Raw genomic sequence first — 101,108 nt, forward strand, 5'->3', positions numbered from 1 at the left:
CGCGGACCCGCTTGACCGGTCGGCCGCGAAGCGGGCTGGAGCTATTTGGTGCTGAACCAGTTTGTTGTGTGGTGCGATGTGGCAGACCGTGCGCGATCCAAGCCCGGTTGGGCCTATGAGGGCACTCTTTAGGCAGCCCACGATGGACGAGAGGACTACCCAAATTGCGTGTGACCGCGGGCGTATCGGAAGCTGCTTTCTTTGCTTACTTTCTTTGCAGCAGCAAAGAAAGTGAGTGCCGCCCCGCACAGGGGCAGTGCTAATAGACCGACACGAATACGGGATCCGGCGAAACCAAGCCAAGCCAACCGACCCGGGCTCCGGCGAAACCGGCATCCGGCAAAACCCGAACCAAGCGAAAACCACAAGGCAAAAAGCAAGAAAACCGCGTCATACTAGGACGCATGAAGGCCGATTACCTCCGAACCGCGCTTTCCTTCCGCCTGGCGGCCCCCTCCGATGCTGCGGAAATCGCGCGCATCCACGTGAAGGCCTGGCAGGCCGCCTATCGTTCCATCTTCCCCGCCGAATACCTCAATTCGCTTTCCATTCCGAAACGCCGTGCCCTCTGGTCCGAGCTGATCGCGCGCGGCATGCCCCGCATAATGCTCGCCGAACGCGACGACATCATGCTCGGATGGATCGCATGGGGCCCGTCACGCGATAACGACAAAGGCAGAACGGATGCCGAAATCGAAGCCATCTATATCGACCCGGCACACTGGCGCCAGGGCGCGGGAAGAATGCTGATCGATGAAGCGATCAACGCCGCGGCAAGCGAAGGCTATCGGGAAATGACGCTCTGGGCGCTCGAAGAAAACGTGCACGGCCTGCGCTTCTACAAGGCGCTCGGCTTTGCACTGGACGGCGTGTTCCGCACCGAAAGACTCGGCGGATGCGAAGTCTGCGAAACGCGCCTTCACATGGCGATCTGAACGCTCAGGCCACCATCGCGGGAACGGCAGCCAGCGGCGGCACCTGCTTGCGCCGCTCGCGCGTCGGCGCCGTGCCGAACGCATCGCGATAGCTCTTCGAGAAATGACACGCCGACTGAAAACCGCACGCCATCGTGATGTGCATGATCGACATGTCGGTCTGCAGCAGCAATTCACGCGCGCGCCGCAAGCGCAACGTCAGATAGTAATGCGTCGGCGTCATGCCGAGATGTTCGCGGAATAGCCGCTGAAGTTGCCGTTGCGACATGCCCGCGAGCCGCGCCAGTTCCTCGCGCGACAACGGCTCTTCGATGTTGTTCTCCATCAGCGAGATGACTTCGAAAAGCGACTTGTTCGCGGACCCCAGACGCGCGACGAGCGGCATCCGCTGCTGCGCGCTCGTATCGCGCACATGCTCGACGATGAACTGCCCCGCGATCTGCGTCACCCGCGCGGTGCCGACGCGTGCCGCGATCAAGTTCAGCATCATGTCGAGCGGCGCGACGCCGCCCGTACACGTCACGCGATCGCGATCGACCACGAACAGCTCTTTGAGAAAGCGCGTGTCGGGAAACTCTTCTTTAAGCGCCGACATGTTTTCCCAGTGAATCGCGCACGCATAGCCGGCGAGCAAGCCCGCGCGCGCCAATGCATACGTGCCGGTGCAAAGCGAGCCGAGCACGCTGCCCGTGCGCGCGAAACGGCGCAAGGCAGAAAGATGCGCGGGCGTAGTCGCACGCTGCACGTCGATGCCGCCGACCACGAACACGATGTCGGGCTGCCCCACGCATTCCACCGGACCGGTATCGACGGAAAGCCCGTTGCTCGCCGTCACCGGCCCGCCCTCCGGACTCACGATCGACCAGCGATACAACGGCTGCCCCGTCAAGTAGTTCGCCATGCGCAGGACTTCGATCGCATTGGTGAACGCGATCATCGTGAAGTTGGGAAGCGGCATGAACGCGAAGTGTGACAGCGACGCCGTGCGATCGGAGGACATGTGAGAACTGATTCCTTGGAATCTATTGAGTGGCGCCGTCATGCGCGGCGCTTACCACGCTTGCAATTTTGGTTGCGAGTGCAACTACCATGCCATCAGGCTAAACCCTGATCGATGAAGGGCATCGCGCATGCTCCGCTGCGCGCTCGCACTGACGCGGGGCCAGGCGCCGCAAGACATGCACTGCAGCAGCGCACGATCGTTCCGATGCAGTGCAACAGCCCACACAAAAAATTCGCTACACCGAAAAGGAATTCGCCACTTGTCGAAAACAGACGCGCATGTCGGAAAAGGTAAAGAACACGTCTGAATTCGTAAATTGACCTGCAGGGCGAAAGTCAAGAATAGACGCAACGACGAAAGCGACGTCGAACGACCCCCACCTCTCAGGCGACACGGAGCACACCACGATGAGCACCCTCCACAACGACAGCATCATCATCGACGGACTGAACATCTCGAAGTTCGAGCGCTCCGTGTTCGAAGACATGAGAAAGGGCGGCGTCACCGCCGTGAACTGCACCGTGTCGGTGTGGGAAGACTTCCAGAAGACCATCGACAACATCGCGGAAATGAAGCAGCAGATCCGCGAATACAGCGAAATTCTCACGCTCGTCCGCACGACCGACGACATCCTGCGCGCAAAGAAGGAAAACAAGACCGGCATCATCTTCGGCTTCCAGAACTCGTATGCGTTCGAGGACAACCTCGGCTATATCGAAGTGTTCAAGGAGCTGGGCGTGAACGTGGTCCAGCTTTGCTACAACACACAGAACCTCGTCGGCACGGGTTGCTATGAACCGGACGGCGGTCTGTCGGGTTATGGCAAGGAAGTGATTCACGAGATGAATCGCGTCGGCATCATGGTCGATCTCTCGCACGTCGGCGCAAAGACGTCTTCCGATGCGATCGCCTGCTCGAAGAAGCCCGTCACGTACTCGCACTGCTGTCCGTCGGGACTCAAGGATCATCCGCGCAACAAGAGCGACGATCAACTGCGCGAGATCGTCGATGCGGGCGGCTTCGTCGGCGTGACGATGTTCTCGCCGTTCCTCAAGAAAGGCCCGGATGCAACGGTCGATGACTATCTCGAAGCGATCGAATACACCATCGATGTCATCGGCGAAGACAACGTCGGTATCGGCACGGACTTCACGCAAGGCTATAGCACCGAATTCTTCGACTGGATCACGCACGACAAGGGCCGTTATCGCCGCCTGACGAACTTCGGCAAGGTCGTGAATCCGGAAGGCATTCGCACGATCGGCGAATTCCCGAACCTCACCGCTGCAATGGAAAAGGCCGGCTGGAGCGAATCGCGCATCAAGAAAGTGATGGGCGAAAACTGGATGCGCTTCTTCGGCGAAGTCTGGAACGTCTGACCGTCAACGACAAATAAACAGGAACCCCGCGATGCAACCGCAACTGCCTATCGATGTCGATCCGCAAACCGGCGTCTGGACCACCGACGCGCTGCCGATGCTCTACGTGCCGCGCCACTTCTTCACGAACAATCACGTCGCCGTCGAAGAAGCGCTCGGCCGCGATACGTATGCCGAGATTCTCTACAAGGCCGGCTACAAGTCCGCGTATCACTGGTGCGACAAGGAAGCCGAGAAGCACGGCATCAGCGGCATGGCGTGCTTCGAGCATTACCTGAAGCGCCTGTCGCAACGTGGATGGGGACTCTTCACGATCGTCGAAGCCGATCCTGCGACATCGCATGCGCGCATTCATCTGCATAACTCGTCGTTCGTGCTCGCGCAGCCCGGCAAAGAGGGCAAGCTCTGCTACATGTTCGCGGGATGGTTCGCGGGCGCGATGGACTGGGTCAACGACACGGCTCCCGACAGTGCGAAGAAAGGTCCGCGCTCGAAGTCGATCGAAACCCAATGCGCGGCGGAAGGCCATTCGCATTGCGTATTTGAAGTGTCGCCGCTGTAAGCAAAGCTCAACTCCGAGGTCGATCGCGATGCGTTACCCGAACCTTTTCAAGCCTCTTCAGCTCAACAAGCTCACGTTGCGCAACCGCATCGTCAGCACCGCGCACGCGGAGGTCTATGCCGAACCGGGCGGTCTGCCCGGCGACCGCTATATCCGCTATTACGAGGAGAAAGCGAAGGGCGGCGTCGGCCTCGCCGTGTGCGGCGGTTCGAGCCCGGTGTCGATCGACAGTCCGCAAGGCTGGTGGAAGTCGGTGAACCTCGCGACCGACAAGGTCATCGATCCGCTCTCGCGTCTCGCCGAAGCCATGCATCGTCATGGCGCGTTCATCATGATTCAGGCGACGCACATGGGCCGCCGCTCCGCATGGCACGGCGAGCACTGGCCGCATCTGATGTCGCCGTCGGGCGTGCGCGAGCCGGTGCATCGCGGCAACGCGAAGATCATCGAAGTGGAAGAGATCAAGCGCATCATCCAGGACTTCGCGGCGGCCGCGAAGCGCGTGAAGGATGCAGGCATGGACGGCATCGAGATCTCGGCGGCGCATCAGCATTTGATCGATCAGTTCTGGAGCCCGCGCACCAACTTCCGTACCGATGAATGGGGCGGTTCGTTGGAGAATCGTCTGCGCTTCGGGATGGAAGTGCTGAAGGCCGTGCGTGAAGAGGTGGGCGCGGATTTTTGCGTCGGCCTGCGCATGTGCGGCGACGAATTTCATGAAGACGGTCTCTCGCACGAGAACCTCAAGGAGATCGCGCAGGCGATGTCCGAAAGCGGCCTCATCGATTATGTCGGCGTGATCGGTTCGGGCGCGGATACGCACAACACGCTCGCCAACTGCATGCCGCCGATGGCGCTGCCGCCCGAGCCGTTCGTGCATCTCGCCGCGGGCATCAAGTCGGTCGTGAAGCTGCCGATCATGCATGCGCAAAGCATTCGCGATGCGGGACAGGCCGAGCGTCTGCTTGCAAACGGCATGGTCGATCTCGTCGGCATGACGCGCGCGCAGATCGCCGATCCGCATATGGTCATCAAGATTCGCGATGGCCGCGAAGACGAAATCAAGCAGTGCGTCGGCGCGAACTATTGCATCGATCGCCAGTACAACGGTCTCGACGTTTTGTGCGTGCAGAACGCCGCGACGTCGCGCGAACAGACGATGCCGCACGTCATCGAAAAGACGCGCGGGCCGAAGCGCAAGGTTGTCGTGGTCGGCGCGGGGCCTGCCGGTCTCGAAGCGGCGCGCGTCGCGCGTTCGCGTGGTCATGATGTCGTGCTGTTCGAGAAGAACGATTATGTCGGCGGTCAGATCATGCTCGCCGCGAAAGCGCCGCAGCGCGAGCAAATGGCCGGCATCGTGCGCTGGTTCGACATGGAAACGAAGCGCCTCGGCGTCGATCGCCGTCTCGGTGTCGCCGCCGACGAGAAGATGATCATGGCCGAAAAGCCGGACATCGTCGTGCTCGCGACGGGCGGTTCGTCGTTCACCGATCAGGTCCCTGCGTGGGGCGTCGAAGAAGGTCTCGCCGTGAGTTCGTGGGACATTCTTTCGGGCAAGGTCGAGCCGGGCAAGAACGTGCTCGTCTACGACGGCGTATCGACTCATGCGGGCGCGGGCGTAGCGGACTTCATCGCGTCGCGCGGGTATAACGTCGAGATCGTCACGCCCGATGTCAAAGTCGCCGACGACACCGGCGGCACCACGTTCCCGATCTTCTATCGCCGTCTCTATGCGCAAGGCGTCATTCATACGCCTAACTACTGGCTCGACAAGGTCTACGAGGAAAACGGCAAGAAGATCGCCGTGATCCGCAACGAGTACACGGAAGAGCAGGAAGAGCGCGCGGTGGATCAGGTCGTGATCGAGAACGGCATCACGCCGAACGACGCGCTCTACTGGAAGCTCAAGCCCGAGTCGCTCAATCGCGGACAGATCGACGTGCACACGCTGTTCGCATCGCTACCGCAGCCGTCGTTGAGCGAAGAGCTCGGGAACGGACGCTTCCTGTTGTTCCGCGTCGGCGACTGCATCTCGATGCACAACATCCACAGCGCGATCTACGATTCGCTGCGCCTCTGCAAAGACTTCTGACGAGGTATTCGACGATGAACCCCGTGTTTGTCATCACCGCGCTGTTGTGGCTTTCGATGGCGGGCCTCGCGTTCGCCTTGCTCAAGCGCGCAGCGTACTGGCGCGAAGGCCGCGCGACGACGGCCGGCGCCTATGGATGGGCGAATCTGCTGACCATTCCGAAGCGCTATTTCGTCGATCTGCATCATGTCGTGGCGCGCGATCCGTATATCGCGAAGACGCACGTCGCGACCGCGGGTGGCGCGATCCTCGCGATGGCGCTCGTCTTCGTCAACTACGGTCTCGCGATCTATTCGGTGTGGCTCGATCGCGCGATCTTCCTCGCGGCGATCATCATGTTCGTCGGTGCGATGTTCGTGTACAAGCGGCGTCGCGCGAAGGACGTGCCCGCGCGTCTGTCGCATGGACCGTGGGACAGCCTGCCGTTGCTGCTCGGTTCGTTCGCGCTCGGTCTCGCGTTGTTCATGCTGCTGCCTGCATCGTGGATGTCCGGCGCGCTCGCGATCATCGTCGCGTTGCTGATCGCGGCGGGCGCGTACACGATGACCTTCGGCGCGGCGCAAGGCGGCCCGATGAAGCACGCGATGGCGGGTCTGCTGCATCTCGCCTTTCATCCGCGTCAGGAGCGTTTTCACGCGAAGGACGAGAACGAACGCGAAGTCGTGCCGCCGACGGCGCTCAAGAAGCCCGTGCTCGATGCGAAGGAATATGGCGTCGGCAAGCCGGTCGAGTTTCGCTGGAATCAGTTGTTGAGCTTCGATGCCTGCGTGCAGTGCGGCAAGTGCGAGGCCGCGTGTCCCGCGTTCACATCGGGTCAGCCGTTGAATCCGAAGAAGCTGATTCAGGATCTGGTCGTCGGCATGGTCGGCGGATCGGACTCGCAATACGCGGGTAGCCCGACACCCGGCATTCCCGTCGGCAGGCATTCCGGCGGTCCGACCAAGCCGCTCATCTCGCAGATGATCGAAGCGGACACGATCTGGTCGTGTACGACGTGCCGCGCGTGCGTGCAGGAGTGCCCGATGCTGATCGAGCACGTCGATGCGATCGTCGACATGCGCCGCAATCAAACGCTCGTCGAAGGCGATGTGCCCGGCAAAGGCCCGATCACGCTCGCGAACCTGCGCGAGACCGGCAGTCAGAACGGTTTCGATATCGGCGCGCGCTACGACTGGTCGGTGGATTTGCAAGTGCAGGTCGCGCAGCCGGGACGCCCTGTCGATGTTCTGCTGATCGCCGGCGAAGGCGCATTCGACATGCGCTATCAGCGCACGCTGCGCGCGCTCGCAAAAGTGATGAACAAGGCGGGCGTCGATTACGCGGTGCTCGGCGGCGTCGAAACGGATACGGGCGACACGGCGCGGCGTCTCGGCGACGAAGCCACGTTCCAGCAATGCGCATCGAAGCTGATGAACACGCTGTCGCAATACCAGTTCCGTCGCATCGTCACGGCGGATCCGCATGTGCTGCATAGCTTGCGCAACGAATATCGCGCGCTTGGCGGCTACTACGAAGTGCAGCATCACACGGCGTTCATGGCGGAGCTCGTCGCGAGCGGCAAGCTCACGCCGAAGGCCGCCGCCGTGCTCGCGGACAAGAAAATCACGTACCACGATCCGTGCTATCTCGGCCGCTACAACGGCGAGACGGAGGCGCCGCGCAAGTTGCTGAAGACCATTGGCATCAAGGTCGTCGAGATGGAGCGTCATGGCATGCGCGCGCGTTGCTGCGGCGGTGGCGGCGGTGCGCCGCTGACGGATATCCCCGGCAAGCAGCGCATTCCCGATATCCGCATCGCGGATGCGAAGTCGGTCGGCGCGGAAGTCGTCGCGGTCGGTTGCCCGCAATGCACCGCGATGCTGGAAGGCGTGGTCGGTCCTCGTCCCGAAGTGCTCGACGTGGCGGAACTCGTCGCTGCGGCCTTGGAGTGAAGCGATGAACAACGACATCAAACGAATCGATCCGCGCCGTCCCTTCGTCATCACGGCCGATGGACTGAAGCGCATCACGCTCGGCGAAATCGGCAATGGCGTCGTGCTGAACTTCACGCACGGCGGCCACAAGGAAGCGACGAAGCCGCGCCGCACGACGAAGCCCGCGACGCGTTCGCTGCTCGTCGCGGCGCACACGGATCGCGGCGCGCTCGACGATCACGCGCGCCAGGCGCTCGCGGCGGCCGCCTTGCTCGCGGACGATCAGACCGAAGTCGTGCTGATCGCGTTCGGCGAGTTCAAGGACGATGCCGCCGTGCTCGGCGCGGATCGCTACGTCGCGCTGCCGGAGTTCGATCGCCGCAACTACGCGCCCGACGAAGAAGTGCGCGCGTTGACCGCCTGCGTCGCTGCGTTCCGACCGGCGCATATCTTCATGCCCGACAACGCAACCGGCGACGGCGATCTCGGCCGCCGCTACGCCGCACGCGCCGATGCGTCCATCGCGACGCAGGTCGTCGAAATCGATGCAGCGCATGTCGCGTCGTATGCACAGGCGGGTCGCGCGCTTGCATCGCGTGCATTGCCCGACATGGTTTTGCTTGCAGCTCATGCCGTCGATGCGAAGCTGCCCTTCGTCGGCGCGGGCGAGGCGATGAATCCGCAAGGCATCGTGCCGGCGGCGAAAGCGAGCGCTTACGTCGATCTCGGCATCGAAGAGATGGACGCGGCGCAGGTCGCGCTGGAGGAAGCGGACTTCATCGTGTCGGCGGGCAACGGCGTGTCGGACATCGCCGCGTTCGAAGCGCTCGCGGGCACGCTGGGCGCGGCGATCGGCGCGAGCCGCGTCGCCGTCGACGATGGCAAGTTCACGCGCGACAAGCAGATCGGCGCGACCGGCAAGACCGTCGAGGCGAGCGTGTATATCGCGTTCGGCATTTCGGGCGCGGTTCAGCACTTGCAGGGCATCAAGGATTGCCGCCACGTCATCGCCGTGAATCTCGACGCCAGCGCGCCGATCGCGAAGCGCGCGAATCTGACGATCGTCGCGGACACGCAGGAAACGATCAAGGCACTGACCGATGCCGCCGCCGCCGCACGCGCCGCGCGTGCCGGCGGCGGATCGATCGCGCAGACCGCGCACATCGCCGAAGGAGTCGCTGCATGAAGATCGCCGTTCTCGTCTCCACCGGACGTCATCCCGTCAGCGGCGCGGCGCGCTACAGCCGCAACGACGCCGCCGCGCTGACCATCGCCATCGGCATCGCGAAGACGCACGGCGCGCAACTCGACGTGTTGCACGCGGGCGATCCGGCTAATCCGGCGTTGCAGGAATATCTCGCGCTCGGCGCGTCGAAAGTCGAAGTGCTCAACACGCAAGGCGATGCGTGTGCGGCCCTCGCGCAAAGGCTTGCGGGCTACGAGCTCGTGTTCACCGGCACGCGCGCCGAAGGCGCTTACGACAGCGGCACGCTGCCGTACAAGCTCGCGGATGCGCTGAACGTTCCGCTCGTCGGCGCGGCCGTCGATGTCAGCGTGACGAAGGAAGGCGTCGAAGTGCGCCAGTTCATGCCGAAGGGCTTGCGCCGACGCGTGCGCGCGCCGCTGCCCGCGCTCGTCGCCGTGCATCCATTGGCCAACGCCGCGCCGCGCTACGCCTATGCGCGCATGCGCGAAGGCCACGTCGCGCCGGTCGCCGCGAGCGCGCCCGTCGACAAGGAAAGCACGGCGTGGCGCATCGGCCCGGTGACGGCCAAGCCCAAGAAACTCGCCGCGCCGGAAAAGCGCTCGGGCCACGCGCGCATGCTCGGCGCGACGACGACCGAAAGCCGCGGCGGAAGCGTCGTAATTGAAGGGAGTTCCGTCGAAAAAGCACAAGTGATTCTGGCGTATTTGCGCGAGCATCAACTCGTCGATTACTGATTTCTCGACCCACATCGACCCACATACAGGTGCACACGATGAAAGTTTCGGCAGACGTTCGCGCAATGATCGAACGCCGCAAAAAGGGCCACACGCTCGAGGCGCCGTTCTACACGAGCGAAGAGATTCACGCGCTCGACCTCGATGCCATCTTCCGCAAGACCTGGATTCAGGTCGCCGTCGAGCCGGACATTCCAGAGCCGGGCGATTACACGACGATCGAGATCGGCAACGATTCGATCCTGATCGTGCGCGACGACGATATGGAAATACGCGCCTTCTACAACGTGTGCCGGCATCGCGGCGCGCGCCTGTGCAATCAGGAGAAGGGCTCGCTCGGCAATATCGTGTGCCCGTATCACAGCTGGACCTACAACCTCTCCGGCGATCTGATGTTCGCCGAGCACATGGGCGAACAGTTCGACCGCTGCAAGCACAGCCTGAAGAAGGTGCATGTGCAGAATCTCGCGGGCCTCATCTTCGTCTGTCTCGCCGATGAACCGCCCGCCGATTTCGCCGTGATGCGCGAAGCGATGGAGCCGTATCTCGCGCCGCACGGTCTGAAGGATTGCAAGATCGCGGCGAGCATCGATATCGTCGAGAAGGGCAACTGGAAGCTCACGATGGAGAACAATCGCGAGTGCTATCACTGCGTCGCGAATCATCCAGAGCTGACCATTTCGCTTTACGAATACGGCTTCGGCTATCAGCGCTCGCCCGCGAACGAAGAAGGCATGGCGGCGTTCGAGAAGACCGTCGAAGAGCGCACGAAGCAATGGGAAGCGATGTGCCTGCCGTCCGCGGAAATCGAACGCCTCGTCGATCTCGTGACGGGCTTTCGCACGCAACGTTTGCCGCTCGATCGCGATGGCGAATCGCAGACGCTCGATGCGAAAGTCGCATCGAAGAAACTGCTCGGCGGCTTCGAGCGCGCGGACCTGGGCGGCTTGTCGTTCTGGACGCAGCCGAACTCGTGGCATCACTTCATGAGCGATCACATCGTGACGTTCTGCGTGATTCCGCTTGCATCGGGGGAAACGCTCGTCCGCACGAAGTGGCTCGTGCACAAGGACGCGCGCGAAGGCATCGATTACGACGTCGACAATCTCACCGCCGTGTGGCGCGCGACGAACGATCAGGACCGCACGCTCGTCGAGTATTCGCAACTCGGCGTCGCGAGCAACGCCTACGAACCGGGTCCGTACTCGCCATTCACGGAAGGTCTCGTCGAGAAGTTTTGCGAGTGGTACATCGGACGTCTTGCCGATTACGCCGATACGCCCGAGCACGGCGTCGATGCGTCGCTCGGTGAGAAAGTCGTTTCCTTCATGCGCTGACAGCCTCGTAGCAGGAGTAGAACATGATGCGCGATCAGGCTACTTTCGAGCCGACCGACAGCCGCGTGACCCAGCCGAAGTTCTGGGGGACGCTGCCCGTGCGCTGGAATTGCGACACGGACGAGACGCTCGTCTGCTGTCACGTCCGGCAGGAGACGCACGACGTCAAGAGCTTTTTCTTCAAGGCGCCGGGTGAGCGCACGTTCGTCTTCGAGCCGGGGCAGTTCATCACGCTGGAGCTCGAGATCAACGGCGAGCAGATCAATCGCTGCTATACGATCTCGTCCGCGCCGACGCGCCCGCACACGATCTCCATCACGGTGAAGCGCGTGCCGGGGGGACCGGTGTCGAACTGGCTGCACGATAACCTCGTCGCGGGATCGACGGTGCGCGTGCTCGGGCCATCGGGCGAATTCACGTGCGCGCGTCATCCGGCGCGCAAGTATTTGTTCTTGTCGGCGGGTTCGGGCATTACGCCGCTCATGTCGATGAGCCGCGCGCATCACGAACTCGGCGACGATGCCGACATCGTGTTCGTGCATAGCGCGCGCACGCCGGATGACATCATCTTTGCGCGCGAGCTCGATCTCATCGCGTCGAATCACAAGAACTTCCGCACGGCGTTCGTGTGCGAGCGGGTCGGCACGCGCACGAACTGGCCGGGCGTGACGGGCTTTCTCACGCTGCCGCTCCTGAAGCTGATCGCGCCGGACTTTCTCGAGCGCGAAGTCTTCACGTGCGGCCCGGCGCCGTATATGAAGGCGGTGCGCGATCTGCTCGATGCAGGTGGTTTCGATCGCAAGCATTATCACGAGGAGAGCTTCTCGTTCGGCGTCGTCGAGGAAGTCGCGGCTGAACTGACGACGGCGCATGTCGCCGAGGCCCTTGCGACGCAGACGGATTTCGTCGAAGCGCGCGAGGAGGCGGGCGGCTTTGCGCCTGCGCCGACAGAGCCCGTCGAGATCATCGAAGCGCCTGTTGAAGCCGCGCCCGTCGTCGATACGAAGTTCAAGGTGAGCTTCGCGAAGAGCCGGCGCGACATCGAATGCGGCAGCAACGAACATGTGCTCGATGCGGCGAAGAAGGCGGGCGTGCGCTTGCCATCGTCGTGTACGCAGGGCATGTGCGGGACGTGCAAGGTCAAGCTCGTGTCGGGCGAAGTGAGCATGAAGCATGCGGGCGGCATACGTCAGCGCGAGATCGATCAGGGCATGGTGCTGCTGTGCTGCAGCAAGCCTATGAGCGATCTCGTCGTCGACAAGTAAGCCCTGAGGGGCGCGTCGTTTCTTGACAACTGAGTGTCGGAAAAGTGCGCTACGCGTCAATTCTGGCTGGTGATTCTGTTCGCTACACGGCGTGGGGCCGCTAAGGGGAAACCAAATGAAACCGATGAGAAGAATGCTCGTTTTGGGGGCGATGAGCGCCGCCCTCGCATCGAGCCTGATGGCAAACGCCGCGGATAAGCCGACGATCAAAATCGGTTATGTCGAGGGCTGGGACGATAGCGTGGCGACGTCGAACGTGGCGGCGCGCGTGATCGAGAAGAAGCTGGGTTATCCGGTGCAACTGGTGCCGGTGGCCGCGGGCGTGATGTGGCAGGGCGTGGCGCGCGGCGATCTCGACGCGACGCTGTCGGCGTGGCTGCCGGTCACGCATGGCGCGTACTGGAACAACTTCAAGTCGAAGGTCGTGAATCTCGGTCCGAACTTTCAGGACGCGAAAATCGGCTTGATCGTGCCGGAGAACGTCGACGTCAACAGCTTGAGCGATCTCGAGGCGAAGAAGGCGGAATTCGATTCGCGCATCGTGGGCATCGATGCGGGCGCGGGCGTGATGCAGAAGACGAGCGAAGCGATCAAGGCTTATAACCTCGACTACAAGCTGCTGCCGAGTTCGGGTTCGGCGATGACGGCGGAACTGGCGCGTTCCGAAGCGGCCAATAAGCCGATCATCGTGACGGGCTGGAAGCCGCACTGGATGTTCGCGAAGTACAAGCTCAAGTTCCTCGAGGATCCGAAGAAGGTGTTCGGTGAGTCGGAGCACGTCGATAACGTGATCAATCCGGAGCTGGAGAAGAAGGCGCCGCAGGTGGTGGCATTCCTCAAGAAGTTTCAGTGGAAGCCGGGTGAGATCGATAGCGTGATGCTGGCGACGCAAAATGGAGAGAAGCCGCAGGCGGCGGCGGATGCGTGGATCAGCGCGCATGGGGATCGGGTGGAGTCCTGGACTAAGTAATTTTTTTCGTTGGGTTTTTTGGGTCTTTGGGCGTTTGGGCAAACGCTGAGCGTCGTGGGTTATGCCTGCGGCGCTTTTTTTTGGGGTTTTGCTTTTGGCTTTTGGCTTTTGGCTCTTGGCTTTTGATTTCGCCGGATCCCGTTTTCGTGTCGGTCTATCAGCATTGCCCCTGTGCGGGGCGGCACTCACTTTCTTTGCTGCTGCAAAGAAAGTAAGCAAAGAAAGCAGCTACTGATACGCCCGCGGTCACACGCAATTTGGGTAGTCCTCTCGTCCATCGTGGGCTGCCTAAAGAGTGCCCTCATAGGCCCAACCGGGCTTGGATCGCGCACGGTCTGAACCATCGCACCACACACCAAACGGGTTCAGCACGAAATAGCTCCAGCCCGCTTCGCGGCCGACCGGTCAATCGGGTCTGCGCGTGCTTCTCTACTAACGTCTCCATCTCTCCGCAAGTGCCGCACGTTGGTTTCCCTTGCATACCCGGCGGCAGCGCGTAGCGCTGTGCCGAAGCTCTTTCGTGCTGCACCAGTGTCCTCAGCGTTTTCGGGCGGCAGACCGCGCGCGATCCAAGCCCCGTTAGTCCTTTGAGGGCACTCTTTAGGCGAGTGCCACCTGGAACGAGAGAACTACCCAAATTGCGTGTGACCGCGGGCGGTGACGAGCTGCTTTCTTTGGTTACTTTCTTTGCAGCAGCAAAGAAAGTGACTGCCGCCCCGCACAGGGGCAGTGCTAATAGACCGCCACGAAAACGGGATCCGGCGAAACCCTAGCCAAGCGAATATGGAATCCAGCGAAAACAGCAAAGCAAGCTAACCCGGAGCGCAAAAACCTCAACGCAAAACCACAGTCCGCTCGCCATTAATAAAAACCCGCCGCTCAATAAACGCTTTAACCGCGCGTGCAAGCGCAAGGCACTCCACATCCCGCCCTGTCGCCAACAACCGCTCCGGTCCATAAGAATGATCGACGCGCTCAACTTCCTGCTCGATGATCGGTCCTTCATCGAGATCGTCGGTGACGAAATGCGCGGTCGCGCCAATCAGCTTGACCCCACGCGCATGCGCCTGGTGATAAGGCTTCGCCCCCTTGAACCCAGGCAAGAACGAGTGATGGATATTGATCGCACGCCCCGCCAGCTTGCGGCTCGTCTCGCCTGAAAGAATCTGCATATACCGCGCAAGCACCATCAACTCCGCGCCTGACGTATCGAACAGATCGAGCAAGCGCGCTTCCTGCTGCGGCTTGGTATCGGCGGTAATCGGCAGATGATGGAACGGCAAGCCATGCTGCCCCGCCAGATGCGCCAGATCCGTATGATTCGACCCGATGCCGACGATATCCATCTTCAACTCGCCCATGCGCCAGCGGAACAGCAAATCCGCAAGACAGTGCTCGAGCTTCGACACCATCAGCAGCACCTTCGGCCGCACGGCGAGATCGTGCATCGCCCACGACATCGCAAAGCGCTCGGCGATAGGCTCGAATTCGCGCTTCAGCATCGCGAGATCGAGCGCCTCCTCGGGACGCGCGCCATGAAACACGCAACGCACGAAAAAGCGCTCGGAGAGATCGTCATCGAAGACGGTGAGTTCGTCGATATAGCCGTGATGCCGCTCCAGAAAGCCGACGATCGCGGCGACCTGCCCCGCCGCGCTCGGGCACGAAACGGTAAGCACGAGTTGATCAAAGCGGGAATCGGCTGCCATGCGTGCTCCACATTCGAATGGTTGCAGCGCCGCGAAATGCGGCGAGCGTACGCGCTAGTAGAGCAAACGCGCGCGCCTTCCGGATAGAAGCGAACCGCCGCGCAAATAGTACGAAAGCGTCAGCCGACGACGTCGCATTCGTCCAGCAGCCACTCGCTGAACGCCCGCACCGCCGCCGACGGCTCGCGCGGCGTCACGAGCACGTAGCCCCGATCGGTGACGAGCGGCGCATCGCAGAGCGCGACGAGCTGGCCCGTCGCGATCAGTTCGTCGATGAGCGGCGCCCAGCCGAGCGCGACGCCCTGGCCCATCACCGCGGCGTGCGCGACGAGCGCGTAGCTGTTGAACGTGAAGCCGCCCTGCGTCGGCGGCGCGGCAAGGCCGTGCGCTTCGAACCACGCGCTCCATGAAAGCCAGCGCTCGGGCAGCGTCGGTTCGAGATGCAAGAGCGGCAGCCCGGATAGATCGGCGGGCGATACGGGCGCGCTTTTTCCCGCGATCAGCGCCGGGCTGCACACCGGCATCACGCGTTCGGCGAAGAGCTTCACGGCGCTCTGACCGCTCCATTCGGCATGCGTGTCGCCGAAGACGATGACCACATCGGCATGATCGCCCGATGCGCTCGGCAAGCTCTGCGACGTGATGATCTTCACGTCGACATCGGGCATCAGCGCCTTGAATTGCGGCAGGCGCGGCATCAGCCAGTATGTGGCGAAGCCGAAATCCGTCGACAGCGTGAGCGTGCGTTGCGCGTGACGCGAGCGGATGTCCGACGTCGCCGCGCGAATCACGTCGAGTCCCCGACGCACCGCATCGAAAAGACGCGTGCCGTCGTCCGTGAGCGTGACCCCGCGATGCCCGCGCTCGAACAGCGCCGCCCCGAGCGATTCCTCCAACTGCACGACGCGCTGGCTCACCGCGGGCTGCGTCGAGCCGAGTTCGCGCGCGGCAGCCGTGAAGCTCGCGTGCCGCGCGGCGGATTCGAACATCAGTAACGCCTGCATCGGTGGCAGGCGGTCCGGCCGCGGCATAACTCCCCCTTATGAACGCATAACGTTTTGCTGTCTTCACAGCCGCGATTTGAACGGCAATAGTGACACCCAACGCTCAATCAACGATTCTATTCGAGGCACGCAGTCATGCTTGAGACGAAACAAAATATCCTTGTACTGATGGCCGATCAGCTCACGCCCTTCGCACTCGCCGCATACGGCAATCGCGTGACGAAGACGCCGCGCATCGATGCGCTCGCGCGCGAAGGCGTCGTGTTCGAATCCGCGTATTGCGCGAGTCCGCTGTGCGCGCCTTCGCGTTTTTCGCTTCTCGCGGGCAAGCTGCCTTCGAACATCGGCGCATTCGACAATGCCGCCGAATTCCCGTCCGAAACGCTGACCTTCGCGCACTATCTGCGCGCCGAAGGCTATCGCACGATTCTCTCCGGCAAGATGCATTTCTGCGGCGCGGATCAGTTGCACGGCTTCGAGGAACGTCTCACGACCGATATCTATCCCGCCGATTTCGGCTGGACGCCCGACTGGCAGAACGCCGATGCGCGCCCGACGTGGTATCACAACATGAGCTCCGTGATAGACGCGGGCCCATGCGTGCGTACCAATCAACTCGACTTCGACGACGAAGTGACCTTCACCACGCGTCAAAAGCTCTTCGACATCGCGCGCGAGCGCAACGCGGGCAAGGACGCGCGTCCGTTCATGATGGTCGCATCGCTCACGCATCCGCACGATCCGTATGCGATTCCGCGCAAGTACTGGGACGCGTATCGCGATGAAGACATCGACATGCCTTCGTATCGCGATTCGCTCGATGCCTGCGATCCGCATTCGAAGCGCCTGCGCCATGTGTACGAAGCGGATCGCACGCCGCCGACGGACCGGCAAATCCGCAATGCGCGGCGCGCGTACTACGGCGCGGTGTCGTATGTCGATGACCAGTTCGCATCGATCCTCGAAGCGCTCGACGAGGCCGGTCTCGCCGACGATACGATCATCGTCGTCACGTCGGATCACGGGGAGATGCTCGGCGAGCGCGGCCTCTGGTACAAGATGACGTTCTTCGAAGGCGGCTGCCGCGTGCCGCTCATCGTGCACGCGCCGAAGCGGTTTGGCGCGCATCGCGTGAAGGATTCGGTCTCGCATCTCGATGTGCTGCCGACGCTCGTCGAATTCGCGCGCGGACAAGCGCCGCAAGCGTGGCCCGACAGCATCGACGGTCAAAGCCTCGTGCCGCACTTGCGCGAGACCGGCGGGCACGACGAAGCCATCGGCGAATATCTCGCGGAAGGCGCGATTGCGCCCATCGTGATGATCCGGCGCGGGCGCTTCAAGTTCATTCATTCGAGCGTGGATCCGGATCAGCTTTACGATGTAGAAGCCGATCCGTTCGAGCGCGAGAATCTCGCAAGCGATGAGCGTCACGCCGCGCGCGTGGCCGAATTCCGCGCGGAGATCGCGCGCCGCTGGAATCTCGATGCGCTGCATCGGGATGTGCTGAAGAGTCAGCGCCGCCGCCATTTCCATTTCGCGGCGACGACGCAGGGCACGATTCAGTCATGGGACTGGCAGCCTCACGTCGATGCGAGCCAGCGCTACATGCGCAATCACATCGATCTGGACGATCTCGAAGCGATGGCGCGTTTTCCCGCCGTCGAGCACTGACGCATCGATCGCATCCCCACAACACACGACAGGAATGCACCATGAAAAAGGGCTTCATCCACGCGCTCTTCGCCGCCGCGCTGGCTTGCGTGGCTTCGCATGCGTTTGCCGCCGAGCCGCAGTCCTGCACGCAGGTCCGCATGGCGGGGCCGGGCTGGACCGATATCGACGCGACCAATGCGATGAGCGGCATCGTGCTCAAGGCGCTCGGCTATCGGCAGAACGTCGCGAACCTGTCGGTGCCGATCACGTATCAGGGCATGAAGAAAGGGCAGATCGACGTGTTTCTCGGCAACTGGATGCCCGCGCAGGCGCCGCTCGTGAAGCCGTTCTTCGAAGAGAAATCGATCGACGTCGTGCGCCCGAATCTCTCCAATGCGAAGTTCACGCTCGCGGTGCCGGACTATGTGGCGGCGGCGGGCGTGCATTCGTTCGCGGACCTCGCGAAGAACGCCGACAAGTTCGATAACCGCATCTACGGCATCGAACCGGGCGCGCCGGCGAATCAGAACATCAAGCGCATGGTCGATGACAAGGCCTTCGGTCTCGGCGACTGGAAGCTGGTCGAATCGAGCGAAACCGCGATGCTCACGCAAGTGGAGCGGGCGGTGCGCGACAAGAAGTGGATCGTGTTTCTCGCGTGGGAGCCGCATCTGATGAACACGAAGTTCAAGCTCGCCTATCTCGATGGCGGCGACAAATACTTCGGCCCCAACTATGGCGGCGCGACGGTGAACACCGTGGCGCGCAGCGGCTACGAGCAGCAATGCCCCAACGTGAGCAGGCTGTTCAAACAGATGGCGTTCAACGTCGATCTGGAGAACGGCGTCATCACGGATGTGCTGGAGAAGAAAACGAATGTCGATGCAGCGGCCACGGATGCGCTGAAGCGTCATCCGGAGCTGCTGAAATCGTGGCTGGACGGCGTGACCACGGCGAGCGGCGGAAACGGCCTGGAAGCCGTTCAGACCGCGCTCGGCGTGAAGTGAGGGATCAGCCGAGCTGAATGCTCGCGCGTTCCTGTGCGGCCATCACGACGGCGCGCATCGGCGTCTGGATCGCCATGAAGTGGAGCATCAGGCTGTCCGCCTGGTGCAAGTACCACGGCGTATTGATGCTCAGGCAGTCGAGGCCGTGTTCAAGCTTCCAGCCGAGACGGTCCGTCAGCAGATTCGCGATGATGGTCTGATCGCCGCCGTTCGCATAGGTGCTCGATTTGTCGGGCGCGGCGCTGACATGCTCGTGGATTTCGTCGACGAACGCCAGGACCGCGGGCTTGCGGCGAAAGCCGAGCACGCCGGCATTGATGATCCACGGCCCGATATCGTGCGCCGCGAGAATGTCGCGCCCGTCCAGCAGCGGATCGATCGGCTTGCGCTGATCGAAGAAGAGGATGTCGGCATCGACCCAGATCGCCCAGTCGTGATGCGGCAGATGCTTGCGCAGGAACCACGGCTTGAGCCAGGTGCCGGTCGCGCCGGGCACGCCTTCGGCGGGCGTCTGCCGATAGACGTAAAGCGTATAGCCGTGGCGCTCGCAATAGCGCCGCATGTTCTGCTCGGCGATCGCGCCGTACGCACGCACGTTGGGCGTGTAGTACGTGATGAAGGCGATGGACTTGCCGGGGTTATAGACGCTGAACTCTTCATGCGGCGTTTCGCTTTGCGCCGGAAGCTGGAACAGCGGCACGCCCTTCTGCTGACAGTCGTTGATGTGTTCGGCGAGCGCGTTGCGAAAGCTCGCCGGGATGAAACCGTAGATCGCTTCCTCGCCGAGCACGATGGTCCAGAGGTTGGGGTACTGCGTCCAGATGGGATCGTAGCGCGGACCGCAGTGCATCGTAGCCATGATGCCGCCGCGTTCACCGTGCGGCTCGATGTAGTCGAGCCCTGCAAGCATCGCGATTTCGTTTTGCGGCGCTTTGCCGATCTTGCATTCCCCGATGCACCACACGATGAGGTTGCGCACCTCGACCGTATTACGCCAGATCTGCACGGCCGTCTGACGTCCGTCGTCGTTGCCGGAAACCGCCATGAGCGCGTGCTGCCTGCCTTCTGCGATGGGCTCGACCGGGAGCATGTTGAGCACGATGCAGTCTTCGCTCATGCAGACGAGCAGCGCCATCTCGGGCATCCGGCGCAAGTGATGCAGGATCGCTTCGTACTTGAGCAACAAACGCTGGGACGGGCACGGCATGCCCGCCATCGAAATGCTCGCGTGCTCGTAGCCCATGCGGGCGGCGTAGTGCTTGTGATTGGTCAGGACTTCGGGTGCGTCGGTCTGATGGATGCTCAGGCAGCGGGTAGTCATGTCGTTCGAATCCGAAACAAGGCTTGAGTAATGCGGGTTTTTTACAGATTCCGAAGTATGCGAGCCGAGCCCTGCCGCGCATATCGGGCATGTCCGAAAACGAATTCGTTCTATTGACGCGAAACACGATGTTGCAGTAGTCGCAACTAGACAGATTTGCGTCGCACCGGGTCGAGCCGGCGCATATATGGACCTTTATTTTTACGACGTCGACGCGATGCTTCATCGCCTATTCCAACGCAATACACATCGAGACGAGCAAAGGACCAGCACATGAGAAAAAGACATGCCGCAAGGATCGCAGGCCTCGCGTTCGCAGCGGGCGCGGCGAACATGCCGATGACGGCGCACGCGCAAAGCAGCGTGACGCTCTACGGTATTCTCGATGCGGGCGTCACCTGGGTCAGCAACACGGGCGGCTCGCATGTCGTGAAGTTCGACGACGGCATCTCCTATGGCAACCGCATCGGATTTCGCGGCACCGAAGATCTCGGCGGCGGATTGCAGGCGGTCTTCGTGCTCGAATCGGGCTTTCATCTCGGCAATGGCCAGCTCGGCTTCGGCGGCGCGCAATTCGGACGGCAAGCCTACGTAGGCCTCAAGAACCAGTGGGGCACCGTCTCGCTCGGCAATCAGCTCGATATGACCGAAGAGTTCGTCTACCTCTACAACATCTCGGCGTGGGCGAGCGGCTACGCCATTCACCAGGGCGACTTCGACCGCATGAACGGCGACCGTCTGCCGAACTCGATCAAGTTCCTGTCGAACGACATCGGCGGCTTCACCTTCGGCGGCATGTATTCGTTCGGCAATCAGGCGGGCGACTTCCATCGCAACAGCGCGTGGAGCGTCGGCGCGCACTATGCGGCGAACACCTTCAACGTCGGCGCGGCCTATACGCAACTCAACAATCCGAACGGCATCTACGCGTTCGATCCGTACGCGATGATCGGCGCGCGCACCTTCCTCGGCCAGCCGACGGTATCGGTCGATCCGGCGACGGGGGCCGTCACCGATCTCTATAGCTCGACCTCGTTTCCCGTCGACAAGCAAGGCGCGTTCGCCGTGGGCGCGGCATGGACCATCGGCAACCTGATGTTATCGGGCAACTTCACCTACACGACGATCAAGGGCCTCGGCCAGACCTCGCACATGCAGGTGTACGAAGGCGGCGCGTCATACAGCTTCAGGCCGGACCTGAATCTCTACGGCGGCTATCAGCACACGCGCTTCGAAGGCAATCACTGGAATCAGGGCTCGCTCGGGCTGCACTATCTGCTTTCGAAACGTACCGACGTGTATATCTCGGGCGACTATCTGCGCGCGTCCGGCCCCATCGATGCAGTCATCGGCTACAGCTTCACGCCGTCGTCGTCGAATACGCAGGCCGACGTGCGCGTAGGCATGCGTCACTCGTTCTAAGCCGCCGCGAGCCGCGCGGACGGGACGGCGCGCAATGCGCTTCGATCCTGCCGCGGGCTCGTCTGAAAGCGCGCGCGATACGTGCGCGAAAAATGCGACGGCGATTCGAAGCCGCACGCGACGCACACCGCGAGAATCGACATGTCGGTCTGGTGAAGCAGCTCGCGCGCACGCACGAGACGCAGGCCGAGATAGAAGTGCGTCGGCGTGTCCTTCAGCGATGCACAGAAGAGCCGCTCCAGCTGACGCCGCGTCACGCCGATGGATTCGGCGAGCGCATCGGGCGACAGCGGCTCTTCCATATGCTGCTCCATCAGCTCGATCACCTGAATCAGCTTGCGATTGTGGATGCCGTAACGCGCGGCGATCTGCATCCGCTGATGATCCGAGCGCTGCCGGATGCGCCCGAGCACGAACTGCTCCGACACTTGCGCCGCCAACTCCGCGCCGTGTTCGCGCGCGATCACGTCGAGCATCAGATCGATCGATGCCGTGCCGCCCGCGCATGTGATGCGCCGCGTGTCGATCTCGAACAGCTCCTGACTCGTCGCGATCGCCGGATAACGCTCGGTGAATGCAGCGGCCGCTTCCCAGTGCAGCGTCGCGCGCGTGCCCGCGAGCAGCCCGGCTTCCGCGAGGATGAAGCTGCCGGTGTCGATGCCGCCGAGCGTCGCGCCCGCGCGATCGAGGCGCCGCAGCCAGTCGCCGATCGCGCGCGTGTAGCGCGAGAGCGGCTCGAATCCCGACACGACGAACACGGTGCGCGCGTCGTTGACCTGATCGAACGCGCTTTCGGCGTTGAGCGTGATGCCGTTGCTCGCGGCGACCGGACCGCCGTCCAAGCTGAGAATGTGCCAGCGATACAGATCGCCCGCGAAGCGATTGGCGACGCGCAGCGGCTCGATCGCGGACATGAATCCGATCGACGAGAACTCGGGCAGCAGCAGGAAATGGAAATCGTGGGGCGCGGACATCGGATCGATTGGCAAGGCTCGTCGATGAGAGAAGCCGTCCACCCTAGCGCGCGCAAAAAACGCGCGCAATCCGGCTTGCCCCGAAGGGCGGCCGGATTGCACTGCTCGAAGATGCGGTTCAGGCGCTCGCGAGCGCGTTCGTGAGCGTCGCGGCGACCGTGCTCAGGTGCGGCTCCACCACGAGATCGGTGTGCCTGCCGAGGACCGGCATCACGCGCACGCCGTGCTTCGCGACGCGTTGCCAGACCGGCAGCGGATCGCTGCGCGAGTCGTCGAGCATCGTCGCGCGCACGTAGACGATCGGGCCGCCGTCATAACGTCGCGGCTTGTAGGTCGCCATCGCGGCGCTCATCGATTCGCGCACGCGCCGCAGCACAGGCGGAAGATCGGCGACGTCGTCGGATTGCCGGTGCGTCGTCGGCCTGCCCATGCGCCCGCGCACGCGGTTGGTCATCGCCGCCGCCTTGCCGCGCACGAAGCCGAGGCGCGCGCCGGCGTTGAGCGAGCGCAACTCGCGCAGACGTTCGACGAGCACGCCCGCCTGATACCGCGTCCACAGCGTGAAGGGCAGACAATGTGTGTGAATGTACGTGTCGAGCAGGCAGAGCATCTCGATCTTCTCGCCCGCCGCGACGAGCTGTTGCGCGATCTCGAACGCGACCAGCCCGCCGAACGAATAGCCGACGAGCGCATAAGGACCGCTCGGCTGCACTTCGCGGATGCGCAGCACGTAGCCGCGCGCCATCTCTTCGACGCTGTGCTGCGGCGCTTCATCGCCGTCGAGGCCGAGCGCCTGCAGGCCGTACACGGGCCGCTCGTTCTGCACCATGCCCGCGAGCGTCAGGCACTCCATCACCGAGCCGGTGATGCTGTGCACCATGAAGATCGGCCGGCCGACGCCCGCACGCATTTGCACGAGCGTCGAGTCCGCGGTGCGCGCGCCGGGTTCGGATGCGAGGACGGCGGCGAGGCGCGCGACGGTCGGCGCGACGATCATCGTCGATAGCGGCAATGCACGGCCGGTCGCGCGCTGCACGTCGGCGAGCATCCGCGCGGCGAGCAGCGAGTGGCCGCCGAGCTCGAAGAAGTTGTCGTCGCGGCCGATCGGCGAGAAGCTGAAATGCTGTTCCCAGAGCGCGCACAGATACGCCTCGATGGATCCGATCGAATCGCCCGGCGCGGGCAGATCGCGCTTCACGCGCGTAAGCGACGGATGCTCGCGAATCTGATCGAGACACTCGGGATTGGCGAGCGACGACACGTTGCGCGCGGGCAGGCCGTTGACGGCATCGCGCGCGGCCGCTTCCGACGGCTTGTTGTTGTGCGTGACGGGCAAGCCGTCGACCTGCACGATCACATCGGGCACGAGCGCGGCGGAGCCTTGTCGCGTGAGATCGCGGCGCACGCGCGCGGCGAGCGCCGCATTCAGTTGCGCACCCGGCCGCAGCACGAGCAAGAGCACGATGCGCTGGCCCGCATCGCCCGCGTTCGCGCCGGTCTGGGCGACGACCATCGCATGACGGATCTCGTGAATCTCGCTCAGGATGCGATAGATTTCGCCCGGACTCACGTTGATGCCGCGCACATTGAGCACGCCGTCGCTGCGGCCGTGCAGACGCGCCGAGCCTTGCGGCGAGAACTCGATGACGTCGCCGTGCGTCCACACGCCTTCGTTCGCCGCGAAATACGCCTTGTGAAAGCGCGAGCCGTCGTCGTCGCCGAAGAAGCCGAGCGGTCGCGACGGAAACGGATTCGTGCAGACGAGCTCGCCCGGCATGATCGTGCTCGCGCCCTGATCGAACGCCTGCACGTCGAGGCCGAGGCTCCGGCATTGTGCTTCGCCCGCATAGACGGGCAGATTCGGGTTGCCGAGCACGAAGCAGCCGATGATGTCCGTGCCGCCTGAAATCGATTGCAACTGCAACTGCTTGACGTGCTGGTACACCCATTCGAACTGCGAGTCGTAGAGCACGGCGCCGGTGGACATCATCGCGCGTAGTGCCGAGAGATCGAACTGTCCGGCCGGCTCGATGCCCGCATCCTCGCTCATCTTCAGATAGGCGGGACTCGTCCCGAAGACCGTCACGCGCTCGTTCGCGACGAGACGCCAGAGCGTGTCGACGGCGGCGACGGGACCATCGTAAGTGACGATCTCCACGCCCGACGCGAGCACCGACATCTGCCAGTTCCACATCATCCACGAGCAGCTCGTGTGGAAAAAGAGCTTGTCGCCGGGACCGAAATCGCTGTGCAGGCGATGCTCCTTCACGTGTTCGAGCAGCGTGCCGCCCGCGCCGTGCACGATGCATTTCGGCTTGCCGGTCGTGCCCGACGAAAACATGATGAAGAGCGGATGGTTGAACGGGAAGCGCTTCCAGTCGAAACGCATCGCGTCGCCGCGCGCGATCAGCGAGCGCAACTCGTGCTGACGCTGCGTCACCGTGCTGGGCAGTTCGGTATCTTCGAGACAGACGATGTCCGTGAGCGTCGGCAGTTGCGCGGCCACCGCCGCGACGTGGCCCGAAAGCGAGCCGCCGGTGTCGAACGGACGCTGCATCGTGTGCGCGAACATGAACTTCGGATCGAGCGGGGCGAAGCGGTCGAGAATCGCCTGCACGCCGTTTTCCGGCGCGGCTGTCGAAAGCGTTGCGCCGAGCGCGGTCACGGCGAGCGCGGCGGTGATCGCGTCGCAGTCGTTGCGCATGATCGCCACCACGCGATCGCCTTCCTTCAGGCCGAGCTCGGAGAGCGTCTGCGCGAGGCGCACGACGCGCTCGCGCAACTCGCCGCGCGTATAGCTTATGCGGCGTCCGTCGGCGAAGCAGGAGGTGATCGCGGGAGCGTCGTCGGGCGCGATGCGTTTGCCGAGCAGATTTTCTGCGTAATTCAGTTCGATGTTGGGAAAGAACCGTGCCGTTTCGCATTGGTTGCCGATGCAGACCGGTTCATCGGATCCCGACCATTCGAGCCCGCGCGCCGATTCGAGAAAGCATTTCCAGAATTGGCGATATTCGCGCACTGAGTAAGCATGCAATTCCGAATAATCGGCGAAGCGCTCGCCGGTTGCCTTTTCGAAGGCCTGCGTGAAGGCCGTCATGCGCGATGCGGATATCTGTTCGGCGGAAGGCAGGTAAAGCGGTTCGCGCGCGTAGAGCCGCGCGCTCTCTCGGATGGCGTCTTGACGGTCCATTATCCAGGCACCTTGGTTTTGGGCGACGTGTGTCGAACGGCTATGTAATCGGCGAGCTTCGCGGCTAACTCCATCGCATTTCCTGAAGCCGCGTCACTGCCGAGACAAGCTATCTCTTTCCCGCACATTACCCGGCCGGAAGTCGGCGCTATGTGCGACCAACCACAGAGACCGTGGCGTTTCGGCAAAGATTGATCTTGCGCAACGGCGACGGCCATGCTTCGGATACCGAACAGCGGAAAAACTACTGAATTCGCGACGTTTTTTCATTCCAATGCGTGTTTACGCCATGGTGCGAAGTTTTCGAATATGAGCAGGAAGTCATGATTTCAATTTGCTTTCAATCTTGCCGAGACGCGGATGCGAAGGCGCGTGCGCGAAGCGGCAAGCGACGCAGGTCGCAAGCAGTCAACTCGCGGTCGCACGCGGGCGTTCGGGCGCTTTTATGCGGCGGTACTTTGTATGCACGCCGGCATTCGAACTGGCGCATCGGTTCAACCCTCAACGGAAGCCTCGCAATGAGACAACGCCTGATTCCAACACTGTTTTTCGCCGGCGCGTGCGCGGCGTTCGCCGTCGCTCAGAGTGCGCGCGCGGAGGACGCGAGTTGCCGCACGGTGCGCTTCGTCGATATCGGCTGGACCGATATCACGTCGACGACGGCGCTTGCGTCGGTCGTCTTCGAGGGGCTCGGTTATGCGCCGCGGACGACGGTCGCCTCGGTGCCGATTTCGCTCGCGGGGCTGAAGAGCAAGCAGATCGACGTGTCGCTTGGCTACTGGTGGCCGGTGCAGCAGAAGGCGGTCGAGCCGTTTCTGGAGGCGAAGAGCATCGAGAAGCTGGAGCCGCCGAATCTGTCGGGCGCGAAGGCGACGCTCGCCGTGCCGAGCTATGCGTATGACGCGGGCATCAAGACGTTCGCGGATATCGCGAAGCATCGCGACGAACTGGGCGGCACGATATACGGCATCGAGCCTGGCAGCAGTGCGAACGCGAAGATTCAGAAGATGATCGACACGAATCAGTTCGGGTTGGGCGGGTTCAAGCTCGTGCAGTCGAGCGAGGCGGGGATGCTGGTGACGGTCGAGCGGGCGATCCGCGAGAAGAAGCCGGTGGTGTTTCTTGGCTGGGAGCCGCATCCGATGAACATCCAGATGAAGATCAATTACCTCTCCGGCGGGGATGACGTGTTCGGGCCGAACTACGGAGAAGCGCGCGTTTATACGCTGACGAATACGGATTTTCTGACGCGTTGTCCCAATGCGGGGAAGTTCGTTTCCAATTTGCGCTTTACGACGGATCTCGAGAATCGGCTCATGCAGCCGGTGATGAACAAGGAGCGGCCTCAGGAGGCGGCCAAGGCCTATCTCAAGCAGAACCCCCAGGTGCTGGATGCCTGGCTCGCAGGCGTGAAGACTCTTGATGGTAAGGATGGGCTGCCGGCGGTTCGGCAATACCTTGGGCTTTGAGGTTTTTCTTGTTGTTGTTGCCGGGTCTCGTTGTTGTTGCCGGATCCCGTTATCGCGTCGGTCTATTAGCGTTGCCCCTGTGCGGGGCGGCAGTCACTTTCTTTGCTGCTGCAAAGAAAGTAACCAAAGAAAGCAGCTTTTCAGGCCCGCGGTCACACGCAATTTGGGTAGTCCTCTCGTCACAGGCGGCACTCGCCTAAAGAGTGCCCTCAAACACCTAATCGGGCTTGGATCGCGCACGGTCTGCCGCCCGAAAACGCTGAGGACACTGGTTCGGCACGAAATGGCTCCGGCACAGCGCTACGCGCTGCCGCCCGGTATGCAAGGGAAACCAACGTGCGGCAAGTGCAGCGAGATTGAGACGTTAGTAGCGAAGCACGCGCGGACCCGATTGACCGGTCGGCCGCGAAGCGGGCCGGAGCTATTTGGTGCTGAACCAGTTTGGTGTGTGGTGCGACGAGGCAGACCGTGCGCGAGCCAAGCCCGATTAGGTGTTTGAGGGCACTCTTTAGGCAGCCCACGAACGACGAGAGGACTACCCAAATTGCGTGTGACCGCGGGCGTATCGGAAGCTGCTTTCTTTGCTTACTTTCTTTGCAGCAGCAAAGAAAGTGAGTGCCGCCCCGCACAGGGGCAGTGCTAATAGACCGACGCGAAATCAGGACTTAACGAAAGCCGAAGAAAAAATACAGGAACCCTAAAGGACATCGAAAATGAACTACGAAGTGATAGTGACCTGCGCTGTAACCGGCGCTGGCGACACGACCGGCAAGCACCCTTCCATCCCAGTCACGCCGAAGCAAATAGCCGAAGCAGCGATAGAAGCGGCCCGCGCGGGCGCCACCGTCGCCCACTGCCACGTTCGCGACCCGAAGACAGGAAGAGGCAGCCGCGACCCCGCGCTATACCGCGAAGTGGTAGACCGCATCCGCTCATCGGACACGGACGTGATCATCAACCTCACCGCAGGCATGGGCGGCGACCTCGAGATCGGCGCCGGCGAAGACCCGATGCGCTTCGGCAAAGGCACCGACCTCGTCGGCGGCCTCACGCGCCTCGCGCACGTCGAAGAACTGCTGCCCGAAATCTGCACGCTCGACTGCGGCACGCTCAATTTCGGCGACGGCGACTACATCTACGTATCGACGCCCGCGCAACTGCGCGCCGGCGCCAAACGCATCCAGGAACTCGGCGTGAAGCCCGAACTGGAAATTTTCGACACGGGCCATCTGTGGTTCGCCAATCAACTTCTGAAAGAAGGCCTGCTCGACAACCCGCCGCTCTTTCAACTGTGCATGGGTATTCCGTGGGGCGCACCGCCCGACACCGGCACGATGAAAGCCATGGTCGATAACCTCCCGCCCGGCGCGCATTGGGCCGGCTTCGGCATCGGCCGCATGCAGATGCCGATGGTCGCGCAAGCGATGCTCCTCGGCGGACACGTGCGCGTCGGTCTCGAAGACAACCTGTGGCTCGATCGCGGCGTGCACGCGACCAACGGCGCGCTCGTCCAGCGCGCGGTGGAAATCATCGAGCGGCTCGGCGCACGCGCGCTCACGCCCGCGGAAGGCCGCAAGAAGCTCGGCCTCCCGGCGCGCGGCGAACGCCTGCTGGAAAAACGCATCGCGGAACAATTCGCCTGAACCGACAAGGACACGAAGACATGCAAGTCAAGCAATTCGCCGCGCTCGGCGCGGGTGTGATCGGCAGCGGCTGGGTGGCGCGCGCCCTCGGAGCAGGACTCGACGTCACCGCGTGGGATCCCGCGCCCGGCGCCGAAGCGCAACTGCGCGCGAACGTCGCGAACGCGTGGCCGGCGCTCGAGCGCGTCGGACTGGCACCGGGCGCGTCGCAACAACGATTGCGCTTCGTCGATACCGTCGAGGAATGCGTCGCCCATGCCGACTTTATCCAGGAAAGCGCGCCCGAACGCGAGGAACTCAAGCTCGCGCTGCACGAACGCGCGAGCCGCGCGGCGAAGCCCGATGCGATCATCGCGTCGTCGACGTCCGGCCTTCTGCCGACCGACTTCTACGCGCGCGCCGTGAATCCGCAGCGCTGCGTCGTCGGGCATCCGTTCAATCCGGTGTATCTGCTGCCGCTCGTCGAAGTGCTCGGCGGCGAAGCGACATCCGGCGAAGCGATCGATGCCGCGATGCGCTTCTACGCGTCCATCGGCATGCGGCCCTTGCGCGTGAGGAAGGAAGTGCCCGGCTTCATCGCGGACCGGCTGCTCGAAGCGCTCTGGCGCGAGGCGCTGCATCTCGTCAACGACGGCGTCGCGACAACCGGCGAAATCGACGACGCCATCCGCTACGGCGCGGGCATCCGCTGGTCGTTCATGGGCACGTTCCTGACCTACACGCTGGCGGGCGGCGAAGCGGGCATGCGACACTTCATGCAGCAGTTCGGCCCCGCGCTCGAATTGCCGTGGACGAAACTCGTCGCGCCGACACTGACCGACGAACTCATCGACCGCGTCGTCGACGGTACGTCGAATCAGACGAACGGACGCGGCATCAAGGAACTGGAGCGTTATCGCGACGACTGCATCGCCAGCGTGATCGAGGCGATCGCGCAGGCGAAAGCGCGTCACGGGATCGAAGACTAACGGAACCGCAAGGCACCACGATGACCTATCGCGACACCGTCAAACCCGAATGGGTCGACTACAACGGCCATCTGCGCGACGCGTTCTACATGCTGATCTACAGCCTCGCGACCGATGCCTTCATGGACCGCATCGGTCTCGACGACGCGGGCCGCCGCGCACGCCAGCGCACGCTCTACACGCTCGAAGCGCATGTCACGTATCTGCGCGAGATCAAGGAGGGCGCGCCGGTGCGCGTCGAGTGGCGCGTGATCGCGCATGACAAAAAGCGCGTGCATCTCTATATGGAGATGTTCGAAGGCGACACGACGGAGGCCGTTTGCGCGTGCGAGCAGATGCTGATGCACATCGATTCGAGCGGCGCGCCGAAATCCGCATCGTTCGATGATGACATCGCCGCGCGCATCGCCGCCGAACCTGCGGTCGCGCCGAAGGACGCGCGTTACGCGGGCCGCGTGATCGGCTTGCCGGCGCGCGCTTCGTCAGCGGCCGCGCCGGCCTGAGCGCGCCACGTCCGCAGCAAGAGCGCGTTCGTGACGACGCTCACGCTCGAAAACGCCATCGCCGCGCCCGCGAACATCGGATCGAGCAGGCCGAACGCCGCGAGCGGAATGCCGATCAGGTTGTAGACGAACGCCCAGAACAGATTCTGCTGAATCTTGCGATACGTGCGCCGCGAAATATCGATCGCGTCCGCGACGAGCGCCGGATCGCCGCGCATCAGCGTGATGCCGGCCGCCTCGATCGCGACGTCGGTGCCGCTCGCCATCGCGATGCCGATATCGGCGGCGGCGAGCGCGGGCGCATCGTTGATGCCGTCGCCGGCCATCGCCACGATGCCTTCGTTCGACGCCTTGAGCTGCGCGACGACGCGCGCCTTGTCGTCGGGCAAGGTCTGCGCGAACACGCGTTCCGGCGCGATACCCAACGCGCGCGCGACGGCTTGCGCGCTGCCTTCGTTGTCGCCGGTGACGAGCGCGCTCTTCACGCGCATGCGCGCAAGACGTTCGATTGCATCGCGCGCGGTCGGCTTGACGGTATCGCCGAACGCGAGCAGCGCGAGGACTTCTCCGTCGAGATCGATCAGCCACGAGATCGTGTTCCCTTGCGCTTCGAGTTCGCGAGCGCGCGCGGCGAGCGTCGGCGGCACGTCAAAACCCAGTTCCGCGACCCAGCGCGCACTGCCGATCGCGATGCGCCGCGCGCCGACGTTCGCCTCCACGCCCCGTCCGGCGACCGCGCGCGCCGCGCTCGCCTCGAAGCGCGGTGCGTGGCTCGCGGCGGCGGCGACGGCCTTCGCCAGCGGATGCTCGCTCATGCGCTGCACGGCGGCGGCGAGTCCGAGCGCTGCGCTCCGATCCTGCCCCGGCGCGGCATCGAACGCGACGAGGCCCGGCTTGCCGACCGTCAGCGTGCCGGTCTTGTCGAATGCGACGATCTTGATCGCGTGCGCCTGTTCGAGCGCCTGCGCGTCCTTGATGAGAATGCCCTGACGCGCCGCGACGCCGGTCCCGGCCATGATCGCGGTCGGCGTCGCGAGGCCGAGCGCGCACGGGCACGCGATCACGAGCACCGCGACCGCGTTCAGCAGCGCCGTTTCTGCATCGGCGCCGTGCAGCAGCCAGCCGATGAGCGTGACGAGCGCGATCGCGAGAATTGCCGGCACGAACACCGCCGATACGCGATCGACGAGCCGCTGGATCGGCGCCTTCTCCGCCTGCGCCGATTCGACCAGCCGGATGATGCGCGCGAGCGTCGTTTCCGCGCCGATCGCCGTGGTTTCGATCGCGATCACGCCTTCGCCGTTGATCGAGCCGCCGGTCGTGCGCGCGCCGGGTTCCTTCGCGACCGGCAGGCTTTCGCCGGTAATCAGCGATTCGTCGATGTGCGTGCGGCCCTCGCGCACGATGCCGTCCACCGGCACGCGCTCGCCCGGCCGCACGATGGCGATATCGCCGATACGCACGTGAGCGAGCGGCACTTCGCGTTCGCGCGCCGGATCGTCGCGGTCGCGCACGCGGGCCTTGTCGGGACGCAGCGCGTTGAGCGCGCGGATCGCGTCGGCGGTCTGGCGCTTGGCGCGCGCTTCCAGCCATTTGCCGAAGCGCACCAGCGTAATGACGACCGCCGACGCCTCGAAGAACAGATGCTCCGTCATGCCGCCGTGCGCGAACATCTGCCAGACGGACAAGCCCCACGCCGCCGACGTGCCGAGCGCGACCAGCAGATCCATGTTGCCCGCGAACGCCCGCATCGCGCGATAGCCGCCCGCATAGAAACGCGCGCCGAAGCCGAACTGCACGACGCTCGCGAGCGCGAGTTGCAGCCACGGGTCGAGCGTGAGGCCGAACATCGGCGCGAGCAGCGGCACGGTGAGCACGGCGGACGCGAGCACGGCCGCGAGCTCGCGATCGAATCCGGAGGAAACGGCGAGCTCCGGCGCGGCGTCGGGCAGGATCGGCGCGGCCTCGTAGCCGGCTTTGGCGACGGCGGCGACGAGCTGATCGTCGGTGACGGCGGCGCTCGCGTGCACGGTCGCCTTCTCGGTCGCGAGATTGACCGCGACGCTTTCGACGCCCGGCACGCGTTTAAGCACTTTCTCGACGCGCGCGACGCACGACGCGCACGTCATCCCGCTGACGGACAACTCCGCGGTCCGCGGATGGTCGGATGCTGCTGTGGACATATCGAAACGCTCCGTTCTGGCCGGGATCGCGAAGATCCCACATAAGGAACAGTATCGACCTTCCAATGACTGGAAGGTCAAGGCCTGAATGAAGCGCGTCGTGCAATGTCGAGTCCCGCCGCGCGGGAGCGCGAAATGCTACGAGAAGACCGTATTCGAAGGACGAAAAGCGCGCCATTCAGTGCTTTTGACCGGCATCTGGTGCATTCTTCGGCATGCCGCAGCGCTTTTGCTGACTTAATCTTGCCTATCGTCAGCGGATAAGTTAAAACCCGAATTTCGAGATAATGCTCGTGGCGCGCCGCGCGGGGAGTGGCAGCGGCGCCGATACGCTTCCGGGCGTGCCGCGCATCGCTCCTACGAAGATGCGTGCGAGAACCCAAATCGAAAGAAGAACTGGATTTCCATTCGAATGAAGAACAAGCGACGCTGGACGTTTCCGCTCAACACCGCAATCTGGATGAGCGTGAGTCTCGCCGGCACGGCGGTCCTTTCGGGCTGTGCGACCAAGCAGCCCGAAGTCAAGGCGACCAGCACGGGCTGGGTGAAGAATCAGGTCGCCGATGCCTATACCTTCGGCTTTCCGCTCGTCGCGTCGGATATCGCGCGCGAACGCGCCAGCGGCCGCGCCGGGCAGCCCGGCCAGACGCCGCTCAACACCTTCCGTCACGCGAACGCGCTGCCGCCCGCCGGCGCGCCGGGCTGGGCGAGCGTCGACACGCTCGAATCGTCGGCATGGCTCGATGTGTCCGCCGATCCGGTGATCGTCACGCTGCCCGCCGCGCCGCGCGGCCGCTATCTCGACGCCCGCGCGTTCGATGCGTGGACCAACGCGCTCTATTCCAGCGCCGACACGACGCCCTATCCGAAGATGCAGCTCATCGCGTTCGTGCCCGCTGGCTGGACCGGCACGCTGCCCGCGAACGCGACGCGCGTCGAAACGCGCACACGTTACGTGTGGCTTTCGGTGCGCGTGCGCGTGAACGGCGCGCGCGACGTGCGCGAAGCGCGCAAGCTGCAGACCGCGATGCGAATCGACACGCTGACGCCCGCGAAAGGCTCCGCCGCCGATCCGACGCCGGTCGTCTCCGGCGCGTGGCCCGCGAACGGCGCGAAGCAACCCGCAGTGCCGCCGCTGCCATCCGCGCTGGCGACGATCGCGCCGGGCGCGCAGGCCGAAGCGCTCGATGCGAACGCGTTCTTCGCGCGCCTCGCCCGCTCGCTCGACGACAATCCCGCCGCCACCGACGACAGTCACGCGATCAGCCAGCTCGCCGATCTCGGCGTGAAGCCGGGCGAGCCGGTGCAGTTCAAGAAGACCGACGCACCGCTGCTCGATTCCGGTCTCGCCGATGCACGCGAGCGGCTCGAGACGACGCCGCCCAACGCGATCACGAAGAACGGTTGGACCTGGTTCGGCGATGGCGTCGGCGTCTACGGTACGGATTACACGTTGCGCGCCTATCTTGCGCGCCGGCAGACCGCGACGAGCACGAAGGAAGGCGAAGTGAAGCCGGTGACGCACGTGGACAGCGAAGGCCACGCACTCGACGGCGCGAACGCGTACACGCTGCACTTCGAGCCCGAGCAACTGCCGCCGGTGCGCGGCTTCTGGACCCTGACCGCCTACACGAAGGACGGGGCGCTCTCGGATGCGAAACTGCCGCGGCTCTCGCTTTCCGATCGCGACCGGCTGAAGAAGAATCGCGATGGCTCCATCGACGTGATCGTGTCGGCGAAGTCGCCGGGCCGCGCGCAGACAGCGAATTGGCTGCCCGCGCCCGAAGGCCAGTTCCAGCTCACGATGCGTCTTTATGCGCCCAAGCCGCAGGCGAGCGACGGCTCGTGGGCGCCGCCGTCAGTCGAACGGCAGTGATTCCGCTGCGCGCAAACAGTTGAATCGAACATGAAGGCCGCGATTTTTTCGCGGCCTTCATGTGTTTGACGCACGCTTTGGCGAACGTTTGCGGGTCGCATCGTCGTATACTCGAACATCATCTTTCCGGGGACGGCGGCTCGTCGTCGCGCATCGAATGTCGAGCATCACGAAGTCTTCTCTCGCCTCCGCCGGGCAGACGCTGCGCGGCGTCGTTCACGCGCGGCGCACGCGGCGCTTTTTCATCGGCTTGCTGATCGCGATACTCGTTATCGGCGTGCTCGGGTTCTTCGTCGCGCCGCCGGTTATCCGACATATCGCCGAGCAACAGCTCGCAAAGCAGCTCGACCGGCCCGTCAGCATCAGGCGTATTTGGCTCAATCCGTACACGCTCGATTTGGAAGCCGATGACGTCCATATCGGCGAATCGCCCGCGAATCTCGCGAAGGCGCCGGGCGCGGCGGCCGGTTTTGTCGATGTGTCGAGGCTCGTCGTGCGTACGTCGTGGGCGTCGGTGTTCAAACTCGCGCCGGTCGTCAACGAACTGAAGATCGATTCGCCGCGTATCAGCGTCGTGCGTTTCGACGGCGAGCATTTCAATTTCTCCGATCTGATCGCGAAGTTCGCGAAGCCATCGTCGCCGCCTTCGGACAAGCCTGCGCGCTTCTCGGTATCGAACATTCAGCTCGAAAACGGCCAGATCACGTTCGATGACAGGCTTCTGAGAACGAAGCACGTCGTCGACCGTTTCGCGCTCGGCATTCCGTTCATCGCGACGCTGCCGTCCGCCACCGATATCTTCGTGACGCCGCTGTTGCAGGCCCGCATCGACGGCTCGCCGCTCGTCGTGAAGGGTCGCACGAAGCCGTTTGCGCAGTCGCGCGAATCGGAAATCGCGCTCAGGCTCGACGGCCTCGACGTGCCGCAGATGGCGTCTTACGCGCCGGCGTCGGTGCCGGTCGCGGTGAAGAGCGGCAAGCTCTCGACCGATCTCAACGTGCGCTTCGCGATCTCGGGCGATACCCCGACGATCCGCATCGACGGCACCGCCGATCTCGCCGATCTCGCGGTGACGGACAAGGCGAGCGCGCCGCTCATCGCGGCCCGCGCGCTGCACGTGAAGATCGCGAATGCCGAGCCGCTGCGCGATGTCTATCACCTCGACGAAGTGACGCTGTCGAATCCGGATGTCCATCTCGCGCGCGATTCGACGGGTCAACTGAACGTGCAGAAGCTGGCCGGTCCCGCGCCGAAGCCTTTAGCGGAGGAAGTCAAGAAGGAAGCGCCGCCGCTCGATCTGGCGATTCGCCACCTCGCGATTCAAGACGGCCGGATCGCGCTCGACGACCAGTTGCTCAAACAGCGTGTTGAGGCCGCGTTGACCGGCTTCGCCGTGACGCTCGACGATTTCTCGACGCTTGCCAAAACGCCCGCGAAATACACGCTCAAGACGGCATTCGACAAGGGCGGCGCGCTCGATGCATCGGGCAACGTGACGCTCGCCACGAAAACGGCGGACGCAAAGCTCGCGCTGAGCGCGTTGGCGCTGCCGCCGTTGCAGCCGTATCTCGCGAACATGGTGGCCGCGCGCGTGACGAGCGGCACGCTCGGCGCGAATCTGCCGGTGTCGGTCGACTGGAGCAAGGCGGATGGCGGCGTGCAAATCGGCGCGGGCGATGTGAAGCTCGATGCGCTCACGCTCGCGCCCAACGCGGGCGGCGGCGCGCCGATCAAGCTGGCGTCGGCGACGGCGAAGATCGCCAAGGTCGATGTGTCCGCGCGCAACGCGACGCTCGACAGCGTGCAATTGAACGGCCTCGCGCTCGATGCGACGCGCCGCAAGGACGGCAGCATCGATCTGGCCGCGCTCGCCGCGCCGCACGAAGCCGCGCCCGAGCAGTCGGCGACGCGCAGGATCCAGAAGGCGCAGGCGGCGGGGCCGGCGTGGCGGTATCGGATCGGCGAGATCGCGCTCGCCGATGCATCGGCGAATATCACCGATGAAACCACGACGAAGCCGGTCAAGCTGCGCGTCGCGCCGCTCGCGCTCAACGTCAGGCAGTTCGGCGACGATTTGACGAAACCGCTCGCCGTCGACGGCAAGCTGACGCTGAACGGCAAGGGGGCGCTCGCGATTGGCGGCAACGTCACGGTGTCGCCGCTCAAGCTCGCGTTGCACGTCAAGGGCGATCAGGTCGACGCCTCCGCGTTCGAGCCGTATTTCGGCGACATGCTCAACATCGACGTGACGAGCGCGTATCTGAACGCGAACGGCGACGTCGCGATGTCGGGCAGCGGCAAGACGCTCGCGGCGTCCTATAAGGGCGACGTGTCGCTGACGGACGTACGCATGCTCGACAAGGCGACCTCCGACCGCTTCGCCGGCTGGAAGCTGCTCTCGCTCTCGAACGTGAAGGCGGACTACAGCGAGCGCGGCACCGATGTCGAAGCGGCGCGCGTGACCTTCGCCAAGTTCTACGGTCGGGTGCTGCTCGACGCGCAGGGCAGGTTGAACCTCAAGAGCGTCGTGGCCGGCGACAACGGCCCGCAATCGGTGACGCGCGACCGTGCGAAGGAAGAGGGCGCGTCCGCGCCGGCCGCTGCGAGCGCGACGGTGCCGGTGAAGACGGCGGCGAAGCCGTCGGGGCCGCCGATCAACATGCGCTTCGGCCAGCTCGTGCTGCAGGACGGCCGCGTCACTTACACCGATAACTTCATCAAGCCGAACTACACCGCGAATCTCGTTGCGATCAACGGGACGATCGGCGCGTTCGGCACGCATTCGACCACGTCCGCGCCCGTCGACGTGTCGGCGAAACTCGCGGCGAACGGGCCGGTGTCGATCAAGGGGCAGGTGAATCCGCTCATCGAGAAACCCGCGCTCGATCTGACCGCGAGCGCGCATGGCGTCGAGCTGACGAATCTCACGCCGTATTCGTCGAAGTACGCGGGTTATCCGATCACGAAGGGCAAGCTCAACGTCGATCTGCATTACATGCTCGCCGACAACAAGCTCACGGCGAACAATCACTTGTTCATCGATCAGTTGACGTTCGGCGATCACGTCGACAATCCGACGGCGACGAAGCTGCCGGTGCGGCTCGCGGTGTCGCTGCTGAAGAATTCGCGCGGCGAGATCGATGTCAATATTCCGATTTCCGGCTCGCTGGACAATCCCGAGTTTTCGATCGGTGGGCTCGTGTGGCAGGCTATCGTGAATCTGGTGCAGAAGGCGGTGACCGCGCCGTTCACGCTGCTCGCGCATGCGTTCGGCGGCGGCGGCGGCGAGGATCTCAACTACATCGAATTCGATGCGGGCTCGGCCACGCTGAACGATGCCGCGCAGAAGAAGCTCGATACGATCGCGAAGGCGCTGGCGGACAAGCCGTCGGTGCGCTTGGACGTGACGGGCCGCGTCGATCCGAAGACGGACGAGCCGGCGTTGCGTTCCGCGTGGCTCGATCAACAGGTGAAGCGCGCGAAGGTGCGCGACATGTCGAGCAATGGCGAGAACGTCGACTGGAACGCGATCAAGGTGACGGACGCGGACTACGACAAGTATCTGACGAAGGCGTACAAGTCGGCCGATTTCAAGAAGCCGACGAACTTCATCGGCATGACGAAGTCGGTGCCCGATGAGGACATGAAAGCCGCGCTCACGAAGAACGCACCGGTCGACGAAGGATCGTTGCGCGATCTGGCGCAGCGTCGAGCGCAGGCGGTGCAGGAATATTTCGACGGGAAAATCGACAGCAAACGGATTTTCGTCGTCGCGCCGAAGATGAACGCGGACGACATCAAGGACAAGGGCGCGGGTTCGCGCGTCGAACTGGGGCTGAAGTGACGAGCGTTGGCCAAACGGACGATCTGGATGAACAAAGGAATGCAAACTAATATCGGCGACACCGGGAACGATGAAGAGAACGGGAGTCAGCCGATGGGAACGCCTTATGAGAAGGACGTGGTGGCGTGGGCCTGGGAACAGGCGGCGCTGCTGCGTGCGGGGAAATTTGCGTCCATCGATATCGAGCATATCGCTGAGGAAATCGAGGACGTGGCAAAAACTGAATCACGCGAGCTGCGAAGCAGATTGGCGGTACTGCTCGCGCATTTGCTCAAATGGCAATTTCAGCCGGAGTGCCGAAGCCGGAGTTGGACGAGTACCATTCGCACGCAGCGAAGGGAGGCGTTGTTCGTGTTGAATGAAGCACCGAGCTTGCGGCGACGCTTCGATGATGTTCAGTGGCTCGACTTGGTCTGGTCGAAAGCGCGGACTCAGGCCGAAGCGGAGACAGGTATCGACTTCGATACGTTTCCCGCAAGCTGTCCATGGCCGATGTCGTCAGTGCTGGAGGAGGGCTTTCTGCCCGAATAGCACCCGGGGCGCGAGCATCATTCAATGCGCCCCCGACGCCGCCCCGCCACCCCCGCCCTTCGCCACCTTCGTAATCCAGATCAGCGGAATGATCAGAATGAAGATCACCGCCGAGATCAGAAAGATATCGTTGAGTCCCATCATCGCGGCTTGCGAGTTGACGGTGAAATTGAACATGCCGCGCGCCTGCGCTTCACTCACGTCGAGCGTCGATTGCGATAGCCCGAGCGACTGCAAAAACGCCGGATTGTAGACATTCGCCTGCTCGGTGAGCCGCTCGTGATGCAGCGCGATGCGGTTGTCCCACGCATTGCCCGCGAGCGACGTTCCTACCGCGCCGCAAAACACCCGCGCGAAATTCGACAGCCCCGCCGCCGCGGGAATCTTCGACGGCGGCAAGCCCGATAGCACGATCGCCGTGAGCGGCACGAAGAACATCGCCATCGGAATGCCTTGCAGCAGCGTCGGCAAGACCAGATGCCACGTATCGATCTCGATCACGTACTTCGAGCGCAGCCAGAACACGAACGCGAAGCCGACGAACGCCGCCGTCGCGATGATGCGCGCGTCGCTGCGCGGCAGCACCTTGCCCATGATCGGCGCGAGGATCACGGCGAAAATGCCGAGCGGCGCGGTGACGAGCCCGGCGTCGATCGACCGGTAATTCAGATACTGCTGCATCCATTGCGGCAGCAACACGAGATTGCCGAAGAACACGCCGTACGCGACCGAAATCGCCACCGTGCCGCCGAAGAAATTGCGCCCGGCAAAAAGCCGCAAATCGACGACGGGATTCTTGTCCGTCAGCTCCCACACGACGAAGAACGCGAACGCGATCACCGCGACGATCGCCAGCACGACGATCAGCGGCGACGAGAACCAGTCGAGATCGCGGCCCTTGTCGAGCATGATCTGCAGCGAAGCGACCCACGAGACGAGCAGCAGAAGACCGATCACGTCGATCGGCGCCTTGCGCGTCGGCGATTCGCGGTCGCGGTAGATGATCCACGTCACGCCCGCCGCGAAGATGCCCACCGGAATGTTGATATAGAAGATCCACGACCACGAATAGCTGTCCGTGATCCAGCCGCCGAGCGCGGGACCGGCGATCGGGCCGACGGTCGCGGTCATCGCCCACAGCGAGAGCGCCATCGACGCCTTCTCTTTCGGATACGAGCCGAGCAGGATCGCCTGCGACAGCGGAATCAGCGGCCCGGCGACCGCGCCCTGCAACACGCGCGCGAAGAGCAGCACCGGCAGATTCGGCGCGAGCCCGCACAGCCACGACGACAGCACGAACATCAGGATCGCGCCGACGAAAAGACGCACCTGCCCGAGCCGCTGCGTGAGCCAGCCGGTCAGCGGAATGGAGACGGCGTTCGACGCCGCGAACACGGTGATGACCCACGTGCCCTCGTTGACGGACACGCCGAGATTGCCGGAGATCGTCGGGATCGCGACATTGGCGATCGACGAATCCAGCACGTTCATGAACGTCGCGAGCGCCACCGCGAAGGTGGCGAGAACGAGCTTGCCGCCTTCGAGCGGCGGTGGCGCGGACGGTGAGGGTGACGGTGCGGCGGCGGGTTTGGGCGTCGTCGGCGTGCTCATGCGGCTTCCATGCTTGAGGCCGCCAGCTTGCAAGACGCGGCTGGCGGCCGGAAAAGATCAAGCCGCCAGTGTGCCTGCGCTCAAAAAAAGCTGCTTACTTCGCCGAAATATCGATATCGCCCAGATACTTCTTTGCGTACTTGTCGATGGTGCCGTCCGCCTTGACCTTCTCGATCGCCGCGTTGAGCTTGGTCTTGAGCGCATCGTCGCCCTTGCGGATGCCATAGGCGATGCCGCTGCCGAGAATTTTGTCGTCGCGCACGGGCGCACCGGCGAACGCGAAGCCTTCGCCGTCCGGCTTCGACAGGAAGCCGCTCTGTCCCGCGGGCGCGAGCACGAGCGTCGCGTCGAGACGGCCGGACTTCAGATCGGCGTAGACCTGGTTCTGATCCTGATACGGCACGACCTTCACGCCGTCGTTTTCCCAGTGCGCCTTCGCGAACGTCTCCTGAATCGAGCCTTGCAGCACGCCGACGCTCTTGCCCTTCAGCGATGCCGACGTCGGCTCGATGCCGCTGCCCTTCTTCGCGATGAGCTGCGTCGGCACGCGATACACGACCGTCGTGAAATCGATCGCCTGGCGGCGCTGCTCGGTCGCGTTCATCGCCGAGTTGATCGCGTCGAACTTGCGGCCCTGCAGCGCGGGGATCAGGCCGTCGAACGAGGTCTCGACCCATTTGCACTGCATTTTCGCGGCGGCGCACACGGCATTGCCGACGTCGATGTCGAGCCCTTGCAACTCGCCCGTCGACGATTTCGATTCGAACGGCGGATATTGCGCTTCGAGGCCGAAGCGCAGCGTATCGGCGGCAAGCGCGGCGCCGCTTGTGAACGTGCATGCGAGGAACAGCGCGCTGGCGATGTGGTTCAGTTTCATCGTGTTGGTCTCCAGGAAATCGTCAGATCGAGCAAAGGCGGCGCGCGCCTTCGATGAGCGTGTCGTCGTCCTTCGCGAACGAAAGACGGATCACGCGGTTGTCGGTGCCGTCGGTATAGAACGCCGACAGCGGAATCGTCGCGACGCGCGCCTCGCGAATCAGGCGCAGCACGAAATCGCTGTCGCCTTGATCGGAAATCGCGTCGTAACGCGCCAGCATGAAGAAACTGCCCGCACTCGGCAACAACTCGAAGCGCGATGCTTTCAGCGATTCTGCGAGCAGATCGCGCTTGTGCTGATAGAACGGCCCGAGATTCAGATAGCTCGATTCATCCGCGAGCGCTTCGGCGAAGGCCATTTGCATCGGCGTATCGGCGGAGAAGGTCATGAACTGGTGAATCTTGCGGATTTCCGCCGTCAGCGCGGCGGGCGCGAGACAGTAGCCGACGCGCCAGCCCGTTACGTGATACGACTTGCCGAACGACGACACGATGACGCTGCGCTCGGCCAGCGCCGGATAACGCGCCATGCCGTGATGCAGCGCGCCGTCGAATACGACGTGCTCGTAGACTTCGTCCGACAGCACGATGATCTTCGTGTCGCGCGTGAGCGCCGCGAGCCGCTCGACGTCGGCGGATGTGAACGCGCTGCCCGTCGGGTTGTGCGGCGTGTTGACGAGGATCATGCGCGTCTTCGGCGTGATCGCGGCGGCGACCTCGTCCCAGTCGATGCGGAAATCCTGCGGCGAGAGCTTGATCGCGACGGGCTTCGCGCCCTGCAACTGCACGATCGGCGCGTAACTGTCGAACGATGGTTCGAAGTAAATCACTTCGTCGCCGGGATGCACGAGCGCGCTGATCGTCGCGTACAGGCCTTCGCTCGCGCTCGCGACGACGGTGACTTCCGTGCCCGGATCGTAGGTTGCGCCGTAGAGCTTCTGCGTTTTCACGGCGATGGCTTCGCGAAGCGCGAGCACGCCGGACATCGGCGAGTACTGGTTATGTCCTGCCCGCATGGCTCGCTCGACGCCTTCGATGAGCTTCGAATCGCACGCGAAGTTCGGCGCGCCTTGCGACAGGTTGAGCGCGTGATGCTCGTCAGCCAACTGGCCGATGACGGTAAAAATGGTCGTGCCGACGTTCGGCAGCTTCGACTCGGGAATGCAGGCGCTTTGCACGGCGGATGTCTCCGGAATTGCGGTTCGACGAAAATCTGCCGTCGATTCAACCGCAGCAATAAAGCGCGGACAATCGAAACTTTGTCATACTAGCCATGCTTGCAGATCATGGCTATATGTCAAAAACCCGATGAAACCCCTGCCTTCCCTCGACGTGCTCAAAACCTTTCTGGTGGTAGCGCAGAAACTGAATTTCACGCGCGCGGCCGAGGTGCTGAACGTGACGCAGGGCGCGGTCAGCCGTCAGATCGCCGGGCTGGAGGCGCATCTCGGTTATGCGCTTTTCACGCGGCAGGCGCGCGGGCTCGCGCTCACGCATCATGGCGCGTTGCTGGTCGCGCCGTTGCAGCAGGCGTTCGGACAGATCGACGATGCCCTCGCGAAAGGCGGCGCGCAATCCGGCATTCTGCGCGTGAAGTGCCCGACCTGCGCGATGCGCTGGGTGCTGCCGCGCGTGATCCGCCTGCAGAACGAGCGGCCCGAACTGGTCGTGGAAGTGACGGCGTCGGTGGCGCATGGCGTCGAATTCAGCGCGGAGCAGTTCGACGCAGCGATCGTCTTCGGCGCGGCGCCGTCGGGGAAGGGCGCGAGCGTGCATCATCTTTTCGATGAAGTGCTGACGCCGGTTTGCGCGCCTGAATTGTGGAAGCCTAAGAAGAACGCCTCGCCAACACCCGACGATCTCGCCGGGAAAACGCTGCTGCATCCAACGCGCGACCGCCGCGACTGGCTACTGTGGCTCGGCGCTTACGGTTACGCCGGCCTGCCGTCGACGAAAGCGCAGCATTTCGACACGCTCGATCTGGCGATTTCGTCGGCGATGCAGGGTTTGGGCGTGACGATCGGCGACCTCTCGCTGATCGAAGAAGACCTGCGCGCCAGGCGCGTCATCGCGCCGTTTTCGCTGTGCGTGCCGAGCGGCGCGGCGTACTACCTCGTGTATCCGGAGCGGCCCGCGCCGTCGCCCGCGTTGCAGCAGTTCGCGCAATGGCTTGCCGATGAGGCGGCGCACACGCGTGAAAATCTTCGTCGCAATCTTTGATCCGCTGCGGGTTATGGGTTAAGCACATCCTGCAGAACGTAGAACTATTCCTAAACGGCCGATGTTTGAGTTTCTTCGACTCATGGAAACTCCGTATTAAGAATAGGAATCTGCGAAAGAACTGCGAAGGATTCGGCCCACTACAATCCGCACACAAAAGATGACAGGCTGCGACAGCCGCCGCCTGCGAACAGACGGAGATGCCTGGGTGCGACTCAGATCCTTCGCTTCATACGGCCCGAGCGCGAGTGCCTATGCCCGGGCGTGAAATCAACGGACACCGGCAATCCGGCGAAGCCACGTCTGCCGACAATCTGAAACGTCCGCTGCGGCCGGCGTGCGCGCGGTTCGCGAGATGCGGACGGACGAGCCTGCGCATACGCCTGCTTCTTTGGCTGCTCGCGCCGCTTGCCCTTTTCGTGCTGATTACATCGATCGCTTCGTACGATTCCGCGTGCCGCACGGCGGACATGATGGAGGACGCGGCGCTCCTTGCCTCCGCACGGACCATCGGCGATGGCATCGAGTGGTCCGATCGCGAACTCACCGTCAAGATCGTGCCAGCGGCCCTCGAAATGTTCGAGTCGCCATATCGGGATCGCGTGTATTACAAGGTCGTCGCCGAACGCGGCCGATTGCTCGGCGGCAGGCCGGAGCTTCCGATGCCCGAGCGCGAAAGCTCACATCCCGTTTATTTCGACGCCGAGTTCGAGGGTACGAAGGTTCGCGCCATCTCTTATCCGCGTTTTCTGTTCGATGACGGCAAGGTGGTGGCGGCGCGGGTCATCGTCGCCAAGACGCGGGCTTCGCGGCATGCCATGCGCGATCAGCTATGGCGCCCGCAGTTGCTGCGCGCATGCGTGATGCTCGCGCTGGTCGCCGCGCTCGTTCCGCTCGGTCTCGCGGCCGCGCTCCGTCCGCTGATGCGCCTGAAGGACGACCTCGCCGGGCGCTCGCCGCTGGAAATCGATCCGATGCGCGCGCAAGCTTTGCCACGCGAACTCCGGCCGATCGTCGACGCCCTCAATCAATGCATCGCGCAAGTCAGGCATCACGCGCGGACACAGCGCGATTTCGTGTCCGATGCGGCGCATCAGCTCAGCACGCCGCTCACGCTTCTCGACACTCAGATCCAATACGCTTGCCTGAACTGCGGCGGCGAGCGCGCATGCGAGATCGCGCTCAAGAGCGCGGGCCGGAGCATGAAAAAGATGAAAGCCGTAACGAAGCAACTGCTGATGCTCGCGCAGGCAGAGTCCACGCCCGAACCCATACGAACGATGACGGACATGACGGATGTCGTCGAGTCCGTGCTCGAAGAACTGATCGTGCTGGCGCAGCGGCGTGATATCGACCTTGGCGCAGCAACCGAACCGGGCACGATGGTGGCCGGCAACGCGGCGCTGCTGTCCGCGCTCGTGTCGAACCTCGTCGACAACGCCATTCGCTACACGCAGCCGGGCGGGCGCGTCACCGTGATCGTCAGGCGTTCGCACGAGCAGGTTCTGTTGCAGGTGGTCGACAACGGTCCGGGGCTTTCCGCCGAGGCACGCGCGCATGTGTTCGAGCGCTTCTATCGCGCGTCTGCTTTTACCGATGGCACCGGGCTCGGGCTGCCGATCGTGCGGGAGATCGCGCTGCGCCACGGCGGCACCGTCACGCTCGGGGCGGGCTACGCGCGTGCAGGATTGTCCGTGTCGGTCAGGCTGCCCGCATGGTCCGGCGGGGACATCCGATGAAGCTGCTGCTCGTCGAAGACAACGCCGAGCTGGCGCACTGGATCGTGAGTCTGTTGAAGGCGGATTCTTTCATCGTCGATCATGTGCCGAACGCGGAATGCGCCACGTCGATCCTCAATCAATGCACCTACGATGTCGTGTTGCTGGACATGCGCCTGCCCGCGATGAGCGGCAAGGAACTGCTCGGACGGCTGCGGCGCCGCGGCGACACCGTGCCCGTACTGATGCTGACCGCGCACGGATCGATCGAGGACAAGGTGGAATGCTTCGCAGCGGGCGCGGACGATTTCGTCGTCAAGCCTTTCGATGCGCGTGAACTGGTGGCCCGCATCAAGGCTCTGGTGCGTCGTCAGAGCGCGCAGAAAGCCGTCGCGCTGATGTGCGGCGATCTCCGGTATGCATTCGCCACGCGCGAGTTCAGCTATCGGGGCGCGCCCATTTCGCTGCGACGTCGCGAGCACGCGATTCTCGAAGCGCTGATCCTGCGGCAGGACAAGACCGTGTCGAAGTCGATGCTGATGGAATGCATCTTCAGTCTCGACGATGTCGCCAGCGCCGATGCCATCGACATCTATATTCATCGCTTGCGCAAGCGGCTGGCCGAAACGAACGCGCAGATCATGACGTTGCGCGGTCTCGGCTATATCCTGCGCGCACGCGAAGAATGATCGATGTGTGCGCTCGGTGACAATACTTAGATATGCGTAGCACGCGCGATAGCGCCGTGAAAGATTCGAGCGGCTAGGATGCGTTTCATGTTCCGCGACAAGCGCGAATGATGCGCTGACCGGAACAGTCGGACGTCATGTGCGCGTGAATCGCGTTTCACTTCTTGACATGGCGCGCCGGACCATTGCGACCACTATCGGGGGTGCATGAAGTTATGTCGATCAACATTCTGGTTGTTGCTTTTCTGCTCGCAGCGGCGGTCATGCTGTGCTGTTCGATCGTGGAGTACGTCGCGGTCTTGAGAATCATCCGGGACGACGCGCCCTTGCCGCAGACGCCGCGTGGACCGCTGGCGAAATCCGACCGGTTCTTCTGTCTCAGCGCGCTTCTGTGTTTCGTTTCGCTGGCTTGTCTTCTGCTTGTCGATTGAACGCCACGAGGAGTCGAGACGATGTCGAACACGAAAATACGAAGGCTCCCGAAACCGTCGCGAGACCGGAACGCCAGAATCTACTGGCTGCCGATGCCGCGCGTCGAGGCGGACAAAGTCATCCTTCAATGCCGGATCGCACTCGAATCGGTCAAGCGTGGCCGGGCGAGTCTGATCGAGGCGCAGTGCATCGCGCAGGCCGTGCTGCTGTCGGGACTCTTGACCGAGGCGGGCTTCGGCATTCTGGACCGCGCGACGCTCGATGAAGTGCAGGGCGACGTGCTCGCGTTGCTCGACCGCGGCCTGACGGTCGGCGACTGGCGCCTTCCCGCGACTGCGGTGCCGCGGCTCACTGCGGTGATCAACGAGCACGACCGGCAGATGAGAGAAGTGTGTCTTTCAGCGGTCATCGAATGCAACGAGCATCTCGAACGTTTCATCGCGACGTTGCCGCGCCCGAGCGATTCGCCCACGCATTGAAACGCTTCGCGCGGGCGGCCGCGCGAAGCGTTTCGATCACATGCCGTGCTTCGTCACGACCGATTCCCACTGCCCGTTCTTCACCTGATACAGCGTCGACGATGCGTTCTTCAACGCGCCGTTGTCGTCGAACGCGATCGGCCCCGTGATGCCGTCGAACTTGTTGGTCTTCAGCACCGGCCGGTACACGTTCGGATCGATGGAATTGGCTTTCTGCATCGCGTTGATCGCGGCCCACGCGGCGTCGTAGCCGAACGGCGCATACGACAGGATCGCGACGCCGAAGCGCTTCTGGAACTTCTCGCTGAATGCCTTGCCTTCGGGCGGCTTGTCGAGCGGGCTGCCGTATTCCCACGCCTGCGCGCCCTCGGCGGCGTCGCCGGCGAGCTTGAGGAAATCCGCGTCCATCACGCCGCCGCCGCCCACGAACTGCGCGTTCATGCCGAGCTGCTTCATCCGCTTGACGACCGCCGCCGCCTGCCGGTCGAGGCCGCCGAAGAAGATCAGATCCGCGTTGGTCGACTTGATGCGCGTCAGTTGCGCGCTGAAATCGACGGTCTGATTGTCGCTGTATTCGCGCGTGACGATCGTGCCGCCTTTCGCCTTCACCGCCTTCTCGAACTCGTCGGCCTCGCCCTGACCGAAGGCCGTGCGATCGTCGATGATCGCGATGCGCTTCGCCTTCGTCGTCGTCACCGCGTAGACGCCGGCGTTGCCCGCGTTCTGCGCGTCGCTGGAAATCACCGTGAACATGTTCGCGAGGCCGCGCGTCGTGATGGTGGGATTGGTCGCGGCGGGATCGATCGTCGGGATGCCGGCGTTGTTGTAGATCGGCGATGCGGGCAGCGTCGTGCCCGAATTGAAGTGTCCGACGACGACGACCACGCCATCGTCGACGAGCTTCTGCGCCGCCTGCACGCCGACGCGCGGATCGGCCTGATCGTCTTCCGCGCGGATCTCGAACTTGGCCGTCTTGCCACCGATCGTGATCTTTTTCGCGTTGGCTTCATCGAGCGCGAGCTGCACGCCGTTCTGGAGATCCTTCCCGTAACCCGCGTTCGCGCCGGTCAGCGGCGCCGCGAAACCCACTTTCACCGGAAGTTCGTCGGCGCTCGCGGCAAAAGGCACGGCGCCGAGCGTGGCCGCGGCGCACGCCACGAGCCATGCCAAAGGTCTGGTACGGAAGCGCATGGTTTTCCCTCTCCTTTTTGATCTGGCAAATCGAAATCGAATGGAACGCCCTGGCATCGGACAAGCGAAATGTAGGGAGCCAATTTCGGCGCGTCTTGGTGTTTAGTCGCGCGTCCGATGCGGATTTCGGCATAGGCCCGATACGCCGCGATCTCAACCCCATGGCGGCTTCGGGCGTTTCGCCGATGCGCCGCGCGCGACGATTCCCGACCATCCGCGAGACGCTGCTATCGGGCCGATTGAATCCCGCCGCTTGACAAAGTGCATATGCACAAATATTCTGCGTGGCATGACTTCCAACTCTTCTCCTCTCGACTGCAACTGTTTTGCGATCCGTCAGGCGGCGCGTTATGTGTCGCAAATGTACGAGCGGCATTTGAGCGTAGCGGGCATCACGGCGGCGCAGTTCACGATTCTCGCGGCGATCGGGCGCAAGCCCGGCGTGCAGATGCTCGAACTCGCCGATTCGATGGTGATGGACCGCACGACGCTCGTGCGTGCGCTCAAGCCCTTGCAGCGCGACGGTCTCGTCGAAGCGGCGCAGGAATCGGCGAGTTCGCGCGCGGTCGGCTTGCGTCTCACGGCAACCGGCAAGGAAACGCTCGTGAAGGCAGCGGCGCAATGGCGCGCGGCGCAGGCGGAATTCGAAACGAAGTTCGGCGAGAAACGCGCGAAGGCATTGCGCCAGTCGCTGTTCGAATTGACGACGATGGAGTGAGTTGATCAAGCGCTGGCTCGCCGCGTGCGAGCCTTTTATTCATCGGCATTAGTGCGTATGCACAATCAAGCGGAGCAAATCATGCAGGTCAAAGGAAAAGTGGTACTCGTCACCGGCGCCAATCGCGGGCTCGGCAAGCAATTTGCGAAGTCGTTGATCGAAGCGGGCGCGGCGAAGGTTTATGCGGCCGCGCGCGATCCGAAGAGCGTCGACATTCCGGGCGTCGAAGCGATCCGCCTCGACGTGACGAACGCCGCCGACATCGCGGAAGCAGCGGCGACCTACACCGACGTCCAAGTGATCGTCAACAACGCGGGCGTGACGACGCGCGGCTTGCTCGTCGATCCGGCATCGACGCAAGGCATTCGCGATCTGCTCGAAATCAACACGTTCGGCCCCATCGCGCTCACGCAGGCATTCGCGCCCGTGCTGAAGAAGAACGGCGGCGGCGCGGTCATCAACGTTCTTTCGGTGCTGAGCTGGGTCTCGTTGCCGGCGGGCGGCGCGTATCACATCTCGAAGGCGGCGGCGTGGGCGGCCACGAACGCCCTGCGCGAGGAATTGCGCGAGCAGGGCACGCTCGTCGTGGCGGCGCATCCCGGTTACATCGATACCGACATGACCGCGCAAGTCACCGCGCCGAAATCGACGCCGGAACATGTCGTGCGCGAAGTGCTCGCGGCGGTGGAGAAGAATCAGGAAGAAGTGCTCGTCGATGACACCGGGCGCGCGGTCAAGCAATCGCTGTCGACCGACGCCCCCATCTACCTCACCGGCATTCCGCGCTGATCGGAGGCTCGCCATGTTTGCGCAGGACATCGTGTTGTGTCATCCGGTGCGTACGGCGATCGGCGCGTTCGGCGGCTCGCTGAAGGACACGCCGGCCGTCGATCTGGGCGCGGCCGTCATCGCGGAAACGTTGCGGCGCGCGGGTTCGGCGCTCGATCCGTCATCGGTGGATTCGGTCGTGTTCGGCAACGTCATTCAGGCGGGCAACCGCATGAATCCGGCGCGACAGGCGTCGGTCGGCGGCGGCGTGCCGGTTTCCGTGCCCGCGCTGACGGTCAATCGCGTGTGCGGCTCCGGCGCGCAGGCCGTGGCGACGGCGGCGACGGAAATCGCGGCGGGCGTCTCGCGGCTTGCCATCGCGGGCGGCATGGAGAACATGGACCGCGCGCCGTATCTGCTCGATGGCGGTCGTCGCGGTTATCGCATGGGCAACGCGCAGATCTACGACAGCCTGCTGCGCGACGGTCTCGTCGATGCGTTCTCGGGCGAGCATTCGGGCTGGCACACGGAAGATCTCGTGTCGAAGTTCGATATCACGCGCGAGGCGCAGGATCGCTGGGCCGAGCGCTCGCAGCAGTCGTTTGCGGCGGCGCAGAAGGACGGCGCGTTCGATGCGGAAATCGTCGGCGTCGATGTGAAGGCGGGCAAGGAAACCGTTGCGTTTGCGCGCGATGAGCAGCCGCGTCCCGACACGAATTTCGCGGCGCTGGAGAAATTGCGTCCGGCATTCCGTCCCAACGGCACGATTACGGCCGGCAATGCGCCGGGGCTGAACAGCGGCGCATCGGCGATGATCGTGACGAGCCGCAACGAAGCGGACGCGCGCGGCATCGAACCGTTCGTGCGCCTGGCGGCGTTCGGCGTCGCGGCCGTCGAGCCGGGGATGTTCGGGCTCGGTCCGGTGCCCGCCGTGCAGCAGGCGTTGCAGCGCGCGGGATGGACGCTCGGCGATGTCGAGCGCTTCGAGATCAACGAAGCGTTCGCGGCGGTGCCGATCGCGGTGGCGCGAACGCTCGGCGTGCCCGACGACATCGTCAACGTCGAAGGCGGCGCGATCGCGCACGGTCATCCGATCGGCGCGACGGGCGCCGTGCTGACGACGCGCCTCGCCCACGCGATGCGCCGCGACGGCGTGAAGCGCGCGATCGTGACGCTGTGCATCGGCGGCGGGCAGGGCATCGCGCTCGCGCTGGAAGCGATCGCGTAGGCGTTCGCGTCAGCGCTTCGCGTTCTTCTGCATGTCATCGAAACCCGCCGCGGCTTGCTGCACGTCCGGCGGGAAATCGTCCATCTCCATGACCTGCCGCACTTCGATCATCTCCGTATCCGATCCGGGGCAACGCTTCGCCCATTCGATCGCTTCCTCGCGCGACTTCACCTGGACCATCCAGTAGCCGCCGAGCACTTCCTTCGCTTCGGCGAACGGTCCGTCGATGACGCGCGGCTTGCCGCCTTCGAACGTGACGCGCGCGCCCATCGACGGCGGATGCAGTCCGTCGAGCGCGAGCAGCACGCCGGCCTTCTGCAATTCCTCGTTGTATTTCATCATTGCGGCGACGGCTTCGGCGCTCGGCATCGTGCCCGGTTCGGCGCTTTCGTAGCCGCGCGGAATCATCAGCATCATGAATCGCATGTGGATCGCTCCTGGAAGTTGGTGCATTTATCGAGCGTCTTCGGTACGCTCACACCTAACGACGAGCAACATGACACGAGATCGACATGCCCGCCCTTAAGCGTTTTTCCCTAGTCGATTGCTGTTGCCTTCGCGACCCGTAAGATCAAATAATGTAATCCATTACATCTCGATCGCGACGCGCGGCAAAGCGATGTCAGATACGGTTCGACCACGCGAAGAAGTATCGATTGCCGACGTCGCTGAACGCGCGGGCGTGTCGGTCGCGACCGTATCGCGCGTGCTCAACGGACACACGAACGTTCGCGAGACGACGCGCGAAAAAGTGCTCGAAGCGGTCGCGACGAGCGGCTATCGCATCAACGAGCTGGCGCGCAATCTGCGCACGGCCGAAAGCCGCCTGCTCCTCACGATGGTCCCCGACTTCGGCAATCCGTTCTATTCGGCGATCGTGCGCGGCATCGACAGCGTCGCGCGTCAGAACGGCTACTTCATGCTGCTGTGCGATACCGGCGCGGACCCGTTGCGCGAGCGAAGCTATTTCGATCTGCTGCGCGGCCGCCGCGCCGATGGCGCCATCTGTCTCGATCCCGCCGCCGTGCAAAAAGCGCTCGCCGAAGAAGCGTCGACGCTGCCGTGGGTCGCGTGCTGCGAGTTCGATCCGGCGGCGGGCGTGCCGTACGTCGGCATCGACAATCATCTCGCCGCGGGCGATGTCGTGCGTTATCTGACGGCGAAGGGGCATCGGCGCATTGCGCTCATCAACTCGGGTCAGGGTTATCTGTATGGACGACAGCGGCTCGCGGGCTATCGCGATGCGTTGATCGAAGCCGGCATCGAGCCGCGCGCGGAGTGGCTGATCGAACTCGACAGCCTCGATTACGACGCGGGCGAGCGCGCGGCCGCGCAACTCGCATCGTTGGGCGATGCGCGTCCGACGGCCGCCTTCGCCGTGTCGGACACGCTCGCCATCGGCGTGATGAACGGCTTTCGCGGCGCGGGCTTTTCAGTGCCCGACGATGTCGCTGTCGTCGGCTTCGACGATATCGCCGTTGCCGCGCATGTCGATCCGCCGCTCACGACCGTTTCGCAGCCGATGCAACTGCTCGGCGAAACCGCAGCCGACCTGCTGCTCAAGCGCCTGCGCGACCCGCGCGCGGATGTGCCGGGCGTGCTGCTGCCGCATCGGCTGATTCGAAGAAGGAGCGCGTGACGATGAGCCTCGCCGTGCGCTTTCAGGGCATCGAAAAGCAGTTCGGGCCGGTGCGCGTGCTGCACGGCGTCAGCTTCGATCTCGCGCCGGGCCGCATCTACGGATTGCTCGGCGAGAACGGCGCGGGCAAGTCCACGCTGATGAAGATTCTCGCGGGCTACGAGCGTGCGAACGCGGGCGAGCTTTTCGTCGATGAACGCGCGCGCGACTTCGCGAGTTCGCGCGATGCCGAACATGCGGGCATCGTGCTGATCCATCAGGAATTGAATCTCGCGGATCATTTGAGCATCACGCAGAACATGTTCCTCGGGCACGAGCTGAAGAAAGGCTTCTTCCTCGATGAAGCCGCGATGCGCGACGATGCCCGCGCCGCGTTGAACGACGTCGGCCTGCACAAGAATCCCGATACGAAGGTGCGCGATCTGATCGTCGCGGAGAAGCAGCTCGTCGAGATCGCGAAGGCGATGTTGCGCAGCGCGCGCCTGCTCATCATGGACGAACCGACCGCGACGTTGACGCCATCGGAGACGCAGCGTCTCTTCGGCCTGATGGCGCGTCTGAAGGAAGCGGGCACGACCATCGTCTATATCTCGCACAAGCTCGACGAAGTGGAACGCGTGACCGACGAAGTGATCGTGATGCGCGATGGCCGCTTCGTCGCGCGCGCGCCGACCGACGAGCTGACGCGTCAGCAGATGGCCAATCTGATGGTCGGCCGCGAAGTCTCCGACATGTTCTCCGACAAGCCGCACTTGCCCGACGACGCGCCGGTCGCGTTCGAAGTCGAAGGCGCCTCGGTGCCGGGCTGGGCCGACGGCATCGGCTTTTCGGTGCGCAAGGGCGAAGTGTTCGGCTTCGCGGGACTCGTCGGCGCGGGGCGCACGGAGCTGTTCGAAGCGCTCGTCGGCCTGCGTCCGCTCTGTGCGGGGCGCGTCGTCATCGACGGAAAAACGGTCAAGCTCAAAGGCCCGCGCGAAGCGATGCAGCAAGGCCTCACTTATCTGAGCGAAGACAGAAAGGGGCGCGGCCTTCACGTCGACATGGCGCTGAAAGACAATCTCACGATGATGACGCTGGAGCGCTACGCGCATCCGCTCATCGATACGCGCGCGGAACGCGAAGCCCTGAACGCGGCGGTGAAGGACTTCGGCATACGCACCGGCAACGCGTCGATACGCGCGCGCATGCTGTCGGGCGGCAATCAGCAGAAGCTCGCGCTCGCGAAGTTCCTGAATCCCGATCCGCGCGTGATCGTGCTCGACGAACCCACGCGCGGCGTCGATGTCGGCGCGAAACGCGATATCTATTTCCTGATTCATCGGCTGGCCGCGGAAGGCCGCGCGGTGATCGTGATCTCGTCCGAACTGATCGAGCTGATCGGCGTGTGTCATCGCGTCGCGGTGATGCGCGCGGGCGAACTCGTCGCGACACTCGGCATGGATCTTTTGACCGAAGAGAGGTTGATCGCGCATGCGACCGGCACACACTGAAGACACCGAAAGCGAGAGCCGTCTCTCCACCGTCGCGCGCTTCATGTTCGGCGTCGGGCCGCTCATCGGGCTGATCGCGCTGTGTATCGGCGGCACCTTGCTCAACGGCGATTTCGCCACCGTCGACAACGCGATGAACGTGCTCACGCGCACGTCGTTCATTGGCATCATCGCGGTGGGGATGACCTTCGTCATCATCTCGGGCGGCATCGATCTGTCGGTCGGTTCGATGGCCGCGCTCATCGCGGGCAGCATGATCTACATGATGAACGCGCTGATGCAGGGCTTTCACGGCCACGCGGTGCCGCCGCTTCTGATCATCGCGCTCGGCATCGTGCTCGCGCTCGTGCTCGGCGCGCTGTTCGGCTTCGCGCATGGCGTGCTCGTGACGAAAGGTCGCATCGAGCCGTTCATCGTCACGCTCGGCACGCTCGGCATATTTCGCGCGCTGCTCACATGGCTCGCGGATGGCGGCGCGCTCACGCTCGACAACTCGCTCGTCGATCTTTACGGGCCGGTTTATTACGCGAGTCTGCTGCATGTTCCGGTGCCGATCTGGGTGTTCGCGATCGTGGCGGCGGGCGGTGCGCTCGTGCTCAATCGCACGGTGTACGGGCGTCATGTGCAGGCGATCGGATCGAACGAACAGGTCGCGCGTTATGCGGCGATTCGCGTGGATCGTGTGAAGATCGTCACGTATGTGCTGCTCGGTTTATGCGTGGCCGTCGCGACGATTCTGTATGTGCCGCGCTTAGGCTCCGCCACGCCGACGACGGGCCTCCTGTGGGAACTCGAAGCGATCGCGTCCGTCGTGGTCGGCGGCACGGCGCTGAAGGGCGGCGAAGGGCGCGTGATCGGCACGGTCATCGGCGCGATTCTGCTTTCGGTCATCAACAACATTTTGAATCTCACGAGCATCATCAGCGTGTATCTGAATGCGGCGGTGCAGGGCGCCGTCATCATCCTCGTAGCATTCCTGCAGCGCGGTCGTCGTTGATAGTCATAAAACAGGAGACATCGTCATGAAGAAAATGCTTCGCGCGCTCGGCGCGCTCACGTTGACGGCGAGCGCGTTCGCCGCTGCATCGTCGTCCGCATTCGCCGCCGACAAGGTCGTGCTGGGCGTCGCCATTCCGACCGCCGATCACGGCTTCACGGGCGGCATCGTGTGGTGGGCCAACGAAGCGAAGAAGGAACTGGAAAAGGCGCATCCCGACCTGAAGGTGATCGTGAAGACGGCGAGCACCGCGCCCGAGCAGGCGAACCAGTTGCAGGATTTGGTCACGGTCAACAAGATCAATGCGCTCGTGATCTTCCCGCAGGAATCGGCGTCGCTCACGCAACCGGTCGCGCAGGTCAAGAAGAAAGGCGTGTATGTGACGGTGGTCGATCGCGGCCTGACCGACACGAGCGCGCAGGACGCGTACGTCGCCGGCGACAACACCGCTTTCGGCAAGATTCCCGCCGAGTTTCTCGCGAAACAGTTGAACGGCAAGGGCGATATCGTCGCGCTGCGCGGCATTCCGACGACACTCGACAACGAGCGCTGGAACGCCTTCGAAGGCGTGCTGAAGCAATATCCCGACATCAAGATTCTCGATGCGAAATACGCCAACTGGAATCGCGACGATGCGTTCAAGGTAATGCAGGACTATCTCACGCGCTTCAAGCATATCGACGCCGTGTGGGCCGCGGATGACGACATGATGGTCGGCGTGCTGAAGGCGATCGATCAGGCGAAGCGCACGGACATCAAGATCGTGTTCGGCGGCGCGGGATCGAAGGAAGCGGTGAAGCGCATCATGGACGGCGATGCGCGCGTGCCGGCCGATGTCTCGTATTCGCCGAAGTTCATCTACGACGCGATCAAGCTGACCGCCGAAGCGCGCCTGAAGGGCGACAAGCTGCCGCCGACGACGATCATCCCGTCGGTGCTCATCACGAAGGACAACGCCAAGCAGTTCTATTTCCCGAACTCGCCGTTCTGATGCGCGAAGGCCGTTCATCCGGCCTTCTTTTTGTGGAGGCGAAAGATGAAAACCATCAAAGGCCCGGCGATATTTCTCGCACAGTTCATGGGCGATCAGGCGCCGTTCGATACGCTCGCGAATCTCGCGTCGTGGGCGGCGTCGCTCGGTTACAAGGGCATACAGGTGCCTGCCGATCCGCGTCTGATCGATCTGGAGAAGGCCGCATCGAGCGATGCGTATTGCGATGAGATTCGCCGCACCGTCGACGATGCGGGCGTCGCGATCACCGAGTTGTCGACGCATCTGCAAGGGCAACTGGTCGCCGTGCATCCCGCATACGACACGCTGTTCGATGGCTTCGCCGCGCCGCATGTGCGGGGCGATCCGGCCGCGCGGACCGAATGGGCGATCGCGCAAATGAAGCTCGCGGCGGCGGCGTCGAAGCGTCTCGGCTTGAACGCGCACGTGACGTTTTCGGGCGCGCTCGCGTGGCCGTATGTGTATCCGTGGCCGCAGCGTCCGGCGGGTCTCGTCGAAGCCGCGTTCGAAGAGCTTGCGAACCGCTGGCGTCCGATTCTCGACGAGTTCGATCGCGCGGGCATCGACGTGTGTTACGAGCTTCATCCTGGCGAAGACCTGCATGACGGCGTGACGTTCGAGCGTTTTCTCGCGGCGGTGGACGATCATCCGCGCGCGAACATCCTGTTCGATCCGAGCCACTTCATGTTGCAGCAGCTCGACTACCTTGCGTTCATCGACATCTATCACGCGCGCATCAAGGCGTTTCACGTAAAGGACGCCGAGTTCCGGCCGAGCGGGAAACAGGGCGTGTACGGCGGCTATTCCGGATGGGTCGATCGCGCCGGCCGCTTCCGTTCGCTGGGCGATGGCCAGATCGACTTCAAGGCGATCTTCTCGAAGATGGCGCAATACGATTTCGGCGGCTGGGCCGTGCTCGAATGGGAATGCGCGCTGAAGCATCCGGAAGACGGCGCGCGCGAAGGTGCGGTGTTCATCCGCGATCACATCATCCGCGTGGCCGAGCGCGCCTTCGATGACTTCGCGGGCAGCGGCGCGAGCCGCGAGCAGATGCGCGGCGTGCTCGGCATCGATTCCGGAGACAAGCGATGAATCGCGTGCGGTTGGGGATGGTCGGCGGCGGCGAGGGCGCGTTCATCGGCGCGGTGCATCGCATTGCGGCGCGGCTCGACGATCGCTACGAACTCGTCGCGGGCGCGTTGTCGTCGGATGCGCGGCGCGCGGCATCGAGCGCCGCGGCGATCGGGCTCGCGCGCAGCTACGACGATTTTCGCGAGATGGCGCGCATCGAGGCTGGACGCTCGGACGGCATCGAGGCGGTCGCGATCGTCACGCCGAATCATCTGCATGCGCCGATCGCGACCGCTTTTCTCGAAGCGGGCATTCACGTGATTTGCGACAAGCCGCTCGCCGTTTCGCTCGATGAAGGCGAGGCGCTGGCGAAGCTCGCGCGCGAGAAGGATCGCGTGTTTGCGGTGACTTATACCTACACGGGTTATCCGCTCGTGCGGCATGCGCGCGGAATGGTGCAGCGCGGCTTGCTCGGCGACATTCGCGTGGTGCAGGTCGAGTATGCGCAGGACTGGCTGTCTCTTCCTGTCGAGACGCAGGCGAACCGGCAGGCCGTATGGCGCACCGATCCCGCGCTCGCTGGACCGGCGGGATGTCTCGGCGATATCGGCACGCACGCGTATCAGCTTGCGGAATACGTGACGGGGATGCGGCCATCCGAGCTTGCCGCCGATGTGACGACGTTCGTGCCGAATCGTCGTGTGGACGATCATGTGCAGGCGATGTTGCGCTACGAGAACGGCGCGCGTGGCATGTTGTGGGCGAGTCAGGTCGCGGCCGGCGAGGAGAACGCGTTGCGATTGCGCGTGTATGGGACGAAGGCGGGCATTGCGTTCGATCAACAGAAGCCGAACGAATTGTGGTTCACGCCGATAGGCGGCGCGTCCGAGCGCATCACGCGCGGGCGCGTGCAAAGTCCTGAAGCGCTGCACGCGACGCGCGTGCCGGCGGGACATCCGGAAGGGTATCTGGAAGCGTTCGCGCAGGTTTATACGGATGCGGCGGCGTGTATCGCGAGCGGGACGACGCAGGGGGATGACTGGCTGACGACCGTCGAGGATGGGGTCGCGGGGTTGCGGTTCGTGGAGGCGGTGTTGAGGAGTGGGGGGCGGAATGGGGAGTGGGTGGGGCTGAAGAATTAGTCGAATACCCACTTTCTTCGCCTTCAGCCGAAATGCGCGCCAAACGCTCGATTGCGAATCGAAGATTTCGCAGCTTGGCTGCAAGAAAAAACGCGGCTTCCAAAGAAAGCCGCGTCTCATGCTCTCGATCTGTTCAGTCAGATCCTCACGCCCAATTCGCGTGAAAACTCCCTTCCTTATCCGTGCGTTCGAACGTATGCGCGCCGAAGAAATCGCGCTGCGCCTGCACCAGGTTCGCGGGCAACCTCTCCGACCTATACGCATCGAAGTAAGCAATCGCCGACGAGAACGCCGGCACCGGAATCCCCGCCTTCACGGCCGCCACGACGACATCGCGCAGCGCTTCCTGATACTTCGCCGCGATATCGCTGAAATACGGATCGAGCAACAGATTCGCGAGGTCGGGCTTCGCAGCATAAGCATCGGTGATCTTCTGCAAAAAGCGCGCGCGGATGATGCAGCCCGCCCGGAAAATCTTCGCGATCTCGCCGTAATGCAGATCCCACTTGTACTCTTCCGACGCCGCGCGCAACTGCGCAAAACCTTGCGCATACGAGACGATCTTCGACAGATACAGCGCACGCCGCACCGACTCGACGAACGCCGCGCGATCGCCGTCGAACTTCGGCGTCGGGCCCGCCAGCACCTTGCTCGCCGCCACACGCTGCGTCTTCAGCGACGACAGCACGCGCGCAAACACCGCTTCCGTAATCAAGGGCAGCGGCGCGCCGAGGTCCAGCGCGTTCTGGCTCGTCCACTTGCCCGTGCCCTTTTGCGCGGCGCGGTCGAGAATCACATCGACGAGATCCTTGCCGGTTTCCTCGTCCTTCTTCGAGAAAATCTTCGACGTGATTTCGATCAGGTAACTGTCCAGTTCGCCCTGATTCCACTCCACATACACCTTGCCCAGCTCTTCGTTCGACAGACCCGCGACGCGCTTGAGCACGTCATAGCTCTCGGCGATCAACTGCATGTCGCCGTATTCGATGCCGTTGTGCACCATCTTCACGAAATGGCCCGCGCCGTCCGGGCCCATGTACGCGACGCACGGCTCGCCGTCCGGCGCCTTCGCGGCGATTTCCGTGAGGATCGGCGCGACGAGTTCGTACGCTTCCTTCTGTCCGCCCGGCATGATCGACGGGCCTTTGAGCGCGCCTTCCTCGCCGCCCGACACGCCCGTGCCGATGAAATGCAGCCCCGACTTCGCGAGATCCTGATTGCGGCGGATCGTGTCGGTGAAATGCGTGTTGCCGCCGTCGATGAGAATGTCGCCCTTTTCCAGCAGCGGACGCAGCGAAGCGATGGTCTCGTCGGTGCCGGCGCCGGCCTTCACCATCATCAGAATGCGGCGCGGCTTTTCGAGCGACTCGACGAACTCTTCGAGCGTGTAGGTCGGCACGAGCTTCTTGTCGGGATGTTCGGCAATCAGTTCGTCGGTTTTGGCGCGGCTGCGGTTGAATACCGAAACGGCGTGGCCGCGGCTCTCGATGTTCAAGGCCAGGTTGCGGCCCATGACGGCGAGGCCTACCACGCCGATAGCTTGCTTGCTCATTGCTTGATCTCCGAATGACCGAAGCGTCGCGCGGCTCGTGGCGCGCGGCTTCGGGATGAAAACGTGTCGATGGGGCGGCGACCGCGCGAGAGAGATCGTCTCCGGTTCCGACCGGCGGCGCGATGGGCCGCGCCGATGTCCGATCGTTTTGCGCGAGCGCAGACCGCCCGAATTTACCACTTTGAGACGCATCCGGCAGGGGCCGCGCCGTCCGATCGAGCGCCAAAAGCATCGCCGTCATAGAATGGACGCCCGCAACGAGCACGCCGCGAAGGCCATCCGAAACATGCCGCCCGCCCGGCGCGCGCGCAGCCATCATTACTCCGTCTACGTCGTCGAACTGTCCGGAACGGTCTGGAACGAAGCGCGTTTCCGTCGCGCGAATCCGGATTACGTGATCGGCATGCCGTTCGTCTACGTGGGCATGACGGGCATCGATCCCGACGTGCGCTTCGACAAGCACAAGGCCGGCATCCAGTCGAATCGCTATGTCCGCGAATACGGACTGCGGCTCCTGCCGCAACTGTATGAGATGTACAACCCGATGCCCTACGACGGCGCGCGCGACATGGAAGTGGAACTGGCGATCGGCTTGCGCGAAGCGGGCTATGGCGTCTGGCAGGCGTGAACGATTCATACAGCGAAAAGGAGCGAGACATGCGGATTCTGGTAGTGGGCGCGGGGGCCATCGGCGGATATTTCGGTGCACGGCTGCTCGAAGCGGGCCGCGACGTGACCTTTCTCGTGCGCGAGCGCCGCGCCGAGCGGCTGCGTCAGTGCGGCCTGAAAGTGAAGAGCCCGGAAGGCGATCTCGCGTTCGCCTGTCCGCCGATGGTGCTCGCGAAAGACATCGACGGCCCTTACGATCTCGTGCTCCTGAGCTGCAAGGCCTACGACCTGCAAGGCGCGATCGATTCCTTCGCGCCCGCCGTCGGTCCCGATACCGCGATCCTGCCGCTCCTGAACGGCATGGGCCATCTCGACGCGCTCGACGCGCGCTTCGATCCCGCGAACGTGCTCGGCGGCCAATGCGTGATCGCCGCGACGCTCGACGCCGAAGGCGAGATCGTGCATCTGAACAACATGCATTCGATGACTATCGGCGAGCGCACGGGCGGCCGCTCGGCGCGCATCGACGCAATCGCCGCGCAACTCGACGGCGCGGGCTTCGATTTAAACGTGAGCGAAGACATCCTTCAGTCGATGTGGGACAAGTGGGTGTTCCTCGCCACGCTCGCGACCGGCACCTGCCTGATGCGCGCGCCCATCGGCGATATTCTCGCGGCGCCGGGCGGCGAGGCGCTGCTGTTCCAGCTCTTCGACGAATGCTGCGGCATCGCCGGCGACAACGCGCACGCACCGGGCGAGGCGGTCGTCACGCGCGCGCGGGCGTTTTTCTCGGAGCGCGGCTCGCCGATGACCGCATCGATGCTGCGCGATCTCGAGAACGGCGCGCCGATCGAGGCGGATCACATCGTCGGCGATCTGCTGTCGCGGCGGCGCACGCAAATCGCCGGGCTGTCGGCGCTGGCGGTCGCGTACGCGCATCTGAAAGCCTACGAAGCGCGCCGGGCACGCGCGTGAACCTCATGTCCGGCGACGGCCACGCGCCACGGCCGACGGTCGCCGAAATCTTCATCGGCTTTCTGACGCTCGGGCTGACGGCGTTCGGCGGCGCGCTGCCGCTCGCGCGGCGCGAGATCGTCGAGCGCCGCAAATGGCTCGACGCCGACGCGTTCACCGATCTCCTCGGCCTCTGTCAGTTCCTGCCGGGCGGCAACGTGATCAATCTGTCGGTGGCAATCGGCATGCGCTTTCGCGGCGTGCCGGGCGCGCTCGCGGGCTTGCTGGGGCTGCTTGTCGGACCGTCGCTCATCGTGATCGGGCTCGGCGTGATCTATCAGCGCACGCATCAGGACCCGCGCATCGCGCATCTGTTCGCGGGACTCGCGGCGGCTGCGGCGGGCCTGCTCATCGCGATGGCGGCGAAGATCATGTGGCCGTTGCGCCGGAAGCCGGAAGCGGCGATCGTCGCGCTTCTGATGTTCGCGTCGATAGCGATCCTGCGCACGCCGCTCCTGCCGACGATGCTCGTCTTCACGCCGATTTCGGTGCTGATCGCGTGGAAAGTCCGCCGATGAAAAACGATCTGCTTTCGCTCGCGGCGATCTTCAGTCAGCTCTCGCTGCTCGCGTTCGGCGGCGGCAATTCGATCCTGCCGGAAATGCAGCGTCAGGTCGTGCAGGTTCACGAATGGATGTCGAAGGCCGATTTCTCCGCGCTCTTCGCGGTCGCGCAGGCCGCGCCGGGCCCGAACATGATGGTCGTCACGCTGATCGGCTGGCATGTCGCCGGCTGGCCCGGCGTGCTGGTGACGTCGATCGCGAAGTTCGGGCCGTCGTCGCTCGTGACGATCGCCGCGATGCACGCGTGGGAGCGCTTCAAGGATCGCCCGTGGCGGCGCTTCATCCAGCTCGGGCTCGTGCCGATCACGGCCGGGCTCGTCGCGGCGAGCGCGCTGCTGATCGCCGAGGCATCCGATGGAACCTGGACGCTCGCGGCCATCACGGCGCTCGTCGCGCTCGTCTCGTACCGGACGAAGCTGCATCCGCTGTGGCTGCTCGCGGGCGGCGCGCTCATCGGGCTGACGGGTTTCGGCCAGTAAGATCGGGCAAGTTTTCTGCTGGCTTCATCGACAACAAAAGACAAGGAAGCACGCCATGAGCATGAACATCGAATACGCGAAGACCGCACCGGATCGCACGGAAATCGACGCGCTCACCGGCCCGACGGTCGTCGAGTTCGGCACCGACTGGTGCGGTTTCTGCCGTGCCGCGCAACCGTTGATCGCGCAGGCATTTCAGGATCATCGCGCGGTGCAGCACATCAAGATCGAGGATGGCAGCGGCCGCCCGCTCGGACGTTCGTTTCGCGTAAAGCTCTGGCCGACGCTCGTCTTCATGCTCGGCGGCAAGGAAGTCGCGCGCCTCGTGCGCCCCGGCGACGTCTCCGAAATTCGTGACGCGCTCGCGCTCATCGACGAGCCGCTCGCGCAGTAAGCCACGACCGAGGGTTATTCCTCGGTCCACTTCCATCGTAAAAATTTGTATGATGACCCGATGACCTGACGAGGCGCATCGAGTCGCATGTTCGAGAAAATTCCGCCGCGCGCGTTGAGCGACACCGTCGCGCAACAATTGCAAAAGTTGATCGAGAAGGGCAGTTTCGCCGCGACCGGCAAGCTGCCGACCGAAGCGGTGCTCGCGCAGGAATTCGGCGTGAGCCGCACGGTCATTCGCGAAGCCATCTCGCGGCTGAAGAACGAAGGCATGGTCGAGCCGCGTCAGGGCAGCGGCGTATTCATCGTCGAGCGCGCGGGGATTCGGCCGTTGCGCATCGATTATGCGCAGGCGGTCGAGCCCGGCGCGGTCGTGCAGATTCTCGCGCTGCGCCGGGCGATCGAGGCCGAAGTGGCATCCGAAGCCGCGCAGCGGCGTACCGACGAACAACTCGCCGCCATCGATGACGCGCTCGCATCCATCGATGAAGCCGTGCGCGATGGCCGCGACGGCGTCGCCGAGGACGTCGCGTTCCATCGGGAAATCGCCAACGCGACCGGCAATCCGTACTTCCTGAAAACCCTCACGTTTCTGAACCAGTACCTGGAAGCGGGCACGCTCGTTACGCGCGGCAACGAGGCGCTGCGCGAGGACTTCATGCGTCAGGTGCGCGAGGAGCACGCGGCGATCGTCGAGGCGATCCGCGCGCGCGAGCCCGACGCCGCGCGCCACGCCGCGCAGACGCATCTCATCAACGCCGCGCGCCGACTGGCGGAAGCGGGCATCTGTTAAGGAATCTGCGATGACACGAAACGTCGGAGTGATCGGTTTGGGCGCAATGGGCATGGGCGTCGCGCGCTCGTTGCTGCGGGCGGGCTTCGCCGTGCATGCGTGCGACGTGCGCCAGCCGGTGCTCGATGCGTTCGCGGCCGAAGGCGGCATCGCGTGCGCGTCGCCGGCCGAGTTGGGCGGCAAGTGCGCGGTCGTGCTGACGGTCGTCGTCAATGCGGCGCAGACCGAAGCCGTGCTGTTCGGCGAAACCGGCGCGGTCGAAGCGATGAAACCCGGCGGCGTCGTGCTCGCGTGCGCGACGGTATCGCCGCAATTCGCCGCCGATCTCGGCAAGCGCATCGGCGAGAAGGGCGTGCACATGCTCGACGCGCCCTTGTCCGGCGGCGCGGCGAAAGCCAGCTCCGGCGAAATGACGATGATGACCTCCGGCCCCGCCGACGCCTACGCCGCCTGCGAGGACGTACTCGACGCGATCGCGGGCAAGGTCTATCGGCTCGGCGACGCCCACGGCGCGGGCTCGAAGGTGAAGATCATCAATCAGTTGCTGGCGGGCGTGCATATCGCGGCGGCGGCCGAAGCGATGGCGCTCGGCCTGCGCGAAGGCGTCGATCCGGATGCGCTTTACGACGTCATCACCCACAGCGCGGGCAATTCGTGGATGTTCGAGAATCGCGTGCCGCACATTCTTTCGGGCGATTACACACCGCTTTCCGCCGTCGATATTTTCGTTAAGGACTTGGGCCTCGTGCTCGACACGGCGCGCACGTCGAAATTTCCGTTGCCGCTGTCGGCGGCGGCGCATCAGATGTTCATGATGGCGTCCACGGCCGGACACGGCGGCGAGGACGATTCCGCGGTCATCAAGATTTTTCCGGGCATCGACATTCCGAAGGGAGCGAAGCAATGACGCAAGCGGCGCAGGCACTACTCGGCTGTATCGCCGACGATTTCACCGGCGCGACCGATCTCGCCAACATGCTCGTGCGCGGCGGCATGCGCACGGTGCAGACCATCGGCGTGCCGGAAGCGAGCGCGCGGATCGAGGCGGACGCGATCGTCGTCGCGCTGAAGTCGCGCACGATTCCCGCCGACGACGCCATGCGCCGGTCGCTCGATGCGCTCGAATGGCTGCGTGCGCAGGGCTGCCGCCAGTTCTTCTTCAAGTATTGCTCGACGTTCGATTCGACCGACAAGGGCAACATCGGCCCGGTCGCGGACGCGTTGCTCGACGCGCTGAAGGACAATTTCACGATTGCGTGCCCGGCGTTTCCCGAGAATGGGCGCACGATTTTTCGCGGCAACCTGTTCGTCGGCGATGTGTTGCTGAACGAATCGGGCATGGAGAATCATCCGCTCACGCCGATGACCGACCCGAACCTCGTGCGCGTCTTGCAGCGTCAGACGAAATCGAAGGTCGGGCTCATTCGTTACGACACGATTGCGAAGGGGGCGGACGCGATCCGCGCGCGCATCGATGAATTGAAGAAGGACGGCGTGCGCCTCGCGATCGCGGATGCCGTTTCGGACGCGGACTTGTACGTGCTCGGCGACGCATGCCGCGATCTGAAGCTGATTACGGGCGGCTCGGGCATCGCGCTTGGATTGCCGCAGAATTTCCGCGCGGCGAATCTGCTGGCGCACGCGGAGCACGCCGCCGATTTGCCGACGATCGAGGGCAAAGCGGTGGTGCTGGCGGGGAGTGCATCGAAGGCGACGAACGCGCAGGTTGCGCACTGGCGCGAATCGAAGCCGGCGTTTCGCGTCGATCCGATGGCGTTGTCGCGCGGCGAGCCGGTCGTGCAGAGCGCCGTCGAATTCGCGCGCCAGCATGACGAGCCGGTGCTGATTTACGCGACGTCATCGCCGGAAGAAGTGAAGGCGGTGCAGAAGGAACTGGGCGTCGAGAAGGCGGGGCATCTGGTGGAAGACGCGCTTGCGTCGATAGCGCGGACATTGCGCGATGACGGCTGCGCCAAATTCGTCGTGGCGGGCGGCGAAACGTCGGGCGCGGTGGTGCAGGCGCTGGACGTGCGTTCGTTGCGCATCGGGCCGCAGATCGATCCGGGCGTGCCGGCGACGCAATCGATCGGCGCGGATGGAAGCGGGGCGCTGGGCCTGGCGCTCAAGTCCGGCAATTTCGGCACGACCGATTTCTTTGAAAAGGCGTTGAAGGCACTGTGATGGCATCGAACGAGAACGCTATTCGCGAAGAGATCTGCGTGACGGGCAGAAGCCTGTACGAGCGCCGATATACGGTGGGCAGCGCGGGCAACATCAGCGCGCGGCTCGACGATGGCTGGTTGATCACGCCGACGGATGCGTGCTTGGGCCGCCTCGATCCGAACGATATTGCGAAGGTGGATGCGCGAGGCAATCACGTATCGGGCGGACGTCCGTCGAAGACGTTGGCGCTGCATCGCCGGATCTACGAAAACGATGCGAACGCGCGCGGCGTGGTGCATACGCATTCGACGCATCTGGTGGCGCTGACGTTGGCGGGCGTGTGGAAGAACGACGATGTATTGCCGCCGATCACGCCGTACTACGTGATGAAGGTGGGCCATGTTCCGCTGATAGCGTACCGCCGACCGGGCGACGAGTCGGTGGCGGAGGAAGTGGCGGCGTTGGCGTCGCGGGTGACGGCGGTGTTGCTGGAGCGGTTGGGGCCGGTGGTGTGGGAGAAGTCTGTGTCGCACGCGAGCTATGCGTTGGAGGAGTTGGAGGAGACGGCGCGGCTGTATCTATCGACGATGCCGCGCCCGGAGCCGTTGGCGGAAGAAGCGATAGAGGAATTGAAGAAGACGTTCGGCGCGCGCTGGTAACACAGAGCCGACTGACCGATCGGCCGCGAAGCGGGCTGGAGCCATTTCGTGCTGAACCAGCGCGCGAAACGGACTAGCTGGTCGGACCGTGCGCGAGCCAGGCCCGATGGGGCCTATGAGGGACACTCTTTAGGCGAGTGCCACGGTGGACGAGAGTACTACCCAAATTGCGTGTGACCGCGGGCCTGAAAAGCTGCTTTCTTTGCTTACTTTCTTTGCAGCAGCAAAGAAAGTAAGTGCCGCCCCGCACAGGGGCAACGCCAATAGACCGACTCGAACACAGGATTCCATGGAAGCAGGCGCATTCGAAACCGGAACAGACGGAGCACAAGCAAATGCCAAGATTCGCAGCAAACCTGACGATGATGTACCCCGAGCACGCTTTCCTGGACCGCTTCGCCGCAGCGGCGAAGGATGGTTTCAAGGCGGTGGAATTCCTGTTCCCTTACGACTTTGAAGCGAACGAAATCAAGCAGCGCTTAACGGACAATGGCTTGACGCAGGCGTTGTTCAACGCCCCGCCGGGCGACTGGGCGAAGGGCGAACGCGGCATCGCCTCGTTACCGGGCCGCGAGGAAGAGTTCAAGCAGAGCGTCGCAAAGGGACTCGAATACACCGCCGTGCTGGGCAACGAGAAACTGCACGTCATGGCCGGCCTGATCGCAAAAGATCAGAACAGAGAGCAACATCGCGCGGTGTATCTGAAGAACCTCGAATACGCGGCAAAAGAAGCGCAGAAAGCGGGCATAACGATCGTGATCGAGCCGATCAACACCCGCGACATACCCGGTTTCTTCCTGAACCGCCAAGACGAAGCACAGCAAATCTGCGATGAGATCAATGCGCCGAATTTAAAGGTGCAATTCGACATCTATCACTGCCAGATCGTGGAAGGCGACATCGCGATGAAGCTTAAGCGCGACATGAAGCGCCCGAATGCGGGCATCGGCCATATCCAGATTGCGGGCGTGCCGGAGCGCCACGAACCGGGCATCGGCGAATTGAACTATCCGTATCTCTTCGAACTGATCGATTCGCTTGGCTACGAGGGCTTCATCGGCTGCGAATACAAACCGAAGGCCGGCACGTCGGAAGGTCTCGGCTGGCTCAAACCTTATCTGTAAAAACGGAAGCGACCACATGAAGATACTCATCACGGGCGGCGCGGGCTTCATCGGTCAGCGACTCGCAAAGCGGCTGCTCGCGCGCAACGAGCTCAATGGCAAGCCGATCACGGAACTGGTGCTGCTCGACGTAGCGCGTCCGCAAGACGACAGCCTGCTGAACGACAAACGCGTGCGCGCCGAAACCGGCGACATTTCCGACCCGGCGGTGCTGCAACGCCACGTCGACACGGGGACGGAAGCCATCTTCCATCTCGCTGCGATCGTGAGCGGCCAGGCCGAAGCGGATTTCGATCTCGGCATGAAGATCAACCTCGACGCGTCGCGCGCGCTGCTCGAAGTGTGCCGCGCGGCGGGCCACAAGCCGCGCGTCGTGTTCACGAGTTCGGTCGCGGTGTACGGCGGCGCGCTGCCCGACGTCGTGCAGGACGACACCGCGCTGAATCCGCAATCGTCGTACGGAACGCAAAAGGCGATCGCCGAGCTGCTGCTCTCCGATTACGCGCGGCGCGGTTTCGTCGATGGCCGCGTGCTGCGCCTGCCGACGATCAGCGTGCGCCCCGGCAAGCCCAACGCGGCGGCGTCGTCGTTCGCGAGCGGCATCATCCGCGAGCCGCTGAACGGCGAGCGTTCGACGTGTCCCGTCGATGGCGAAACGCGTCTGTGGCTGCTGTCGCCGAAAAGCGCGGTCGAGGCGCTGATCGCCGGCTGCGAAATCGAGCGCGAAAAGCTCGGCTTGCGGCCAGTCATCAATCTGCCGGGGCTGTCGGTCAGCGTGAACGAGATGGTCGCGGCGCTGCGCGAAGTGGCGGGCGACGAAGTCGTGCAGCGCATCGACTGGCAGCGCGACGAACGCATCGAGAAGATCGTGTGCAGCTGGCCGGGCGCGTGGAATACGGCGCGCGCGGAGCAACTCGGCCTGTCGGGCGATAAAAATTTCGCCGACGTGATCCGCGCCTATATCGCCGACGACCTCGCCTGAATCCCACTCTCCGGGCATCGCGCGCGCGATGCCCGCGTCCCGCGCGCCTGTCATGCTTACGATCGCGTTTCCGGGCTACACTTATCTCTTAAATGTGACGAACGTCGGCCCGGCGCCGCGCGTATCGCGTTGAACCACGAGCGGCCGCAAGCGCTCGTATCTCTTTCGCTTTCGTGCCTTGCGTGCCTAACGTGCTCCGTGCGCCTTCGCAGCGCCGTTCGCGGCGCGCGTCCCGTCGTCCCGTGAACAGACCATTCCCGCGCGGGAGATTCCCATGTTGTTGCATCAGCTAGTCGATCGATTCGGCCCGGCGATCGTGTTCGTCAACGTGATGGGCTCGGCGCTCGGGCTGCCCGTGCCCGCCATGCCGACGATGATCGTCGTCGGCGCATCCATCGCGCTGATGGCGGTCGACGGCGGCGCATTCTGGCCGCCGCTCGTGGGCGTGCTGTGCGTCGCGGTGGCGGGCGGCGTGCTCGGCGATCTCGTCTGGTTCCAGGGCGGGCGCAAGTATGGCGACAAAACGCTCAAGACCATCTGCAAGCTCTCGCTTTCGCGCGATACCTGCGTGAAGAAGACCGAACGCTTCTTCGGGCGCTGGGGCGTACGCATCCTGCTCGTCGCGAAGTTCATCCCCGGTCTTTCGCTCGTCTCCGTGCCGCTCGCGGGCGCGATGGGCGTGAAGCTGCGCAGCTTCATCGCGCACGACGGCGCGGGCATCGCGCTGTGGGGCGCGGTCGGGCTGACGGTCGGCGTCATCTTCGCGGCGCAGTTGGAGATGGTCTTCGCGATGATCTCGCAGCTCGGGCGGCAGGCGGTGGCGGTCGTCGCGGTGCTGCTCGCGATCTACGTCACGTACCGCTGGTGGCGCCGCCGCGCGCTCATGGCGACGCTGGAAAAAGCGCGCATCAGCGTGGACGAGCTGTATGCGCTCATGAACGACGAGCCGCTGCCCGTAATCTTCGACATCCGTTCGCCCGAAAAACGCATGCTCGATCCCGAAGCGATTCCCGGCTCGATGTTCGCCGACGAACGCGATCTCGCGAAGATCATCGAGAGCTACGACAAGTCGCGCAAGGTCGTCATCTATTGCTCGTGTCCGAACGAAGTGTCGGCTGCGTGGATGGCGAAGACCATGCGTAACGCGGGTTTTCGCGACGTCGTGCCGCTCACGGGCGGGCTCGACGCGTGGCGGCTCGCCGGTTTTCACGTCGCGACGCTGACCGAGTTCGGCGAGCTCGCGGCGTCGTCGCCCGAGGAAGTCGCGGAAATGGCGGCGATGTGCCCGTGGCCCGTCAAGTCGTCGGTATCGGGATCGGCGTCGGCATCGCCCGCGGGCACCGCATCCCTGCATGAAGCTGGTTTTCCACACGGAGATCGCGCATGAGTACCACGCCGTTCAACGAGTCCTCTCAGGACATGCCGAATGTCGTCGCATGGAGCGCGCGCGAGCCGATGGAGAGTCCGAATCCGAACGTGGTGCCGACGCCCGCCGCCGCATCCTCGACGAGCGACGACAACGCGCCCTTCTCGCCGCTCGAAAGCCGCGTGCACCAGATGTTCCCGCGCCTGACCGATAACGAGATCGAGCGCATGAGCCGCTTCGGCACGCCGGCGCACTATCGCGCGGGCGAGTGGATTTTCCGCGTCGGCGAAACCGGGCGCGGCATGGTGATCGTCCTGAAGGGCGCGGTGCGCGTGACGCGGCGCGATGCGCTCGGCATCGAGCACATCGTGCGCGAGCACGGCGAGGGGCATTTTCTCGCGGAAGTGGCGCAACTCTCGGGCAAGCCGTGTCTCGTCGACGGCATGGCGGTCGGCGAAGTGGATGGCATCGTGATTCCGCCGGAGCGTCTGCGGGCGCTGCTCGTCGCCGAAGCGGAACTGGGCGAGCGCATCATGCGCGCGCTGATCCTGCGGCGCGTCGGCCTCATCGAAAAGGGCAGCGGACCGGTGCTGCTCGGCCCGTCCGACGACGGCCGTCTCGTGTCGCTGCAAGGCTTCCTGCGCCGGAATGGTTATCCGCACACGGTGATCGACGCCTGCACCGACCCCGATGCGATCTCGCTGCTCGAACGCATTTCGGCATCGACGGCCGATTTCCCGCTCGTCATCTGCCCGGACGGCACCGTGTTGCGCGCGCCCGATGAAAATCAGGTCGCGACGCAGCTCGGCTGGCTGCCGGAGTTCGATCCCGCGCATGTCTACGATGTCGCCGTCGTCGGCGCGGGTCCGGCCGGTCTCGCGACGGCGGTGTACGCGGCGTCGGAAGGTCTGTCGGTCGCGGTGTTCGATTGCCGCGCGCCGGGCGGGCAGGCGGGCGCGAGCTCGCGCATCGAGAACTATCTCGGCTTTCCGACCGGCATCTCGGGTCAGGCGCTCGCCGGGCGCGCGTTCGTGCAGGCGCAGAAGTTCGGCGCGCATATCGCGATTCCGACGAAGATCAAGGCGCTGCATTGCGACTGCAATCCGATCCAGATCGAACTACAGAACGGCACGCGCGTGACGACGCAGACGGTCGTGATCGCTTCGGGTGCGGCGTATCGGCGGCCGGACATCGCGGGGCTCGATCGGTATGAAGGGCACGGCACGTATTACTGGGCGTCGCCGGTCGAGGCGAAGCTCTGCAAGAACGCGGAAGTCGTGCTCGTCGGCGGCGGCAATTCGGCGGGACAGGCCGTCGTCTATCTCGCGACGCATGCGAAGCACGTCCATGTGCTGATTCGCGGCGCGGGGCTGTCGTCGAGCATGTCGCACTATCTGGTCGAGCGCATCGGCTCGCTGCCGAACGTCACGGTGCGAACGCATACGCAGATCACCTCGCTCGACGGCGACGGCCGCGCGCTCACCGCGGTCAATTGCAAGTCGCCGGATGGGCCGCTCACGATCGAGTCGCGGCATCTGTTCCTCTTCACCGGCGCGGACCCGAATACCGACTGGTTGCGCAACTGCAACGTGAACGTCGACGGGAAAGGCTTCGTGCTGACTGGACCGGAGGCCCACGAAGGGCGCACGGAAGGCGTCATGGCGCTGGAAACCAGCGTGCCGGGCGTGTTCGCTATCGGCGACGTGCGCTCGAGTTCGACGAAACGCGTCGCGGCGGCGGTCGGCGAAGGCGCTGCGGTCGTCGCGCAGATTCACGGCTTGCTCGCGAAGCGCGAAGCTTTGAGCGTGCCCGTGGCGTAAAACGCGCATCACGCTCCGGACGATAAAAACGGCCACTCGACAGTGGCCGTTTTTATTTTCGAATATCACGCGACTCACGCGACATTCCGACTCAGTTGCAAAAGACTGTCTAAAGCCGCGCCAGTATTGACGCTCTGGGCGCTCATTATTGAGCTTCGAGAAATTTGATCCTCGGCGTTCAATCATTTCATCGTGTTCCAATTCGCGCTGCCTATAATCAGTTCGAAGTTCTGTCGAATTTGAACCGCACTGATTTTCAGTGGCATTAAGAATCGAATAATCGCGCGAACGGAGAATTCAATTATTTCGAATTCCTTATGAGTTCGTGTGCTTAAACCAATCGAACCGATCCATTTAATTCAACGAAGAAGAGGAGTATGCCGTGACGCAAAAACATTTCCGCGCCGAACCTTTCGATCTGGCTTTCGAGCCGAAACACACGGCGCTCGTCATGATCGACATGCAACGCGATTTCGTCGAACCCGGCGGATTCGGCGAAGCGCTGGGCAACGACGTGTCGTTCGTGCGCACCGCGATCGAACCGTGCAAGCGCGTGCTGGCCGCGGCGCGCGACGCCGGCATGCTCGTCATTCATACGCGGGAAGGCCATCGCGCCGACCTGACGGATTGCCCGCCGGCCAAACTCACGCGCGGCGGCAAGACTTTCATCGGCTCCGACGGTCCGATGGGCCGCATTCTCGTGCGTGGGGAGAAGGGCCACGACCTGATTCCGGAACTGTATCCGGTCGCGGGCGAGCCGGTCATCGACAAGCCGGGCAAGGGCGCGTTCTATGAAACCGACCTGCATCTCATCCTGAAGAATCACGATACCCGCACGCTGATCGTGTGCGGCGTGACGACCGAAGTGTGCGTGACGACGACCGTGCGCGAGGCCAACGATCGCGGCTTCGAATGCATCGTGCCGCAGGATTGCGTCGGTTCGTACTTCCCCGAGTTCCAGAAGTACGCGCTCGAGATGATCAAGGCGCAAGGCGCGATCTTCGGCTGGGTCAGCGACGCAGGCGCGGTCATCGAAGCGCTGCGCGGCTAAGGCGCGCTGAGCCCGCGAATGAGTCCGATCACGCTACGCGGCCTGAGCATCGGCTATCTGGCGCGGCCGGGCTTGTCGCGCACCGGGGATTTCGCGGTGCACAGCAGTTTCAGGCACGCGCTCAATCTCGTCGCGCAGACGGGCGACTGGTTCACGCTCGTCGATGCCGCGTGCGAGAACCTGTCGTGCGGCGCGCGCGTGAGCGCGCCGCCGGGTTGGGACTGGCGCGACCATGCGCGGCCTGGCGAGCGCGTCGCGTTTTCCAATGGCCGTCTGACCGGCGCGACGTGGCAGGCCGATCTGACCGGCGCGGCGTGCTGGCAGCCCGCTCTGCAAAGCGGAACCGGCGTGCGGATGTCGCCGGATGCGTTGTCGGCGCGGCATGAGCGCGTCGCGGCGCGGCTTGCGGCGCACTGCGCGCGGCACGCCGTGGCAGGCGCGCTGCAGTGGCTGCCGGGCTGGCCGGCGCACGCGCGCGCCGTCAGGCTGAGTCCATACGATGACCCCGCCACGCTCGCTGCCACGGTTCACGCGCTCGTCGGCCTCGGCGGCGGTCTCACGCCCGACGGCGACGATTATCTGCTCGGCTATCTCGCGGCGATTTGGGCCGCGCTCGGCGATCCGCAAATCGACGTGCATCGGCATGTCTTGTCGACCGAGCTGCCTGCGAATCTGCATCGCACGAACGATATCAGCCGCCATTACCTGCAACTCGCGCTCGACGGACATTTCAACGAACCGGTCGATCGATTTATCGCGATTGCATCGGCGGCGGACGAAAGCGCGGATATCGAACATGCCGCCGATGCCGTGATGCGCTGGGGCGCGTCGTCCGGCGTGGATTGTCTCGGCGGCATTTTGCACGGCATGCGCGCATGGCGAGAAACGATTCGAATGCGCGAAGCGAAATCATTATTCCCGGAATCGGCTTGAAGCATTTGCGATTCAGTTTTCAAGAAACCGCGAATCGCATTTAAAGAACGGAGAGGTGCAATGGCCATCAAAATCGAAATATTCAAAAATCTGTATCAGGATTCGGTTTCCCTGATGCAGATTTCGGCGCATATCGGCAAGCTGCCGGGCGTCGAGCAGGCGTCCGTCGTCATGGGGACGCCGGCCAATCTCGTGCAGCTCGCCGACGCCGGACTCGGCGACGACGTGAAAGCAAGCCCGAACGATCTCGTCATCGCGGTGCGCGGCGACGAAGCCGCTTGCGAAGAAGCGCTCAGTCTCGCTCGCGAACGCCTGAGCGCGCGCGTGTCGACATCCGACACGCAGACGCGCGAAGCGCTCAAGGCCACCAGTCTCGCGATGGTCTGCGACGACGAACCCGCGTCGAACCTCGCGCTCATCTCGGTGCCGGGCGATTACGCGGCCGCCGAAGCCATCAAGGCGCTGCAGCTCGGCATGAACGTCATGCTCTTCAGCGACAACGTCAGCATGGCGCACGAAAAGGCCATCAAGACGCTCGCGCGCGAAAAGCGCCTCATCGTCATGGGCCCCGACTGCGGCACGGCCATCGTCAACGGCATGCCGCTCGGCTTCGCCAACGTGGTGCGGCGCGGCGGCATCGGCGTCGTGGGCGCATCGGGCACGGGGCTGCAGGAAGTCACCTGCCGTATCGACCAGCTCGGCGCGGGCATTTCGCAGGCGCTCGGCACGGGCGGACACGATCTGCATGAGGACATCGGCGGCATTTCGATGCAATTCGGCCTCGACGCGCTCGCCGAAGATCCCGACACGCGCGTGATCGTGCTGATCTCCAAGCCGCCCGCACGCGCGGTCGCGGAGCGCATTCTGGAGAGCGCGCGCAAGGCGGGCAAGCCCGTCGTCGTGAATTTTCTCGGCGCTTCCGAAGACGAGATGCGCGCACCGGGCCTCACGCCCGCGCACACGCTCGCCGATGCCGCGCAGTTCGCCGTCGCGTTGCTGAACGGCGCGCCGCTGCCGGCGAGCGTCGCGCGCGTGGAAGCCAACGACGAAGCGACGCTCGTCAAGCGGAGCGAAACGCTCGGCGCGGGCCGCAAGTTCATTCGCGGCGTGTTCGCGGGCGGCACGTTCTGCTACGAGAGCCAACTGCTCTGCAAAGCGGAAGGTTTCATGGCGAGTTCGAACACGCCGGTGAAAGGCAACGCGAAGCTCGCGGATATCTGGAAAAGCGAGGGCCACACGATCGTCGACATGGGCGACGACGATTTCACGCGCGGCCGTCCGCATCCGATGATCGACCCGACCCTGCGCGACGAACGCGTGCGCGCCGAGATGCTCGATCCCGCAACTGCCGTCGTGCTGTTCGATCTCGTGCTCGGTTACGGCGCGGCGGACGAACCGGCGCAAGGGCTCATCGCATTGCTGGCGCAATTGCCGCGCGAAAACGCGCCGCTGTTGATCGCGCATGTGTGCGGCACGGAATCCGATCCGCAAGTCAGAAGCCGTCAGATCGACGCATTGCGCGAGGCAGGCGTTCTCGTCGCCGGATGCAACGCCGAGGCCGCGTTGTGGGCGAGCCGCGTCGCGCGTCTGCAGGCGCGACGCCACGCGTAAAAAGGAGCAAAAAGAATGAACCGATTGTTTGGTCAGCCACTGAAAGTGGTGAACTGCGGGCTCACGAGCTTCGCCGACAACCTGCGTCTCGCGGGCGGCGAAGTCAGTCACGTCAACTGGCAGCCGCCCGCTCTCGGCGATGTCGCCGCGGGCCTCGATCTCGCGTGGCTGATGCGTCATCCGCTCGTCGAGCAGGCGAACGACATTGCATTCGCGCGTTATCTCGAAGCGCAGCCGGTGTTGAAAGACATCGCTACGGCATCCGAAGCAATCAGCGCGATGAGCATGCGCAAGCTGATTCTCCACTCCGGTCCGCCGATCGCGTGGGAGAACATGTGCGGGCCGGTGAAGGGCGCGATCATCGGCGCGGTGATGCTCGAAGGCTGGGCCGCCGATCACGCCGCCGCCGAACGCCTGATTCTCGACGGCAAGGTCGATCTCGAACCGTGTCACCACCATCAGGCCGTCGGTCCGATGGCGGGCATCATCAGTCCGTCGATGCCGCTTTTCGTCGTCGAGAACAAGGCGAACGGGCATCGCACGTACAGCAATCTGAACGAAGGTCTCGGCAAGGTGCTGCGCTTCGGCGCGAACAGCACGGAAGTGCTCGACCGTCTGCGCTGGATGAAAGCGACGCTCGCGCCCGCGCTGAAGGCCGCGCTCGCGGTGTCCGGCGAGATCGAGCTGAAGCCGCTGATGGCGCAGGCGCTGCATATGGGCGATGAAGTCCACAACCGCAACAGCGCGGCGACGGGCCTCTTCATCAAGCGCATCGTGCCCGCGCTGCTCGGCACGCAACTGCCGCTCGCGCAGATTCGCGAAGCGAGCGCGGCGATCATCGCCAACGATCACTTCTTCCTCAACATCTCGATGGCCGCGTGCAAGGCCATGATGGACGCGTGCGCCAACGTGCCTTTCAGCTCGATGGCCTCGGTGATGGCGCGCAACGGCGTGAACTTCGGCATCCGTCTGTCGGGCACCGGCGACCGCTGGTTCCAGGCGAAGGCGAATCCGGTCGAGGGCCTGTTCTTTCCGGGCTATGGCGTCGATGACGCAGCCGCCGATCTCGGCGACAGCGCGATCACCGAAACGGCCGGCGTGGGCGGTTTCGCGATGGCGTCGTCGCCCGCGATCGTGAAGTTCGTCGGCGGCACGCCCGCCGATGCGACCGCGAACAGCCGCCGCATGCAGGCCATCACGCTCGGCGGCAATCCGGCGTTCACGCTGCCCGCGCTCAACTTCGCGCCGACCGCCGCGGGCATCGATGCGCGCAAGGTGGCCGACCGCGGCATCCTGCCCGTCATCAATACGGGCATCGCTCACAAGCAAGCAGGCGTCGGGCAGATCGGCGCAGGCATCACGACCGCGCCGATGGAGTGCTTCGTCGAAGCCATTCGCGCGCTCGCCGAGACCGTCAAACAACACAGCGGACAAGCATCATGACAGTTCGAAAACCTCTGGCAGTCGTCGCCGTGGGCGGCAACGCGCTGATTCGCGACGATCGTCATCTGAGCATTCCCGATCAATACGAAGCGGTGACGGAGAGCGCGACACATATCGCCGACATGATCGCGGCGGGATGGAACGTCGTGCTCACGCACGGCAACGGGCCGCAAGTCGGCTTCATCTTGCGGCGTTCCGAGCTCGCGTCTCAGGAAGTCGCGCCCGTGCCGCTCGACTACGCGGTGGGCGATACGCAAGGCGCGATCGGCTACATGTTCCAGAAGGCGCTGACCAACGAGCTGCACCGTCGCGGCATCGAACGGCGCGTCGTTGCGCTCGTGACGCAGACGCGCGTCAGCGCCGACGATCCCGCGTTCGAGAAGCCGGCCAAGCCGGTCGGCGCGTTCTTCGACGAAGCGACCGCGAAGAAGCGTCAGGAAGAGCTCGGCTGGACCTTGATGGAAGACGCGGGACGCGGCTGGCGGCGCACGGTGCCGTCGCCGGAGCCGCTTGAAATCATCGAGCGCGATGTCATCGCGAGCCTGCTCGCGCAAGGCTGCGTGGTGATCGCGTGCGGCGGCGGCGGCATTCCGGTGGTGCGCAAGAACGGCAAGCTGTCCGGCGTCGAGGCGGTCATCGACAAGGACCTCGCATCGGCGCTGCTCGCCCAGCAACTGAAAGCGGATCTGCTGCTGATCCCGACCGGCGTCGAACAGGTCGCGGTGAACTTCGGCACGCCCGAGCAGCGCTGGCTCGACACGATGAGCGTGAGCGAAGCGCGCGAGCTGATCGCGCAGGGTCAGTTCGGCGCGGGCAGCATGCTGCCGAAAGTGGAGGCGATTCTGCGCTTCGTGTCGCACATCGAACCGGACGGCCACGCGGGCGAAGGGCTCATCACGAGTCCGGCGGCGATCAGGCCCGCGCTCGAACGGCGCACGGGTACGTGGATCACGCCGTAACGCGCATACGCCCCCGACATCAACAAGGAGAAGGACACACATGAACGACAAGATACTGCTCGCCGTGAACGGCACGCTGATGCGCGGCCTCGGGCTGAACCACAACATGCTGGCGGCGAAGGGCGAATTCGTGCGCGAGGATCGCACGGACGCGTGCTATCGCATCTGGACCATCAACGATCGTCATCCCGGCATGTTGCGCGTGAAGAGCGGCGGCGTGGCCGTATCGCTGGAAGTCTGGGAATTGCCGATGGCCAATCTCGGCGCGCTCTTGCTCAGCGAACCGGCGGGTCTTTCGATCGGCAAGGTCGTGCTCGCGGACGGCAGCGAAGTGCTCGGCGTCCTCGCCGAACCGTGGCTCGTCGAAGGACAGAAGGAGATCACGGCATCCGGCGGATGGCGCGAATACACCGGCCACCACTACACGCCCTGAATGGAATCGGCATCAGCAAAGGAACTGTCATGAGTCAATCGAAAGAGAGCCGGGTCAGCGCTTCGCCCGGCACTGCGCCGGGCTATCGCATCGCGATGATCCTGCTCGGCATCGCCGTCACGCCGGTGTTGCTGTCGTCGTCGAGTCTCGGCAATCAGATGTCGAACGGCGATCTGATCAAGGTCGTCGGGATCGGCAGCCTGATCCTCGCGATTCTCGCGTCGATCACGATCTCGGTCGGCGAGAAAGCACGGCTGCCGACCTACGGCATCGTGAAGTATCCGTTCGGCGAGAAAGGCGCGATCGCCATCAACGTGCTGCTCGCGGTCAGCCTGTTCGGATGGATCGCGGTGACGGCCAACATGTTCGGCCACTCGGTCGCCGACCTGCTCGCGCAACATGGCGTGAACGTGCCCGCGCCGCTGCTCGTCGCGATCGGCTGCGTGATCTTCGTCGCGTCCACCGCGTTCGGCTTCGAAGTGCTCGGCAAGGTGGCGCAGTTCGCCGTGCCGGTCATCGCGTTGATGATGTGCTATATCGTGCGCGTCGCGCTCAATGGCCAGGCGCCTGCCGTCGATGCGATCGCCGGCATGCCGATGGGCGTCGCGGTATCGACGGTCGTCGGCACGATCATCGTGCTGGTCGCGACCTTGCCCGACTTCGGCAGCTTCACGCATAACCGCAAACACGCGGTCGGCGGCGCGCTGCTCACGTTCCTGATCGCCTATCCGCTGCTGTACTGGGCGGGCGCGACGCCGAGCGTGCTCACGGGCAAGAGCTCGCTGCTCACCGCGATGGCCGTGTTCGGCGCGACCTTGCCGGCCGCCTTGCTGCTGATCTTCGCGACGGTCACGGGCAACGCGGGCAACATGTTCCAGGGCACGCTCGTCACATCGACGCTCATCACGCGCTTTCCGAAGTGGCAGATCACGGTTGCGCTCGGCGTGCTGGCGGCGATCGTCGGCAGCATGAACATCATGTCGTGGTTCATTCCGTTCCTGCTGTTCCTCGGCATCGCGACGCCCCCCGTCGCGGGCATCTATATCGCGGACTTCGTGATGTATCGGCGCAACGGGTATGATGCTGCCGCGCCAGCGCGCGAACCGCAGATCAAGATCATGACCTTCGTCGCGTGGATTCTCGGATCGCTCACGGGTTTCGCGACGGTGAACGGCATGTTCACGGTCACGTCGATTCCCTCACTCGATTCGATTCTCGTTGCGTGCATCGGCTACATGATCCTGAGCCGGTTCGCGCAGGCGAGCGGCACTGTCAAGCCCAGCGGGCACTGACGCAACGATGTGAGCGAAGCGCACGGTGTTCATCGCGCGCTTCGCTCATGTGGCAGGACAAATACTCATGTGGAAGCAGGCTCGATGTTCACTTCGGACGAAAGCATTCGGATAGTCCGGTTGGTTGCGCAGTATCAAAGCATCACGGCGGCCGCGGAACGGCTGAACAAGGTTCCGTCGGCGATCAGTTACACCGTCAGGAAGCTCGAGGAATCGTTCGGCGCGAAGCTGTTCGAGCGCCGCGGTTGCTATATCCGGCTCACCGAGGCGGGCGAATACTTCATCGCGCACAGCAAGGCGATTCTCGACGATCTGCAGGCGCTCAAATGCAATCTCGCCATCGTTCAGGGGGGCATCGAGCCCGAGCTCACCGTGGCCGTCAACAACATCGTGCCGCGCGACGCGATCATCCAGTTCTTGTGCGATCTGGAAGATGCGTATCCGACGACGCGCGTCACGATCCAGCAGGAGGTGTACAACGGCTGCTGGGACGCGCTCTATGCAAGCAAGGCGGATATCGTCGTCGGCGCGCCGCATTTCGTGCCGAAGACCGACGGCATCACGAGCGTCGCGCTCGGCCATCTCGCGTGGGACTTTCTCGTGGGCGCCGATCATCCGCTCGCGGATGCGCCGCATATCCTGCAAAGCGCGGAGTTGCGGAAGTATCCGGCGGTCTGCATCAAGGACACGTCGATCGATTTCGATCCGATGCATGCGTGGCTTCTGGAAGGGCAGAAGCCGATCTTCGTTCCCGACTTTTCGATGGCCGTGAGAATCATCGCGCGCAATGTCGCGATCGGCTATGTGCCCACGCATATCCGCGCGGCATTCGGCGACGCCGGGCTCGTCAGTAAGTCGATTCAGGAGCAGAAGCACGCGACGCGGCTCTTCCTCGCGCATCGTTCGGATGGCGTCGGCAAGGTGCGGGCATGGTGCGTCGACTATCTGATGCGACCGGAATTCAGGGCGTGGTTGTGCGGCGATGCTCCGCAGCAGGGAAGCGCAAGGTGAATTCGATCCACCCGTCCGGCGTGGATTCGGCGGATGCGACGCCGCCATGCAGCCGCATGATCGCCTGAACGATCGACAAGCCGAGTCCACTCGATTCCGTGAACTCGCTGCGCGCCGCGTCGCCGCGATAAAAGCGGTCGAACAGCTTCGCGAGCTCTTCCTTCTCGATGTGCGCGCCGCGATTGCCCACGACGATGCTCGCGCCTTGTTCATCCGCGTAACCGCGCAGCCGGACCACGGTGCCCGCCGTCGCATAACGCACCGCATTCACGACGACATTGCCGATCGCCCTGCGGCACATGATTGCATTCGCAAGCATTTCGCCTTCGGCCTGGATATCGAACGTGATGCGGCGTTCATCGGCGATGCCTTCGAAGTAAGCGCCGATCGTCTCGAGCGCTTCGCGGATATCGAGCCGCTCCCGTTCGATCTGTTGCTGCTCATGATCCGCCTGCGCGAGAAAGAGAATGTTCTGCGCGATGCGCGCGAGGCGCTCCAGTTCTTCCAGATTCGATTCGAGCACGCTGCGATACTCCGCGACGCTGCGCTCGTGCGCGAGCGTGACCTGCGTTTGACCGACCAACACGCCGATCGGCGTGCGCAGTTCATGCGCGAGATCGGCGGAGAACTGCACCAGACGCTCGTAGCCGTGTTCGAGCCGGTCGAGCATCGCATTGAACGACGCCGCGAGGCTTTGCAATTCGGCGGGCGCATGGGCGACGTCGAGCCGCGCGGACAATCGGTTCGGCGTGATTTCGGCGGCTTTATCGGCCATCAGTTTGAGCGGCATGAGTCCGCGGCTCGTGACCCAGTAAGCGAGCAGCAACGTCACGAGCACCGCGCCGATCACGTTGATCCATACGCGCTTCAGATACGCCGACAACACGATCGCTTCCTGCGTCATCACATGCGCGGCGATGATCTCGACGACCTCGCCGTTCTCGCCGATGCGCGCCTGCGCGCCGACCCAGCGCATCCGCACGCCGTCCGCGCGCGAGCCTTCGTACAGGTCATCGAGTCCGATGGCGCGCGTCACAGGCACGACATCGAGCGGCGGCAACGGCATCTTCTCCGGATTGACGTAGATGAAAGGCCCCGAGCCCGCGCGTCGAAAGAGGATGACGTCCTGACGATCGCCTAGCATCGTTTCGAAGAGCCGAGGTCGCGCTTCGATTTCCTTGATCGTGTAGAGATCGTGCAGAAGCGAGCGGAAATGCTCGACGCGCGCGATCAGCTGGTAATCCGCGCGCGTGGACAGCGCGCGATTCGTCGCGTGATAGAGCGATGCGCCGATCATGCCGACGACGATGCACACGATCACCGCAAACGACAACGCGATACGTACCGCAAGCGAGCGCGATGGCCGGTTCAAGGATTCTCCCCGAACGAATAGCCGATGCTGCGCACCGTATGAATGAGCTTCAGATCGAATGGATTGTCGATCTTCGCGCGCAGCCGCTTCACCGCGACGTCGACGACATTGGTGTCGCTGTCGAAGTTCATGTCCCACACTTCCGATGCGATCAGGGTGCGCGACAGCGCCTCGCCCTGATGCTTGCAAAAGAGATGCAGCAGCGCGAATTCCTTGTTCGTGAGCACGATGTCGATGCCCTTGCGCGTCACCTTGCGACGCAGCACATCCACATGAAGATCCGCGATCTGGAACGTATCGGATTCGCGCATCACGCCGCGTCTGAGCAGCGTGCGAATGCGCAAGACGAGTTCGGTGAAAGAGAAGGGCTTGACGAGATAATCGTCCGCGCCGAGTTCGAGTCCGTGAATGCGGTCCGTCACGTGATCGCGTGCGGTGAGAAAAATGACAGGCAAGTCACGTTTCGCGCGCAAGGCCGACATCACCTGCCAGCCGTCGATGCCCGGCAGCATCACGTCGAGCACGATCAGTTCGTAGGAATTCGCGAGCGCCTGGTGCAGACCGTCCGTACCGTTGCGAACGAGCTCGACCTGATAGCCGGACTCGATGAGCCCTTTCTTCAGGTAGTCGCCTGTCTTGCGGTCGTCTTCGATAACGAGGATGCTCATGCTCGCACTGCATTCGATGGATTGCCGACATTCTAGCCAGAGCGCGCGCGACGCTCGCAAAGATGACAAAAAAGTCATCGAGAGGTCATCGATCGATCAGCGGCGCGTCGCTACCATGCCCTCGAAATCTCAACGACTCGCGAGGCTCGACGACGTGCAAATCCAACCGTTATGGCTGCGCATCACGCACTGGCTCAACGCGTTCGCCGTGTTGATCATGGTGACGAGCGGCTGGCAGATCTACAACGCATCGCCGATTTTCAAATCGCTGACCTTCTCGTCCGCGATCACGCTCGGCGGCTGGCTCGGCGGCGCGCTGCAATGGCATTTCGCGGCGATGTGGCTGCTGGTCGCGAATTTTATCGTGTACGTCGCGATGAATCTCTTCACCGGACGCCTGCGCCGCCGCATGTTTCCGCTCTCCATCAAGAGCATTTTCACCGACGCCTTCGCCGCGCTACGCGGCAAGCTCGGTCACGACGATCTCACGCATTACAACGCGGTGCAGAAGTTCGCGTATCTCGCGGTGATCGTGGACATCGCGATCGTGATCCTGTCGGGACTCGCGGTGTGGAAATCGGTGCAGTTTCCCTTGCTTCGCACGTTGATGGGCGGTTACGACAACGCTCGCATCGTGCACTTCTTGGGCATGAGTTTTCTCGTGGCGTTCTTCGTCGTGCACGTCGCGATGGTCGCGCTCGTGCCGCGCTCGCTCGTGCTGATGATCCGAGGTCGCTAACACATGTCGCTCAAGCTATTCAAATCGAGACCCGACGCTGAACTCATCATCAAGGATGCCGCGAAGGAACTGAAGGCGCCGGCGCGCCGTTTGTTCGGCAAGCGCATTCTTTCGCTGGGCGGCCTCGCGATGCTGTCGGGCTGCAACATCACCGACGACAAATCGGTCAACGCAATGCTGCGCCGCATTTCATCCTTCAACGACGACATGCAGGCGTTGCTATTTGACCCGAACCAGCTCGCGCCGACTTATCCCGACTCGATGATCACGCGGCCGTTTCCGTTCAACGCGTTCTATGACATCGATGAAGTGCCCGAAGTCGATCCATCGACATACAAGCTGGAGATAGGCGGCCTCGTCAAGGGCAAGCGTGCGTGGACGCTCGACGAACTGCACGCGATGCCGCAGGAAAGCCAGGTGACACGGCATATCTGTATCGAAGGCTGGAGTGCGATCGGCAAGTGGGGCGGCGTGCGATTCGCGCAAATCCTCGCGCGTGCAGGCGCCGATACGAGCGCGAAATACGTGGCCTTTCATTGCGCCGACAACTACTCGACGAGCATCGACATGCCGACCGCGCTGCACGCGCAGACGCTGCTCACGCTCACCTACGACGGCCAGATTTTGCCGGCGAAGTACGGCTTCCCGATGAAGCTGCGCATGCCGACCAAGCTCGGTTACAAGAATCCGAAGCACATCGTCGCGATCACTGTGACGAACGATTATCCCGGCGGCTATTGGGAGAACCAGGGCTACAACTGGTTCGGCGGTTCCTGAAGCCTTTGCTTTCATCACCAGAAGGAGATTGCATGTCGATTCGACTCAAACTTGGCGTCAGCATCGTGACGCTCGCACTCGCATCCGCGGCTCTTGCTCAGACGCCCGCCGCGAAACCCGCGCGCATTCGCGGCGATATCGTGTCGCTGTCGGGCGATACGCTGACCGTTCATCGACGCAGCGGCGACACCGTGAAGATCGCCGTCAAGGCAGATACGCCCGTCACCGCGCTGAAGAACATCAAGCTGCAGGACATCAAGCCGGGCTCGTTCGTCGGCACGGCTGCGACCACCGGCACCGACGGCAAGCTCACCGCGACCGAGGTACTCGTGTTCCCGGAAGCCGCGCGCGGCACAGGCGAAGGCCACTATGAATGGGATCTCGGACCGAAGAGCTCGATGACCAACGCGAACGTCGATCAGGTCGTGCAAGGCACGAGCGGCCGCGATCTGAAGCTCTCGTACAAGGGCGGCGCGAACTCGGTGACCGTACCGGAGAACGTGCCCGTTGTGACGTTCGCCCCCGCGACGCACGATGACCTGAAGCCCGGAAAGAAAGTGTTCGTCGTCGCGACTCCGGCTGGTTCGGACTTCGCGGCGCAACGCATCGTCGTGGAGAAGGATGGCGTCGCGCCGCCGATGTAAGCGTCACCTTCGATAAAGTCCCTGCACGCGCCCGCCGATCATCGATCGCGGGCGTTTGTCATTCGAGCGTCGTGCGTATATGCCTCACGCTCGACACCGTGTCGTCGAAACGCGCGTTGCCGAGCTTGCGCTTCATGCGCCGCGTGACCTCCGAGCTGACCGCGCCGATGCGCTTCATCATCGCGACCGCGGAATCGGTCGGATGAATGGCGGATTCGCGGCCATCGCGTTCAGTGGACCAGCGCTCGACGAGCCCCAGTTTCGCCAGTCCGTCGAGCGTGCGCGTGGCAGTGGGGCGCGTGATCGCGAGTGCATCGGCAAGCGTGCCTTGAAGCTGCCCGGGATGCTCGACAACCGCGCGCAACATGAACGCCTGCGACGGCGTGAGTCCGAACGGCTTGAACGCTTTGGCCCATTCGCGTTCGAGTGCGCGCGCGAGTGCGGTGGTGTTGAAATAAAGGCATTGGTCGAACATACGGGTCACCGTCGTGTCATGTAATTCGATCTGCAACTATCGATTGAACGTAGCGCGCGTCAGCAGATTTTACGTGGCCGCGATACCATGGCCGTCTGCGTCATATGGTCCGGCGCAAGCAACATTGGCCACGCCACTCTCAAGGAGACATGCATGAGCAACACTCGTTCCGACCTTCCCGCTTATCCGAATACCCGGCTTTATATCGACGGCGCGTGGCGCGACGGTTCGCGCGACACGGCCGTCATCAATCCGGCGAACGAAGCGGAGATCGGCCGTCTCGCGCTCGCGGGCGAAGCCGAGCTTTCGCTCGCCGCCGACGCCGCCGCGCGCGGTTTCAAGGAATGGCGCAAGGTTTCGCCCTACGAGCGCAGCAAGCTGATGCGTCGCGCGGCGCAGAACATTCGCGAGCGTGCGGAACAGATCGCCGCCATCATGACGATGGAGCAGGGCAAGCCGTTCGGCGAGGCGCGCATCGAAACGCTGTCGGCAGCGGACATCATCGAATGGTTCGCGGAAGAAGGGCGCCGCACGTATGGCCGCGTGATTCCGTCGCGAACGGATGCCGTGCGCCAGATCGTGACGCGTGAGCCGGTCGGTCCGGTCGCCGCGTTCACGCCGTGGAATTTCCCTATCAATCAGGCGGTGCGCAAGGTATCGGCCGCGCTCGCGTCGGGGTGCTCGGTCGTGCTCAAAGGCCCCGAGGAAACGCCCGCAAGCTGCGCGGCGCTCGTGCAGGCTTATGCCGATGCGGGCCTGCCCGCCGGCGTGCTGAATCTCGTCTTCGGTGTGCCCGCCGATGTCTCGAAGTATCTGATCGCGCATCCCGCGATCCGCAAGATTTCGTTCACCGGTTCGACGCCGGTCGGCAAGCTGCTTGCGTCGCTCGCGGGCGAGCACATGAAGCGCGTGACGATGGAACTAGGTGGCCACGCGCCGGCCATCGTGTTCAAGGACGCCGACATCCCCCGCGCCGCGAAGATGCTCGCATCGGCGAAATTCCGCAACGCGGGTCAGGTCTGCATCTCGCCGACGCGCTTTCTCGTCGAAGAATCCGCGTATGACGAGTTCGTGCAGCACTTCGTCGCCACCGCGAGCGCGGTGAAAGTGGGCAACGGTCTCGACGATGGCGTTCAGATGGGTCCGCTCGCGAACGGCCGCCGCCTCGAAGCGATGGAACGCCTCGTCGCCGATGCGCGCGAGCACGGCGCGAAGGTGTTGACGGGCGGCGAGCGCATCGGCCGCGAAGGCTACTTCTTCGCGCCGACCGTGCTGACCGATGTGCCGCTCTCCGCGCGCATCATGACCGAAGAGCCGTTTGGCCCGATCGCGCCGATCGCATCGTTCAAGTCGTATGACGAAGTGATCGCCGAGGCCAATCGCCTGCCTTATGGGCTTGCCGCTTACGCTTACACGAGCTCTGCGGCGACGTCAGCGGCGGTGTCGGACGATATCGAAAGCGGCATGCTCTCGATCAATCACCACGGCCTCGCATTGCCGGAGACGCCGTTCGGCGGGGTCAAGGATTCGGGCTACGGCTCGGAAGGCGGCAGCGAAGCGATGGAAGCGTATCTCGTCACGAAGTTCGTGACGGAGCATCGTTGATTCGCGAGTCGGTAGGTTAGTTGGACGGCGGCCCTTCGACGGGCCGCTTTCCTTGATGATCCGATAGTTCGGATGACGAATGAGCGCGGTATGAATCGTCATCGAACAAAGCTACAGGAGCCAGCAAGTGACGCAATCGAAACAACCCACGATCGCAATTCTCGGCGCAGGCAGCATGGGATCGGCCATTGGCCGTACCTTCACGCAAGGCGGTGCGCGCGTGCTGACATCGCTCGAAGGACGCAGCGCGGCGAGCGCAGCGCGTGCGCGCGAAGCCAGCATGGAAGATGCAAGCCTCGACGATCTCGTGGCGTGCGACTTCATTCTGTCGATCGTGCCGCCCTCGGTCGCTGTCGATACCGCGCAGCGCCTCGCTCCTCTGTTCGAACGCGCGAGCGCGCAGCCCGTCTACATCGACTGCAATGCGATCAATCCCGCTACCGTCGGCCAGATCGAGCGCGCGCTCGAACCGACGCGCACGCCGTTCGTCGATGCATCGATCATCGGTCAGCCATCGGCGCCGAAGTTCTACATGTCGGGACCGCATGCGAAGCGCACTCAGCTACTCGCCGATCACGGTCTCGTCGTGCGGGTGCTCGACGGCCCGAACGGCGCCGCATCCGCGCTCAAGATGTCGTATGCGGGCATCACGAAAGGGCTGACGGCGCTCGGCTCGGCGATGGCGCTCGCCGCGATGCGCAACGGCGCGGGCGATGCGCTTCTCAGCGAACTCGCGGCGAGCCAGCCCGCGCTTGCCGCGTGGCTCGCGGGCAATGTGCCGCGCATGCCGCCGAAGGCCTATCGCTGGGTCGCGGAGATGGAAGAGATCGCGGAGTTCGTCGGCGACGAGTTCGCGGAGCATCGCATCTACGAAGGCGCGGCCGGACTTTACGCGCGGCTTGCGAAAGACAAGGACGCGACGGACGCGCTCGAACGTTTCTTCAGCGAACGTCGTTAACCGCGCGCGGCCGCGGTTTCCGTCATGTACTCGAAGAAGCGCGCCGCGCGCCGGTCGCCCGCATAGGCCGAATTGATGCGCACCCACGCACACGCCTCGCCGTTCGGGCGGTAATAGCTGCCCGGCGCGAGCGTGACGCCGAACTTCACGGCTTCGTCGACGAGCACGGATGAATCGTCGATGCCGGGCACTTTCGCCCATACGAAGTTGCCGCCGCTCGGCTCGTCGAACACGTCCCATCCATAGCCTTCGAGCGTTTGCACCGCGCTCGACAGCGAATCGCGCACGCGCTTGCGCAAGCGCTCCAGATACTTGCGATACGTGCCGCGCTCCAGCAGGCCCGCCGCGACGCTTTCGGCGAAGCGCGTGCCGCCGAGACTCGTCAGCACCTTTACGTCGACGAGATTCTTCACGAGCTCGCGATTCGCCGCGAGATAGCCGATGCGCAGCGACGACGACAAGGTCTTCGACAAGCCGCCCACATAGATCACGCGATCGAGCTGATCGAGCGATGCCAGCCGTTGCGTCGGCACGGCCTGGAAGTCGGCGTAGATATCGTCCTCGACGATGGAAAAGCCGTGCTGGGTCGCGAGTTGCAGCAGCTTGAACGCGACTTGCGGCGCGACGTTCGTCGCAGTCGGATTCTGGAACACGGTGTTGATGAAGAAGAGCTTCGGCTGATGCTGCTTCAGCAGTTCTTCCGCGACGTCGATATCGGGTCCGTTCGCGAGCCGCGGCACGCCGACGAGCCGCACGCCCTGCAGCTTCAGGAGCCCGAAGAGATTGTAGTAACCGGGATCCTCGACGAAGACCGTATCGCCCGGCTTCAGCATGTAGCGCACGACGAGATCGAGCGCCTGGCTCGCGCCGTTCGTGATCATCACGTTGGGAAGATCGGCGTCGATGCCGAGCGCGTTGATCCGCATCGTGACTTGCTGACGCAAATCGGTGTCGCCGTGGGGAATCGCGTAATCGATCACGCTCGATACGTCGGTGCGCGACGCCTGACGGATCGCCTGCGTCAGGCCGTCCACATCGCGCCATGCCTCGGGAATGAAGCCGCTCGACAACTTCAGCGTCTCGCCGGGATAGTTGAACTGCTGGAGGATCTGGTTCGATTCCTCTTCGGCCAGACGCGGATCGCAATTGCCCGCGTTGCTGTCGCGTTCATCGACGTGATTCGCCACATAGAACCCGGAGCCGTGCTTCGGCTGAATGAGCCCGCGCGACGCGAGACGGTCGTAAGCCTCGATCACCGGAAAGCGGCTGATGCGCTGCTCGGCGGCAAGCTGACGAATCGACGGCAGCTTCGCGCCCGCGAGCACGCGGCGCGAGCGGATCATCGCTTCGATCTGACTGACGATCTGTTCGGTCAGCGGCACGCCGGTGCCGCTGTCGATGTGAAGCGGAAGTGCATTCATGATGTCTGAAACTGTTCAGTGATTTGCTGTGAACAGTTCGAGTTCGCTGTTCGCCAGTGTCGTCTTGCCATTCGAACGCATCCGAAAACCCGCGTCAAGACTGGCCGAATGGCTAGCTAGAGTGTTTTTAAAGTGTCGGATCGATGCGAACTGTTCGGGCAATTCGGCTTAACAGTTTCGGTCAAACTGTTCACAAGTGTTCATTCAAGCTGTTCGCAATCGGTCGAATAATAGGATCAACGGCTGCTCTTGCATCTCTGTCGGGCGGCCTTTCAGTTACGCGATCTGAAGGAGCGGCATCATGCGTGAAATCCGGACATTCGAACTCGACGGGCGCGATGCGCCTACGCGCTGGGTGATCGATCGGCCCCAAACGCTGCGCGTGACGCGCGGGCAAATCTGGCTGACCATCGAAGGCGGCGCCGACGATTACTGGCTGGACGCGGGCGCGTCCGTCGAACTGAAGCCTTACACGACGATCTGGGTCAGCGGGACGACGGACGCCAGTTGGTTCTCGATGTCGTCCGATTCGACGCGGGCGGGCGCGCGTCGCCTGAGGGAGATGGTGCGCGCGTTGTTCGCCCGCCGGACGACGTGGCCGCGCATCGCGATCTCCAAAGCGTAGGGAGCCAAAGAAGGGCGAAAAAAAACCCGGCCGTGGCCGGGTCCAATGTTCCCGCGCTCTTTCGAGCGCGGTCACCTGCAAAACTGCTTGAGCCTTTTACGCCGCGAGCAGCGAGCGCAGCACGAACGGCAGAATTCCGCCGTGCTTGTAGTAGTCGACTTCGATCGGCGTATCGATACGCAGCAGCACCTGCACGCGATCGTCCTTGCCGTCCTTGCGATGGATCACGAGCGTGACTTCCTGTTGCGGCTTGAAGTCGTCGCCGAGACCTTCGATGTCGTACGTCTCTTCGCCGGTGATGTTCAGCGACTGCACGCTGTCCGAGCCCTTGAACTGCAGCGGCAGCACGCCCATGCCGACGAGGTTCGAGCGATGGATACGCTCGAAGCTGCGCGCGACCACGGCCTTTACGCCGAGCAGTTGCGTGCCTTTCGCCGCCCAGTCGCGCGACGAACCCGTGCCGTACTCTTCGCCCGCGAACACGATGGTCGGCGTATTGGCGGCGATGTACTTCATCGCTGCGTCGTAGATGGACAGTTGCTCGCCGCTCGGCTGATGAATCGTCAGGCCGCCCTCGACGCGCGTGCCGTCGGCCTTCGCCGGGATCATCAAATTCTTGATGCGGACGTTCGCGAAGGTGCCGCGCATCATCACGTCGTGATTGCCGCGACGCGAGCCGTAGCTGTTGAAGTCGGCCTTCTGCACGCCGTTCGCCTTCAGCCACACGCCGGCCGGCGAGGTTTCCTTGATCGAGCCGGCCGGGCTGATGTGGTCGGTCGTCACGGAATCGCCGAAGATGCCGAGCGCGCGCGCGCCCTTGACCGCGGGAATCGAATCGGCTGGCTTCATCGAGAATTCGCTGCCGAAGAACGGCGGCTCGGCGATGTACGTCGACTTCGGCCAGTCATAGACCTGGCCGCTTTCGCCCGCGATCTTGCTCCACAGGTCGCCTTCCTTCGTGAGCTGAGAGTAGTTCTCGCGGAACGCCTTCGCGTCGAGCGCGAACTTGAGCAGCGCATGAACTTCGTCGCTCGTCGGCCAGATGTCGCCGAGATAGATGTCGCGGCCGTCCGTGCCCTTGCCGACCGGCTCGGTCATCAGATCGCGCGTGATGTTGCCAGCGATCGCGTAGGCCACGACCAGCGGCGGCGAGGCCAGGAAGTTCGCGCGGATGTTCGGGTGAATGCGCGCCTCGAAGTTGCGGTTGCCCGACAGCACGGCTGCCGCGACGACGTCGTTCTTCGTGATGGCATCGTTCAGTTCGGGCGTCAGATCGCCCGCATTGCCGATACACGTCGTGCAACCGTACGCGGCGAGCGTGAAGCCGAGCTTGTCGAGATAGGGCAGGAGGCCCGTCTTCGTCAGATATTCGGTGACGATGCGGGATCCCGGCGCGAGCGACGTCTTGATGTGCGGCGCGACCGTCAGACCCGCTTCGACGGCCTTCTTCGCCAGCAAGCCGGCGGCGAGCAGCACGCTCGGGTTCGACGTGTTCGTGCACGACGTGATCGCGGCGATCAGCACGTCGCCGTTCTTGAGATTCACGCCGTCGGCCGTCGTGTAGTTCGCTTCGAGCTCGGCGGCCTTCTTGTTGAAGCCGTTTTCGCCCACCGGCTTCGAGAACAGGTCGATGAACGTGCTCTTCACATTGCCGATTTCGATGCGGTCTTGCGGACGCTTCGGACCAGCCAGCGACGGCGCGACCGTGCCCAGATCGAGCGTGAGCGTCTTGGTGTAGTCGATTTCGCCGGCCTTCGGCACGCCCCACAGCTTCTGCGCCTTGAAATACTGCTCGAACGCGGCGATTTCGGCGTCGGTGCGGCCCGTGCCCTTGAAGTAGTCGATGGTCTTTTCATCGACGGGGAAGAAGCCCATGGTCGCGCCGTACTCGGGCGCCATGTTGCCGATGGTCGCGCGATCCGGCACGCCGATCGACGCCGTGCCTTCGCCGAAGAACTCGACGAACTTGCCGACGACCTTCTCCTTGCGCAGCATTTCGGTGATGGTCAGCACGAGGTCGGTCGCCGTGCAGCCTTCGCGCAGCTTGCCCTTCAGCTCCACGCCGACGACGTCCGGCGTCAGGAAATACACCGGCTGGCCGAGCATGCCCGCTTCCGCTTCGATGCCGCCCACGCCCCAGCCGACCACGCCGATGCCGTTGATCATCGTCGTGTGCGAGTCGGTGCCGACGAGCGTGTCCGGATAGTAGACGCCGTCCTTCTGATGCACGCCGCGCGCGAGGTATTCGAGGTTCACCTGGTGCACGATACCGATGCCGGGCGGCACGACCTTGAACGTGTCGAACGCCTGCATGCCCCACTTCATGAACTGGTAGCGCTCGTTGTTGCGCTGAAATTCCAGCTTCATGTTCAGATCGAGCGCGTTCGGCTCGCGGAAGTGATCGATCTGCACCGAGTGATCGACGACGAGATCCACCGGTACGAGCGGCTCGATCGCTTTCGGATCCTTGCCCGCGCGCTTCGCGACGCCGCGCATCGCGGCGATGTCGGCGAGCAGCGGCACGCCGGTGAAGTCCTGCAGCACGACACGCGCGACGACGAACGGAATTTCATCGACGCGAGCGGCATTCGGCTTCCAGTTCGCAAGCTGTTCGATGTGTTCTTCGGAAATCTTCTTGCCGTCGTAGTTGCGCAGCACCGATTCGAGCACCAGACGAATCGAAACCGGCAGACGCTGAATCTTGACCTTCAGCGCGTCGCCGAGTTGCGGCAGCGAGTAGAACTTGCCTTTGCCGGAACCGCTGTCGAATTCCTTGAGCGTGTTGTGGAGATTGTGGGCCATGGTTATTTTCCTTGGACTAAGACGAGGAAATTGCGCTGCTTAAATCACGTACAGATCGACATATTCATTGACCGGCATCGCTTCGAGCGTTGCCTGATCGAGCGATACCGCGAGGATCGCTTGCTGCTGCTTCTGCGGGAAACGGCGCGCCAGATTCGTCCTGAACTTCTCGACGAGCAGCGGTATGCCGTCCGCGCGACGACGCTTGTGACCGATCGGATAGTCCACTTCGACTTCGGCGAGCTTCGATCCGTCGTTGAATTCGACGGTCAATGCATTCGGGATCGAGCGCTTGTCCGGATCGAAATAGTCCTTCGTGAACTGCGGGTCTTCCACGCATTCCATCTTCGCGCGCAGCACGTCGATGCGCGGGTCCTGCGCGACGGAATCTTCGTAATCGGCCGCGGTGAGGCGGCCGTGAATCAGCGGCACCGCGACCATGTACTGAATGCAGTGATCGCGGTCCGCGGGGTTGTCGAGCGGCCCCTTCTTGTCGATGATGCGCAGCGCGGCTTCGTGCGTGCGAATCGTGATCTTGCGGATGTCATCGACGGATTTGCCGGCTTGCTTGAGCTCGCCGTGCAGCGTCATTGCCGCTTCGACGGCCGTTTGCGCATGGAATTCCGCGGGAAACGAAATTTTGAACAGCACGTTCTCCATCACATACGAGCCGTACGGACGCTGGAACGCGAACGCGTTGCCCTTGAAGAGCACGTCGTAAAAGCCCCATGTTTCAGCGGTCAAAACCGACGGATAACCCATCTCGCCGGTCTTCGCGATCAGCGCGAGGCGCACGGCGCGCGAGGTTGCATCGCCCGCTGCCCACGACTTGCGCGAGCCCGTGTTCGGCGCGTGGCGATACGTGCGCAACGCGTGACCATCGACGAAGGCGAGCGACACCGCGTTGACGAGTTCGTCGCGCGTGAGGCCGATCATCTGCCCGACGACCGCGGTGGAGGCCACTTTGACGAGCAAAACGTGATCGAGACCGACCTTGTTGAACGAATTCTCGAGCGCGATGCAGCCTTGAATTTCGTGCGCCTTGACCATCGCGATCAAAACGTCTTTCATGACGAGCGGCTTCTTGCCTGACGCGATCGCGTTGCGCGAAAGCCAGTCCGCCGTGGCGAGGATGCCGCCGAGGTTATCCGACGGATGACCCCATTCGGCGGCGAGCCACGTATCGTTGAAATCGAGCCAGCGGATCATTGCGCCAATGTTGAAGGCGGCCTGAACGGGGTCGAGTTGAAACCGGGTGCCTGGCACCTTCGCACCGTTGGGGACGATCGTGCCCGGCACGATCGGTCCCAGCAGCTTGGTGCAGGCGGGGTACGAAAGGGCTTCGAGTCCGCAGCCGAGCGTGTCGATCAGGCAGTTGCGCGCCGTTTCGAGCGCAAGCGTGCTGTCGACACTGTAGTCGAGCACGTAATCGACTATTTCGACGAGTACCTTGTCCGGCTCGGGCCGGACATTGGAAATCGGTGCGGACATCGAGGGATTCCTGATTTAAGTGCCGAGCTAACTTACTCCGCGTTCTTGATCAGCGCGTTCGATTGGGTCGGCGCTGCGCCGCCCGCTGCCATTTCGGGCGTCATGCACTCGTCGGCGAGGCGCGACGAGTCCTTGTCCGAGAACAGCATTGCTTTGGTCGGGATCACGACGAGATCCATGCCCGATGCCGAATCGTGGAAACGATCCGCACCGGTCGTCGTGTCCTGACGCGGCAGCTTGTAATCCTTCTTGGCCCAGTTCACGGTGACGATTGCGTCACGCTTCATGTCGCCTTTCAGGTAGAAAGCGTTGCCGTCCTTGCACGACCACTTCACTGCACCTTCGGGAATCGGATCAACCTTGGCCGCCGCGGCCGCTTCGGCCTTGGGACTGCGCTTGATCAGGCGGCGCGCCGGAGCGGGACGCTTGGCCGTGGTTTTGGCCTTGCTTGCATCGGTCGCGGTCGCAGCGAAGGCGTCGGCGCTGACGAAGACGCTCGTCGTAGCCAGCGTGCCGGCGATTGCAGCGATCAGAAGTTTGTTCATCGAAAAAAACCTTTCAAAAACATTGGGGTTGGATGGCGTTTGCCGCGCGGGGTGGATTTCCTCATCGTGAAATCCGATCGCGCAGTCCGCTATTTTCGCTTATTTATCGGGACGAACTTCAAATTCTCCGGACCGGTGTAATTCGCGCTCGGCCGGATGATCTTGTTGTCGATGCGTTGCTCGATGATGTGCGCACTCCATCCCGACGTGCGCGAGATCACGAAGAGCGGCGTGAACATTGCGGTCGGCACGCCCATCATGTGATATGAAACCGCGCTGAACCAGTCGAGGTTCGGGAACATCTTCTTCGCGTCCCACATCACCGATTCGAGGCGCTCGGCGATATCGAACAGCTTCGTATCGCCGGCTTCCTTCGACAGATTCCTCGCGACTTCCTTGATGACCTTGTTGCGCGGATCGGAGATCGTGTACACCGGATGGCCGAAGCCGATCACGACTTCCTTGTTCTCGACGCGGCGCTTGATATCGGCTTCCGCTTCATCCGGCGTCTGATAGCGCGACTGAATTTCGAACGCGACTTCGTTCGCGCCGCCGTGCTTCGGACCGCGCAGCGCGCCGATCGCGCCGGTGATCGCGGAATACATGTCCGAACCCGTGCCCGCGATCACGCGCGCCGTGAACGTCGATGCGTTGAACTCGTGTTCGGCGTAAAGATTGAGCGATACGTGCATCGCATCGACCCACGCTTTGGACGGCGCGACGCCATGCAGCAGATGCAGAAAGTGCCCGCCGATGGAATCGTCATCGGTTTCGACTTCGATGCGCTTGCCGTTGTGCGAATAGTGATACCAGTAGAGCAGCATCGAGCCGAGCGAGGCCATCAGCCTGTCGGCGATATCCTTCGCGCCCGGCACGTTGTGATCGTCCTTCTCCGGCAGGATCGTGCCGAGCACGGAGACGCCGGTACGCATCACGTCCATCGGATGCGCGGACGCGGGAATCCATTCCAGCGCGGCTTTGAGATTCGCGGGCAGGCCGCGCAACGCCTTCAGCTTCGTCTTGTATGCCTTCAGTTCGGCGGCGTTCGGCAGCTTGCCGTGCACGAGCAAATGCGCGATCTCTTCGAACTCGGACGTCGTCGCGACATCGAGAATGTCGTAGCCGCGATAGTGCAAGTCGTTGCCCGTCTTGCCGACGGTGCACAGCGCGGTGTTGCCCGCCGTCACGCCCGACAGCGCGACGGATTTCTTCGGCTTGAATGCGCCGGTTGCGGGTGCTTCGGTCGATGCCTGATCGGTCATTGTCTCTAGCCTCCTTTGCACGCTCGCGATGCGGCGTTATTTGTCTTGTCGAGATGATGAGTTGAAAAACGGCGCGCATTCGTCGGGCAGCGTCTGGCCGGTCGCGTGCGCGCGGCGCAGCACGGACCAGTAATAGCGATAGCTCGCGCGATCGTGCAGCGTATCGCCATGCCGCGTCGGGCCCCACTGTGCGCGCTGTGCCGCAAGCAGAATCTGCGCCGCGAGCGCGATTTCATCGGCGCGCGGCGAGAAGGCCTCGACGATCGGCCTGATCTGATCCGGATGGATGCTCCACATGCGCGTATAGCCGAACGCGTTGCGCGCGCGTGCCGCATCGTTCGCGACGACGCTCATGTCGCGCACTTCCGTCGATACGTTGTGCGACGGCACCTTGCCGTGCGCGTGACACGCGGCCGCGATCTCCAGCTTCGCGCGCTGCACGAGCGGATGATCGAACTGGCCGGGCGAGCGCATCGCGGTATCGGGAATGGCGCCGTTGTGCGCCGAGACGAAGTCCATCAGGCCGAAGCTCAGCGATTCGACGCCCGGCAGCGCGGCCAGTTCGAACGCTTGCGCGAGCGCGCCGTGCGTCTCGATCAGCAGATGGCAGGGAATCGGTTGCTCGATGCCGAACTCGCGTCGTGTCGCTTCGATGAACGCGACCATTTCGGTGGCATCGGCGGCGCTGCGGATTTTCGGCAGCATGATGAACGCGGGCGCTTTCTTCGCGCGACGCAGGATGATGCGAACGTCGTCGCGCCACGCACGATGATCGAAGTCGTGGATGCGCACGCCCACGCGCCCGAAGCGGTCGTCCTCGCCACCGACGAACGACGCAACCATTTCCGCATGTTCGGCCTCGTGACCGACTTGCGCCCCGTCTTCGCAATCGAGCGTGATGTCGAACACCGGACCGAGTTGCGCCTGCAGCGCCAGGGATTTGCGGATCAGCTTCTCGCTGCCGGCGTAATGATCACAGGTCGGAAGCACGGCGGGTTGCGCTTCGCCGTCAAACAGCACTTCGGCGGGAGTGAGAGCAGGCATCGTCGGCGTCGGGTCCGATTGGAAGTTGGGAAATTCCATCTTGCTCGATGATTCGAACACGCTCGATGTTTTTCAAGCGCGTTCGAATCATGCACGAACGCCGCGTAGCGTTCGCGCAGACGGGAAGCCTTTGCAGACTCCCCCTTGAACGACGTACTTACTTGCCCAGCAGATGCGAAACGCCGTCGCGCTCTTCGAGCAGCTCGTTCAGCGTGCCGTCCATCTTCTCGCGCGAGAACGCGTCGATTTCGAGGCCTTCGACGCGCTTGTACTCGCCGTTTTCGCACGTGACGGGCACGCCGTAGATGATGTCTTCCGGAATGCCGTACGAGCCGTCCGACGGAATGCCCATCGTGACCCACTTGCCGTTCGTGCCGAGCACCCAGTCACGCACGTGATCGATCGCAGCATTCGCCGCCGATGCCGCCGACGACAGGCCGCGCGCTTCGATAATCGCCGCGCCGCGCTTGCCGACGGTCGGGATGAACGTGTTGCGGTTCCACTCGTCGTCGTTGATGAGCTTCGTCAGGCTCTCGCCTTCCGCCGTTGCGAAACGGAAGTCCGGGTACATCGTCGGCGAGTGGTTGCCCCACACGGCGAGCTTTTCGATCGACGCGACCGGCTTGCCCGACTTGGCCGCCAGTTGCGACAGCGCGCGGTTGTGGTCCAGACGCAGCATGGCGGTGAAGTTCTTCTTCGGCAGATCCGGCGCCGACTTCATCGCGATGTAAGCGTTCGTGTTCGCCGGGTTGCCGACGACCAGCACCTTCACGTCGCGGCTCGCGACATCGTTCAGCGCCTTGCCCTGAACCGTGAAGATCTCGGCGTTCGCCGACAGCAGGTCCTTGCGCTCCATGCCCTTCGAACGCGGACGTGCACCGACCAGCAACGCGACGTCGGCGTCCTTGAACGCGACCTTGGGGTCGTCCGTGACGACCACGCCCGCGAGCAGCGGGAATGCGCAATCTTCCAGCTCCATCACGACGCCCTTCACGGCGGCTTGCGCTTGCGGCAGATCGAGCAACTGAAGAATCACGGGCTGGTCTTTGCCGAGCAGATCGCCATTGGCGATGCGGAACAGCAGCGAGTAGCCGATTTGACCTGCGGCGCCGGTTACGGCAACGCGCTTTGCGGACTTAGCCATTGAGAACTCTCCTGGACGGTGCGTGGAACGCTAGGGAAAAACGCCATTTTATGCGCGTTACGCAAAGCGTTGATGAAGACATGCCGGCCATGCCGTGCCCAAACGCTTCGAAGCTCGACCGAGCGTTCGCGCCCGTGCCGTGCATCGGCGTTACGGCTTGACCGTCATGCCATGAATCCTTCTCTTCGAGCGAGAGCGTGCGGAGTGTTCTGGAAGGACGCGGTGATTTCGCTTGGGTCTGACGGCAACGCGCCCATACGAGACGGCGCTTGACGTTGCGAGGCGAGGGGCAGGCAGCGGCGCGCGAATCGAGTGGCCGATCGGCGTGAGGCGAAAGCGAAAGGGCGTGCCTGGCGGTATGTTGCACGCTGCGCCGGATGCCGTGTTCAGAGCGTACTCGAGGCGAAAAGGGCCATGATAAAACGCGCTGAGCGGCGGTTCCCGTGCTTTCGCAACGACCCGCAAACCCTTGCTCGACAAGGAGTGTAGGAGCCGTCCGAGGTAAAGTCAACACTATCTTATGTCTTATATAAGACATAGGAATCTTCGGGAAAAGTCTGGACGCACGGCGGGCCTTGTGTTGAAATGCGCGGCATGAATTCCAACCCGGCGAGCACGACGACCCCCAACGGCACAGCACCGGCGGCTGAGGCCGCGAGCACGCCGTCGCCGACGTTCAGCCCGCTGTATCAGCAAATCAAGGCGCTCATCACGCAAGGACTCGAGTCCGGCGAATGGAAGCCTGGCGAAATCATCCCGAGCGAGGTCGAGCTGGCCGCGCGCTACAAGGTGAGCCAGGGCACCGTCCGCAAGGCGATCGATGAACTCGCCGCCGACAATCTTCTCGTTCGACGTCAGGGCAAAGGCACGTTCGTTGCGACGCACAACGAAGACCGCGTGCAGTTCCGCTTCCTGCGCCTTCTGCCCGACGATGGCGACGTCCATCCTCACGTAAGCCGTCTGCTCGAATGCAGGCGCCTGCGCGCGCCGGCGGAGATCGCGCGCCAACTGGATTTGAAGCCTGCCGACCCCGTCGTTCTTATCAAGCGCTTGTTGCAGTTCGATGGCGTGACGACCGTGTTCGACGAAATCTGGCTGCCGGGCGCGGTGTTTCGCGGACTCACGGCCGAGCGTCTCGCCGAGTACAAGGGTCCGCTCTACGCGATGTTCGAGACGGAGTTTGGCACGCGCATGATCCGCGCGACCGAGAAGATCCGCGCCGTCGCCGCCGATGAAACCGTCGCGCAGTTCCTCGATGTGGCGCAGGGATTTCCGCTGTTATCGGTCGAGCGCGTGTCCTATACCTATGGCGATCGGCCTGTCGAAGTGCGTCGCGGATGGTACGTCACGACCGGCTATTTTTATCAGAACGACTTGAGTTGATCGAGTGAAGAACGGGCCGCGAGCACTGGCTGAGTGCTCGCGGAACACGCACGTTAGCAGGCCCATTCTCGCGCATGGAGCAACGGTCTTTTAGAGGACTTCTCGCTGCAGCGCGATATAAAAAGGCGCTAAAATCGCGGATTAGTGTGTTAACAAGTTGGGGTCTAGCATGGCTGAAGCATTAAAAAAACCAAGGCCGGAATACCGGAACATCGGGATCGGTCAGATCGCGAAGTATCGCTTGCCGCTGGCGGGCAAGGTATCGATCCTGCATCGCGTGAGCGGCCTGCTGCTCTTCGTGTGTCTGCCGTTCATCCTGTATCTGCTCGATCAGAGCCTCACGTCGGAAATCTCGTTCGACGCGTTCAAGGGCTTTCTCGCCAACCCCATCGTCAAGATCATCACGCTCGTGTTGTCGTGGTCGTATCTGCATCACTTCTGCGCGGGTATCCGCTTCTTGCTGCTCGACACGCACGTCGGCGTGAACAAGCAAGGCGGCAAGCAAAGCGCGCTCATCGTGCTGATCGTCTCGCTGTTGCTCACGCTCGCGATGGCTCTCAAGATCTTCGGAGTGTTCTAAACATGGCAACGCAAAATCGGGTCGGCCCCAAGCGCCTGGTCGTCGGCGCGCACTATGGTCTGCGCGACTGGCTCGCGCAACGCATCACCGCGGTCGTGATGGCCGTGTACACCGTCATTCTTCTCTTCTGGTTCTTCGCGGCGCACAACTTCTCGTACGAAGGCTGGGCGGGCATCTTCGCGACCCAGTGGATGAAGCTCGCGACTTTCGTAGCCTTGCTTTGCCTCTTCTATCACGCGTGGGTCGGCATTCGCGACATCTGGATGGACTACGTGAAGCCCATGGGTCTGCGCCTGCTGCTGCAAGTGCTGACGATCCTCTGGCTCGTCGGATGCGCCGGCTACGCTGCACAGATTCTCTGGAGAGTTTAAAGAACATGGCTGCAATCAAGACTTCCCTGCCGCGTCGTCGCTTTGACGTGGTCATCGTCGGTGCGGGCGGATCGGGCATGCGCGCGTCGCTGCAGCTCGCGCGCGCGGGTCTGTCCGTCGCGGTGCTCTCGAAAGTGTTCCCCACGCGCTCGCATACGGTGGCCGCGCAAGGCGGCATCGGCGCATCGCTCGGCAACATGAGCGAAGACAACTGGCACTATCACTTCTACGACACCATCAAGGGCTCCGACTGGCTCGGCGATCAGGATGCGATCGAGTTCATGTGCCGCGAAGCGCCCAACGCCGTGTACGAGTTGGAACACATGGGCATGCCGTTCGACCGTAATCCGGATGGCACGATCTATCAGCGTCCGTTCGGCGGCCACACGGCGAACTACGGCGAGAAGCCCGTGCAACGCGCATGCGCTGCCGCCGACCGTACCGGTCACGCGTTGCTGCACACGCTGTATCAGCAGAACGTGGCTGCGAAGACGCACTTCTTCGTCGAATGGATGGCGCTGGATCTGATCCGCGACGCCGATGGCGACGTGCTCGGCGTCACCGCGCTCGAAATGGAAACGGGCGAGGTCTATATCCTCGAAGGCAAGACGACGCTGTTCGCCACGGGCGGCGCGGGCCGTATCTTCGCGGCATCGACGAATGCATTCATCAATACGGGCGACGGCCTCGGCATGGCCGCGCGTTCGGGCATCGCGCTGCAGGACATGGAGTTCTGGCAGTTCCACCCGACCGGCGTCGCCGGCGCGGGCGTGCTGATTACCGAAGGCGTGCGCGGTGAAGGCGGCATTCTGCGTAACTCGAATGGCGATCGCTTCATGGAACGCTATGCGCCGACGCTGAAGGATCTCGCGCCGCGCGACTTCGTTTCGCGTTCGATGGATCAGGAGATCAAGGAAGGCCGCGGCGTCGGTCCGAACAAGGATCACGTGCTGCTTGATCTGTCGCACATCGGCGCG

The 101,108-nt window shown here is 63.4% G+C and carries 89 protein-coding genes; 66 read left to right on the top strand and 23 right to left on the bottom strand.

Translation table 11 applies throughout. The features are described 5' to 3' along the window. Positions 1 to 485 precede the first annotated feature (485 nt). Positions 486 to 935, top strand: a complete 450-nt coding sequence (locus BG60_RS24300) for a GNAT family N-acetyltransferase (protein WP_241484883.1) — start codon at positions 486 to 488, stop codon at positions 933 to 935. A gap of 4 nt (positions 936 to 939) precedes the next feature. Here BG60_RS24300 and BG60_RS24305 read toward each other — a convergent pair whose 3' ends face one another. Beyond that, a complete protein-coding gene (locus tag BG60_RS24305) occupies positions 940 to 1,935 on the bottom strand; it encodes a GlxA family transcriptional regulator (protein ID WP_034473132.1) in 996 nt (331 codons plus the stop codon). A gap of 410 nt (positions 1,936 to 2,345) precedes the next feature. Here BG60_RS24305 and BG60_RS24310 point away from each other — a divergent pair, with 410 nt between their 5' ends. The 9 genes from BG60_RS24310 to BG60_RS24350 all read left to right on the top strand — a co-directional run bounded on the left by BG60_RS24310 (position 2,346) and on the right by BG60_RS24350 (position 13,397). After that, positions 2,346 to 3,317 carry a dipeptidase gene (locus BG60_RS24310; RefSeq protein WP_008354153.1) on the top strand — a complete coding sequence of 324 codons (972 nt, stop codon included), beginning with the start codon at positions 2,346 to 2,348 and terminating at the stop codon, positions 3,315 to 3,317. 31 nt (positions 3,318 to 3,348) lie between these two features. After that, the gene (locus tag BG60_RS24315) at positions 3,349 to 3,879 is read left to right on the top strand and encodes a DUF5943 domain-containing protein (RefSeq protein ID WP_008354152.1); all 531 of its coding nucleotides are present in this window, start codon (positions 3,349 to 3,351) and stop codon (positions 3,877 to 3,879) included. Positions 3,880 to 3,907: 28 nt separating this feature from the next. Next, positions 3,908 to 5,971, top strand: coding sequence for an NADH:flavin oxidoreductase (locus tag BG60_RS24320; protein WP_034473133.1), 2,064 nt, complete (start codon positions 3,908 to 3,910; stop codon positions 5,969 to 5,971). Between the two features lie 14 nt (positions 5,972 to 5,985). Next, positions 5,986 to 7,902 (top strand): (Fe-S)-binding protein, encoded by a 1,917-nt coding sequence (locus BG60_RS24325; protein WP_034473134.1) that lies wholly within the window; start codon positions 5,986 to 5,988, stop codon positions 7,900 to 7,902. Positions 7,903 to 7,906: 4 nt separating this feature from the next. Beyond that, positions 7,907 to 9,070 (top strand): electron transfer flavoprotein subunit alpha/FixB family protein, encoded by a 1,164-nt coding sequence (locus BG60_RS24330; protein WP_008354149.1) that lies wholly within the window; start codon positions 7,907 to 7,909, stop codon positions 9,068 to 9,070. Continuing rightward, on the top strand, positions 9,067 to 9,825 hold the full coding sequence (locus BG60_RS24335; protein ID WP_008354148.1) for an adenine nucleotide alpha hydrolase family protein: 759 nt from the start codon (positions 9,067 to 9,069) through the stop codon (positions 9,823 to 9,825). Before BG60_RS24330 ends, BG60_RS24335 begins: the two co-directional genes overlap by 4 nt. Before the next feature lie 38 nt (positions 9,826 to 9,863). Beyond that, positions 9,864 to 11,162, top strand: coding sequence for an aromatic ring-hydroxylating oxygenase subunit alpha (locus BG60_RS24340; protein WP_034473135.1), 1,299 nt, complete (start codon positions 9,864 to 9,866; stop codon positions 11,160 to 11,162). Positions 11,163 to 11,185: 23 nt separating this feature from the next. Then, a complete protein-coding gene (locus BG60_RS24345; protein WP_008354145.1) occupies positions 11,186 to 12,427 on the top strand; it encodes an FAD-binding oxidoreductase in 1,242 nt (413 codons plus the stop codon). Between the two features lie 133 nt (positions 12,428 to 12,560). Next, complete coding sequence (locus tag BG60_RS24350; protein ID WP_409014143.1) at positions 12,561 to 13,397, top strand: glycine betaine ABC transporter substrate-binding protein; 837 nt, start codon at positions 12,561 to 12,563, stop codon at positions 13,395 to 13,397. An 833-nt stretch (positions 13,398 to 14,230) separates the two neighbouring features. Here BG60_RS24350 and purU read toward each other — a convergent pair. Together purU and BG60_RS24360 are read right to left on the bottom strand one after the other, a co-directional pair. After that, on the bottom strand, positions 14,231 to 15,106 hold the full coding sequence (purU, locus tag BG60_RS24355) for a formyltetrahydrofolate deformylase (RefSeq protein ID WP_008354143.1): 876 nt from the start codon (positions 15,104 to 15,106) through the stop codon (positions 14,231 to 14,233). Positions 15,107 to 15,225: 119 nt separating this feature from the next. After that, on the bottom strand, positions 15,226 to 16,137 hold the full coding sequence (locus tag BG60_RS24360) for a choline sulfate utilization transcriptional regulator (protein WP_033536963.1): 912 nt from the start codon (positions 16,135 to 16,137) through the stop codon (positions 15,226 to 15,228). A 108-nt stretch (positions 16,138 to 16,245) separates the two neighbouring features. On the opposite strand from BG60_RS24360, the gene betC reads away from it, so the two are divergent. Next, positions 16,246 to 17,781, top strand: coding sequence for a choline-sulfatase (betC, locus tag BG60_RS24365; RefSeq protein WP_008354141.1), 1,536 nt, complete (start codon positions 16,246 to 16,248; stop codon positions 17,779 to 17,781). A gap of 41 nt (positions 17,782 to 17,822) precedes the next feature. Beyond that, positions 17,823 to 18,770 carry a choline ABC transporter substrate-binding protein gene (locus BG60_RS24370; RefSeq protein ID WP_008354139.1) on the top strand — a complete coding sequence of 316 codons (948 nt, stop codon included), beginning with the start codon at positions 17,823 to 17,825 and terminating at the stop codon, positions 18,768 to 18,770. 4 nt (positions 18,771 to 18,774) lie between these two features. Here BG60_RS24370 and BG60_RS24375 read toward each other — a convergent pair whose 3' ends face one another. Next, positions 18,775 to 20,091 carry a glycosyltransferase family protein gene (locus tag BG60_RS24375; RefSeq protein ID WP_008354138.1) on the bottom strand — a complete coding sequence of 439 codons (1,317 nt, stop codon included), beginning with the start codon at positions 20,089 to 20,091 and terminating at the stop codon, positions 18,775 to 18,777. 273 nt (positions 20,092 to 20,364) lie between these two features. On the opposite strand from BG60_RS24375, the gene BG60_RS24380 reads away from it, so the two are divergent. Next, positions 20,365 to 21,513 (top strand): porin, encoded by a 1,149-nt coding sequence (locus BG60_RS24380; RefSeq protein WP_008354137.1) that lies wholly within the window; start codon positions 20,365 to 20,367, stop codon positions 21,511 to 21,513. On the opposite strand, the gene BG60_RS24385 is transcribed toward BG60_RS24380, so the two are convergent. Continuing rightward, positions 21,510 to 22,487, bottom strand: a complete 978-nt coding sequence (locus BG60_RS24385; protein ID WP_008354136.1) for a GlxA family transcriptional regulator — start codon at positions 22,485 to 22,487, stop codon at positions 21,510 to 21,512. The two genes, BG60_RS24380 and BG60_RS24385, sit on opposite strands and share 4 nt — an antisense overlap. A gap of 118 nt (positions 22,488 to 22,605) precedes the next feature. Next, positions 22,606 to 25,677: an acetoacetate--CoA ligase gene (locus BG60_RS24390; RefSeq protein WP_008354135.1), complete on the bottom strand. Its 3,072-nt coding sequence runs from the start codon at positions 25,675 to 25,677 to the stop codon at positions 22,606 to 22,608. Between the two features lie 518 nt (positions 25,678 to 26,195). Here BG60_RS24390 and BG60_RS24395 point away from each other — a divergent pair. The 4 genes from BG60_RS24395 to BG60_RS24410 all read left to right on the top strand — a co-directional run bounded on the left by BG60_RS24395 (position 26,196) and on the right by BG60_RS24410 (position 30,260). Further along, positions 26,196 to 27,146: a choline ABC transporter substrate-binding protein gene (locus BG60_RS24395; RefSeq protein ID WP_008354134.1), complete on the top strand. Its 951-nt coding sequence runs from the start codon at positions 26,196 to 26,198 to the stop codon at positions 27,144 to 27,146. Between the two features lie 713 nt (positions 27,147 to 27,859). Beyond that, complete coding sequence (cdhC, locus tag BG60_RS24400; protein ID WP_008354133.1) at positions 27,860 to 28,789, top strand: 3-dehydrocarnitine:acetyl-CoA trimethylamine transferase CdhC; 930 nt, start codon at positions 27,860 to 27,862, stop codon at positions 28,787 to 28,789. Positions 28,790 to 28,809: 20 nt separating this feature from the next. Then, the gene (locus BG60_RS24405; protein WP_008354131.1) at positions 28,810 to 29,757 is read left to right on the top strand and encodes an L-carnitine dehydrogenase; all 948 of its coding nucleotides are present in this window, start codon (positions 28,810 to 28,812) and stop codon (positions 29,755 to 29,757) included. 20 nt (positions 29,758 to 29,777) lie between these two features. Beyond that, on the top strand, positions 29,778 to 30,260 hold the full coding sequence (locus tag BG60_RS24410; RefSeq protein WP_008354130.1) for a thioesterase family protein: 483 nt from the start codon (positions 29,778 to 29,780) through the stop codon (positions 30,258 to 30,260). On the opposite strand, the gene BG60_RS24415 is transcribed toward BG60_RS24410, so the two are convergent. Further along, a complete protein-coding gene (locus tag BG60_RS24415) occupies positions 30,200 to 32,443 on the bottom strand; it encodes a heavy metal translocating P-type ATPase (protein ID WP_081851877.1) in 2,244 nt (747 codons plus the stop codon). The two genes, BG60_RS24410 and BG60_RS24415, sit on opposite strands and share 61 nt — an antisense overlap. Positions 32,444 to 32,855: 412 nt before the next feature. Between BG60_RS24415 and BG60_RS24420 the strand changes: the two genes are divergently transcribed. From BG60_RS24420 to BG60_RS24430, 3 genes are all read left to right on the top strand, one after another. Continuing rightward, the gene (locus tag BG60_RS24420; protein ID WP_008354128.1) at positions 32,856 to 34,319 is read left to right on the top strand and encodes a DUF1254 domain-containing protein; all 1,464 of its coding nucleotides are present in this window, start codon (positions 32,856 to 32,858) and stop codon (positions 34,317 to 34,319) included. Between the two features lie 157 nt (positions 34,320 to 34,476). Then, complete coding sequence (locus BG60_RS24425) at positions 34,477 to 38,163, top strand: DUF748 domain-containing protein (protein WP_034473136.1); 3,687 nt, start codon at positions 34,477 to 34,479, stop codon at positions 38,161 to 38,163. A 27-nt stretch (positions 38,164 to 38,190) separates the two neighbouring features. Beyond that, on the top strand, positions 38,191 to 38,694 hold the full coding sequence (locus BG60_RS24430; protein ID WP_008354126.1) for a DUF29 domain-containing protein: 504 nt from the start codon (positions 38,191 to 38,193) through the stop codon (positions 38,692 to 38,694). A gap of 21 nt (positions 38,695 to 38,715) precedes the next feature. Here the strand turns inward: BG60_RS24430 and BG60_RS24435 are convergent, their stop codons facing one another. From BG60_RS24435 to BG60_RS24445, 3 genes are all read right to left on the bottom strand, one after another. Then, a complete protein-coding gene (locus tag BG60_RS24435; RefSeq protein WP_008354125.1) occupies positions 38,716 to 40,305 on the bottom strand; it encodes a DHA2 family efflux MFS transporter permease subunit in 1,590 nt (529 codons plus the stop codon). A gap of 94 nt (positions 40,306 to 40,399) precedes the next feature. Beyond that, positions 40,400 to 41,182: an ABC transporter substrate-binding protein gene (locus BG60_RS24440; protein WP_008354124.1), complete on the bottom strand. Its 783-nt coding sequence runs from the start codon at positions 41,180 to 41,182 to the stop codon at positions 40,400 to 40,402. A 22-nt stretch (positions 41,183 to 41,204) separates the two neighbouring features. Beyond that, entirely contained in the window at positions 41,205 to 42,359 is a 1,155-nt protein-coding gene (locus BG60_RS24445; RefSeq protein WP_008354122.1) for a methionine aminotransferase, read from the bottom strand. A gap of 130 nt (positions 42,360 to 42,489) precedes the next feature. On the opposite strand from BG60_RS24445, the gene BG60_RS24450 reads away from it, so the two are divergent. The 5 genes from BG60_RS24450 (at position 42,490) to BG60_RS24470 (ending at position 46,719) form a co-directional block, all read left to right on the top strand. Continuing rightward, positions 42,490 to 43,401, top strand: coding sequence for a LysR substrate-binding domain-containing protein (locus BG60_RS24450; RefSeq protein WP_034473137.1), 912 nt, complete (start codon positions 42,490 to 42,492; stop codon positions 43,399 to 43,401). Between the two features lie 254 nt (positions 43,402 to 43,655). After that, the gene (locus BG60_RS24455; protein WP_008354120.1) at positions 43,656 to 45,140 is read left to right on the top strand and encodes a sensor histidine kinase; all 1,485 of its coding nucleotides are present in this window, start codon (positions 43,656 to 43,658) and stop codon (positions 45,138 to 45,140) included. Next, entirely contained in the window at positions 45,137 to 45,808 is a 672-nt protein-coding gene (locus BG60_RS24460; protein ID WP_008354119.1) for a response regulator, read from the top strand. The genes BG60_RS24455 and BG60_RS24460 overlap by 4 nt, the downstream gene beginning before the upstream one ends. 215 nt (positions 45,809 to 46,023) lie before the next feature. Beyond that, positions 46,024 to 46,239 carry a hypothetical protein gene (locus BG60_RS24465; protein ID WP_008354118.1) on the top strand — a complete coding sequence of 72 codons (216 nt, stop codon included), beginning with the start codon at positions 46,024 to 46,026 and terminating at the stop codon, positions 46,237 to 46,239. Positions 46,240 to 46,260: 21 nt separating this feature from the next. After that, positions 46,261 to 46,719, top strand: coding sequence for a Fis family transcriptional regulator (locus BG60_RS24470; RefSeq protein ID WP_241484884.1), 459 nt, complete (start codon positions 46,261 to 46,263; stop codon positions 46,717 to 46,719). A 36-nt stretch (positions 46,720 to 46,755) separates the two neighbouring features. Here the strand turns inward: BG60_RS24470 and BG60_RS24475 are convergent, their stop codons facing one another. Next, positions 46,756 to 47,910, bottom strand: coding sequence for a branched-chain amino acid ABC transporter substrate-binding protein (locus tag BG60_RS24475; RefSeq protein WP_034473139.1), 1,155 nt, complete (start codon positions 47,908 to 47,910; stop codon positions 46,756 to 46,758). Here BG60_RS24475 and BG60_RS38315 point away from each other — a divergent pair. The 4 genes from BG60_RS38315 to BG60_RS24490 all read left to right on the top strand — a co-directional run bounded on the left by BG60_RS38315 (position 47,883) and on the right by BG60_RS24490 (position 50,624). Beyond that, positions 47,883 to 48,167 carry a hypothetical protein gene (locus tag BG60_RS38315; RefSeq protein WP_144403747.1) on the top strand — a complete coding sequence of 95 codons (285 nt, stop codon included), beginning with the start codon at positions 47,883 to 47,885 and terminating at the stop codon, positions 48,165 to 48,167. The genes BG60_RS24475 and BG60_RS38315 overlap by 28 nt on opposite strands. Before the next feature lie 32 nt (positions 48,168 to 48,199). Further along, positions 48,200 to 48,628: a MarR family winged helix-turn-helix transcriptional regulator gene (locus tag BG60_RS24480; RefSeq protein ID WP_033536665.1), complete on the top strand. Its 429-nt coding sequence runs from the start codon at positions 48,200 to 48,202 to the stop codon at positions 48,626 to 48,628. An 81-nt stretch (positions 48,629 to 48,709) separates the two neighbouring features. Then, positions 48,710 to 49,417: an SDR family oxidoreductase gene (locus BG60_RS24485; protein WP_033536683.1), complete on the top strand. Its 708-nt coding sequence runs from the start codon at positions 48,710 to 48,712 to the stop codon at positions 49,415 to 49,417. Positions 49,418 to 49,430: 13 nt separating this feature from the next. Beyond that, complete coding sequence (locus BG60_RS24490) at positions 49,431 to 50,624, top strand: thiolase family protein (RefSeq protein WP_008354112.1); 1,194 nt, start codon at positions 49,431 to 49,433, stop codon at positions 50,622 to 50,624. A 9-nt stretch (positions 50,625 to 50,633) separates the two neighbouring features. Here the strand turns inward: BG60_RS24490 and BG60_RS24495 are convergent, their stop codons facing one another. Next, positions 50,634 to 51,050: a YciI family protein gene (locus BG60_RS24495; RefSeq protein WP_008354111.1), complete on the bottom strand. Its 417-nt coding sequence runs from the start codon at positions 51,048 to 51,050 to the stop codon at positions 50,634 to 50,636. Positions 51,051 to 51,243: 193 nt separating this feature from the next. On the opposite strand from BG60_RS24495, the gene BG60_RS24500 reads away from it, so the two are divergent. The 6 genes from BG60_RS24500 to BG60_RS24525 are packed head-to-tail and all read left to right on the top strand — an operon-like array spanning position 51,244 to position 57,975. Continuing rightward, positions 51,244 to 52,263, top strand: coding sequence for a LacI family DNA-binding transcriptional regulator (locus BG60_RS24500; RefSeq protein ID WP_008354110.1), 1,020 nt, complete (start codon positions 51,244 to 51,246; stop codon positions 52,261 to 52,263). A 2-nt stretch (positions 52,264 to 52,265) separates the two neighbouring features. Continuing rightward, positions 52,266 to 53,753, top strand: a complete 1,488-nt coding sequence (locus BG60_RS24505; protein WP_034473140.1) for a sugar ABC transporter ATP-binding protein — start codon at positions 52,266 to 52,268, stop codon at positions 53,751 to 53,753. Then, positions 53,734 to 54,750: an ABC transporter permease gene (locus BG60_RS24510; RefSeq protein WP_008354108.1), complete on the top strand. Its 1,017-nt coding sequence runs from the start codon at positions 53,734 to 53,736 to the stop codon at positions 54,748 to 54,750. The genes BG60_RS24505 and BG60_RS24510 overlap by 20 nt, the downstream gene beginning before the upstream one ends. Positions 54,751 to 54,775: 25 nt before the next feature. After that, the gene (locus BG60_RS24515; RefSeq protein WP_008354107.1) at positions 54,776 to 55,741 is read left to right on the top strand and encodes a substrate-binding domain-containing protein; all 966 of its coding nucleotides are present in this window, start codon (positions 54,776 to 54,778) and stop codon (positions 55,739 to 55,741) included. Between the two features lie 45 nt (positions 55,742 to 55,786). Beyond that, positions 55,787 to 56,854, top strand: coding sequence for a sugar phosphate isomerase/epimerase family protein (locus BG60_RS24520; RefSeq protein WP_008354106.1), 1,068 nt, complete (start codon positions 55,787 to 55,789; stop codon positions 56,852 to 56,854). Further along, on the top strand, positions 56,851 to 57,975 hold the full coding sequence (locus BG60_RS24525) for a Gfo/Idh/MocA family protein (RefSeq protein WP_008354104.1): 1,125 nt from the start codon (positions 56,851 to 56,853) through the stop codon (positions 57,973 to 57,975). Before BG60_RS24520 ends, BG60_RS24525 begins: the two co-directional genes overlap by 4 nt. A gap of 145 nt (positions 57,976 to 58,120) precedes the next feature. Here BG60_RS24525 and gndA read toward each other — a convergent pair whose 3' ends face one another. After that, complete coding sequence (gene gndA / locus BG60_RS24530; protein WP_008354103.1) at positions 58,121 to 59,527, bottom strand: NADP-dependent phosphogluconate dehydrogenase; 1,407 nt, start codon at positions 59,525 to 59,527, stop codon at positions 58,121 to 58,123. A gap of 286 nt (positions 59,528 to 59,813) precedes the next feature. Between gndA and BG60_RS24535 the strand changes: the two genes are divergently transcribed. The 21 genes from BG60_RS24535 to BG60_RS24635 all read left to right on the top strand — a co-directional run bounded on the left by BG60_RS24535 (position 59,814) and on the right by BG60_RS24635 (position 80,225). Beyond that, positions 59,814 to 60,155, top strand: a complete 342-nt coding sequence (locus tag BG60_RS24535; protein ID WP_033536684.1) for a hypothetical protein — start codon at positions 59,814 to 59,816, stop codon at positions 60,153 to 60,155. A gap of 29 nt (positions 60,156 to 60,184) precedes the next feature. After that, on the top strand, positions 60,185 to 61,111 hold the full coding sequence (gene panE / locus BG60_RS24540; RefSeq protein WP_008354101.1) for a 2-dehydropantoate 2-reductase: 927 nt from the start codon (positions 60,185 to 60,187) through the stop codon (positions 61,109 to 61,111). Between the two features lie 5 nt (positions 61,112 to 61,116). Beyond that, complete coding sequence (locus tag BG60_RS24545; RefSeq protein WP_033536666.1) at positions 61,117 to 61,668, top strand: chromate transporter; 552 nt, start codon at positions 61,117 to 61,119, stop codon at positions 61,666 to 61,668. After that, entirely contained in the window at positions 61,665 to 62,192 is a 528-nt protein-coding gene (locus BG60_RS24550; RefSeq protein WP_008354099.1) for a chromate transporter, read from the top strand. Before BG60_RS24545 ends, BG60_RS24550 begins: the two co-directional genes overlap by 4 nt. A gap of 55 nt (positions 62,193 to 62,247) precedes the next feature. Continuing rightward, positions 62,248 to 62,586, top strand: coding sequence for a thioredoxin family protein (locus BG60_RS24555; protein ID WP_008354098.1), 339 nt, complete (start codon positions 62,248 to 62,250; stop codon positions 62,584 to 62,586). An 87-nt stretch (positions 62,587 to 62,673) separates the two neighbouring features. Continuing rightward, the gene (locus tag BG60_RS24560; RefSeq protein ID WP_008354096.1) at positions 62,674 to 63,378 is read left to right on the top strand and encodes a FadR/GntR family transcriptional regulator; all 705 of its coding nucleotides are present in this window, start codon (positions 62,674 to 62,676) and stop codon (positions 63,376 to 63,378) included. A 10-nt stretch (positions 63,379 to 63,388) separates the two neighbouring features. Continuing rightward, entirely contained in the window at positions 63,389 to 64,285 is an 897-nt protein-coding gene (ltnD, locus tag BG60_RS24565; protein WP_008354095.1) for an L-threonate dehydrogenase, read from the top strand. Next, positions 64,282 to 65,559 carry a 3-oxo-tetronate kinase gene (gene otnK, locus BG60_RS24570; RefSeq protein ID WP_008354094.1) on the top strand — a complete coding sequence of 426 codons (1,278 nt, stop codon included), beginning with the start codon at positions 64,282 to 64,284 and terminating at the stop codon, positions 65,557 to 65,559. Before ltnD ends, otnK begins: the two co-directional genes overlap by 4 nt. Beyond that, on the top strand, positions 65,559 to 66,200 hold the full coding sequence (gene otnC, locus BG60_RS24575; RefSeq protein ID WP_008354093.1) for a 3-oxo-tetronate 4-phosphate decarboxylase: 642 nt from the start codon (positions 65,559 to 65,561) through the stop codon (positions 66,198 to 66,200). The genes otnK and otnC overlap by 1 nt, the downstream gene beginning before the upstream one ends. A gap of 335 nt (positions 66,201 to 66,535) precedes the next feature. Then, complete coding sequence (otnI, locus tag BG60_RS24580) at positions 66,536 to 67,324, top strand: 2-oxo-tetronate isomerase (RefSeq protein WP_008354092.1); 789 nt, start codon at positions 66,536 to 66,538, stop codon at positions 67,322 to 67,324. Positions 67,325 to 67,340: 16 nt separating this feature from the next. Further along, a complete protein-coding gene (gene denD, locus BG60_RS24585) occupies positions 67,341 to 68,306 on the top strand; it encodes a D-erythronate dehydrogenase (RefSeq protein ID WP_008354091.1) in 966 nt (321 codons plus the stop codon). A 274-nt stretch (positions 68,307 to 68,580) separates the two neighbouring features. Next, positions 68,581 to 69,693: a DedA family protein/thiosulfate sulfurtransferase GlpE gene (locus tag BG60_RS24590; protein WP_008354090.1), complete on the top strand. Its 1,113-nt coding sequence runs from the start codon at positions 68,581 to 68,583 to the stop codon at positions 69,691 to 69,693. Between the two features lie 32 nt (positions 69,694 to 69,725). Continuing rightward, the gene (locus BG60_RS24595; RefSeq protein WP_372492631.1) at positions 69,726 to 71,492 is read left to right on the top strand and encodes an FAD-dependent oxidoreductase; all 1,767 of its coding nucleotides are present in this window, start codon (positions 69,726 to 69,728) and stop codon (positions 71,490 to 71,492) included. Between the two features lie 382 nt (positions 71,493 to 71,874). Continuing rightward, positions 71,875 to 72,543 (top strand): cysteine hydrolase family protein, encoded by a 669-nt coding sequence (locus BG60_RS24600; protein WP_008354087.1) that lies wholly within the window; start codon positions 71,875 to 71,877, stop codon positions 72,541 to 72,543. An 18-nt stretch (positions 72,544 to 72,561) separates the two neighbouring features. Further along, positions 72,562 to 73,476 (top strand): oxamate carbamoyltransferase subunit AllH family protein, encoded by a 915-nt coding sequence (locus BG60_RS39100; protein WP_051996622.1) that lies wholly within the window; start codon positions 72,562 to 72,564, stop codon positions 73,474 to 73,476. A gap of 60 nt (positions 73,477 to 73,536) precedes the next feature. Then, positions 73,537 to 75,087 (top strand): acyl-CoA synthetase FdrA, encoded by a 1,551-nt coding sequence (gene fdrA, locus BG60_RS24610; protein WP_008354085.1) that lies wholly within the window; start codon positions 73,537 to 73,539, stop codon positions 75,085 to 75,087. Between the two features lie 15 nt (positions 75,088 to 75,102). Next, a complete protein-coding gene (locus BG60_RS24615) occupies positions 75,103 to 76,530 on the top strand; it encodes a YlbE family protein (protein ID WP_008354084.1) in 1,428 nt (475 codons plus the stop codon). After that, positions 76,527 to 77,489 carry a carbamate kinase gene (gene arcC, locus BG60_RS24620; protein ID WP_033536053.1) on the top strand — a complete coding sequence of 321 codons (963 nt, stop codon included), beginning with the start codon at positions 76,527 to 76,529 and terminating at the stop codon, positions 77,487 to 77,489. The genes BG60_RS24615 and arcC overlap by 4 nt, the downstream gene beginning before the upstream one ends. A 40-nt stretch (positions 77,490 to 77,529) precedes the next feature. Further along, a complete protein-coding gene (locus BG60_RS24625; RefSeq protein ID WP_008354082.1) occupies positions 77,530 to 77,922 on the top strand; it encodes an allophanate hydrolase-related protein in 393 nt (130 codons plus the stop codon). 29 nt (positions 77,923 to 77,951) lie between these two features. Then, a complete protein-coding gene (locus BG60_RS24630; protein WP_008354081.1) occupies positions 77,952 to 79,214 on the top strand; it encodes a cytosine permease in 1,263 nt (420 codons plus the stop codon). Positions 79,215 to 79,298: 84 nt separating this feature from the next. Further along, entirely contained in the window at positions 79,299 to 80,225 is a 927-nt protein-coding gene (locus BG60_RS24635; protein WP_008354080.1) for a LysR substrate-binding domain-containing protein, read from the top strand. Here the strand turns inward: BG60_RS24635 and BG60_RS24640 are convergent. Together BG60_RS24640 and BG60_RS24645 are read right to left on the bottom strand one after the other, a co-directional pair. Continuing rightward, positions 80,176 to 81,597 (bottom strand): heavy metal sensor histidine kinase, encoded by a 1,422-nt coding sequence (locus BG60_RS24640; protein ID WP_008354078.1) that lies wholly within the window; start codon positions 81,595 to 81,597, stop codon positions 80,176 to 80,178. The two genes, BG60_RS24635 and BG60_RS24640, sit on opposite strands and share 50 nt — an antisense overlap. Next, positions 81,594 to 82,265, bottom strand: coding sequence for a heavy metal response regulator transcription factor (locus BG60_RS24645; RefSeq protein ID WP_008354077.1), 672 nt, complete (start codon positions 82,263 to 82,265; stop codon positions 81,594 to 81,596). The genes BG60_RS24640 and BG60_RS24645 overlap by 4 nt, the downstream gene beginning before the upstream one ends. A 115-nt stretch (positions 82,266 to 82,380) precedes the next feature. On the opposite strand from BG60_RS24645, the gene BG60_RS24650 reads away from it, so the two are divergent. From BG60_RS24650 to BG60_RS24660, 3 genes are read left to right on the top strand one after another with little or no spacing between them, the layout of a single operon-like run. Continuing rightward, entirely contained in the window at positions 82,381 to 83,004 is a 624-nt protein-coding gene (locus BG60_RS24650; RefSeq protein WP_144403642.1) for a cytochrome b/b6 domain-containing protein, read from the top strand. 3 nt (positions 83,005 to 83,007) lie between these two features. After that, entirely contained in the window at positions 83,008 to 83,781 is a 774-nt protein-coding gene (locus BG60_RS24655) for a molybdopterin-dependent oxidoreductase (protein ID WP_008354075.1), read from the top strand. A 32-nt stretch (positions 83,782 to 83,813) separates the two neighbouring features. Next, positions 83,814 to 84,425, top strand: coding sequence for a hypothetical protein (locus tag BG60_RS24660; RefSeq protein ID WP_008354074.1), 612 nt, complete (start codon positions 83,814 to 83,816; stop codon positions 84,423 to 84,425). A 58-nt stretch (positions 84,426 to 84,483) separates the two neighbouring features. On the opposite strand, the gene BG60_RS24665 is transcribed toward BG60_RS24660, so the two are convergent. Further along, entirely contained in the window at positions 84,484 to 84,900 is a 417-nt protein-coding gene (locus BG60_RS24665; protein WP_008354073.1) for a MarR family winged helix-turn-helix transcriptional regulator, read from the bottom strand. Positions 84,901 to 85,053: 153 nt separating this feature from the next. Here BG60_RS24665 and BG60_RS24670 point away from each other — a divergent pair, with 153 nt between their 5' ends. Both BG60_RS24670 and BG60_RS24675 read left to right on the top strand, forming a co-directional pair. Next, positions 85,054 to 86,505 carry an NAD-dependent succinate-semialdehyde dehydrogenase gene (locus BG60_RS24670; RefSeq protein ID WP_008354071.1) on the top strand — a complete coding sequence of 484 codons (1,452 nt, stop codon included), beginning with the start codon at positions 85,054 to 85,056 and terminating at the stop codon, positions 86,503 to 86,505. A 127-nt stretch (positions 86,506 to 86,632) separates the two neighbouring features. After that, on the top strand, positions 86,633 to 87,463 hold the full coding sequence (locus BG60_RS24675; protein WP_008354070.1) for an NAD(P)-dependent oxidoreductase: 831 nt from the start codon (positions 86,633 to 86,635) through the stop codon (positions 87,461 to 87,463). Here BG60_RS24675 and BG60_RS24680 read toward each other — a convergent pair. Further along, positions 87,460 to 88,884, bottom strand: coding sequence for an aminotransferase-like domain-containing protein (locus BG60_RS24680; protein WP_008354069.1), 1,425 nt, complete (start codon positions 88,882 to 88,884; stop codon positions 87,460 to 87,462). The genes BG60_RS24675 and BG60_RS24680 overlap by 4 nt on opposite strands. A 301-nt stretch (positions 88,885 to 89,185) precedes the next feature. Between BG60_RS24680 and BG60_RS24685 the strand changes: the two genes are divergently transcribed. Further along, entirely contained in the window at positions 89,186 to 89,509 is a 324-nt protein-coding gene (locus BG60_RS24685) for a DUF2917 domain-containing protein (RefSeq protein WP_008354068.1), read from the top strand. 96 nt (positions 89,510 to 89,605) lie between these two features. Here BG60_RS24685 and acnA read toward each other — a convergent pair whose 3' ends face one another. The 6 genes from acnA to BG60_RS24715 form a co-directional block, all read right to left on the bottom strand. Next, positions 89,606 to 92,311, bottom strand: a complete 2,706-nt coding sequence (acnA, locus tag BG60_RS24690; protein WP_008354067.1) for an aconitate hydratase AcnA — start codon at positions 92,309 to 92,311, stop codon at positions 89,606 to 89,608. 39 nt (positions 92,312 to 92,350) lie between these two features. Further along, on the bottom strand, positions 92,351 to 93,802 hold the full coding sequence (locus BG60_RS24695) for a bifunctional 2-methylcitrate dehydratase/aconitate hydratase (RefSeq protein ID WP_008354066.1): 1,452 nt from the start codon (positions 93,800 to 93,802) through the stop codon (positions 92,351 to 92,353). Positions 93,803 to 93,834: 32 nt separating this feature from the next. Continuing rightward, complete coding sequence (locus BG60_RS24700; protein ID WP_008354065.1) at positions 93,835 to 94,347, bottom strand: hypothetical protein; 513 nt, start codon at positions 94,345 to 94,347, stop codon at positions 93,835 to 93,837. Between the two features lie 89 nt (positions 94,348 to 94,436). Next, positions 94,437 to 95,609, bottom strand: a complete 1,173-nt coding sequence (gene prpC, locus BG60_RS24705) for a bifunctional 2-methylcitrate synthase/citrate synthase (RefSeq protein ID WP_008354064.1) — start codon at positions 95,607 to 95,609, stop codon at positions 94,437 to 94,439. Positions 95,610 to 95,645: 36 nt separating this feature from the next. Then, a complete protein-coding gene (locus tag BG60_RS24710) occupies positions 95,646 to 96,653 on the bottom strand; it encodes an HpcH/HpaI aldolase/citrate lyase family protein (protein ID WP_008354063.1) in 1,008 nt (335 codons plus the stop codon). 157 nt (positions 96,654 to 96,810) lie between these two features. Next, positions 96,811 to 97,797 carry a malate dehydrogenase gene (locus BG60_RS24715; RefSeq protein WP_008354061.1) on the bottom strand — a complete coding sequence of 329 codons (987 nt, stop codon included), beginning with the start codon at positions 97,795 to 97,797 and terminating at the stop codon, positions 96,811 to 96,813. 585 nt (positions 97,798 to 98,382) lie between these two features. On the opposite strand from BG60_RS24715, the gene BG60_RS24720 reads away from it, so the two are divergent. From BG60_RS24720 to BG60_RS24735, 4 genes are all read left to right on the top strand, one after another. Beyond that, on the top strand, positions 98,383 to 99,180 hold the full coding sequence (locus BG60_RS24720) for a GntR family transcriptional regulator (RefSeq protein WP_033536962.1): 798 nt from the start codon (positions 98,383 to 98,385) through the stop codon (positions 99,178 to 99,180). A 169-nt stretch (positions 99,181 to 99,349) separates the two neighbouring features. Continuing rightward, a complete protein-coding gene (sdhC, locus tag BG60_RS24725) occupies positions 99,350 to 99,760 on the top strand; it encodes a succinate dehydrogenase, cytochrome b556 subunit (RefSeq protein WP_008354059.1) in 411 nt (136 codons plus the stop codon). Positions 99,761 to 99,762: 2 nt separating this feature from the next. Next, on the top strand, positions 99,763 to 100,131 hold the full coding sequence (gene sdhD / locus BG60_RS24730; protein ID WP_008354058.1) for a succinate dehydrogenase, hydrophobic membrane anchor protein: 369 nt from the start codon (positions 99,763 to 99,765) through the stop codon (positions 100,129 to 100,131). 5 nt (positions 100,132 to 100,136) lie between these two features. Next, a partial coding sequence (locus BG60_RS24735) for an FAD-dependent oxidoreductase (protein WP_034470228.1) occupies positions 100,137 to 101,108 on the top strand: 972 nt, incomplete at its 3' end.

This window comes from Caballeronia zhejiangensis, assembly GCF_000698575.1.
GTDB classification, from domain to species: Bacteria; Pseudomonadota; Gammaproteobacteria; order Burkholderiales; family Burkholderiaceae; genus Caballeronia; species Caballeronia zhejiangensis.

Coding starts and splice junctions, on each gene's coding strand:
- BG60_RS24305 (WP_034473132.1), bottom strand. CDS start 1,935: ATGTCCTCCGATCGCACGGCGTCGCTGTCACACTTCGCGTTCATGCCG.
- BG60_RS24310 (WP_008354153.1), top strand. CDS start 2,346: ATGAGCACCCTCCACAACGACAGCATCATCATCGACGGACTGAACATC.
- BG60_RS24315 (WP_008354152.1), top strand. CDS start 3,349: ATGCAACCGCAACTGCCTATCGATGTCGATCCGCAAACCGGCGTCTGG.
- BG60_RS24320 (WP_034473133.1), top strand. CDS start 3,908: ATGCGTTACCCGAACCTTTTCAAGCCTCTTCAGCTCAACAAGCTCACG.
- BG60_RS24325 (WP_034473134.1), top strand. CDS start 5,986: ATGAACCCCGTGTTTGTCATCACCGCGCTGTTGTGGCTTTCGATGGCG.
- BG60_RS24330 (WP_008354149.1), top strand. CDS start 7,907: ATGAACAACGACATCAAACGAATCGATCCGCGCCGTCCCTTCGTCATC.
- BG60_RS24335 (WP_008354148.1), top strand. CDS start 9,067: ATGAAGATCGCCGTTCTCGTCTCCACCGGACGTCATCCCGTCAGCGGC.
- BG60_RS24340 (WP_034473135.1), top strand. CDS start 9,864: ATGAAAGTTTCGGCAGACGTTCGCGCAATGATCGAACGCCGCAAAAAG.
- BG60_RS24345 (WP_008354145.1), top strand. CDS start 11,186: ATGATGCGCGATCAGGCTACTTTCGAGCCGACCGACAGCCGCGTGACC.
- BG60_RS24350 (WP_409014143.1), top strand. CDS start 12,561: ATGCTCGTTTTGGGGGCGATGAGCGCCGCCCTCGCATCGAGCCTGATG.
- purU (WP_008354143.1), bottom strand. CDS start 15,106: ATGGCAGCCGATTCCCGCTTTGATCAACTCGTGCTTACCGTTTCGTGC.
- BG60_RS24360 (WP_033536963.1), bottom strand. CDS start 16,137: ATGCCGCGGCCGGACCGCCTGCCACCGATGCAGGCGTTACTGATGTTC.
- betC (WP_008354141.1), top strand. CDS start 16,246: ATGCTTGAGACGAAACAAAATATCCTTGTACTGATGGCCGATCAGCTC.
- BG60_RS24370 (WP_008354139.1), top strand. CDS start 17,823: ATGAAAAAGGGCTTCATCCACGCGCTCTTCGCCGCCGCGCTGGCTTGC.
- BG60_RS24375 (WP_008354138.1), bottom strand. CDS start 20,091: ATGACTACCCGCTGCCTGAGCATCCATCAGACCGACGCACCCGAAGTC.
- BG60_RS24380 (WP_008354137.1), top strand. CDS start 20,365: ATGAGAAAAAGACATGCCGCAAGGATCGCAGGCCTCGCGTTCGCAGCG.
- BG60_RS24385 (WP_008354136.1), bottom strand. CDS start 22,487: ATGTCCGCGCCCCACGATTTCCATTTCCTGCTGCTGCCCGAGTTCTCG.
- BG60_RS24390 (WP_008354135.1), bottom strand. CDS start 25,677: ATGGACCGTCAAGACGCCATCCGAGAGAGCGCGCGGCTCTACGCGCGC.
- BG60_RS24395 (WP_008354134.1), top strand. CDS start 26,196: ATGAGACAACGCCTGATTCCAACACTGTTTTTCGCCGGCGCGTGCGCG.
- cdhC (WP_008354133.1), top strand. CDS start 27,860: ATGAACTACGAAGTGATAGTGACCTGCGCTGTAACCGGCGCTGGCGAC.
- BG60_RS24405 (WP_008354131.1), top strand. CDS start 28,810: ATGCAAGTCAAGCAATTCGCCGCGCTCGGCGCGGGTGTGATCGGCAGC.
- BG60_RS24410 (WP_008354130.1), top strand. CDS start 29,778: ATGACCTATCGCGACACCGTCAAACCCGAATGGGTCGACTACAACGGC.
- BG60_RS24415 (WP_081851877.1), bottom strand. CDS start 32,443: ATGTCCACAGCAGCATCCGACCATCCGCGGACCGCGGAGTTGTCCGTC.
- BG60_RS24420 (WP_008354128.1), top strand. CDS start 32,856: ATGAAGAACAAGCGACGCTGGACGTTTCCGCTCAACACCGCAATCTGG.
- BG60_RS24425 (WP_034473136.1), top strand. CDS start 34,477: ATGTCGAGCATCACGAAGTCTTCTCTCGCCTCCGCCGGGCAGACGCTG.
- BG60_RS24430 (WP_008354126.1), top strand. CDS start 38,191: ATGAACAAAGGAATGCAAACTAATATCGGCGACACCGGGAACGATGAA.
- BG60_RS24435 (WP_008354125.1), bottom strand. CDS start 40,305: ATGAGCACGCCGACGACGCCCAAACCCGCCGCCGCACCGTCACCCTCA.
- BG60_RS24440 (WP_008354124.1), bottom strand. CDS start 41,182: ATGAAACTGAACCACATCGCCAGCGCGCTGTTCCTCGCATGCACGTTC.
- BG60_RS24450 (WP_034473137.1), top strand. CDS start 42,490: ATGAAACCCCTGCCTTCCCTCGACGTGCTCAAAACCTTTCTGGTGGTA.
- BG60_RS24455 (WP_008354120.1), top strand. CDS start 43,656: ATGCCCGGGCGTGAAATCAACGGACACCGGCAATCCGGCGAAGCCACG.
- BG60_RS24460 (WP_008354119.1), top strand. CDS start 45,137: ATGAAGCTGCTGCTCGTCGAAGACAACGCCGAGCTGGCGCACTGGATC.
- BG60_RS24465 (WP_008354118.1), top strand. CDS start 46,024: ATGTCGATCAACATTCTGGTTGTTGCTTTTCTGCTCGCAGCGGCGGTC.
- BG60_RS24470 (WP_241484884.1), top strand. CDS start 46,261: ATGTCGAACACGAAAATACGAAGGCTCCCGAAACCGTCGCGAGACCGG.
- BG60_RS38315 (WP_144403747.1), top strand. CDS start 47,883: ATGCCAAAGGTCTGGTACGGAAGCGCATGGTTTTCCCTCTCCTTTTTG.
- BG60_RS24475 (WP_034473139.1), bottom strand. CDS start 47,910: ATGCGCTTCCGTACCAGACCTTTGGCATGGCTCGTGGCGTGCGCCGCG.
- BG60_RS24480 (WP_033536665.1), top strand. CDS start 48,200: ATGACTTCCAACTCTTCTCCTCTCGACTGCAACTGTTTTGCGATCCGT.
- BG60_RS24485 (WP_033536683.1), top strand. CDS start 48,710: ATGCAGGTCAAAGGAAAAGTGGTACTCGTCACCGGCGCCAATCGCGGG.
- BG60_RS24490 (WP_008354112.1), top strand. CDS start 49,431: ATGTTTGCGCAGGACATCGTGTTGTGTCATCCGGTGCGTACGGCGATC.
- BG60_RS24495 (WP_008354111.1), bottom strand. CDS start 51,050: ATGCGATTCATGATGCTGATGATTCCGCGCGGCTACGAAAGCGCCGAA.
- BG60_RS24500 (WP_008354110.1), top strand. CDS start 51,244: ATGTCAGATACGGTTCGACCACGCGAAGAAGTATCGATTGCCGACGTC.
- BG60_RS24505 (WP_034473140.1), top strand. CDS start 52,266: ATGAGCCTCGCCGTGCGCTTTCAGGGCATCGAAAAGCAGTTCGGGCCG.
- BG60_RS24510 (WP_008354108.1), top strand. CDS start 53,734: ATGCGACCGGCACACACTGAAGACACCGAAAGCGAGAGCCGTCTCTCC.
- BG60_RS24515 (WP_008354107.1), top strand. CDS start 54,776: ATGAAGAAAATGCTTCGCGCGCTCGGCGCGCTCACGTTGACGGCGAGC.
- BG60_RS24520 (WP_008354106.1), top strand. CDS start 55,787: ATGAAAACCATCAAAGGCCCGGCGATATTTCTCGCACAGTTCATGGGC.
- BG60_RS24525 (WP_008354104.1), top strand. CDS start 56,851: ATGAATCGCGTGCGGTTGGGGATGGTCGGCGGCGGCGAGGGCGCGTTC.
- gndA (WP_008354103.1), bottom strand. CDS start 59,527: ATGAGCAAGCAAGCTATCGGCGTGGTAGGCCTCGCCGTCATGGGCCGC.
- BG60_RS24535 (WP_033536684.1), top strand. CDS start 59,814: ATGCCGCCCGCCCGGCGCGCGCGCAGCCATCATTACTCCGTCTACGTC.
- panE (WP_008354101.1), top strand. CDS start 60,185: ATGCGGATTCTGGTAGTGGGCGCGGGGGCCATCGGCGGATATTTCGGT.
- BG60_RS24545 (WP_033536666.1), top strand. CDS start 61,117: ATGTCCGGCGACGGCCACGCGCCACGGCCGACGGTCGCCGAAATCTTC.
- BG60_RS24550 (WP_008354099.1), top strand. CDS start 61,665: ATGAAAAACGATCTGCTTTCGCTCGCGGCGATCTTCAGTCAGCTCTCG.
- BG60_RS24555 (WP_008354098.1), top strand. CDS start 62,248: ATGAGCATGAACATCGAATACGCGAAGACCGCACCGGATCGCACGGAA.
- BG60_RS24560 (WP_008354096.1), top strand. CDS start 62,674: ATGTTCGAGAAAATTCCGCCGCGCGCGTTGAGCGACACCGTCGCGCAA.
- ltnD (WP_008354095.1), top strand. CDS start 63,389: ATGACACGAAACGTCGGAGTGATCGGTTTGGGCGCAATGGGCATGGGC.
- otnK (WP_008354094.1), top strand. CDS start 64,282: ATGACGCAAGCGGCGCAGGCACTACTCGGCTGTATCGCCGACGATTTC.
- otnC (WP_008354093.1), top strand. CDS start 65,559: ATGGCATCGAACGAGAACGCTATTCGCGAAGAGATCTGCGTGACGGGC.
- otnI (WP_008354092.1), top strand. CDS start 66,536: ATGCCAAGATTCGCAGCAAACCTGACGATGATGTACCCCGAGCACGCT.
- denD (WP_008354091.1), top strand. CDS start 67,341: ATGAAGATACTCATCACGGGCGGCGCGGGCTTCATCGGTCAGCGACTC.
- BG60_RS24590 (WP_008354090.1), top strand. CDS start 68,581: ATGTTGTTGCATCAGCTAGTCGATCGATTCGGCCCGGCGATCGTGTTC.
- BG60_RS24595 (WP_372492631.1), top strand. CDS start 69,726: ATGCCGAATGTCGTCGCATGGAGCGCGCGCGAGCCGATGGAGAGTCCG.
- BG60_RS39100 (WP_051996622.1), top strand. CDS start 72,562: ATGAGTCCGATCACGCTACGCGGCCTGAGCATCGGCTATCTGGCGCGG.
- fdrA (WP_008354085.1), top strand. CDS start 73,537: ATGGCCATCAAAATCGAAATATTCAAAAATCTGTATCAGGATTCGGTT.
- BG60_RS24615 (WP_008354084.1), top strand. CDS start 75,103: ATGAACCGATTGTTTGGTCAGCCACTGAAAGTGGTGAACTGCGGGCTC.
- arcC (WP_033536053.1), top strand. CDS start 76,527: ATGACAGTTCGAAAACCTCTGGCAGTCGTCGCCGTGGGCGGCAACGCG.
- BG60_RS24625 (WP_008354082.1), top strand. CDS start 77,530: ATGAACGACAAGATACTGCTCGCCGTGAACGGCACGCTGATGCGCGGC.
- BG60_RS24630 (WP_008354081.1), top strand. CDS start 77,952: ATGAGTCAATCGAAAGAGAGCCGGGTCAGCGCTTCGCCCGGCACTGCG.
- BG60_RS24635 (WP_008354080.1), top strand. CDS start 79,299: ATGTTCACTTCGGACGAAAGCATTCGGATAGTCCGGTTGGTTGCGCAG.
- BG60_RS24645 (WP_008354077.1), bottom strand. CDS start 82,265: ATGAGCATCCTCGTTATCGAAGACGACCGCAAGACAGGCGACTACCTG.
- BG60_RS24650 (WP_144403642.1), top strand. CDS start 82,381: ATGCCCTCGAAATCTCAACGACTCGCGAGGCTCGACGACGTGCAAATC.
- BG60_RS24655 (WP_008354075.1), top strand. CDS start 83,008: ATGTCGCTCAAGCTATTCAAATCGAGACCCGACGCTGAACTCATCATC.
- BG60_RS24660 (WP_008354074.1), top strand. CDS start 83,814: ATGTCGATTCGACTCAAACTTGGCGTCAGCATCGTGACGCTCGCACTC.
- BG60_RS24665 (WP_008354073.1), bottom strand. CDS start 84,900: ATGTTCGACCAATGCCTTTATTTCAACACCACCGCACTCGCGCGCGCA.
- BG60_RS24670 (WP_008354071.1), top strand. CDS start 85,054: ATGAGCAACACTCGTTCCGACCTTCCCGCTTATCCGAATACCCGGCTT.
- BG60_RS24680 (WP_008354069.1), bottom strand. CDS start 88,884: ATGAATGCACTTCCGCTTCACATCGACAGCGGCACCGGCGTGCCGCTG.
- BG60_RS24685 (WP_008354068.1), top strand. CDS start 89,186: ATGCGTGAAATCCGGACATTCGAACTCGACGGGCGCGATGCGCCTACG.
- acnA (WP_008354067.1), bottom strand. CDS start 92,311: ATGGCCCACAATCTCCACAACACGCTCAAGGAATTCGACAGCGGTTCC.
- BG60_RS24695 (WP_008354066.1), bottom strand. CDS start 93,802: ATGTCCGCACCGATTTCCAATGTCCGGCCCGAGCCGGACAAGGTACTC.
- BG60_RS24700 (WP_008354065.1), bottom strand. CDS start 94,347: ATGAACAAACTTCTGATCGCTGCAATCGCCGGCACGCTGGCTACGACG.
- prpC (WP_008354064.1), bottom strand. CDS start 95,609: ATGACCGATCAGGCATCGACCGAAGCACCCGCAACCGGCGCATTCAAG.
- BG60_RS24710 (WP_008354063.1), bottom strand. CDS start 96,653: ATGCCTGCTCTCACTCCCGCCGAAGTGCTGTTTGACGGCGAAGCGCAA.
- BG60_RS24715 (WP_008354061.1), bottom strand. CDS start 97,797: ATGGCTAAGTCCGCAAAGCGCGTTGCCGTAACCGGCGCCGCAGGTCAA.
- BG60_RS24720 (WP_033536962.1), top strand. CDS start 98,383: ATGCGCGGCATGAATTCCAACCCGGCGAGCACGACGACCCCCAACGGC.
- sdhC (WP_008354059.1), top strand. CDS start 99,350: ATGGCTGAAGCATTAAAAAAACCAAGGCCGGAATACCGGAACATCGGG.
- sdhD (WP_008354058.1), top strand. CDS start 99,763: ATGGCAACGCAAAATCGGGTCGGCCCCAAGCGCCTGGTCGTCGGCGCG.